Annotated in this window: 82 protein-coding genes, 1 pseudogene and 1 riboswitch (2 of these 84 cut by a window edge); of the genes and pseudogenes, 24 read left to right on the top strand and 59 right to left on the bottom strand. The window is 39.5% G+C overall.

Translation table 11 applies throughout. The annotated features are described in order from the left end of the window. The 5 genes in view from G7B20_RS11135 to G7B20_RS11115 are tightly spaced (at most 53 nt apart) and all read left to right on the top strand, a layout consistent with a single transcriptional unit that may run on beyond the window. Window positions 1-264 carry the final stretch of a glycerophosphodiester phosphodiesterase gene (locus G7B20_RS11135; protein ID WP_164111247.1) on the top strand. It extends 501 nt beyond the left edge of the window, so the window shows 264 of its 765 coding nt (coding positions 502-765); its start codon lies off the left edge, out of view; the stop codon is at window positions 262-264. A gap of 53 nt (window positions 265-317) precedes the next feature. Next, the gene (locus G7B20_RS11130; RefSeq protein ID WP_164111244.1) at window positions 318-1,151 is read left to right on the top strand and encodes an endonuclease/exonuclease/phosphatase family protein; all 834 of its coding nucleotides are present in this window, start codon (window positions 318-320) and stop codon (window positions 1,149-1,151) included. A gap of 46 nt (window positions 1,152-1,197) precedes the next feature. Next, window positions 1,198-1,980, top strand: coding sequence for a DUF4197 domain-containing protein (locus tag G7B20_RS11125; protein ID WP_164111242.1), 783 nt, complete (start codon window positions 1,198-1,200; stop codon window positions 1,978-1,980). Between the two features lie 30 nt (window positions 1,981-2,010). Continuing rightward, a complete protein-coding gene (gene pepT, locus G7B20_RS11120) occupies window positions 2,011-3,273 on the top strand; it encodes a peptidase T (protein ID WP_164111240.1) in 1,263 nt (420 codons plus the stop codon). A gap of 15 nt (window positions 3,274-3,288) precedes the next feature. Next, window positions 3,289-3,858 carry a nitroreductase gene (locus tag G7B20_RS11115; RefSeq protein WP_164111238.1) on the top strand — a complete coding sequence of 190 codons (570 nt, stop codon included), beginning with the start codon at window positions 3,289-3,291 and terminating at the stop codon, window positions 3,856-3,858. A 36-nt stretch (window positions 3,859-3,894) separates the two neighbouring features. Here G7B20_RS11115 and G7B20_RS11110 read toward each other — a convergent pair whose 3' ends face one another. The 13 genes and pseudogenes from G7B20_RS11110 to G7B20_RS11060 form a co-directional block, all read right to left on the bottom strand. Then, entirely contained in the window at window positions 3,895-4,548 is a 654-nt protein-coding gene (locus tag G7B20_RS11110) for a hypothetical protein (RefSeq protein WP_164111236.1), read from the bottom strand. Then, window positions 4,538-5,086 carry an RNA polymerase sigma factor gene (locus G7B20_RS11105; protein ID WP_164111234.1) on the bottom strand — a complete coding sequence of 183 codons (549 nt, stop codon included), beginning with the start codon at window positions 5,084-5,086 and terminating at the stop codon, window positions 4,538-4,540. The genes G7B20_RS11110 and G7B20_RS11105 overlap by 11 nt, the downstream gene beginning before the upstream one ends. A 166-nt stretch (window positions 5,087-5,252) precedes the next feature. Beyond that, window positions 5,253-6,506 (bottom strand): YeiH family protein, encoded by a 1,254-nt coding sequence (locus G7B20_RS11100; protein WP_164111231.1) that lies wholly within the window; start codon window positions 6,504-6,506, stop codon window positions 5,253-5,255. A 3-nt stretch (window positions 6,507-6,509) separates the two neighbouring features. Then, entirely contained in the window at window positions 6,510-7,427 is a 918-nt protein-coding gene (locus tag G7B20_RS11095) for a TIGR01777 family oxidoreductase (RefSeq protein ID WP_164111229.1), read from the bottom strand. Window positions 7,428-7,475: 48 nt separating this feature from the next. Next, window positions 7,476-8,906, bottom strand: a complete 1,431-nt coding sequence (locus G7B20_RS11090; protein ID WP_164111226.1) for a phytoene desaturase family protein — start codon at window positions 8,904-8,906, stop codon at window positions 7,476-7,478. Window positions 8,907-9,190: 284 nt separating this feature from the next. Next, window positions 9,191-10,225 (bottom strand): annotated as a pseudogene (locus G7B20_RS19480) (TonB-dependent receptor). A gap of 186 nt (window positions 10,226-10,411) precedes the next feature. After that, window positions 10,412-10,843, bottom strand: a complete 432-nt coding sequence (locus G7B20_RS19310) for a hypothetical protein (RefSeq protein WP_205600209.1) — start codon at window positions 10,841-10,843, stop codon at window positions 10,412-10,414. After that, the gene (locus tag G7B20_RS19305; protein ID WP_205600210.1) at window positions 10,791-11,234 is read right to left on the bottom strand and encodes a carboxypeptidase-like regulatory domain-containing protein; all 444 of its coding nucleotides are present in this window, start codon (window positions 11,232-11,234) and stop codon (window positions 10,791-10,793) included. The genes G7B20_RS19310 and G7B20_RS19305 overlap by 53 nt, the downstream gene beginning before the upstream one ends. Before the next feature lie 259 nt (window positions 11,235-11,493). Next, on the bottom strand, window positions 11,494-13,272 hold the full coding sequence (locus G7B20_RS11080) for an acyl-CoA dehydrogenase family protein (protein WP_164111224.1): 1,779 nt from the start codon (window positions 13,270-13,272) through the stop codon (window positions 11,494-11,496). Between the two features lie 166 nt (window positions 13,273-13,438). Further along, window positions 13,439-14,614, bottom strand: a complete 1,176-nt coding sequence (locus G7B20_RS11075; RefSeq protein ID WP_164111222.1) for an acetyl-CoA C-acyltransferase — start codon at window positions 14,612-14,614, stop codon at window positions 13,439-13,441. A gap of 49 nt (window positions 14,615-14,663) precedes the next feature. Then, entirely contained in the window at window positions 14,664-15,005 is a 342-nt protein-coding gene (locus G7B20_RS11070) for a four helix bundle protein (protein WP_164111220.1), read from the bottom strand. Between the two features lie 33 nt (window positions 15,006-15,038). Next, window positions 15,039-17,465, bottom strand: coding sequence for a 3-hydroxyacyl-CoA dehydrogenase/enoyl-CoA hydratase family protein (locus tag G7B20_RS11065; protein WP_164111218.1), 2,427 nt, complete (start codon window positions 17,463-17,465; stop codon window positions 15,039-15,041). Between the two features lie 318 nt (window positions 17,466-17,783). Continuing rightward, window positions 17,784-18,239: a MarR family winged helix-turn-helix transcriptional regulator gene (locus G7B20_RS11060; protein WP_164111216.1), complete on the bottom strand. Its 456-nt coding sequence runs from the start codon at window positions 18,237-18,239 to the stop codon at window positions 17,784-17,786. A gap of 315 nt (window positions 18,240-18,554) precedes the next feature. Between G7B20_RS11060 and G7B20_RS11055 the strand changes: the two genes are divergently transcribed. After that, on the top strand, window positions 18,555-19,517 hold the full coding sequence (locus tag G7B20_RS11055; protein WP_164111214.1) for an isopenicillin N synthase family dioxygenase: 963 nt from the start codon (window positions 18,555-18,557) through the stop codon (window positions 19,515-19,517). 70 nt (window positions 19,518-19,587) lie between these two features. Here the strand turns inward: G7B20_RS11055 and G7B20_RS11050 are convergent, their stop codons facing one another. The 4 genes from G7B20_RS11050 to G7B20_RS11035 form a co-directional block, all read right to left on the bottom strand. Beyond that, window positions 19,588-20,313: a porin family protein gene (locus G7B20_RS11050; RefSeq protein WP_240452871.1), complete on the bottom strand. Its 726-nt coding sequence runs from the start codon at window positions 20,311-20,313 to the stop codon at window positions 19,588-19,590. 40 nt (window positions 20,314-20,353) lie between these two features. Further along, window positions 20,354-21,460, bottom strand: coding sequence for a PCMD domain-containing protein (locus G7B20_RS11045; RefSeq protein WP_240466004.1), 1,107 nt, complete (start codon window positions 21,458-21,460; stop codon window positions 20,354-20,356). 220 nt (window positions 21,461-21,680) lie between these two features. Then, window positions 21,681-22,049, bottom strand: a complete 369-nt coding sequence (locus tag G7B20_RS11040) for an MmcQ/YjbR family DNA-binding protein (protein ID WP_164111208.1) — start codon at window positions 22,047-22,049, stop codon at window positions 21,681-21,683. Between the two features lie 17 nt (window positions 22,050-22,066). Continuing rightward, window positions 22,067-22,627, bottom strand: a complete 561-nt coding sequence (locus G7B20_RS11035) for a thioredoxin family protein (protein ID WP_164111206.1) — start codon at window positions 22,625-22,627, stop codon at window positions 22,067-22,069. 214 nt (window positions 22,628-22,841) lie between these two features. On the opposite strand from G7B20_RS11035, the gene G7B20_RS11030 reads away from it, so the two are divergent. From G7B20_RS11030 to dnaK, 3 genes are all read left to right on the top strand, one after another. After that, window positions 22,842-25,541 (top strand): outer membrane beta-barrel protein, encoded by a 2,700-nt coding sequence (locus G7B20_RS11030; RefSeq protein WP_164111204.1) that lies wholly within the window; start codon window positions 22,842-22,844, stop codon window positions 25,539-25,541. 19 nt (window positions 25,542-25,560) lie between these two features. Then, window positions 25,561-26,472, top strand: a complete 912-nt coding sequence (locus tag G7B20_RS11025) for a GLPGLI family protein (protein WP_240452869.1) — start codon at window positions 25,561-25,563, stop codon at window positions 26,470-26,472. Between the two features lie 143 nt (window positions 26,473-26,615). After that, complete coding sequence (dnaK, locus tag G7B20_RS11020; RefSeq protein ID WP_164111202.1) at window positions 26,616-28,520, top strand: molecular chaperone DnaK; 1,905 nt, start codon at window positions 26,616-26,618, stop codon at window positions 28,518-28,520. 459 nt (window positions 28,521-28,979) lie between these two features. On the opposite strand, the gene G7B20_RS11015 is transcribed toward dnaK, so the two are convergent. The 3 genes from G7B20_RS11015 to G7B20_RS11005 all read right to left on the bottom strand — a co-directional run bounded on the left by G7B20_RS11015 (window position 28,980) and on the right by G7B20_RS11005 (window position 32,192). Beyond that, window positions 28,980-29,429, bottom strand: a complete 450-nt coding sequence (locus G7B20_RS11015) for a hypothetical protein (protein WP_164111200.1) — start codon at window positions 29,427-29,429, stop codon at window positions 28,980-28,982. 160 nt (window positions 29,430-29,589) lie between these two features. Next, window positions 29,590-30,504, bottom strand: a complete 915-nt coding sequence (locus G7B20_RS11010) for a sugar phosphate nucleotidyltransferase (protein WP_164111197.1) — start codon at window positions 30,502-30,504, stop codon at window positions 29,590-29,592. Window positions 30,505-30,644: 140 nt separating this feature from the next. Further along, a complete protein-coding gene (locus G7B20_RS11005; protein ID WP_164111195.1) occupies window positions 30,645-32,192 on the bottom strand; it encodes a helicase HerA-like domain-containing protein in 1,548 nt (515 codons plus the stop codon). A 195-nt stretch (window positions 32,193-32,387) separates the two neighbouring features. On the opposite strand from G7B20_RS11005, the gene G7B20_RS11000 reads away from it, so the two are divergent. The 3 genes from G7B20_RS11000 to G7B20_RS10990 all read left to right on the top strand — a co-directional run bounded on the left by G7B20_RS11000 (window position 32,388) and on the right by G7B20_RS10990 (window position 35,194). Continuing rightward, on the top strand, window positions 32,388-32,756 hold the full coding sequence (locus G7B20_RS11000) for a hypothetical protein (protein WP_164111193.1): 369 nt from the start codon (window positions 32,388-32,390) through the stop codon (window positions 32,754-32,756). A gap of 123 nt (window positions 32,757-32,879) precedes the next feature. Beyond that, window positions 32,880-34,475 carry a SulP family inorganic anion transporter gene (locus G7B20_RS10995; protein WP_164111192.1) on the top strand — a complete coding sequence of 532 codons (1,596 nt, stop codon included), beginning with the start codon at window positions 32,880-32,882 and terminating at the stop codon, window positions 34,473-34,475. A gap of 71 nt (window positions 34,476-34,546) precedes the next feature. Further along, complete coding sequence (locus G7B20_RS10990) at window positions 34,547-35,194, top strand: carbonic anhydrase (RefSeq protein WP_164111190.1); 648 nt, start codon at window positions 34,547-34,549, stop codon at window positions 35,192-35,194. Between the two features lie 64 nt (window positions 35,195-35,258). On the opposite strand, the gene G7B20_RS10985 is transcribed toward G7B20_RS10990, so the two are convergent. From G7B20_RS10985 to G7B20_RS10900, 18 genes are all read right to left on the bottom strand, one after another. Continuing rightward, entirely contained in the window at window positions 35,259-36,440 is a 1,182-nt protein-coding gene (locus G7B20_RS10985) for an AGE family epimerase/isomerase (protein WP_164111188.1), read from the bottom strand. Window positions 36,441-36,444: 4 nt separating this feature from the next. Further along, complete coding sequence (locus G7B20_RS10980; RefSeq protein ID WP_164111186.1) at window positions 36,445-37,383, bottom strand: DUF4434 domain-containing protein; 939 nt, start codon at window positions 37,381-37,383, stop codon at window positions 36,445-36,447. Continuing rightward, the gene (locus G7B20_RS10975) at window positions 37,384-38,058 is read right to left on the bottom strand and encodes a GDSL-type esterase/lipase family protein (RefSeq protein ID WP_164111183.1); all 675 of its coding nucleotides are present in this window, start codon (window positions 38,056-38,058) and stop codon (window positions 37,384-37,386) included. It lies immediately after the preceding gene. 6 nt (window positions 38,059-38,064) lie between these two features. Further along, window positions 38,065-38,748: a GDSL-type esterase/lipase family protein gene (locus G7B20_RS10970; RefSeq protein ID WP_164111180.1), complete on the bottom strand. Its 684-nt coding sequence runs from the start codon at window positions 38,746-38,748 to the stop codon at window positions 38,065-38,067. 22 nt (window positions 38,749-38,770) lie between these two features. Then, a complete protein-coding gene (locus G7B20_RS10965; protein WP_164111178.1) occupies window positions 38,771-40,165 on the bottom strand; it encodes a DUF5009 domain-containing protein in 1,395 nt (464 codons plus the stop codon). Window positions 40,166-40,180: 15 nt separating this feature from the next. Further along, window positions 40,181-41,050: a hypothetical protein gene (locus G7B20_RS10960; protein ID WP_164111176.1), complete on the bottom strand. Its 870-nt coding sequence runs from the start codon at window positions 41,048-41,050 to the stop codon at window positions 40,181-40,183. An 8-nt stretch (window positions 41,051-41,058) separates the two neighbouring features. Continuing rightward, window positions 41,059-42,240: a copper amine oxidase gene (locus G7B20_RS10955; protein WP_164111174.1), complete on the bottom strand. Its 1,182-nt coding sequence runs from the start codon at window positions 42,238-42,240 to the stop codon at window positions 41,059-41,061. A 15-nt stretch (window positions 42,241-42,255) separates the two neighbouring features. Continuing rightward, a complete protein-coding gene (locus G7B20_RS10950) occupies window positions 42,256-43,191 on the bottom strand; it encodes a DUF5017 domain-containing protein (RefSeq protein ID WP_164111173.1) in 936 nt (311 codons plus the stop codon). 17 nt (window positions 43,192-43,208) lie between these two features. Then, a complete protein-coding gene (locus G7B20_RS10945) occupies window positions 43,209-45,035 on the bottom strand; it encodes a RagB/SusD family nutrient uptake outer membrane protein (RefSeq protein ID WP_164111171.1) in 1,827 nt (608 codons plus the stop codon). A gap of 11 nt (window positions 45,036-45,046) precedes the next feature. After that, window positions 45,047-48,211: a SusC/RagA family TonB-linked outer membrane protein gene (locus G7B20_RS10940; RefSeq protein WP_240452868.1), complete on the bottom strand. Its 3,165-nt coding sequence runs from the start codon at window positions 48,209-48,211 to the stop codon at window positions 45,047-45,049. 124 nt (window positions 48,212-48,335) lie between these two features. After that, window positions 48,336-50,186: an FAD-dependent oxidoreductase gene (locus tag G7B20_RS10935; RefSeq protein ID WP_164111167.1), complete on the bottom strand. Its 1,851-nt coding sequence runs from the start codon at window positions 50,184-50,186 to the stop codon at window positions 48,336-48,338. Window positions 50,187-50,190: 4 nt separating this feature from the next. Beyond that, on the bottom strand, window positions 50,191-51,204 hold the full coding sequence (locus G7B20_RS10930; protein WP_164111165.1) for a phosphodiester glycosidase family protein: 1,014 nt from the start codon (window positions 51,202-51,204) through the stop codon (window positions 50,191-50,193). 209 nt (window positions 51,205-51,413) lie between these two features. Further along, window positions 51,414-52,727: an alpha amylase family protein gene (locus G7B20_RS10925; protein ID WP_164111163.1), complete on the bottom strand. Its 1,314-nt coding sequence runs from the start codon at window positions 52,725-52,727 to the stop codon at window positions 51,414-51,416. Continuing rightward, the gene (locus tag G7B20_RS10920; RefSeq protein ID WP_164111162.1) at window positions 52,727-54,121 is read right to left on the bottom strand and encodes an alpha amylase family protein; all 1,395 of its coding nucleotides are present in this window, start codon (window positions 54,119-54,121) and stop codon (window positions 52,727-52,729) included. Before G7B20_RS10920 ends, G7B20_RS10925 begins: the two co-directional genes overlap by 1 nt. A 200-nt stretch (window positions 54,122-54,321) precedes the next feature. Further along, window positions 54,322-56,004 (bottom strand): DUF5018 domain-containing protein, encoded by a 1,683-nt coding sequence (locus tag G7B20_RS10915; RefSeq protein WP_164111159.1) that lies wholly within the window; start codon window positions 56,002-56,004, stop codon window positions 54,322-54,324. Between the two features lie 12 nt (window positions 56,005-56,016). Further along, window positions 56,017-57,747: a RagB/SusD family nutrient uptake outer membrane protein gene (locus G7B20_RS10910; protein WP_164111157.1), complete on the bottom strand. Its 1,731-nt coding sequence runs from the start codon at window positions 57,745-57,747 to the stop codon at window positions 56,017-56,019. Window positions 57,748-57,760: 13 nt separating this feature from the next. Further along, the gene (locus G7B20_RS10905; RefSeq protein WP_164111155.1) at window positions 57,761-60,967 is read right to left on the bottom strand and encodes a SusC/RagA family TonB-linked outer membrane protein; all 3,207 of its coding nucleotides are present in this window, start codon (window positions 60,965-60,967) and stop codon (window positions 57,761-57,763) included. A gap of 335 nt (window positions 60,968-61,302) precedes the next feature. After that, on the bottom strand, window positions 61,303-62,559 hold the full coding sequence (locus G7B20_RS10900; protein ID WP_164111153.1) for an MFS transporter: 1,257 nt from the start codon (window positions 62,557-62,559) through the stop codon (window positions 61,303-61,305). A gap of 224 nt (window positions 62,560-62,783) precedes the next feature. Between G7B20_RS10900 and G7B20_RS10895 the strand changes: the two genes are divergently transcribed. Beyond that, the gene (locus tag G7B20_RS10895; RefSeq protein ID WP_164111151.1) at window positions 62,784-64,013 is read left to right on the top strand and encodes an ROK family protein; all 1,230 of its coding nucleotides are present in this window, start codon (window positions 62,784-62,786) and stop codon (window positions 64,011-64,013) included. A gap of 33 nt (window positions 64,014-64,046) precedes the next feature. Here the strand turns inward: G7B20_RS10895 and G7B20_RS10890 are convergent, their stop codons facing one another. Further along, window positions 64,047-65,330, bottom strand: coding sequence for an FAD-dependent oxidoreductase (locus G7B20_RS10890; RefSeq protein WP_164111149.1), 1,284 nt, complete (start codon window positions 65,328-65,330; stop codon window positions 64,047-64,049). Between the two features lie 139 nt (window positions 65,331-65,469). Here G7B20_RS10890 and G7B20_RS10885 point away from each other — a divergent pair, with 139 nt between their 5' ends. Then, complete coding sequence (locus G7B20_RS10885; protein ID WP_164111147.1) at window positions 65,470-67,140, top strand: glutamine--tRNA ligase/YqeY domain fusion protein; 1,671 nt, start codon at window positions 65,470-65,472, stop codon at window positions 67,138-67,140. 42 nt (window positions 67,141-67,182) lie between these two features. On the opposite strand, the gene G7B20_RS10880 is transcribed toward G7B20_RS10885, so the two are convergent. From G7B20_RS10880 to G7B20_RS10865, 4 genes are all read right to left on the bottom strand, one after another. Then, on the bottom strand, window positions 67,183-70,179 hold the full coding sequence (locus G7B20_RS10880) for a protein O-mannosyl-transferase family (protein WP_164111145.1): 2,997 nt from the start codon (window positions 70,177-70,179) through the stop codon (window positions 67,183-67,185). 189 nt (window positions 70,180-70,368) lie between these two features. Further along, a complete protein-coding gene (locus tag G7B20_RS10875) occupies window positions 70,369-71,325 on the bottom strand; it encodes a methylenetetrahydrofolate reductase (protein ID WP_164111143.1) in 957 nt (318 codons plus the stop codon). 50 nt (window positions 71,326-71,375) lie between these two features. Continuing rightward, a riboswitch (SAM riboswitch) is annotated at window positions 71,376-71,479 on the bottom strand. A gap of 50 nt (window positions 71,480-71,529) precedes the next feature. Beyond that, complete coding sequence (rimM, locus tag G7B20_RS10870) at window positions 71,530-72,054, bottom strand: ribosome maturation factor RimM (RefSeq protein ID WP_164111140.1); 525 nt, start codon at window positions 72,052-72,054, stop codon at window positions 71,530-71,532. 225 nt (window positions 72,055-72,279) lie between these two features. Further along, complete coding sequence (locus tag G7B20_RS10865) at window positions 72,280-72,801, bottom strand: 30S ribosomal protein S16 (RefSeq protein ID WP_164111138.1); 522 nt, start codon at window positions 72,799-72,801, stop codon at window positions 72,280-72,282. A gap of 256 nt (window positions 72,802-73,057) precedes the next feature. Between G7B20_RS10865 and G7B20_RS10860 the strand changes: the two genes are divergently transcribed. Both G7B20_RS10860 and G7B20_RS10855 read left to right on the top strand, forming a co-directional pair. Beyond that, window positions 73,058-76,420 (top strand): UvrD-helicase domain-containing protein, encoded by a 3,363-nt coding sequence (locus G7B20_RS10860; RefSeq protein WP_164111136.1) that lies wholly within the window; start codon window positions 73,058-73,060, stop codon window positions 76,418-76,420. A gap of 48 nt (window positions 76,421-76,468) precedes the next feature. After that, complete coding sequence (locus G7B20_RS10855; RefSeq protein WP_164111134.1) at window positions 76,469-79,354, top strand: PD-(D/E)XK nuclease family protein; 2,886 nt, start codon at window positions 76,469-76,471, stop codon at window positions 79,352-79,354. A 22-nt stretch (window positions 79,355-79,376) separates the two neighbouring features. Here G7B20_RS10855 and G7B20_RS10850 read toward each other — a convergent pair whose 3' ends face one another. The 7 genes from G7B20_RS10850 to G7B20_RS10820 form a co-directional block, all read right to left on the bottom strand. Continuing rightward, window positions 79,377-80,249 (bottom strand): cupin-like domain-containing protein, encoded by an 873-nt coding sequence (locus tag G7B20_RS10850; RefSeq protein ID WP_164111132.1) that lies wholly within the window; start codon window positions 80,247-80,249, stop codon window positions 79,377-79,379. Window positions 80,250-80,403: 154 nt separating this feature from the next. Then, window positions 80,404-81,456, bottom strand: a complete 1,053-nt coding sequence (gene gldN / locus G7B20_RS10845; protein WP_164111130.1) for a gliding motility protein GldN — start codon at window positions 81,454-81,456, stop codon at window positions 80,404-80,406. Between the two features lie 19 nt (window positions 81,457-81,475). Then, a complete protein-coding gene (gene gldM, locus G7B20_RS10840; protein WP_164111128.1) occupies window positions 81,476-82,999 on the bottom strand; it encodes a gliding motility protein GldM in 1,524 nt (507 codons plus the stop codon). Window positions 83,000-83,042: 43 nt separating this feature from the next. After that, the gene (gene gldL, locus G7B20_RS10835; RefSeq protein ID WP_164111126.1) at window positions 83,043-83,684 is read right to left on the bottom strand and encodes a gliding motility protein GldL; all 642 of its coding nucleotides are present in this window, start codon (window positions 83,682-83,684) and stop codon (window positions 83,043-83,045) included. 49 nt (window positions 83,685-83,733) lie between these two features. Next, window positions 83,734-85,032: an SUMF1/EgtB/PvdO family nonheme iron enzyme gene (locus tag G7B20_RS10830; protein ID WP_164111123.1), complete on the bottom strand. Its 1,299-nt coding sequence runs from the start codon at window positions 85,030-85,032 to the stop codon at window positions 83,734-83,736. Window positions 85,033-85,321: 289 nt separating this feature from the next. Next, window positions 85,322-86,089 carry a uroporphyrinogen-III synthase gene (locus G7B20_RS10825; RefSeq protein ID WP_164111121.1) on the bottom strand — a complete coding sequence of 256 codons (768 nt, stop codon included), beginning with the start codon at window positions 86,087-86,089 and terminating at the stop codon, window positions 85,322-85,324. An 11-nt stretch (window positions 86,090-86,100) separates the two neighbouring features. Beyond that, window positions 86,101-87,087, bottom strand: a complete 987-nt coding sequence (locus tag G7B20_RS10820; RefSeq protein WP_164111119.1) for a DUF4271 domain-containing protein — start codon at window positions 87,085-87,087, stop codon at window positions 86,101-86,103. A gap of 46 nt (window positions 87,088-87,133) precedes the next feature. Here G7B20_RS10820 and G7B20_RS10815 point away from each other — a divergent pair, with 46 nt between their 5' ends. Next, a complete protein-coding gene (locus G7B20_RS10815; protein ID WP_164111117.1) occupies window positions 87,134-87,700 on the top strand; it encodes a DNA-3-methyladenine glycosylase I in 567 nt (188 codons plus the stop codon). On the opposite strand, the gene hpt is transcribed toward G7B20_RS10815, so the two are convergent. Together hpt and G7B20_RS10805 are read right to left on the bottom strand one after the other, a co-directional pair. Continuing rightward, window positions 87,697-88,242 (bottom strand): hypoxanthine phosphoribosyltransferase, encoded by a 546-nt coding sequence (gene hpt, locus G7B20_RS10810; RefSeq protein ID WP_164111116.1) that lies wholly within the window; start codon window positions 88,240-88,242, stop codon window positions 87,697-87,699. The genes G7B20_RS10815 and hpt overlap by 4 nt on opposite strands. A 6-nt stretch (window positions 88,243-88,248) precedes the next feature. Beyond that, window positions 88,249-90,294 carry a transglycosylase domain-containing protein gene (locus tag G7B20_RS10805; RefSeq protein WP_164111114.1) on the bottom strand — a complete coding sequence of 682 codons (2,046 nt, stop codon included), beginning with the start codon at window positions 90,292-90,294 and terminating at the stop codon, window positions 88,249-88,251. Window positions 90,295-90,798: 504 nt separating this feature from the next. Here G7B20_RS10805 and G7B20_RS10800 point away from each other — a divergent pair. The 4 genes from G7B20_RS10800 to G7B20_RS10785 are packed head-to-tail and all read left to right on the top strand — an operon-like array spanning window position 90,799 to window position 97,119. After that, a complete protein-coding gene (locus G7B20_RS10800) occupies window positions 90,799-93,951 on the top strand; it encodes a SusC/RagA family TonB-linked outer membrane protein (protein WP_164111112.1) in 3,153 nt (1,050 codons plus the stop codon). 12 nt (window positions 93,952-93,963) lie between these two features. Then, window positions 93,964-95,430: a RagB/SusD family nutrient uptake outer membrane protein gene (locus G7B20_RS10795; RefSeq protein WP_164111109.1), complete on the top strand. Its 1,467-nt coding sequence runs from the start codon at window positions 93,964-93,966 to the stop codon at window positions 95,428-95,430. Window positions 95,431-95,434: 4 nt separating this feature from the next. After that, window positions 95,435-96,124 (top strand): fasciclin domain-containing protein, encoded by a 690-nt coding sequence (locus G7B20_RS10790; protein ID WP_164111107.1) that lies wholly within the window; start codon window positions 95,435-95,437, stop codon window positions 96,122-96,124. A gap of 2 nt (window positions 96,125-96,126) precedes the next feature. Beyond that, window positions 96,127-97,119, top strand: a complete 993-nt coding sequence (locus G7B20_RS10785; protein WP_164111105.1) for a DUF5007 domain-containing protein — start codon at window positions 96,127-96,129, stop codon at window positions 97,117-97,119. A gap of 88 nt (window positions 97,120-97,207) precedes the next feature. On the opposite strand, the gene G7B20_RS10780 is transcribed toward G7B20_RS10785, so the two are convergent. After that, a complete protein-coding gene (locus tag G7B20_RS10780; RefSeq protein WP_164111103.1) occupies window positions 97,208-97,894 on the bottom strand; it encodes a hypothetical protein in 687 nt (228 codons plus the stop codon). A gap of 739 nt (window positions 97,895-98,633) precedes the next feature. Here G7B20_RS10780 and G7B20_RS10775 point away from each other — a divergent pair. The 3 genes from G7B20_RS10775 to G7B20_RS10765 all read left to right on the top strand — a co-directional run bounded on the left by G7B20_RS10775 (window position 98,634) and on the right by G7B20_RS10765 (window position 102,576). After that, window positions 98,634-100,055, top strand: a complete 1,422-nt coding sequence (locus G7B20_RS10775; protein ID WP_164111102.1) for a Gfo/Idh/MocA family protein — start codon at window positions 98,634-98,636, stop codon at window positions 100,053-100,055. A gap of 1,129 nt (window positions 100,056-101,184) precedes the next feature. Then, window positions 101,185-101,469, top strand: coding sequence for a hypothetical protein (locus G7B20_RS10770; protein ID WP_164111100.1), 285 nt, complete (start codon window positions 101,185-101,187; stop codon window positions 101,467-101,469). A 48-nt stretch (window positions 101,470-101,517) separates the two neighbouring features. Next, window positions 101,518-102,576, top strand: coding sequence for an Mrp/NBP35 family ATP-binding protein (locus tag G7B20_RS10765; protein ID WP_164111098.1), 1,059 nt, complete (start codon window positions 101,518-101,520; stop codon window positions 102,574-102,576). 43 nt (window positions 102,577-102,619) lie between these two features. Here the strand turns inward: G7B20_RS10765 and G7B20_RS10760 are convergent, their stop codons facing one another. The 6 genes from G7B20_RS10760 to G7B20_RS10735 form a co-directional block, all read right to left on the bottom strand. Next, a complete protein-coding gene (locus G7B20_RS10760) occupies window positions 102,620-104,119 on the bottom strand; it encodes a RagB/SusD family nutrient uptake outer membrane protein (RefSeq protein WP_164111096.1) in 1,500 nt (499 codons plus the stop codon). A gap of 5 nt (window positions 104,120-104,124) precedes the next feature. Further along, a complete protein-coding gene (locus tag G7B20_RS10755) occupies window positions 104,125-107,382 on the bottom strand; it encodes a SusC/RagA family TonB-linked outer membrane protein (RefSeq protein ID WP_164111094.1) in 3,258 nt (1,085 codons plus the stop codon). 927 nt (window positions 107,383-108,309) lie between these two features. Beyond that, a complete protein-coding gene (locus G7B20_RS10750; RefSeq protein WP_164111091.1) occupies window positions 108,310-109,206 on the bottom strand; it encodes a hypothetical protein in 897 nt (298 codons plus the stop codon). A gap of 18 nt (window positions 109,207-109,224) precedes the next feature. Then, window positions 109,225-110,883, bottom strand: coding sequence for a SusD/RagB family nutrient-binding outer membrane lipoprotein (locus G7B20_RS10745; RefSeq protein ID WP_164111088.1), 1,659 nt, complete (start codon window positions 110,881-110,883; stop codon window positions 109,225-109,227). Between the two features lie 10 nt (window positions 110,884-110,893). Continuing rightward, window positions 110,894-114,070, bottom strand: coding sequence for a SusC/RagA family TonB-linked outer membrane protein (locus G7B20_RS10740; protein WP_164111086.1), 3,177 nt, complete (start codon window positions 114,068-114,070; stop codon window positions 110,894-110,896). A 602-nt stretch (window positions 114,071-114,672) separates the two neighbouring features. Then, a protein-coding gene (locus G7B20_RS10735) for a SusD/RagB family nutrient-binding outer membrane lipoprotein (protein WP_164111084.1) crosses the window boundary here: on the bottom strand, window positions 114,673-115,343 show its 3' end. Its footprint extends 928 nt past the window's final position; the window shows 671 of its 1,599 coding nt (coding positions 929-1,599); its start codon lies off the right edge, out of view; it ends in the stop codon at window positions 114,673-114,675.

Below are 115,343 nucleotides of genomic sequence, written 5' to 3'. Positions count from 1 at the left end.
AACAAAAAACTAAAAATCCACTATCTCAATGGAGATAAAGATGCTAAAAGCCTTAAATCAGCTAATTTATCTGGTTTTGACTATAATACAGCTGTTCTAAAAAAGAACCCATCCTGGGTATCAGATGCACGCAAACTTGGTCTGAAAACCAATGTATGGACCGTAAATACGAGCGATGACATGAATTATTTCATCAAACTGGGATTAGACTATATTACCACGGACGAACCCGAACTATTAGAACGTATACTAAGCAAAAAATAAAATGAAACCATCATGATCTAGCAACTGGTAGATCACGAAGTAATTATATACAGATGAAAAAAGCGCTAATATTTATATCCTTATTTGGATACTTGATACATGGGATCGCACAAGAACTACGTGTAGCGAGTTTTAACATACGGCTAAAAACGAACAACGATATGGGTAATATGTGGGATGATCGTAAGGACCCGGTATGTGCTCTTATTCGCTTTCATGAATTTGATATCTTTGGGGTTCAAGAGGCTTTTATTGACCAAATCCAAGATATGCAGGAGCGGTTAGCCGATTATTCTTATGTTGGGGTAGGCCGTGATGATGGAGCAAGTAAAGGAGAGCATTCTGCAATATTTTACAACAATGCGCGTTTTAAAATGTTAAAGAATGGCACCTTTTGGCTATCAGACAACGATACTGAGAAACCGAATAAAGGTTGGGATGCTGCCTTGCCTCGAATATGCACGTGGGGAATTTTTCAAGACAAGAAAAATGATAAAAAACTTATTTTTATGAATACACACTTCGATCATATAGGTGTAGAGGCGAGACGAGAAAGTGCCAAACAGATTTTGTCTAAAGCAAAAGAATTAGCCAAAGATCTACCACTCATTTTGACTGGAGACTTTAATATTGATGAAAAAAATGAAGCTTACTTTACGTTAGCAAATAGTGGTATCGTTCAGGATGCCTACGAGCTCGCTCCAATAAAGTATTCGCCCAACTCGACATTCAATGGCTGGGGTAAAAGCTTGAAACCAAAAGGGAGAATTGACCACATATTTATTACCAACCCCTTTAAAGTTTTAAAATTCGGCATATTAACAGACACATACATGGGAAAATTCCCTTCTGATCATTTCCCTATACTTAGCGTACTCAAGTGGTAGGTTTCTAGCTTATACTTTCGTATTTTTGCACGTTAATAAAAGGTACATGAACACGATAAATATTCTAGCCATAAGCTTAGCTTCTATTTCATTTTTTTTTGGGATAGAAGCTACTGCACAAACAAAGCGTTCAAAAAAATCTTCAATTGGAGGCAAAGCTGCTTCAACAGTCACCACTCCGTCGCAGACTAACGCAAATACAATAACACAAACCCAAGCCATTACTGGTATTAAGCAGGCCTTAGGCAATGGGCTCAACAACAGTATTAATACTTTGTCTGTCAAAGATGGTTTCCTAGGAAATGCTGCAGTCAAGATATTGATGCCTAAGGAAGCGCAGCAAATAGAAAAAACACTTCGTTCTATCGGTATGGGGAGCCTTTGTGATCAGTTTGTGACCAGCTTGAACAGAGCAGCGGAATCTGCGGTCAAAGAAGCCGCTCCTGTATTTGTAAACTCGTTAGCACAAATGACCGTAAACGATGCTTTTAATATCCTGCTAGGAACACAACAAGATGCCGCAACATCCTTTTTCAAACGGACTACTTCTGCTACGTTAACCAGCAAATTCAAACCTATAGTAGAATCTGCATTAGGAAAAAACAACGTAAGTACTTATTGGACCCAGTTGACTTCTGCCTATAACAATCTACCCCTAGCCAACACTAAAATTAACACAGACTTAAACGCATACGTTACACAAAAAGCCATTGATGGTCTTTTTGTACAAGTCGCCGATGAAGAGATTAAAATAAGACAAAATATTAGTGGATCTAGAAATTCTAACATTCTTAATGATGTTTTTGGATGGGTAGATAAACAAAAATAGACGACAATATTATATTTAAACATTTAAAATATGGATTACCAAAAGATCAATACCATAAAAGACTTTCAAGTTGCTGAACACTTTATTCGATATGTACAGATAGATACACAATCGGACAGCGGCTCTGCGACATTCCCTTCAACGACAAAACAGCTAAACCTTAGTCGACTACTTGTTGAAGAACTTTTGGCTATGGGTATAAAAGACGCTCAGCTTGACAAAAATGGGTATGTATACGGGACGATTCCATCCAACACGGAGAAAAAAGTACCTGTTATCTGCTTTTGTTCACATGTAGATACCTCTCCAGATTGCTCGGGAAAGGATGTAAAACCGATCATCCACTCCAATTATCAGGGACAGGATCTTGTTCTTCCGGATGACAACAGTGTGGTTATCCGGTTTTTGGAGCATAGAGACCTAGCCGAACAAATTGGTAACGATGTAATTACAGCCTCAGGAACCACACTCTTGGGTGCTGACGACAAAGCAGGGGTCGCTGAAATCATGGAAGCTGCACGGCTACTGATAAACACCCCTGAGATCAAGCACGGTGATATCAAGATTCTTTTTACACCTGACGAAGAAATAGGTCGTGGCGTAGACTTTGTCAACCTTGAACATCTAGGCGCTCAATTCGCGTATACGATGGATGGTGAAAAGGCGGGTACTATCGAGGATGAGACCTTTTCTGCTAATACTGCTAAGATCACGATACATGGGGTATCGGTACATCCAGGCTTTGCCAAAAACAAAATGCAGAGTGCGATCAAGATTGCGGCAAAAATTATTGACTCCTTGCCACAAGATCGTTTGTCTCCTGAAAGTACTTCGGACAAGCAAGGTTTTATTCACCCTACAAATGTGAGTGGCACTGTAGAAAAAGCCACAATAGACTTTATCGTCAGAGATCATGTGACAGCGAATCTTCAGCAACATCAATCGGAGCTCGATAATCTTGTTAAAGAGATCATTGCAAATTACCCGGGCTGTACCTATACGGTAGAAAGTAAGGAACAATATCGAAACATGAAAGAAATTCTGGATCAATTTCCTCAAATTATGGAAATCGGTTTAGAAGCGATCGAACGTGTTGGCATGAAAGCTGAAAAACGAAGTATCCGGGGAGGGACAGATGGCTCAAGACTTTCATTTATGGGGTTACCTTGTCCAAACGTATTTGCTGGGGGACATGCTTTTCACGGTAAGATGGAATGGGTAAGCAGACAAGATATGGAAAAGGCAGTAAAAACGATTCTTCATATCGCAGCACTTTGGGAAGAAAAATCATAAATACATATATATATCATGGAGAAAAGAAACAATGTCTTAGATGCGATTCACTTTAGAAGAACCGTAAATCAAAATAGTTTTACCAATGCAGAGATCAGTAAAGAAGACATTTTAACTATACTGGGTTCTGCAAATGCAGCCCCAACACACAAACGTACCCAACCATGGCGCTTTGTAATTTTCAGAAAAGATGGACTACAACGCCTAGGAACTGAGCTAGCCAGGATCTACAAATCCATAACTCCTGCTGACAAGTATACAGAAGTCACAGAACAAAATATGGCAAAAAAAGCTACGATGTCTAATGTTGCTATCGCTATCGTTGTAAATTATACAGGCGATCTTCCAGAATGGGAAGAATTGGCTGCAACTGCATGTGCAGTTGAAAACCTCTGGTTGGCCGCTCACTCATTAAATATCGGAGGGTATTGGGCCACACCAGGACTAATTAACCATCTTGGACCATTTCTCAATCTAGCGGAAAATCAAAAATGTATCGGCTTATTTTACTTAGGCCATCACAATGCAGAAGCTCGCGAACCAGCACGTTCTCCTATCGAGGACAAAATTCGCTGGGAAGAATAATAAAAGCGCAAAGACGAAGAGTCTTTGCGCTTTTTATTACAGATTCAACAGGTGTACATCTATCAACATTTCTACTTCGGCCCCTCTCCATTTTGGTCCATTTTTCAAAAGCTCTACAAGCTCAGGAAAAGAATCTAAAGCTAAATCACCTTGATTAATAGATATTTGATAAGGTCTCCCTCCCTGATCAATTTTAAAATACACTAATATTTCGGTTTCCTTATGATTCTTCCCTAAATAACTATGGGTCAAATAATCTTCAAACTGCTCCCATCCATTCACCGGCTCGCCATCATATTTACCCGTATTTGCCAATCCGATCGAATAGACCTGATCCTGCATAATTTCTACTTCGGTCAAACCAGAATTTCGCTGGGGCAGGTAACGTATCAACAATAAAGTACACACCGTTATAAAAAGGACACCCGCAGTCATTCCGATGGCCAATCGTTGCCAACTGTAGAATTGCTTATTTTTCAGAGCTACGTTTTCATTAACTCGGCTCGCTAACCGTTGTTGCAATAAACTTAATTGTTTAACATCGACTCCCTTTTGTAATTTATAACCATCAATAGCATCTTGCAGAAAAGGATCCTCTAAAGCCTCTCGTTCCAACGTATACATCTCCTCCCGGCTCATCAAACCATTGACGTAGTTATGAATTCGCGATAATTGATAATTATTTTCCATCACCTTTACTCTCCATACAAATTTTTAGATTGCGCTTCCCATTTTGAATTGCACTCTTCACTTTATTTAGCTCATATCCAGTTTGCTCGGCAATATCCCTATAGCACATTTGTTCCAGATAGAATAAAAGTACGCAATCTTTCTGTTCGATATTTAGCTTTTGAACACAGTGATCCAGCTTATCAAAGTCTTCTTCCGCCCACTTAAATTCATCCCCCTCAACCAATTTCTGTTCGCTTTCAAAGAGATTGTCTTCGATATCCAAATGCACCGTCCGCTTATCCTTGCGCAACTGCATAAGACAATAGTTCTTTGTATACACATGCAACCAACTTTTGAAGTTATCGACCTCATGCAACTTTAGCTTTCCGATCAATTCTTCAAAAATATGCATAACAGCATCTTGACTACGGTCGGCATCCTGCAAATATTTGTAGCAAACACCATAAAGAAGTGACATATAAGGCGCATACAACTTTCCCAGAACATCTAAGTTTCCAGTAACTTTGTACTCCAGAAGTAGCTCCTTTTCATTCATCAACCATTCTTTTCTATATTAATGATGACCTAATATACATATTTCCATAAAAAAAAATATTTTAGTAAGCCGCCGCTAAACCCAAATCAACCATGGTCAAATAGAAAATGACCTTGGTTAAAAAGCAAAATGACTATAGTCGAAAACGATTCAATTATAGTTCAATTTATCTAAATAGTAAAAACGCAATTATTAGGGTTACAATGACATTAAAGGTCTGCGCAATGAGAAATGCATATAGCGGCTTTTTGTTATCCTGTTTAAAAAGATCTTTAAAATTTGTCTCTAAACCTATCGATGTAAACGCCAACGCAAACCATAGCGTTTGCAAATTTTTCAAACTATCTTTAACCTGTTCCGTAGTTTCTTTTGAAACGAAAAAAGAAAACAGAAGAGACGCGAAGACAAATCCAACAACAAACTTTGGAAAACGCTCCCAAATTACTTTTAAAGTAGGCTTTTCACGTTTGGTTTCATCGTCAACAGTTTTGGAATACGTCCAATAGATACTAATAAAAAAGGCGGCGATTCCGAGCAACACATTCTGAGAGAATTTAACAATCGTACTTATCTTCAACGCCTCATCACCTACCAGAGTTCCAGAAGCCGCTACCGCTCCTGAGGTATCTATGGAACCACCCAACCACGCTCCTGTGACCTCCTGTGATAACCCCATTTTATCGGCCAGATAAGGCATAAATATCATCATTGGGATCGCCGTAATCAAGACTAGAGAAATTATATAAGAAAGCTTTTTACTATCCCCCTTTATAGCTCCCGAGGTAGCTATTGCAGCTGATACACCGCAAATAGATACTGCGCTTGAGAGCATCAGAGACATTTCCTTATCAATCTTCAACTTCTTGCACAACCAAAAGGCAAAGTACCAAACAGAAACAACCACTACAAGGGCTTGGATAAGACCGCGCGATCCCGCCTCTAATATATCTCCAAAGATTACTGTCGTCCCCAAAAGTATAAGTCCTATCTTAACGTAAAGTTCCGTACTTAGGACCTGCTTAAACCACTCAGGTAGTGTATAAAAATTACTGATCAAAAGACCTATCCCCAAACTAAAAATAACAGCCTCTAAATTATATTCCTTGACAAACTTATTACCTGCAAGAACCAATGCCAATACAGTCAACAGGTAAAGCGTGGGAAAAACAATCAATAGCGATTTGATATCCTTATTTAACAGCCATGCTCCAATTATAGCAACCATATATACCGTAACAAATTGTCCCAAAATAGCCAGTATATTTTTTGCTGAAAAAACAGTACCTCCCAAATCATGAAGATCATTCCACGTGTAGGTAGGCTTTGGAATAATAACACCAGATAAGGCTAAAAAAACAAGAGCTAGTCCCAGTATAACGACTACCCAATCTTCTGTAATTGAAAATGATTTTGAAGGCATAGTTTATGTTGATTTTATCAATTGCGCTAAAGCGCTGTGAAGATAGCTATATTTGAATTTAAAACCATCTTCTATTGTCGTTTTTGTGGTCACTGCAACCGTTTGCAACAATATACTTGCATCAATCCCTTTAAAAAAAGCTCCTATGCGAGCTACAGGAGTGGGCAAAGCAACACCGAAAGAGACTTTAGCCTCCTCTCTAAAAATCTTCATAAACTCGGCATTACGTACAGGGTGTGGACTGCAAGCATGATAAATAGATGCCGGCTCAGCTAATCCTATTATCCATAAAACCATTTCTACCAGGTCTGCTTCATGAATCCAACTGACCATTTGTCCTCCATCTCCTACTGCGCCTCCCAATCCTATCTTTACTAAGGGAAATAATTCTGAAAACATACCTGAATCCTTTGTCAAAACGGGACTGATCCGCAAAATGACCTTCTTGGTCTCTACCAAATCTACTTCGTTAAATGTTTTCTCCCATTCATGAGCCAATAGCGCCAAAAAATCCGTTCCATAAGTCATACTCTCTTCGGAGTGAAGCCCCGCTTGTCCTCCAAAAATAGAAATTCCGGAAAAATTAATCCATAATCGAGGCGGCGATTTCAACCCCTGTATCGCTTGAGCAAGAAGCTTGGTCGGACCAACACGAGAGTCACGCAATAACTTTCGATTTCGTGCCGTAAAACGACATTGAATACTTTTTCCTGTCAGATTAATTACCGTATCTACACCTTCTAATTGCTCCACCCATTCACCTATTGTCTCGCCGTCCCAGTAGACGGTTGTCACCCCATCAATGCTTCCAACAGATTCCTTATCTCTGGTCAAAATAAACACGTCCATTCCACATGTCAAAAATGCACTAGTCAACAACCTTCCAAGATGTCCACTACCTCCTGCTAATACTATTTTCATCTCCATAAAATTGTTCTCTCTTTAATATTACCAACTTTCAACCTATTATCAAGCACGCTCTAGCCCATAATGATCCTCCAAAACCACCTTTGCTGCAGCAGCCCCACACATACCGTGTACCCCTCCTCCTGGCGGAGTTGAAGATGAGCAGATGTAAATGGATGGATTTGAAGTTCTGTATGGTGTTAACGAGCGAATAGGCCGTGTATACAGTTGACGGATATCCATTAATCCGCCATTGATGTCTCCGCCAAAATAATTTGGATTATATGCTTCCATTTCTCTCCCATTCATGGTAGAACGCGCGATAATAGTATCCTTAAATCCTGGCGCAAATCGCTCAATCTGCATTTCGATTGCCTCCGTGCGATCTGCTATAGATCCATGGGGTACATGACAATATGCCCATCCTGTATGCTTTTCGTATGGCGCCCTGCTTTTGTCAAACTGGCTGGGCTGTGCAAATAAAACAAAAGGTTTATCCACATTTTCGCCTCGATGAGAGCGCCATTCCGCTTGTGATATTTCATGAATTGAATTCCCCAAATGTACCGTAGAAGCATATTGGCTATACCCATCTTTAAAAGGGGTCGGATCAGAAAGCGCCCAGTCAATTTTAAAAACTCCCATGCCATATCTATATTTTTGCAACTGCTTCTTATAACCATCAGCCCAGGCTACCCCTTTCAAATCCAAAAGTTGTCTAGGTGTTAAATCCAAAACTAAGATTTTGTGAGGCGGTAATTCCCCGATATCACTAATCCACTGTCCCGTTTGGATCTTTCCTCCGAGAGACAGGTAATACTGTTCGAGCGCATTAGCGATAGACTGAGATCCTCCCTTAGGAATAGGCCACCCGTATTTATTACCCACAGCCATCAACAGAAGGCCGATTGCTGATGTTGCACAATTGGACAGTGGCTGTATACCATGAGCCACCATGCCAGCCCATAGTGCTTTCGCCTTCTCGGTTTTAAAACGATGGGCACTCCAAGTCGCTGGAATTAATGCACTTAAACCGAATTCAGCTAAATCTAGTGGGTACTTAGGCAACCGTAAAGGCCCCATTGTATCTTGTAAAATATGATCCAATTTATCAACGACAGGTTTGAGCAAATTTAAGTAAGCTTTGCCATCACGGCCTAATCCATTAGCTGTCTGTTCAATATTCTTATAAAGAATCCCCACCTCCCCATTATCCAGTGGGTGCGCGGTTGCATATTTAGCATGAATAAAATCTAACCCGAATTGTTCGAGCGGCAAAGTTTTAAAAAAAGGAGAAGCCAGAGCCATTGGATGGATGGCTGAACAGACATCGTGTTTAAATCCTGGCAAAGTCAGCTCTTTCGTGCGCATACCACCACCAATAGTCCCTCCCCCCTCAACGATAAGTGTGTTCAAACCTTGCTTTTGAAGTGTAATGGCAGCAGCAAAACCATTCGGTCCCGAGCCTATAATTATCGCATCATATCTATCCATCCGAAAACATAAAGTATAACTAAGTTACTCACTTTAAATCAACTTAAAGACAATTCCAATAAATCCTTCATATAGGATTCGATCTTCATTTTCTTCCGGATGTACACTTCTCCCAAAAAAACGAGCTCTCGAGAGATAATTAGCTCTCCCGAGCGACTCTATATTAAGGTGGTCAGTTACTTTAAATTATAATGCAAGGTAACACCATAAGTCAACGGATCGACCACAAGCCCTCCGTAATGTCCAAAATTGCCCGGTGCAGCTAGTAATTGCTCATAGTAATCTTAATTCATTATGTTTCGGCTCCAAACAATTACGGATAAACCATTGATGGCCTTAAATCCAACACGTGCATTAGACAATGTATACGCATCAATATTCAAATAAGCAGAAGGTGAGGGGCTAGATGAAAATCGAGAACGATAGAAAAGCTCTGTCCCGAAGAAATAGTGTCCCTGCAAGTCTAAGAGATCGCCTTTCCCTATTAACTCCAGCGCCAAAGCCCCTGCCCATTTTGACACTCCTGGCAACACTCCTCCAGAGATATCTTTAAAAGCCTCAGCCCCACCCAATTCTTCAAGCGGTACAGGTGCATTTGTGAAGGAAAGATATTTTGCATCCGTATAGGCCAAAGCTCCATTCAACCGTAGGAAATCCCAAGGCTTAATGCTGCCATCTAACTCGATTCCTTACACAAGAACCTTTTCAGCATTAGCCAAATAACCTCTATTCACGCCAGGATCTGGCGTTTGAACTAAAGTTTGATAATCCCTTTTATGAGTCTGATAAAATGTGATATTAAAGAATGAATTTCTGAAAGGACCTATTTTTACACCAACCTCCATATGATTTACCGACTCGGGTTTTACTTCAGCCAACTCCACAGCTACTTTTCCATCGACAACAGGCAAACCACAGACATTGATACCAATAGGTTTATAACTTTTGGAATAGATAGCGTAAGCATTATAATCACGGTTAAACTTGTACTGCAAAGACAATTGACCAAAAAGGTTGCCTGCATCAGCGTTTATCCCAAACTGCTGATCTGAATAGATACTATTTATGGCAGCTAATTGCTGGGCAGTGTACGCAATCGCATTTTCAACATATTTTTTCCGATCATAAACCGCAAGCTTCCTGTCATAGTTATATCGAAGTCCCGGCAATAGATGTAGTTTTGAGGTTAACGCCCAATCTACCTGAGAAAAAATGGCCAAACTAGTACTTTTAATTCCATACTTGGTACGTATCCCAACTCTATCAATTAAACCAGATCTCCACTGTGTCTGTGTTTCATTACTTTTTGAAACCGCCACAATGCGTCTCCTGCTTCTTCAGTATGTACAGGGTCATTGCGTAATTCCTACCATAAACCAAACACCCCAATAACACCACTTACACGTTCATTAATCTGCCCAGTATACCTAAATTCCTGAGACCATTGGTCATGTTTTGAATTATCAAACGAAATGGTGTAAACCGGAATCCCCAAATAATCCCTATCATTCAACGGGACCCAATCCCCAATACCTCCAAGCCGATGTCGATGTAAGGGTACCTTTGCCGATTTTATAACCCAGATTTAAAGAAATCCCTCCTAACTCGTTGTCGGCACGGGATCTAGTGTCTAAATCAACTTTTCGCTCAAACGCGCTTTTATAGGGAATTTCATAACTTAGGTCTTTTATAATCTCATTGAATTGTCGGTATTTCGAAAGCTTATTTTCAACAATTCCAGCCACTTCCCAACCATATCCATCTGGACGCTGTCTGGTTATATCTCCCGCGAGTTTTATCTTTAAATCCTTATTTGGAAGGAACAGCAATTGTCCCCGAAGATCTAAATTATTTTGATCATTGATCTTCCTATCGGAGACTTCATTATAAGGAATATAATTGTACGGTAGAAATAATTTCTTTGATTCTATTAACATTAAATCTGCCTACGTCTTCCACTATACCCGAGCGGACGATAGAAATAGGCAGTGGAATATCCTGCATCCGTTCGGTACGTCTACGTGACGTTACTAAAACTTGTTCCAGTTCATTTTGACTAGGGGGCAATTCAATTACAGTTGGAGAATGCGTAACAACTATTTTTTGGGGTTGATAACCAATATAAGATAGAATAATCGTAAAAGGTAATCGCTGCCCTGTTACAAACTGAAAATTACCGTCTCTATCGGTCTTGACCTGATGTGTTACAGCCTCTAACTGAACTGTAACACCTGAAACAGGCTCTTTGGTCGACGCGTCTATAACGGTCCTGATAAGCGAAGTGTTATAATAGGTTTGGTTTCTATCTGAGCATATACGCTTGTACAAAATAGAGCAATTGTCAAAAGCATAAAGTAAATTGGGGGAAACCCTATTTTTTTCATATGTCTAAATTGTTTGGTAGTGAAGTGACACAAGTGCCAACGCCAATTGAAAACTTGTTTCATTAGTAGATAAGGGGAATCAATGCTTCCCCGACTTATTTAAATATATAGGGAGAGAAATTTTATTTTTAATAGGAAGCTGTTTAATCAAAAAAGCCTGCACGGATCGTACAGGCTTCTATCACCAACCAAAGTGAAATTTTTTAAAAACAATACTTATTCTCCTCGATCAACTTACGTGCAATACGTTGACGAGCGTCTTTTACATTGAAAGGTTGCGCTTTCGTGAAACGGCGTAATCCTACCAACATCATGTTCAATTCATCCCCTTCGCCGAAAGAGTACAAAGCTTCTTTACCCGCTGTACCAACCTTTTCGATTGCTGAGTACAAATATACTTTAGCCATATCAGCTTGCAAGCTAGTAGCCTCTTCCCCTTGACTATGGTATAGCTTTTCGGCTCTCAATAATACCGACTCAGCGACATATACATACCCTATGATATCAGCAATGTTCATTAAAATTTCTTGTTCTTTAGAAAGCGACATCATTAATTTTTGAACAGCCGCTCCAGCTATAAGTAATCCTGCCTTCTTAAGATTATTAATAATTTTTTTTTCTGCGGCAAATGGTGCTGTGTCTTCATCAGCAAAATCAGGAATATCCATCAACTCTCCGACCACAGCTTGCGCAGGCCCCATCAAGTCCAACTCTCCTTTCATCGCGCGCTTCAATAACATGTCGACCACCAATAGACGGTTCACCTCGTTTGTCCCTTCGAATATCCGATTGATTCTCGAGTCTCGATACGCACGTTCCATGGGAGCTTCTGCCGAATATCCCATACCACCATAGATTTGAACACCTTCATCGACTACATAATCCAGCATCTCCGAGCACCACACTTTGATAATAGCACATTCTATTGCAAACTGTTCGACTGACTTTAACTTGGCTTTTGCCTCATCCATTCCTCCTGCGATCAAAGCTTCATAAGCATCATCAATATTCTGTCCAGCACGATAGGCTGCCGATTCATTAGCGAAGAGACGAATCGCTGACTCCGCTATTTTATAACGAACAGCCCCGAACTTGGATATCGGCAAATTAAACTGAACTCTTTCATTAGCATAGTTAACTGCTGTAGAGATTACAGCTCTCGCTGAACCAATAGTTGCTGCCCCCAATTTAATACGTCCGATATTCAATATATTGACCGCAATCTTAAATCCGTTTTCCCTTTCTGACAACATATTCGCCACTGGTACAGCACAATCATTAAAGAAGATCTGTCTTGTAGAAGACCCCTTGATACCGAGCTTATGTTCTTCAGGATTCATTGTGATACCGCCAAAATCCTTCTCTACAATAAAGGCTGTTAAATTTTTATCGTCATCAATCTTTGCAAATACAATAAAAACATCTGCAAATCCACCATTAGTTATCCACATCTTTTGTCCATTAATCAAATAATGGGTTCCTTCTGCATTCAATTTGGCCGACGTACGCCCCGAATTGGCGTCCGAACCAGAGTTTGGCTCGGTAAGACAGTAGGCAGCTTTCCACTCTCCTGTTGCCAACTTTGGTATATATTTCACTTTTTGCTCGGCATTACCATAGTATAAAATAGGTAATGTACCGATCCCTGTATGTGCCGAGAGCGCTACAGCAAAGGAAAAACCTCCCCCTACCGCGTCGGCGACTAACATAGAAGTGTTGAAATTCTTTCCAAATCCACCGTATTCTTCAGGAATGGATACACCCAACATGCCCAACTCACCGGCCTTATCCATCAACTGTTGCATCAACCCTTCTTCCTGTGCATCAATACGATCTAATTTATTTAAGACCTCGGTATCCAAAAAATCCAAACATGTCTGCCGAATCATTTTCGCTTCTTCATCAAACTCTTCTGGAATAAAAACTTCGCTATATGGTGTTTCTTTAATTACAAACTCACCACCTTTAATTGCTTCTTTCATATTTTTTAGATTTGAGCTATGAGAAAAGAGATTTGAGACCAATAGTCTCCACCATTTTTCTCACATATTAACTTTCAACTATTTAACACTTAGATTTAAGGTGTGAGACAAGAAATTTGAGACCTGTAATCCTATTATCTCATATCTTTAACCTCACATCTGATTTCTAATCTAACATTTCAAATATACCGGCAGCTCCCTGTCCTGTTCCAACACACATTGTCACCATTCCATATTTCTTATCCCTTCGTTTCAACTCATTCAGAATCTGAACGGTGAGCTTTGCCCCTGTACAACCCAGTGGATGTCCCAATGCTATAGCCCCTCCATTGACATTCACACGCTCTTCATCCAACCCTAACTCGCGGATCACAGCCAAAGACTGAGAGGCAAAGGCTTCGTTCAATTCGATTAAGTCAATATCTTCTTTCTTCAGTCCCGCCTGTTCCAACGCCTTTGGAATAGCGAAAATAGGACCAATCCCCATAATACGTGGCGGGACACCTGCTACGGCATAAGAAATTAACTTAGCAATAGGCTTTACCCCCAATTCGTTCATCTTACGCTCGGACATCACCATTACAAAGGCCGCTCCGTCGGAGGTCTGAGAAGAGTTTCCTGCCGTCACAACTCCATCTGCAGCAAAGACCGGTCTCAATTTGGACAGTGCCTCTAAGTTGGTATCCGCTCGGGGGCCTTCATCGGTGTCGACAATATATTCTCGCGTGGCCATCTTACCATCTTTAAGGTAATTTTCCGTTACGGTAATAGGTACCACACCATCTTTGAGATGACCGTTCTGGATGGCTTCAATTGCCTTTTGATGTGATTTGAGTGCGAATGCATCCTGGTCTGCACGCGAAACCTTATAATCCTGTGCCACCGCTTCGGCTGTAAGCCCCATTCCCCAATACCAATCCGAATGTTCTCTGGATACTTTTGGATTAGGTACTATCTTCCATCCCCCAAACGGCATTCCCGACATAACTTCTGCTCCTCCGGCAATGATGACATCTGCCATGCCTGCCTTAATCTTGGCCGTAGCTGTCGCAATGGTCTCCAAGCCAGATGCACAATAGCGATTCACAGTGACGCCGGGAACTTTATCCGTATCCAATCCCATAAGGGAAATAAAACGGCCCATATTCATACCTTGCTCTGCTTCTGGCATCGCATTGCCTACGATGACATCATCAATTTCTTCTTTATTTAAATTCGGGATCGAAGACACCAAATGTTTGATAACCTCAGCTGCCAAATCATCAGCACGCATAAAACGAAAGCCACCTCTTGGTGCCTTCCCTACGGCGGTACGATATCCTGCTACAATGTAAGCTTCCATGTTATTAGTATTAAGTAGTTAGATATTAGTATTTAGATTTCAATTTTTGCTAAAAAACGTAATTCATCTTCTGTAATTCGATAATTTTTTCTATAACTTCTTTCAAATCACCATCTAATAAATAACCCAAGTTCCTTGATATGATTAATTGTGTTTCGACTTCGTATGTAGATGCATACGCTATGGCAAGAAAGTGAACAAACTCCTTATTAGAGTTCCTTCCTGATCCTTCCGCTATATTTGAAGAAATTGAAATAGCTGCACGATTAATTTGGCTTATTAAACCGAATCGCTCTTTATCAGACAAAAAACCTGTAATCCGATAAATATCAGAGACCAGCTCAATTGCCTTTTGCCATAGTTTCAATTCCTTATATTGGTAAAAAAGCATACATCTAAATACTAAGCACTAAATACTTGTCGTCTAATTTCGTAACGCCTTCCCTTTTGTCAGCATATACTGAATCCGTTCAAGCGTCTTACGCTCGGCACATAGCTCTAAGAAAGCCTTTCGCTCTAAGTCCAAAAGGTATTGTTCGGATACTTCAGTAGGGGCAGAAAGATTACCTCCACACATGACCCAGCCTAATTTTTCAGAGATTTTCTTATCATGGTCAGAAATATAATTTCCTGCTCGCATAGACGAAGCTCCTACATAGACGATTCCTAACCCTTGATTGCCTAGCACCTTGATGTCGTTTCGTGGCGCTGGTTGTGTATAGCCTCCTTCTGCCAGTTCTATTGCTTTGGCTTTCGCATCTGCCAATAAACGTGCTCGATTCATGGTGATAGCATACTTACCTTTCTGTAGGTAACCTAATTCAAAGGCTTCTACGGCTGATGTAGAAACTTTAGCTTGACCTATGGTAAGGAATTTATCTTTCAGTATGTTTTGTGTAATTTGATCATCTCTAAACTCATCTGAAGCGCGTAAGGCAAATTCTTTGGAACCTCCACCTCCAGGGATAACTCCTACGCCAAACTCCACCAACCCCATATAAGTCTCCGCATGCAATTGAACAAAATCAGCATGCATGGAAAACTCACAGCCACCACCCAACGTTAACTGGAAAGGAGCTAGTACTACGGGGATTGTAGAATAGCGGATACGCATAGATGTATTCTGAAACATACGCACCGCCATATTTAACTCATCGTAATCCTGCTCTACAGCCATCATGAAAATCATACCGATATTCGCTCCAGCAGAGAAATTTTTCCCATCATTGGAAATAACTAAACCGCGATAGTCCTTTTCAGCGATGTCAATAGCTTTATTGATGCCCTGGATGACATCGCCACCGATCGTATTCATCTTCGTATGAAATTCACAATTGATAATACCATCACCAAGATCTATAATTGACACCCCTGAATTTTTCCAGAGTGTGTTTGTGCTACGAATGTGATCTAATACAATTAATTCTTCAGTACCCGGTATTGCTTTGTAAGATTTCGAACGTATGTCATAATACTGCCGAACACCATTTTCTACTTTATAAAATGATTCACATCCTGCAGCCAACATATCATGTACCCACCGCGCTACCTCACCACGCTGTCCGGGGAGCCGCCTCTCTTCCATTTTAATCTTTTCTAATGTCTCTCGCACTCCTAAGGCATCCCAAACTTCAAACGGACCGATTTCCCAACCAAACCCTGCTCGCATCGCATCATCTATACGGAAAAAATCATCCGTGATTTCTGGCACTCTATTCGAGACATACTCGAATAAAGGATAATGCATCGCACGGAACAATTCTCCAGCCTTATCAGTCCCCTGCTCATATACTTTCATCCGCTTACGAATATCTTCCACCTGCTTAGTTGCTTCCAACGTCGCCGACTTCACCTTTGATTGGGGACCATATTCTAATGTCTTAAGGTTTAACGATAATATCTCAGAATTTCCGTCAGCACCTTTGACTTTTTCATAGAAGCCTTTTTTTGTCTTCTCTCCCAACCACTTATTAGCAACCATCTGCGTGATGAACCCAGGTAGAGCAAAAACTCCCTTAGCCTCATCATCAGGAGCATTTTGATCCAATCCGTTGGCAACATTGACCAAGGTATCTAACCCGACAACATCGGCGGTACGGAATGTTGCTGATTTAGGGTGACCCATGGCCGGACCCGTATATTTATCCACCTCTTCAACTGTTAATCCCATCTGGTCGACAAGGTGAGTCAGTGCCAACATGGAATATACACCTATTCGATTACCAATGAAAGCCGGAGTATCTTTACACAACACCACTGTCTTGCCCAACATCTTATCACCATATCCTACCAAGAAATCGACAACTTCTTCGTTTGTCCGTGCCGTAGGAATGATCTCTAATAGTTGCAGGTACCGAGGAGGATTGAAAAAGTGTGTACCACAAAAGTGGGCAATAAAATCTTCCGAACGACCTTCGGTCATTAGATGAATAGGAATTCCAGACGTATTTGAGGTGATTAACGTTCCTGGCTTGCGAAACTGTTCTATCTTTTCGAAAACAGATTTCTTTATATCCAACCGTTCTACCACAACTTCTATAATCCAGTCGGCCTGAGCAACCTTGCCCATATCGTCATCAAAATTCCCCGTACTTATTCGTTTAGCAAAAGATTTACTAAACAGAGGAGCAGGATTAGACTTAATCGCCGTTTCGAGCGAAGTGTTTACAATACGATTGCGTACGGCATGATGATCAAGCGTCAACCCTTTTAACTCCTCCCCACGAAGTAGTTCTTTGGGTACAATGTCCAACAGCAGTACCTCCACACCAATATTGGCAAAGTGACAAGCGATACGAGAACCCATCACGCCTGAGCCTAATACGGCTACCTTTTTAATATTTCTATTCATATGTGTATAATCTGTTTTTTATCTGTCATATGGAATATCCAGAGTATATTATGCACGGATTGTTGTAATTGGATAGCATTCTGCTTCGCAGTCATCCGTGTTTGTGTCTTTCTGCTGGATGAATATTTCATATGTGAATAATTTATCTTTTAATCGCCATGTGAAATATCCAAACCGAGTGTAACGAGCTAACGAAGTAATTATTTTCATCGATATTTGTTCAGCCTTTACTACATGGATATTTCATCTGTAAATACTTTTTTCCTTCTGTAATCATATAATTAAAGTATACCCCCCTGAAACACAAGAGCGTATATCCTATTCTGTCTCCATCATCGCGATAGACTCCGGCTCGTAATCGTTTGCCAGATCATTTACCTTAGCCAACATTTTAATCAACTGTAGACGTTCCTTTTCAGAAAGCTGTGATTCTAAATACTCATTAAAACCACGCACCACATTCTTTGCAACCCTACGCTTCTGTACCCCCAACGCTGTCAAATAAACTTTGACAGACCGCTTATCTGTTGTACTAGCCTCTCTATAGATAAAACCAAGAGCCTCTAAGTTATTTAACACCCGAGACAACGAAGTAGTTTTTACTCCTGTCGAATTTGCAATCTGCGAGACAGCCGTGCCGTCCTTATGGATATTAATTAAAATATATCCAGCAGCCTGCGTAAACCCGTGTTGCGAAGCAATATTATTATATTTGTTCGCAACAGTCTGCCAAGCTGCTTTTAAAAAATAGTCAATTGTATTATTTTGGCTCATTGTTGATCATGCTTACTACTATAGTTTATTATGCAAGCATATCAAATTTAACAGATTAAGTTGTATAATCCAAATACTTATACAAATTTTCTCTTCGCCATCTCTTCAAAAACTAAAATACGGACAATCAACAACAAACAATCTGCTATTCGGTACGCAAAGCCACCTTGTCCCCATTATGCCTCCGCAATCACAATCTATTTTCTCAAAAACTACCATTCTAAAAGCTCATAAAGAGCTTTCATTTTTGTGGGTGGTTGAATGGAATCCTGAAAGTTTTATTTAGGTTTGTATCAGTTTTAATAACACATCAATATGGCATTAGTAAACATACCTCGACTGAATCTACTCCACTACACAGATGGCAGCACCGAACAACGTAAACAGTTTGTAAAGGATATTGGTAAGGCATTCAATGAGACTGGATTTGTTACTATCGCAAATCATGGATTGAGCGATGAATTAATATCCGAGTTGTATGAAACGGTAAAGGCCTTTTTTGAATTGCCGCAAGAGACCAAAGACAAATATGAATTTCCCGAACTTGCAGGGCAACGTGGGTATACCACAAAAGGAAAGGAAAAAGCAAAAGACTCCAAAACCCCCGATCTGAAGGAGTTTTGGCAGCGTGGACAGACTATCATTGGAGAGGATTACTCTAAAATAGATTTTCCAGATAATCCAACAGTGCAGGAACTTCCTCGTTTCGACACTGTTACTGGAGAAATTTATCAAAAATTGGAGAATACTGGTCGTAATCTACTGAAAGCAATAGCAACCTATTTGGAACTGGATGAAAATTACTTTGAACAACACGTTATTAATGGAAACTCAATATTAAGAGCTATTCATTATTTTCCGATCAACAATCCGGAGAGCTTATCACCTGATGCTGTGCGGGCTGGCGCACACGAAGACATTAACTTAATCACGTTACTTATAGGCGCTTCTGCTGATGGATTGGAAGTTTTAACAAAAGATGGCAACTGGTTCCCTATTAAAGCTAAAGGAGAAGATATCGTTGTCAATGTAGGTGATATGTTGCAAAGATTGACAAATAATAAACTTAAATCTACAACCCATCGCGTGGTCAACCCTCCTATAGAATTGATGAAGACTTCGCGCTATTCGGTTCCTTTCTTTCTCCATCCGAAATCTCAAATGAGCTTAGCTAGCCTAGACTCATGCATTGATAAAGAACATCCGAAAGTATATGAAGATTACACGGCTGGACAGTACCTGGACGAACGCCTTAGAGAGATCGGTTTAAAAATGTAATTTATTGTTTTATATCAAAAGCGGTCTGTTAAGAAAATTAACAGACCGCTTTTGATAGTTAATATAAAACCTATTTCAATCTATAACCGACTCCTACATTCATAAAAATATTGTGCATACCAAAACTGATACTCTCAAATCCGGTTTTCATGATAGTGTTAATACCATAATCCAATTGGACCAAAGCAAAACATTTTGGGGTAAAAGCATATTGCCCACCTAAGCTCATCCCTACATCGACAGCACGAACACTTTTGGAAAAGTCATAATCAGCCTTATCAATAATTATCTTATCTCCGGTGGGTATTTCACGTCTTAAATATCCATCAAACGCCTCCCCATAGAACTTCTTTCGGATGGCAAACGCGACATAAGGGCCTGCTTGTATATTCCATTTTTCAGACAATTGATATGTTGCTTGGATTGGAATTGATAGATATAAGTTGTGAACTTTGGTTGTAATTTCTCCTGTATAATACCCTCTCAATTCCTCGTTCGAATTATTGGTAGCACTAAAGGTCGTTTTATATGCTTTTACGGTAGCTTCAGCATCCATTCCTTTACCTTCAAATGTCAAACCTAAAACAACACCCCATTTAGAATTCACCTGATAAGTTCCTTTAGCCCCAATAAAAAAAGGAACATTGGGCGCATAACTATTAATTTTTCTAATTTCTCGAGGTAAAGATAAAGGAGTTGCTCCTCCAATTTTACCCCCAACAGAAAATGTCAAATCTAATTTATCGCTATCAAAATTACCTTTTTGCCCCTTTACCGTCGTGACTAAAAAAAACATAGTTATCGCAACTATCACACATTTATATACTCGCATCTTATTATTTCGTTATAATTTTTAAGTCGTCAACAGTTAACAGACTTCCTACAGCTCCGACAAATTTGTCGCCATATTTACTGGAAGTCATAACAATAACAATATTATAGTCCAATCCTGCCACTTCTGTGTCTAACACCGGTTGTTTGTATATAAATGGCAAATTAAATTTCACAAACTCTTCACCTTGGGTAGTATTTCCGTTTTCGAGACGTGCTATAGCAACAACACTAGGATCTGTAAAAACATTATGTCCAGTCAAGTAAGACTTTTTCTTTAAGGGATCTTTCTCAGCGTCCATCAATTTCTTTCTGTTATAGAATACCGCATAAATGTCACATTCGTCATTCTGATCTAGGACCTTCATATCTTTATCTGTTACTGTTGAGCCTGCTTTATATTTATAACTTCCTTCTAAAGCAATTGGGACCTGACTAAAAGGTAAACCAAATTGTGTTGCCGACAAAGGATCTGTAAGGACAGGACCGGAATCAAAACTGCCAATAAATAAATTACCTGCTGCAATCGGCTTCTTAAACATCAGCCCAAAACTCCCTGTACTCATTGTCTCTAGCAAGAGCCCCTTTTTCCCAGAAGAGGATTCATCGGTCGTCTTAGTAGGGTATTTATTAGGCTCGTAATCGCCACCGCTAATCATCAATGTTAATGAAAAGCTCGGGTTTCCGGAGGCCCAATTATAAAACTTATGTCCATCAATAAGATTATAAAAAACAGTATATTTATTTATTTTCTCTATCTCAAATTCTTCAAACCCATAGTCAGTAGGTACAAATCCTCCATTAGTATTTACAATTTTAACTAGATACTTCTTGATATGTTGTCCATCTTGAGCCGTCACTTTGTAAAAAACCCCATCTGTTTGCATATTATCTATAATCATCCTGTTTGTATCTGTTTGACCATCAGGCATTTCAAAATCCTCCTTAGACAATGCGATACTGGCGCCTGGCGTCAGTTTAAAATCTATCTTCAGATTATTTATATTCTCATGATCAGGCTTCAGATATAATGTAACACTAGTATTTGAAATAATTGGATCTAGCAAAAAGACATCTTCATTAGTATGAACTGAAACTATATCAGCTTCCATATTTAAGGCCTCATCCTTTATACAAGATAAAAAAAAGAGAGTTATCCCCGAAAACAACAAAAATAAATTACGGTATTGCATAAAAATTATACTTTTAAAATCTAAACACTCCATTCCTCAGAGGTTGAAGTGGCGCAAAGTTATAATAATTTTATACCCGCAAGTACAAACACAGTCTTTATGGTGTAAAAACTTTACATTCTCTAGATAGGAAACCCGGCTAAATTGCAGCGGGATCAATCTCCTCTTTTATTTTTTTTGGCAAACTCTGGAATACGAGCTGATAACTGTGATCTATCAATTCAAATAGGGTGTCATCAGACAACTCCCTATTTGCAAAAACCGTATTCCAGTGCTTCTTATTCATATGATATCCAGGCAGGACGGTTTGTTCATATTTTTCACGAAGTTCGACCGCATATTGGGGATCACATTTTACATTAAAACACAACTGGTCGACCTGATCCAGTCCTACCAATAAAAACACTTTACCCGCAACCTTGAATACCAACGTATCTGGGCCAAAAGGTAATTCTTCTGAAACAGATTTTTGGTTTATACAATACTCGCGTAATTCTTCGATATTCATAATAGAAACGTTAGAACTTACGCCTGAACCGTCAACAATTCAATCAACTCTTTTTGGAGTTCAATTCCTTTGTCTTCATTATACCACTTTTGGAAATACTCCTTTATTTCCTCAAACGGCCTTTCCTCTTCTTTCATTTTAACAAAAAGCTCCTGCAATACAGCAGGACGAGGTCCCCAAGTCGCGATGTCTACACCGGATTCATTGCGAATAATTAATTTTGGAATAGATTTTCCTCCGTCTGTAAGATATTGATCAATCAAAAACGGCTCAGCGTCTCTTAATTGTATATCTAAAACGATATTTGGATTATCTTTAACTAATTCATAAATCTGAGGTACGGAATGTGCCGCATCCCCGCACCAAGGCTCAGTAATTAAAACCCAAGTTTGCTTCTCACTCACCCCCCCAAAAAAGGCCTTCGTCTCTTCTTCGGCCTTAAACCGTTTTAGCCAACGATTCGTCCGAGACCAATTAAGTTTTGTATAATTAAAGTATTCTGGATCGGTATAAGTTGGATAGGCAGACGGATTGGCTAAAACTTGCTCAAAATAAATCAAATACGTTTCAAATTTCATAAATACATTTTTTATAATTAATTACCTTACTTGCTTTCAGTAGTATTATTTCGACCTAGTAGTCGTATTACATAAATATTTTCATAAAACATTTTTTATGAATGACAAAAATACGCATAATCCACCAACAAAACAGTCATCAAAATGTTGCATTACATTTAACATTATTTAATAATTGTTCGATCTATCTTTGAGCAGTATTCAAGCCAATTAAATGAAAAGAATTCTATTAAGTCTATTTATCCTAACCACCACAAACATAGTTTATGGTCAACATACCTTATCAGGTAAAATTATCGATAAATCAGACAACAAACCGCTAACAAATGCTTCCATCGTCCTCCTCGACCAAGATTCCATTATGAGACACTTCACTCGAGCAGATGAAGATGGTAAATTCTTGTTTAAGACATTAGCAGACTCCACATACATATTTATCGTGTCCTACCCTAAATTTGAGTTGGTTTCCAGAAAAATCAAATTAGACAATCAAATCTCCAATCTACCTCCTATAGCTTTAAGCTCACAGGAAAATCTTATTGAAGAGGTAGTCATCCAACAACGTCTGCCCATACGAATTAAGGGAGATACCTTAGAGTATGATGCAGGAAGCTTCGAGACTGAAAAAAATGCGAAACTAGAAGATTTACTGCGTCGCCTACCCGGACTTTCGGTATCTGGGGATGGTAAAATAACCGCAAATGGTAAATCGGTATCAAAAGTACTTATCGATGGCGAAGAGTTTTTTGGCTATGATCCAAAGATTGCTATTCGAAACATCCGTGCAGATGCCGTAGATAAGGTACAGGTATACGAAAAAAAATCAAAAGAGGCCGAACTTACAGGAATTGACGATGGTGTGCGTGAGGTCACAGTGAATGCCGTACTTAAAGAAGAAGCCCGCAAAGGAATATTTGGTAACATGGAGGTTCTAGCTGGCAGCAAAGATCTTTATACAGGAAGTTTGTTCGCCGCCAAATTCAATCGAACCGAACGAATCGGTATCACCGCAAACACCAACAACATGGGCGGCGGTATGGGGCGTGAGGGCGGACTTCGGATGAATAGCCAAATCACGGGTAATCCCCTCAGTACTTCAGTTGGGGCTAATTATGAAAATCAGTTCTTTCAAAAGAAAGTCAACTTCAATGGCAGTTATAATTTTAACACAAATAGCAACAACAATGAAAGAGAATCTTTCAACAAACAGCTATTGTCCGGCGATGTAATTCAGGTATCGGAAAGTAGATCTAAGACCGCAAATTCTTCCGATGCTCATGGAGTACGATCTGAGATTCGATATAAAATTGACTCTACGTCTAATATGGAAATTAATCTAGGCGCTAACTTCGCTAACAACTACAGCAGTAGTGAATCCCAAAACTACACCACCCAAAACGGAAATCCATTTAGCAGGATCGGGGACACAACCAATACAAATGGACAAACTCGGTCAAACGATTTGCGGATCAATTATAGGAAACGTCTGAACAAAAGAGGAAGTTCAATAAACTTACATTTTAACAACAGCTATAACAAAAACTATTCGGAAAGCATCGTCGACCAAACCGCTATATATTACCTGAAGGATGATACTACTTATATCAACCAAAATAGGATTAACAATAGCTATGGCAACAATATTTCGGGACAGATTCAATATTCAGATCGTATCTCCAATTTAATAAATTACTCCTTGGGTTACAATATCAGCAATTCCACAAATAACACCTTGCTGAAAGCTTTTAATCAGAGAAATAACGATACTCCTGTTCTGAACCCTGAATATTCTCAGGATCAAAAAACAGGGAATACCAGCCATGGAATGGTGGTTAACATCAATTATTTCACAGAAAAAATCTCAGTGAATCTTTCTAACCGTACAAGTTTTAGAGATCAGTCCTTGACAGACGTTTATAGAAATATTGACCTGGATCGCACCTTTTGGGACAATGATATTAACATGAACCTAAATTACAGGGTTTCAAACAGAAAAAACGTAGGGGTATCTTATCAAAACAATTTCAATATCCCTTCATTCGGACAGTTACAAGAGCTACAACCACAAACAAATCCACTATTTATCCAAAAGGGTAATCCGGACTTGAAGCGATCAAATAACAATTCCTTCAGGTTAAACTACCATACGATGAGCTTGTTAAAAGGAACGAGTTGGAACATGAATGCCGACGTATCATTTACTACAGATCCAATTGTAAACCAACGAATAATAGACACAGCTACGGGAGTAACGACTAGCTCTTATATTAATGTGATCGGAAAATCGAGCTGGCGCGCAGGAATGAACAGTAATTTCAATAAGCCTATATTTGATAGGAAAGCACAGCTTAACATCTTTGGTGGACTGAACTACAACAATGGTTTCAGCTTTATAAAATATGGCGACGACATAAAGAACCAACAATATGAACTGAACAATGAACAAATGACCAGCTTATTTACTGGAATCGGCATCAATGAACAAGATTCCAAGGGTCTAGACTACGACTTCAATTGGAGAATCAGTGCAGACAACCAACGAAACAGTCTACAAAAGGAATTTAATTATACCAGCTTCAACACCAGTGCCTCTGGTTTTTTCAAGTATTTCCTTCCCAAAAAGTTTAATATTAGCAGCAACATTAACTATTCATTAGACGGACCAACGAAGTTTTACAACAAGAGTCTACACCAGTTTTATGTCAATGCCGAAATCAGTAAAAAATTACTAAAAAATGAAAGTCTGGTTGCAAGTATCAAAGGATACGATATTTTCAACACTTTCAACAACGTCAATAGATCTTCTTCGGAGTCTAGCTTTAGTCAATCAAGCCAACAGATGTTGACTCGTTACATACTATTGGGCTTAAAATGGGATTTTAATAAAAATTTGGGCAAAAAAAGTGAAGGTTAATTGTAAAACACCAACGAACATGAAGAAAAACGAATCAAATATAAGTCAGTTATTAATACTGACAAGCATACTACTAATTAGCACCGTAGCTCATGCACAATATGCCTATTTTGGAACGAGAGGAACGATATCCTTCGATAAAGTAACTTATACACGTGCCCAAACACGTGAGATGATGAAAAAATTTGAACAGGCTGCTCCTGGGCGTATGGGTGGGATGCACTTTTGGGGCGGAGATATAAACAACATGCCTGATTCTAGAACCGAGAAAATGACTATGCAATTTGATGAAAACGGTAGTCTTTTAGCCCCTATCGAAGAAGAAGAGGCTAAAAATAGCGGCCGGGGGCAACGTGCCAATGTTGGAGGAGGTAGAGGAAACAGAGGCGGTGCTATGGGGACAATCAGCGCTCAGGGTGGTGGCGGAGCCGTCGTAATGCGTGGAGCAGGCGCATCCCGGCGAAATAGCGCCAAAGTCCTATATCAAAACTTAAAGTCAAACACTGCAGAGGTACAGATTGAACTAGATGACAAGTATATCCTAAAAGATTCGCTTTCCGAAGTAACCTGGCGCTTCACAGATGAATATCGAAATATTGCGGGTTTTGAATGTCGCAGAGTGAATGGTGCTACACCAGACTCGTTATACCTCGTTGCCTTCTATACCGACCAGATTCCTGTATCCGGAGGTCCCGCCTTAAGTCATGGTCTTCCAGGTATGATCCTTGGACTCGCTATACCTGAAATGCACATCCAGTACTGGGCGACAGATGTTTCTTATCACAATGAACTTATCCCCACAGACTGGAAGGATAAAAAATCTAAGTCTATGACGTTAGATGAATTCTCCAATGCTGTTGGCAGATTCTTTCAACGAGGACGTGACAGTGGTTCGGCAAAAAAGAATATTTTAGAACAATTAATCTATTAAAAAAGACATTTTGTCACAGTACTGTGTCATATTACAGACAATTTGATGCAGTTTTTTCTTTTTTTTAGGCAAACATTTTGTTGGCATAAGGGTTGTTGTATAACATAGAAAAAACAATAATTCGTAAAACAATTACATAAGATATGTCTAAAATTATAGGAATCGACTTAGGAACTACGAACTCATGTGTTGCCGTAATGGAAGGTAATGAGCCCGTAATCATTGCAAATAATGAAGGTAAACGCACTACGCCTTCTATTGTAGCATTTGTAGATGGAGGAGAACGCAAAGTAGGAGATCCTGCGAAACGTCAAGCTATCACAAACCCACATAAAACTATTTATTCTATCAAACGCTTTATGGGAACTTCTTTTGATGAAGCTTCTAAAGAGCTAGCTCACGTACCTTACAAAGTTGTAAAGGGAGATAACAACACGCCACGTGTAGAGATAGATGACCGTAAATACACGCCTCAAGAAATCTCCGCTATGATTCTTCAAAAGATGAAGAAAACAGCCGAGGATTATTTAGGTCAAGAAGTAAGCCGCGCAGTTATTACTGTTCCTGCTTATTTTAATGATGCACAGCGTCAAGCTACAAAAGAGGCCGGTGAAATCGCAGGCTTAAAAGTAGAACGTATCATTAACGAACCTACGGCTGCAGCTTTAGCTTACGGTCTAGACAAAGCGAATAAAGATATGAAAATTATCGTATTCGACTGTGGTGGTGGTACACACGACGTTTCTGTCCTTGAGCTAGGAGATGGTGTATTCGAAGTAAAATCTACAGATGGTGACACTCACTTAGGTGGAGATGACTTTGATAATGCAATCATCAACTGGTTGAACGACGAGTTTAAAGCGGAAAACAATGGCTTCGACTTGAAAAAAGATGCTATGGCTTTACAACGTTTGAAAGAAGCAGCAGAAAAAGCTAAGATTGAGCTTTCGAGCACTACTTCTACAGAAATCAACTTACCATACATTACTGCTGATGCAACTGGCCCTAAACACTTAGTACGTACGTTATCACGTGCTAAATTTGAAAGTTTAGTAGCAGACTTAGTAAAACGTACTATAGAGCCTTGTCGTACTGCATTAAAAAATGCTGGGTTCAACACATCCGACATTGACGAAATAATCCTAGTAGGTGGTTCTACTCGTATCCCTGCAATAGTTGATGCTGTTAAAGACTTCTTTGGAAAAGAACCTTCTAAAGGTGTAAACCCTGACGAAGTAGTAGCTTTAGGTGCTGCAATTCAAGGTGGTGTATTGACAGGTGAAGTAAAAGACGTTTTATTATTGGACGTAACACCACTATCTCTAGGTATCGAGACAATGGGTGGGGTAATGACGAAATTGATCGAAGCGAATACAACTATTCCTACGAAGAAATCTGAAGTATTCTCTACAGCATCTGATAACCAGCCTTCTGTAGAAATCCACGTATTACAAGGTGAACGCCCTATGGCATCGCAAAACCGTACATTAGGACGTTTCCAACTAGCTGACATCCCTGCTGCTCCTCGTGGTATCCCTCAAATCGAAGTTATATTTGACATCGATGCAAATGGTATCATCAAAGTATCCGCTAAGGATAAAGCTACAGGAAAAGAGCAAAATATTCGTATAGAAGCATCTTCAGGTCTTTCGGACGAAGAAATCCAAAAGATGAAACAAGAAGCAGAAGCTAATGCAGAAGCGGATAAAAAATTGAAAGAAGAAGCTGACAAAATCAACGCTGCGGACGCTTTAGTCTTCTCTACTGAAAAACAACTAAAAGAATATGGTGACAAAATATCAGCAGAGAAAAAAGCCCCTATCGAAGCTGGTTTAGGAAAATTAAAAGCAGCTTACGAAGCACGTAATTTTGCAGATATCGATACAGCTTCTGCTGAACTTCAAAATGCATGGAATGCGGCATCTGAAGAGATGTATGCAGCATCTCAACAAAGTGGACAGCCACAAGGTGATCAAGCGAATCAAGCTGGATCAAACCAAGGCGGTGCAGACGATGTGCAAGATGTAGATTTTGAAGAAGTAAAATAATTCAACATCTTGTTTAATAGAAAAGCCCGAAGTGATCACTTCGGGCTTTTCTATTAAACAAGCTAAATTTCCATTTCAAATGCATAGAAAATTGTGTAGAATCAGTCCTCAAACAACTGATAGAAGTCTCTAAATGCAATATAGAATCTTCATACTGAATTTCAATAGTAGATTCGACCATGGAAATAAGCTCCATACCCCGTCAATCAAAGAAAAACTAGTCAAGTGAGACCGATATGTAAAGTAAGGTCAATACAGCTAAGACGTAATAAACTATCCGATTGAGGTACTTAAATCTATCCATGATTGACTAGATTATAATTGTATCACAAATGTAAATAATTTAAAACAATGCTATCTTAAAACGTTTGTTACACAACAAGCTACACACCAGTCAGTTCAACAAAAAAAGCCAGATAAGTAACGGTTAAACGAGAAAACAAATTTTTGAAATTATAACTAGAGAACATCTAATATTTTATATTTCTTTTGATTAAAAACAACCTCGTCTCCCGATTTAGCACCTTCCAAAGCAGTGTATATAGGAGCATCTGTATTCAGACCTATATAACTTTTTTCGTCATGTTCAAATGCTGCTGATGCAATTCCGATCAAAAAGCTCAACGAATCTGTGACGACCAAAGCGCCTGGCTCAACTTTAGATTTAGTGCCAAAGTCAACTTTTAAAAAAGCATTCAAAAGATCCTCTGCTCGGGCGATACGCGCTTCCAAGCTTCTTGCGGACTCTCTACTTTCATCCTGCTTAGCGAAGTCCTCATACCCCAACGAAGATTCTTCATCCAAATCTGTCGCCCCCATGTAAATTGCATGCATCCCTTTCAAAGCTTCCAAATCCACTAGCTCATTCTCTAAAATTCGATTCTTAATAGTTTCTTTTAATGACATCATGTTCCTATTTTTAAATCCTGATACTACCCTAAATATAAGAAATTTAAAAGAAAAAAATGATATACAATTTAACACTACACCGTATACCAACAATAGACAAATAAAAAAAGGAGCTACCTCAAAAAGACAGCCCCTTTCGGAAGAATCAAATTACTATTTACTAAAAAAGTTTTTCTGGGTAAGCCCCCGCAGCTATAAGTTTAGAAATACTCTCCTGCACAATAGGTTTATCTTCTGAATAAGTAACCCCAAACCATTTGGACGATGTTGGAATTACCTTAAAGTCTGCGATACCATGTCTAACCATATAATCCGGTACTGATGGAATGAAAAATTCAGCTTTTAGATTCTCGGCATTCTCGTCTACAAATTTAGGAAACATAGATAACGCTACTTCAAACACTTTAGGCGTAAATCCCCAAAAATTCATAGATACTCGCGTATCAGGAGCAAGTTCTGTTTCGACCCCACCCTCTTCGTATACTATTTTCTTATTTCCTTCAGCATCCGCCTTATAATATATATTTGTACGTTCGGTGACGCTGTCCATATTTCCGTCGGCAGACACTTCACAAACACCTCTAGAAACATAACCATAATCAGACATCGTATTCCCAACTTCAAATCCCATCAACGACATATGAGTATCAGACACTTCCATATTCAGGAAGTATGCCATCTTTACAAAGGCATCCGTACCATAAAAATCGTCTGCATTAATTACACAAAAAGGCTCATTGATAAGGTCTTTTGCACTAAGCACGGCGTGTGCCGTACCCCATGGCTTTGTGCGCTCGATAACTCGATCAACACCAAATTTTGTCAGATCAAAATCCTGGAAAGCATAATCGACATCAATCAGCCCTTTAAACTTAGCATCAAATTTCTCCCGCATGATATCTTCAAACTCCTTACGAATAATAAAGATTACTTTCCCAAATCCAGCGTGTATAGCGTCATATATAGAATAATCGATAATAGTCTCACCATGAGGGCCAAAACTATCCACCTGTTTCAACGATCCATAACGACTAGCCATACCAGCTGCTAAAACTAACAAAGTAGGTTTTCCCATAATATGTAATATAGTAATTGCTTTTTTAAAATTGCCACAAACCTACATAAATTCACTTTTATGTGCAATATAATTGTCTCATATAAATGAATTTATGTAGCTCCCAAACCATTTGGAACTTTCTCTAAAAGGAAATTGTATTACTTCCTTTTAAAGAAGGCATTTAGCAAACCAGATGCCAACTTTCCGATCAACTTAACTCCCTCTCTCGCCAATGTACGACTCGCTTGAGTCTGTGCTGCTTCAAGAGGTGTTTGTCTTCTAGAACTTGTCGTGGCGGACCTACTAGCCTCCTTCTGTGCTTGTTGACGGGCCTGCTCCTCCTCCTTGGCCCGATTGGCGGTCAATAACCTCTCCTCTAATACCTCAGAAGCCGTACGTCTTTCTACCCGTTCCTGATATTTTGCAAAAAAGGACGACGCCTTGACGAGCTCCTCGTAATGCGTTGCTGCACATGGCCCCATAACGGCCCTTGCGGGCACCAAGTGAGTTGCCACAACTTCAGTAGGAATTCCTTTATCATTGAGTACCGTGACCAACGCTTGTCCAGTACCTAAGGATGTCAACACTTTGTCTATTTGATAGAACGTCGAAGTTGGATAAGTCTTTACCGTCTTACGCAAATTCTCAGCATCATTCGGTGTAAATGCTCTTAGTGCATGTTGTATGCGATTACCCAATTGGCCTAAAACACTCTCCGGAATATCCGTTGCTGCCTGAGTACAAAAGAACACCCCAACGCCCTTTGAGCGTATCAAACGAACAATTTGTTCGATTTGCGTTAAGAATGCCTTTGATGCGCCATTAAACAACAAATGGGCTTCATCAAAAAAGAAAACTAACTTGGGTTTATCCAAATCCCCAACTTCGGGCAATTTCTTAAACAATTGCGCCAATAAGCTTAATAAAAATGTAGAGAAAAGTTGGGGTTGGTCTTGAATATCAGAAATATTCAAAAGTGAAATAACACCTTTTCCATCGACTTTACCAAATAGATCATTAATATCAAACTCCTTTTCTCCAAAAATATGCGATACCCCCTGTTGCTCTATGGCTACTATTTTTCGCAATATTGCACCTGAACTGGCTGTACTGATACGCCCATAATCCGCCTTAATTTCATCTGCGCCTGGTCCATCAGAGAGATAGCTCAGCAGGCGCTTTAAGTCCGTAAAGTCTACCACTGGCAGTTGCGTATCTTCTGCATATTTAAAAATAGCACTCAACACCCCCGATTGTGTATCATTTAAATCCAAAATTCGAGACAAAAGTACTGGACCAAAATCCTCGACAGTGACGCGCATTGGTGCCCCCAGCTTGCCACTCAACGAAAATAATTCTACAGGAAACTCTGCCGGCTCAAAAGGTATACCTACAACTGCACCCCGCTCCACCAACGCGTCGTTAGTCTTCCCTGCTTCTGCTAAGCCTGAAAGATCCCCCTTTACATCCAACATAAAAACAGGAACTCCTGCATCAGAAAGTTGCTCTGCCATCAATTGCAGTGTCCGCGTCTTACCTGTACCTGTTGCCCCCGCTATCAGGCCATGACGATTCATCATCTTCAACGCCAGATTCACTTTAGCATCGGTTACTATCTCTCCATCTAATATGCCAGATCCTAATTGGATAAAAGCCCCTTTAGGATTATAAGAGGATACGACTTTATCTATAAACTGTTGTTTCATGTTGTCAACAAATTTGAATTTGTACGATCGAATTTATAAATAATCGATCAATAAATTGAATAAAAATACATTTCAAAACCTTCGTAATTATCACAATGTTAACAAAACGGCTACTATTAACAAGTTTTGTAATTTTTTTATAAAAAAATTACAAGGAACAATGTGTTTGCAAATTTTTATTCTACTTTTGTCAAAGTGAAATTGAAAGAGAACATAGACATGTTTAGTAAAGCAAAAAGAATAATATCTGCCAAGATTTGTTTTTTTGTCTTCTTTACGAAGATGCTGATCTCTGCTAGCCCTATGTTTATCGATATTTTAGACAAGGGTACAATTTTACAAGTTGTCATGCAACTTGAAGTCGAACTCACTGCAAAAGGATCTAATAGCAATAATGAAGATTTACACGAACATAGTGTTAAGGTCTTCAAACCTGATGCGATAGATTATCTATCATTCAATCCTTCTATTGAAAACAATGGGAAACAGCGCAATTATCTGCGCAATGAAAAAGATATCTGCAGCTACCACCCTTCTGTTCCAACGCCGCCTCCTAACTGTTAAATTCAATACCAAGTAACGTTTAGCAACACTGTTATTCTGTATCTCTTTGATATAGGGTAAAAATTTCATGTGTTCTACGTTTAGAATTTATCGAAAATAAGTTAAAATTTAGTTTAAAAAATTATGTTAGGAACACGTATGTCCGCTTTTCTCAAATTATCGAAAAGGGACTTAAAATATGATTTCCCTGCAAGTATTGTGGTATTCTTGGTGGCCTTACCGTTATGTCTCGGTATTGCAATGGCGTCAGGAGCACCTCTCTTTGCTGGGGTATTAACAGGGGTGATTGGTGGTATTGTAGTAGCTTCTATTTCTGGATCTCAACTCAGTGTAAGTGGCCCAGCAGCGGGCTTGACTACAATTGTCTATGGTGCTATTCAACAATTAGGGGCTTATGAGACCTTCTTATTGGCCGTCGTTATAGCTGGTATTGTACAGTTGATGTTAGGAATCATCAAGGCCGGAATGATTGGAAATTTCTTCCCTTCCTCCGTTATTTTAGGGATGTTGACAGCAATCGGTATTACAATCATATTAAAACAACTACCACTCGCTTTTGGTATGACTGAAGCACATGCTTTTGAAATGGAAAATGGAGGTGGGATAGCTGTGTTTACAGACACCGTATTTGCCGCTATTAATTGGGGCGCTACTATTATCTGTTTGTTATCGCTTGCTATATTAATTTACTGGCCTACTTTCAAGGGGCTCAATAAATTACCTGCTCCACTTGTTGTCGTTATTCTAGGAGTTGGTCTCGGTTTTGCTTTCCAAGGTACATCCCTATCGCTTCTTACTGGATCTACACATTTCGTATCCATTCCCACAGTATCTTCCTTTCAAGAGTTTACAGGCTTGTTCGTATTTCCTGACTTCACACAGATATTGAATGGAGACGTTTGGATGGTAGCTGTAACAATCGCCATAGTCGCTAGTTTAGAAACTCTGCTGAGTCTTGAGGCAGTAGACAAACTAGATCCATTCAAAAGAAATTCACCCACCAACCGAGAACTTGTGGCACAAGGTGTTGGTAATATGACTTCTGGTTTGTTGGGAGGTATCCCTATGACATCTGTAATTGTACGTTCATCTGCAAATGCTAATTCTGGAGGACGCACTCGTCAATCGGCGATACTTCATGGAATATGGCTATTACTCGCTTTATTGGCCATCCCTATGATTATTAATCTTATTCCTTTAGCCTGTCTGGCGGCGATTCTCTTACATACAGGATATAAACTTGCTAAACCGACGTTATTTAAACAAATGTACAACAAAGGTTTGGATCAATTCATCCCATTTATAGTTACTGTAATAGCTATCGTAGCAACGGATTTACTAAAAGGAGTAGGTATTGGAATTTTGGTATCTACATTTTACATATTCAGAGCAAATATTCAAAACGCATTCATTTCTAATATTTCAAAAGATTCTGGTTCGGATGAAATGAATAATGAGAAAGCTGTTATAACCTTAGCAGAGGAAGTTACTTTTCTCAATAAAGCCGCTATTCAAAAGCAGCTTTATGGTCTTCCTAAGACGGTCCAATCTATCGTCATTGATGGAACAAAAAGTAAATTTATTGATAAGGATGTAATAGAGGTGATCAAAGATTTTGAGCAAAATGCACTAAGTAAAGGATTAAAAATTAATCTTAAGGATATTACTTACAAAAAGAAGATATATTCAAAAAAACAAAAACTGCAGAAAGTGGTTTAAGATTAACACAATTTAAGGATAAATGCTGTACCTTGGTTCCGTTTAAGCGGTCCATAAACAATAATAATAAAATGGAAAATAAAGAATTAGAATTAGGATTTCAAAAAATATTAGAGGGTAACAAAGACTGGGTAAACTTTGTCAGCAAAGACCAAACAGGTCGTTTTCAACAACTTGCAAAAGGACAAAATCCCGAAATTTTATGGATTGGCTGTGCAGATAGCCGGGTTCCTGCCAACGAAATTACAGGAACAAAACCTGGAGAGGTTTTCGTACACCGTAACATCGCAAATATGGTAATTCATTCGGATATGAGCATGTTATCTGTACTCGATTATGCGGTAAATGTATTAAAAGTAAAGCAAGTTATTATTGCGGGACATTACGGTTGTGGGGGGGTTGCTGCATCTTTAAGCCGTAAACAATTTGGTATCATAGACAACTGGTTATGCCACATCAAAGATGTTTACCGTATCCATGCAACAGAAATCGATGCGATCACAGATCATGACAAGAAAGTAGATCGCTTGATTGAATTAAATGTAAAAGAACAGGTATTCAATCTATGCACCACTTCTATCATACAGAATGCGTGGAAAGAACGAGATGATCTTGCCATACACGGCATGGTTATTAATATAGGTACCGGTGAATTAACAGATTTAGGCTGTACCTTTACAAGTAACGATGAACTAGGTGATATTTTCTCTTATAAATAAGAAGCCGTCTTAAAAAAGGCGATGGAAAAATATTCATCGCCTTTTATTTTGAACTGATTTTTTATCAAACGATTTCCTGCTTAACCTCAACCCCAGTCTTTTGCAGCGTAGTGTACACCTTAAACAAAGCCCTAGGCACATGAAAACAGCCTTTCCATTTCCCTCCTTTAAGCGAAAGTAATGGCTCTCCTTGACGATTAAGGTATCCGTACCACTCGCCGTATTGTGGATCTGAAAATTTGTCAAATGAATATTGATCCAGACGCTCGAACCATTCTTTACATTTAAGATTTCCTGTATATGCATATCCTTTAGCCATACACACTAATGCCTCAAGATGCACCCACCACAATTTCTGATCCCACTCCAATTGCTGTAATGGTCTATTTAAAATATCTTTAAAGTACAATATTCCATCATGCTTCTCATCCCAACCATATTCTAGAGCACGTAAACCAATATCAACACATTTTTGCATCAGCAACGCATCATCTTTACGGGAGGCCAGATCCATCATAAACCACATCGCTTCGATGATGTGCCCCGGATTAACTAACCGGCCTTCGAAACTATCGGAAAAGCTCCCGTCCAAATGAACACTTTCCATGATAAGGCCTGATTCCTCTTGATAAAACACATCCATAACTTCATGAATAACCTTATCAATCAACTCATCTACAATTTTGTTCCCGACTATATGCTCAAGCTCTAAGGATAAATTACTTAATATCATAGGTAGCGCGAATCCCTTAAGTGATCTCGTACCTGGATATCCTTTATCATATTTACCTTTAGGATTATCCTGGCGTTCGAGAATTCTCTTGAAGGTATCGTGAGCTACCTGACCGTATTCATCTACACCTGTTGTTTTGTATAATGATGCTAATCCCATCGTCGCAAAACAGTCCGAAAAAATATTATAGGGTTGTACAAGAGGTCGCCCGACTCTATCTAAAGAAAAATACCAATCACCTTTTTCATCCCTACCATTATCTAAAATGAATCTAGCACCTTGAATAGCCATATCCTTCCAGACCTCTTTTTGCTCCACCTGATTATAGAGCGTAGATAATGTCCAAATCTGCCGTCCCTGTAACCACATAAACTTATCTGTGTCAAATACAGAACCTTCTCTATCCAAACAGGTCAAAAATCCACCATACTGCTCATCATTAGAGTATTTTACCCAAAAAGGCATTACGTTCTCAAGTAGTTCACGTTTATATTTTTCAACAAATCTTTCCATTCCTTTATTTGCTCAGTGCTCCTATATATTCTTTATATCTATTGTACAAATGTCCTGCTTGCAGGTATGCAGATTGCGGGCTCATAAAATGAGAAAATTCAAATGTAATAGCCTTATCATACCCAGCCCTTCTAGCTGCTTCCAGTTTAAGTCTTAATTTTTCAAACTTAATGGGTAAAAACTTAATGGGCATGTCCCTATCAAAAGATTCAGCATTTGTCCAACATTCCATCCCGTATTTATCGGCAAGCTTTTTATTGATACTAAAAAAATCTTCCAGCTCATGATAATCTATATGCCCATCCTGAAATGCAACCGCATCTACCGATGTATGTATTTCATCAAAAATTTCGTTCCATTCCCGTTCATGTTCCTGGAGTGATACTACATCCGTTTTTGTTAATGAGGAAGATGCAGCCATCACTGCTTTTTTACCGTCTATCCACGGTGAAATGAATGTCGGCAGACCTCGACTAACAGCTTTACACTGCTCTCCTAGAATACGAAAAGCACTTGCAGCTCCTTTGGTTTGACGACTTATCTCCATACTTAAATACCAGCCTCCAAAGCTTTTGTACTTACCGTACTTTGCCCACACTTCATCGATTACAAAACGATTGGCATCAATCTCATGCTGCATATCTCCCGTATCCCAATATTTTCCACTATCATATAGGCCGAAGAAAAATTTCATATCATGTTTATCGGCTAACTGAAGAAACATTTCAACCAGGTCGACAGGCGGTTCATAACAGCCCATTTTATCGATCAATAACGGTGAAGGGTATGTAATAAACCTCCGGTAACCACTGCGAATTAAAATAACAGTATCAATACCTACCGCCTTCATATAACCAAAATCGCGATCCCATTCTTCCCTTCCCCAATTTTGATGTGGGATATCATGGCTGATTTCATCCAAAAAAGTTCCTGTTATCTTCATCTATAAATATTTATTTGCTTTTAAATAATCCACCCATTTAATATAAGCGTCTGTATTGATGTGGATACCATCCATTGTAAACTCCTTCATCAATACATAGTCTTTTGCTAGTACAGATTTGACATCTACATATACCAAACTATACTTATTCACAAGTTCTAAAATCCCTCTATTGAGATCTCTTACCAGTTGCTCCTTGTTCAAAAGATAATCGTATTTAAGTACAGTCTCGTTCAGTGGTAATGTACTTTGAACATATATTTTCGTTTTAGGGCTTTCTTTCTGAATGATACGAATAATCTCTTCATAGTTCTCTAAGCTCCAGGTTGTCGGCAGCCCACGGCCTACATCATTGATCCCCATCATAAGAAAAATTTTCTTAGGTTTTGAAGCAATCGCTCCTTTGATGCGGGCCTTCATCCCAAAGGTATTATCGCCACCGATCCCTCTGTTTCCAACGCTATATTTACGACCAACCAATTCCTGCCAAGGCCCTCTTTCTGTTATACTGTTACCAAAGAAAACCACATCATACTTTACAGCTTTCAGTTCTTGATACAACTTTTCACGACTTTCATAATACCAGTTATTATACGTACTATCTTGCGATTTATCTTGAGCAAAAACAGACAAACTACCTAATACTCCCAATACGGCCATTACAATCTTCTTCATACCTATTTATAACGCTTTTATATCTTTCAAATAATTTACAAGATCAACATACGCTGCCACCTCGAGATGAATACCATCGGGTGTGATTTCTGGTTTCAGATTCCCTTGTTTATCGGCGACCACTTTATGTAGATCAACAAACTGAATGTTCTTGTCAGACTTCGCCAAAAGCTTCAAACCATCATTCAATTTTGAAACATCAGCATTAGTAACCGACTTAAAAGATTCAATCAGTTTTTCAGGATGAATCGGAAGAATACTGTTCAAATAAATTCTTGTTTTGGGAGATTCCTTTTGTACACGGCGAACTATACGCTCATAATTCTGAATGATATTACTAGTAGGTATTCCTCTTTTTAAATCATTTACACCAATCATCAAAAACAACTTTCGCGGCTGATGTCTTAATACCTCATCCAATCTTGCTAATACTCCATAGGAAATATCTCCGCTAATACCTCGATTCAATATCGGTAACTCCGGCGCAATATCATTCCATTTCCCTGCATCAGTTAAACTGTTTCCCAAGAAAATAATTGCCCCTCTTAATGTTGGCATTTTCCGATATTGCTCTAATCTTTCGGTATACCCACTAAAGACATAATTACTATCAATACTTGTCGCTACCTGCGCTTTTGCCAGCATGTTAATCAGCAAAAACACAATTACTAATACACTTTTTATACTCATTAGATTACTCTCCGATTCTTCTTTACGATCTCCAAAACCATTTCTTATTCGTAGCGTAGTTAGTCACTACCACCATTAAAAATATATAAACGAAAGTCCTTACCAAGGCCAGATAAGGATTTATCTCTGTCAGTGAATCAAACAGCGGTAAAACCTGAAACAACCCTAATACCGGGGTTATAAAAAAAGCAGATACACAATAAGCGATCATTGGATTCTGTCCATTCTTGACTACAGATGAGACTATCATGTTTTTAGGGTAGCATTTTGTCAAGTAGTCACAGACTATATAGAATAAAAATGCCAGACCACTAGTCAAAAACCAATAACTGAAAGAAGAAGGATCTTTTTTTATACCACCATCTAAAGGCTCAAAAAATAAGGCTATGCTGGAAAAAGCCAAGCCCCAACCTACTAATATTTTATAGAAAGCAAATTGACTTTCTTTGTTCTTTCTAAAGAATAGATAAAACAATACGGCAAATACCACATGTCCTAATAAATTGACATGTAGTAGTCGCATGTATAATGTCACCACATGGAATACCACAAATGCAAAGCTAAGTACAGCCAATAAACGGGCCTTAGAGCGTTCATCATTGGTAAATATCTGATTGGTGATATCTTTATAGCTAATCAACAAATCACCCAGTATAGATCCTGGAAGAACAATACAGAGGTACTTCAGAAAAGAAAAGTTATAAAACCACTTTAAATCAGGATGAAAGTTCCACACATAGGAAGTCCAGCTCCCCGCAATATCCTTCGTGAACCAAATACCCATAAATGCGACAAGGATAGCGATACGCATTAGAAAACTGTTAGCTGTCAACAACCAAAACAAGGAACCAAATACAGCCATATTTGCCAAGACCAAAATGATAATATTGTTTTTGGACTTATCAAAGGCATTACCAAGAACTTCGCTGTGATAATAAATCAAACCCGCGAAAATTAGAAACCCAAGTAACTGTATTCCGTTCTTTTTCAGTCTTGAACCTCCAAAGCGCAGAAAGACAAGAAAGAAAGCACCAAAAGCGACCAAAGCACTGACATAATTCACCCATTTCTCGGCCTTCAAGTTATCAGGTGTAAGATAGGCCAACATAAGCGCAAAGAATACTAATAACAGCCCCCTCCTAAGTAACCCTACCACAATTACAGCGTACTGTTTTGACTCCAATTTTCCGCGCAGCGCCAAAGGAAACGCAGCCCCCATAGCAAACAAGAAAAATGGGAACACTAAATCTACCCAAGTTATACCTGGATTATTGGGATTAAATTTAAAATCTGGAGGACCGACCTGCGCATGATACATCCAAGCAGGAAAATCGTTTGTCCATGGTATTACTGCGGCCAATACCATACCGATTATGGCAACACCACGCAATAAATCTATGCTATAGTTCCTTTTCATCGTATTATATTAAAACTACGATCCACTAATATGTACAACCTCCGCCCCTTTTGATTTTTCATCTACAGAAGCGTCAACCTTGAAGAACTGCTGTTGTGGACAGTTCATTTCTGTATACCTACCATCGTGAAAAGGAGTTTTTACAACTTTACCTTTTTCATAACGCAAAAGATCGGTATGGAGCCATTTTCCCATACTTACTTTAGTTGTAGTAGGCTGGACAGGTTTACCTTCATTTCCCATTTGATCAATCGCATTTACCCGTTTAAACTCACCAAGGCCGTCTAACGTGTAACCGGCACATTCAAAAGTCGTCTCATACTTCTTTCCTGCACCTTCAATGACAAATTTCACCAGTCCTTTCCCAACCGTTTCGATTGACATAAAAACCTCTTCTCCTGGGTACCAATAATAATCTTTTGTAGCCGGACCGTTTAAGAATACGGCTTGTTGACCTGATTTGTGAGAGGCTCTCCTTAAAAAAGGACGAAATGCAACCCGTGCGTCAGATATATTGCCTTTTTCATCCTTTATGACCTCCCAACTCAAACCAATATCCGTCTCCTGCCCATCCACATGTCCACCCAGATAAATGGATGGATTATCAAGAAACTGTTGCTCTTTCTTTGGATTTTTTCGGGTCTGGTCAAAAGTAATCTGTGGCAATACCACCGTCCCACTAATCCCAACCCAATGATCTACACTAGAGACCAACTTACGGTAATAAGCCCCCTGAAAACAAGGTTTGCTCGCTACAGGTTTAACCTCATTTGGAAAATACTTAGACAATTCTTGTGGCAACTCAGGCTTTACAACTTCCATCTTCTTTGCAGGCGCACAGGAGATACACAAACCAATCGTTACGGCAAATAAGAGATTCTTCATATTCCGAACTATAGATCTATTGGGACCAAAATCAATGGCGTTGGTAAACAGGAAGCCCCAGGAGGCGAATAGGTAAAATTAATCTCCTGAACCTCTTTTGACGGGTCTGCCTTATATATTTCCACTAAGATAAGCTCAGGTGCCGCTTTTGTAATTAAAGCATCGCTAGGTAGCTGTCTAATAACTTTTTTACCATTATTATCAAACAGTTCCATCGCCAATCCCATTCCTCCACACCATTTATTATCTGCTGAACGTGAATTCCAAGTGACCAATGCTAATGCTTTGCCGTCTGTACTTTTCCACTTTATCTTCGTGTTGTACAAAACGCCATAATTACCCGCATTCCGTGCATATGCTTTAGCTTCGCCTATTGTTCCTTCTATCCAAGGGTCATCTTTTCCATCCGCTATAATAAGTTGAGTAATACCAGATTTCGTGTCCAAAGTATCCTTACTCGCGACAGCATAGTTAGATGTACCGAAAAGTCCTCGCCCAGCATTACCATGACTATGTGGTATAACATTTTTGATTCGAGCAAATGCCTTAGGTCCGCTGATCTCTGGAGCAGTCTGCAGCACAGAAATCTGAGCTGGCTGATCCACTACAAATTCATAAAAGCCATGTACCAACTCATCATACGCTACAATATTTTTCTCTAATTGTTCATCTATAGCGATCACCTCACCAGGTTTAACCTGCCGCACGTTCTTAGTGACATTAGAGGCGAAATAGTCTTCTAAGCCCTGTTTACCCACCTGAAAATAATTTGTACTTGGTTTTTGAGAGGAATATTTCAGCATACGCAGAGACATTACTTCTGTCCCCGTATTCTTGATAACAGCAGTAATTTTTCTTTTAATTTTTTGAGGTTCTTTTACTCCATTAACATTATACACATATAAACGTACAGCTCCAGGCACGACATTTTCCTGTAATGCAATAGCTTCTGGCACTCGGATATACTCAGGATCATCAGATATAATAAACTGAGGACCTGGCATAACCGTTTTGTTAAACTCAATCTTAGGAAAATCAGTTCTTAGAAAACCATCTAGCTTTAAAATACTGCCAACTTTTCCTGCTTTAATATCGCGCTGCTGTTTAACAGTCGCTTCAAATGTTTGTCCCAAGAGTGTACACGACAGAAATGATACACCCAATACGGTCAACAAAAGTCTCTTCATCATATATAATTTTAATGTCTATTTTACTACTATTACCAATTCTTTTACGATTTCTTTCTCGCCGTGGCTGTTTACATTCTTGGCTACAAAAGTCACCGTATAACTACCTGACTCTTTAAAAGCATATCGGAATCTTCTCCCCATCTTGTCAATTGCGGCTTTAATTGTCTGCGGTTTATCTGGTTTAATGGCTGTTGGACTAAAAGGTGCCGTAATTATCCAATGTAAATGAGGCTCAAGGGTACTATTAGGTGTAAAAAACAGATAAGGATCCGACGTCCTAATCGTCCAATAGCTTGTGTTTTCAGGCTTTAAAACAGCACTGATAATTGGCACAGGCTTCCAACCTGCAGTTAATACATTAGCGATTTCATTGGCCTCACCTTGCTCTGTAACAGATTCTAGTTTAAAAATAGGCAATCTCCATGTCCGTCCCGCCGTTGCTGCCGTTGCTGCCGCCTGACTTTCATAGCGATATCCAAAATAAATAGGCTTGCCTGGAACGATATATTCAGTAAGGTTGATAGGTCCAGAATTGGTATTTCCAGCCGCTATACCACCCGGGGTAGCTGTGGACCACTCAAACTTATCCGTTATATCAATCCAATCCTCTTCATGGATATTTTCAGCATTATAAATACCTGAAAACTTAGTGGAGACCAAAAGCTTTAAATTATTTTGAACGGCATACAATACCCGTGACGCAATTGTTAATTGTATCCCCAGCCCTTCAGCTTCCGTCCGTGCGCGATTCACATATTCCTGTCCCTTCTCGCCAGAATAAAAAGAAATGATATCTGCACTTCCATTAAAGTTAAAAGACACCGAATCACCCATAGCAACCTCTAGTTTATCTGCATTAACATCAAAGTTAATATCATTTGGTTCGTCTTTTTGACAAGCGGTCAACGCTATACAACAAATCAAAGCGTATATACCTCGTATTTTTTTCATAATCATAGAAATTAATTTTACCATCCTTTATTCTGAATAGCAGCCCTATTTAATTGCATTTCACGAGATGGGATAGCCAACAATGTATCTTTAGAAGAAATATTATTACCATGCCTTGCAGCATATATATAGGCCTGGGCCGCGGTACCTTCTATGTGTCCTGCTACGATACGCATAGTTGAGATATAATTACCCCAGCGCACCAAATCAAATCTTCTTAGTCCTTCAAACCCAAGTTCCAAAGCTCTTTCTTTGCGTATAGCATCCCGAAACGAAACATCCGTATCTGTGTCATCCTTCGCCAGGTCAGCATTAGCAGAAGCGCGAGGCTCCATTTCTACCGTTACAACAGCCCCGGAGCCTGTTCCCGAAAAAACTATCGTTGGACTGGACGTATAACCCACACCGGGATTTATCACCACTATATTGGTGATCTTACCTCCAGAAACGAGCGCCCTAGCTTCAGCGCCGTATCCACCTCCACCTACTATATTCACTTGTGGTTCTTCCGTATATCCTGCCCCTCCATTGCTGATACTTATAAAGCGAAGACCAGACCCCAATGACTTCCCGTAAGCCCTCCTTCGAACTAAATTCACATATGCTATAGACTGGTCAGTCGGTCCATTTATCTCATTATCTGCTTCGGCAAACATCAACAGAACATCCGAATACCGTAACAACGGAAAGTTGATTGTCGTCGTTCCGTTAAACTTAGGTTGCGTCGGTTCAAATTCTCTTCTCCATTTGGCATCCATTCTATTATAGATCTGAGTCGCATTGTAATTATTCTTTAAAGCTCCTTGATAATAATACGAACTCATACTCCAATCTCTCCTCATATCTGGAGAATATGTCTGTCCTACTCCGTTAACCGTTTTAGTATAGTTTTCAAACATTTCAAAATAATACTGAGTCGGGTGCTTTGCTCCATAACTAAATCCCCAAGGTTCCGCAGCGGCTGCGATACCATTGATTGAACCAAGAGATCCCTCTTCCATTTGACCATCATTATATCGGTTAAACTCTACTTCCCAAATCGACTCTTTGGTATCATATTCGCCTTTGCACATTTTAATGAATACCTCTCTATAATCGATATTAAGATTATGGCTACCACTCATAATCACTTTCTCGGCCCATTTCTTAGCTTCAATATATCTCGATTTATCCTGTAGTGGATGACCAGCCATCTTCAAATTAACACGAGCCAACACACCCCATACCACCGATTTGGTAACACGTCCGGCATGTGGATAAGATGTGACCGGATTAACAAGCTCAGCCGCTCTTTCCATATCGGATACAATCTGAGCGTAAACATCCTTTACAGGAGTAAATTTCAAATCATTATCTGAAACAGAAGTTGTTGGCTGCAAACGCATTGGAATATCCCCCCAATAGTTCGTCAATAAAAAAAAATAATAAGCTCTTAAGAAAAGCGCTTGCCCTTCTACTGCTTTTCTTTTATCCTCAGCCATATCAGCTTTATCCAAATTGGCCAATAGTGTATTGGCACGATTTACCCCGTTATGCAAATAAATCCATAGATCAGTTAGCTTAAGATCAGAGGTATTATAGTTGAACAATGAGATATCCTGAGTCCAGCTAGACAAAGCAACAAAACTGTCATCGGCAATATCCAATTCGAAAAACAACGACCTTCCATATGTACCTGATTTCCCTAAAATATCATATACTCCAGCTAAGGCAACCTCTACTTCAGCTTCATTCCGAAAATATCCTTCAGGAGACAAAGTGTCTGAAGGAGTTATATCTAAAAACTTATTGCAAGAGCTCAATGTAAAAACAAAGGCTATGATAAATAAACATATCTTTTTCATACTACTATTATTTAGAATGTTGCTGATAATCCGAAAGTAATTGTACGTGTCCTCGGATATGCGGAAAAGTCAAAGCCCGGTGTCAAAGCCGAATTCCTTACGGAGACTTCTGGATCATATCCGCTGTATTTTGTAAAGGTGAATAGATTCTGAGCAGCTCCATAAATCCTTATCCCTTCAATCTTTGCTTTTTTCAACCATGGTTTAGGTAGCGTATAGCCTAATGACACCGTTTTCAATCTTAAAAAAGAACCATCCTCAACCACTCTCGTCGAATATGCTTTCATCGCTCCTCCTTTTATAGCCTGAACACCTGGTATATCTGAACCTTGATTTTCAGGACTCCAACGATCTGCATAAGAAGCCCATTGGTTATACCCATATTTATATGCAGATTCAAACATGATGCGATTGGCATTCAGTACGTCATTACCATAACTCCATTGCAAAAACACATGGAAATCGAAATTTTTATAGTTAAAAGTATTAGCAAAGCCACCAATATGTTTTGGAACTGGACTACCGATAATAGTTTTGTCATTTTCGTCTATGATATAGTCACCATTTAAATCACGATACTTAACGTCTCCTGGCTGTACATTTGTTCCTGACGCATTATTCGCCGTTACATCACTTTTCAAAATCCAAGCTTCGCCCACTTTGTTAAAATCTTCATATTGATATACACCATCGTATATCAATCCATAAAATTGGGCAATAGGACCATCAATTATAGCTGCATATCCAGGAATATTCTTCCAATCATCACCCCAGCTCTGACTTGTCAAAATATAATTTTGATTATCTGCTAGCGCTACGACTTTATTTCTATTAAAGGCGATATTAAAAGAGGAATTCCATGAAAAATTCTTGGTTTCAATTGGGGTATACGAAACGGAAATCTCCAGACCATGGTTAGATACCTTACCAATATTCTTTATTGACCTAAAATACCCTGTGTTTGGAGACATATCAGCATTCAACAACAAATCAGAAGTTTTCTTTTCATAAACATCAACTTCAAATTTTAACTTATCTTCAAAAAGCCCTAAGTTATATCCCAAATCAATTTGCTGAGTAGACTCCCATCTCAAGTTAGGATTTCCTATTGCAACATTCGCTAAACCAACCTGATATCCATCGCCAAATGTATAACCTGGATAATTGTTATAATAGTTAGCCACATCCGGATTCGCTGTTGCCATAGCCCGGTAGGAAGCGAAATTACTAATTGCATTATTTCCTGTTACACCATAAGAAACGCGAAGCTTGGAGCTCGAAATAAAAGGTATATTTTTAATAAATTCTTCTTTATCCATTTGCCAAGCAGCCGCACCAGAAGGGAAATAAGCCCAACGATTATTTCCTTGAAATCTTGAGGAACCATCTGCACGCAATGTTGCTGTAAATAAAAATCTATCAAATAATTTATAGTTCACACGACTTAAAAAAGAAGCTAATGTCCATTCTGACGAATAAGATGTAATGATATTAGGGATACCTTCATCCAAACCATTCAGTCCCAAACCTTCATTAGGAAGTAAAATAGAGCTACCTCCAAAAGCCCTTGATTTACCAGACTCAGCGGAGACCCCCACCATTACGTCAACATAGTGATTTTTATTAAATCTCTTATTGTAGGTCAATGTATTTGCATTCTGCCAACCCGAGCTTTGATAAAATGTTTTACCTCCACTTACTGCATAATTTGAAATAAATCCAGCGCGCGAGAATTTACCATTAAACACATCGTACTCCCTTGTCCCTGTATTATAACCACCCGTGATTCTTAGTTTGAGATTCTTTAAAATACTATATTCCAAATAACCATTTGCGTTAATATTACCACCATAGTTTTCCCTCAATTCATTCTGAGCGGTCAGCACCGGATTGAATGTATTGTTTGACCCCTGTTCAACCTCCGGATCGACGGGTTCATTGATCAGGTCTATGTCGGGGTTGGTTACCAACGGACGGAATGACCAAACACTGAATAACATATTGGTTTCGTTACTGTAACCACTTGTTGAGGTCGGACTTCCAAAATTTTTAACAAACGAATACGAAGCATTCATACCGACTTTCAATTTATCATTTACATCCTGATCCAGGACCAACTTACCCAACATCCTCTTAAAGCCTGAATTGATCAATACCCCATCCTGCCCCGTGTACGACATCGTCGCCGAATACTTGGTCTTATCAGTACCACCAGCCATATTAAGATAGTGGTTACTCATAGGGGCAATTCTTGTGACCTGATCCTCCCAATTGATTCCTTTTATTAGTTTATAATCCTCCATATCAATGAGCCCACCATCTAGGTACAGAGAATTTGTCCTTATAGGGTCAATTTCTTTTTGGAGTTTTACGAACTCATAGGGATTTAGCGAGGCCAATCGATTAGGGTTTTGTTGCCATCCCTGATAACCATTATATGTAATTGTAGGCTTTCCAATCCGTCCTCTCTTAGTCGTCACTATAATAACGCCATTCGCACCCCTTGCTCCATATATAGCCGTAGCGGAGGCATCTTTTAACACATCTATCGAAACGATATCATTTGGATCCAGTGTATTTATCGGGTTGATAGCCATATCAGCTGGTGATTCTAAAGGAAAGCCATCTACCACGAAAAGCGGATAATTACTCTGCGTTATGGAATTATTACCTCTGATGACAATATTAATATTTGATCCGGGCTGTCCTTCGGCCGATGTAACTTGAACTCCTGCTACCCGTCCTGCAAGTGCCTCGTCAAAAGTCTTTACAGGTGCCTTCTGCAGATCTTTTATATTGACACTACCTACTGAGCCTGTCAAGTCCTTGCGATCCACAGTACCATATCCAATCACAACAACTTCCTCAACTTCTTTGGCAATGTCTTCTAAAACAACCATAATATTTGATTGCGAACCTACAGTAATCGCTTTTGACTGAAAACCTATTCTAGAAAAGGTTAAGATCCTGTTGTCTCCTGTTATAGCAATCGCAAACTCTCCTTTTGCGTTAGAACTCGCTGCAGTCTTCGTGCCAGATACGGTGATAGAAACGCTTTCTAAAGGAATTTCTTTTGTATCCATCACGACCCCTTTCAACTGTCTTGTCTGCGCAAAAGTGCCCCCTATGCAGACAAAAAACATCAACAATCCCCAAAGAGATCTTTTTATAAACATATGTATACTAAATCCAATCATAAAATGGTTAAATTAAATTCACATTCTTATTTCTACTTTCCCTTGAACAGGGAACACTTAAATTTTCCACAGGTATTGCGCTATCCATTAACTTGTGTATCATCTAAAGTATATTACCTTTAAAGTCTATAGGTCTTTCAAACAGACCTAAATGACGCTCCAAAATTATAGCCGTCCATCGTCGATTTAAAAGTGTTGTTTCGTTTACTTGCGACGTATTTCCAGCTTCTTTTAGTATCAATTTCAACTCCTCAGTAGATAATTCCTTGCCCAAAGACTTAAACATTGCTTGTAGACCTTTCACCGTCAACGCGTCCCCTCCGGCTGTCCAATCGTTATTTAACTGAGGGTAGTACGTTCTCAATCCAAGCATTAATTCATACTCACTAATCTCCCTTTCCGGATAAAACCAAGTTTGATTTGCCCATTTATACGGTATCCCCATCCCTCTCAACACGCCGGTTGCACCAATTTTTTGGAGAATTGCAAAGTGACGATCGTTAACCGGAACATCTATATAAGGCATAATATAAGCCCCTTGTGCCAACAACGTAGACTGAACCTCTCTAATACTTACTTGAGAAGGTCTAATATCTTTTTGTGCGGCCAATGCGGCCAGTACACCAGAGGCCTGACCTATTCCCAACACTACAGGCTGTAGCCGCGTAGCACCATTGACAATATTGCTAACACCTATACTCTTTTCTGCCACGATAAGGCCTTCGTAATCTTTCGGAATTAGTGATCCCATAGGTACATTGTAAGAGGGGACCCGAATCTTAACAAAATCGATTTCAGGAGCATTACCATACTTGTAGTGATGGTGGTCAATGGTATAGTCTCCTACCACCACTCCTGTACGATAATACGCTTCAGGAGTCTCAAAAGGAGTCATGACATGTTGCAACGAAAACAACGACTTGGCTTGAAGTCTCCGGGATTCTCTGTGATAGGGAATCATAGGAAAACCGTCTTTGGTCGGGTATTCGCTAAAATCAATCCCTAAATGTCTAAAACCTAATTCTGCTTGGATATAATAGACAAATCGTAAAGTCATTTGCTTAGCTTCTTCCAATAATCTTGCTCTTTCAGAAGGCGTTTTTTCCACAATATTTAAATAGATGTCATTCCCTTTTTTAGGCCAATTGATCATAAACTTATTATTAGGAAGCCGCCCATAAGTTAACATCTTAAAACAATCGTTATTATCTTTAAGGAGAGTAGCCGGATCCGAAACATCACAACAGCCTGCAAACTCTTCCTTCGAATAATTTTTTGGTTTTTTTATGGTCTTATCCGTCCCTTTTCCAAAGTCTTTCAAAGTAATGACATAGGTAAGATCCTGTACAATATCATTTGCCTCTGCTAGCGCAAAAGGCTCATTAGTGAGCGACTTACTATCCATTCCGAGATAATAAGGGACTTTCAGCGATGCCATTACATCCCCCAATTCGGTTGCATCAATCAATACCTTTCCCTCAACGCTTACTTGTTTGCCTTTTTTATCCTTTGCGGTTACCGTCCATCCCTGAGTAGTCTTATTGGCTTTAGACCAAGTTGTCTCAAAGAGAACCTGTATATTCTTTTCCCTTTTTACCATTTCTTGGAGAATACTATTACCTACAGATGGTTCAAACAGGGTATTACTCACCCACCCTGTCTCAACAGCTTCTGGTCCTCCATAATAATCATACAACTTTTGGCGAAATTCACCCCAAAGCCCCGATGGTAAACGGTGGTTTCCGTCAATAGCAGACACGCCGGCCGAAGTTAGCATTCCCCCTAACCATACTGTTTCCTCTACAACGACGACATTGACACCAAGTCTTGATGCTTGAATAGCCGCCATGGTACCGCTAGCACCACCACCTATAATAATGACATCCGTTTTGGTCTGTGCGAACAACGCATTAACGAGGAAAATCGATAAAATAACTAAATAACATCTCTGCATTACACTATTTCTTTTTTATTATTAAAGCGCTTACTACCTTTCTCTCACCAGCTGTATCAGAAGGCTTTATCGTCTGTTCGCCATTTACCACCAACGATGATGAGCCTCCTCCATCTAGATTTAATGCTCCAACACAGCCAATAGCCAACATTTCGTCTGCTACTTCTGCTAAGGTTAATCCTGGCGAAGTCTCTAGATTACCTCCCTCTACGGCAAGTAATATGATATTACCATTCTGTAAATAACCAATTGCAGAACGCGCTCTTGAAGAGGTGTTGTCCACAGCTATCAGCTCATTTACATCGGTAATATTTATTTTTGAATCTTTAATCAACATCGGAGAGCCACCAATTGCCGTAGCTACATCCCAAACTTCGCCGCCTAACGGGAATAAAGCAGAAGGTACCACCAAAGGAGGCTTTCCAACTTCATTACCACTAGGTTGAGGGTACGAGTAAAGAACCCCGTTACCCGTTCCAACACTGTAAACCCATGAAACGGAAGGAACCAGTTGACCTGTCAGACCCAAGGCAGCCCTTGTTGGATAATACGTTGTATTAACCTCATTAAAAGGTCGTGTTAAGCTTTTAACATTAACAGAACCAACTACACTATTATGCATGACGAGACTCAAACTAGTATTACCCGAGAAAAAACCTGCATTCATCGCGGCATATACTGTGCCCGTTTCTTCCTCAAAAAAAGTACTTGGTGTTTTGGCGGTTGTAGATACTACTGGCTTCAATTCTATACCTTTATTGGGTCTAAACACAAGGAGACTCATTCGAGTAGACTTTGAGCCAACTTTCTTTTCCGTCTTATACAATTCAATACCCTGAGGAAAGCTTTCTAATTCTTGCCGAACCCATTCTTTATCTAATGAGATAATAGGTTTATTAGGATTGTACTTATCCAACTGATAAATAGAATACAAACCAGGTTCTTCTTTCTTATCACAAGAAAACTGAAACAGCAAAACCGCAAAAAAAACACTACTCCATAAAAATTTTTGTATCATAACATCTATAATTAGGTATCTACGACACTAAATAAGAAAAAAAATATTGAAACATCAATTTATTTTTAATTTATTTTAAAAATAGAGTTAACATTACGCTTTTTATTCATAATATAAATCTTAAGAAATCTGGTGTTTCAAGCGACTCATCTGTTAATTCATAAAAAAGGCGGGAAAAGTCCCGCCATTCATTAAACAAACAACGCATATTACTTAAGACCTTCTTGGAGCTGATTCCACCAACCGTAATTAATAATATGCACAATATCAAACACCATTACACCTTGCGATTTTGAACGGCACATCTTAAGAGCCTTTAAAAATTGCTCTGGATGTTCCTTATATTGCTCCACGTAAAGCCCTGCATACACAGGTATCTTTCCCATCGTCACCTTATTCACCAATTCGGCAGATCCTTCTACCGTATACCAATCCTCTTTCTCAACAACCAAACCAGACTCCAAGGTTTTTTCTGTCGTATCGGACTGTTGCAACAATTCAGACTTCTCTACTTCAAAATAATAGTTACCGGTAGTAAACAAATCTAGATATTCCGCGTAACCAGTATTTTTATAAGCTTTGTTTGCCCAAGGAAAATCTAGACTAGGGTCATAATCCTTACTTGCAAAATTAACCCCAACATCGTAGTAAAGCGGATACCAAGATCCTGTATAGTCCCCGAAAACGATGTTTGGATTGATTCCCTTGATTTCATTACGGGCTTCTAAAATAAAATCATGAATGATTGTAGCTCGCCAAGCTAACCAATCTTTAAACAAAGGACCATCAATCCGTTCCTTACCTTTAAAACTAAAGATATCGACAGGAAAATTTGCCACTTTATTCCCTAAGTACTTCTCAAACAAAGTTTTGCTTTTCGGTGAAAAATCTGCGTTCAAGTTATCAAATCGGACACGATCCAAGATAATACCATCCAATTTCGGATACAATCCGACCAGCTCTTTCAAAATAGAAAGTTCATAGGCTTGTACTTCCGGTAAAGCCGGGTTAATCATGGCTGAATACTTGGTCTTTTGTTCCGTTATCAACTTAAATCCTTCAGGCAAATAGGACAGTGTCTGCCAAGCAGCTTTTGCGGTATCACTGTACACCACCCCGCGATCAAAATAATTATTCCCTGCCACAAATACATTGGTAGAAGCATGAACCTTTAAGCCTAATTTCTGTCCCTCCTCAATAAATACCGTTAACATATCCCATGACAGATCTTTCTGAACCTTACTCTCCCCCCAAGAAGTCATTACAGGAGCGATCTTACTCGGGTACAAGACCTCACCGGTAATCGGCTTTACATCGACAACGATATCTGTTACCCCAGCATCCTTTGATTTTTTAAGGTAATAAACGATAGAATCTTTAACACAGAAACGATCGAAATTGGCGGTAGCATCAAACCATAAAATATTCCTTGCAGAGAAGTCTTTATCCTCCTGAACGCCTTCTTTAGAGAAACCACAAGAAATACAAATCGCGCAAATAAATACTAAAATCAGTTTATACATCAATTCTTAACTCCTTCCTTAACCGCATCAAAAAGTTCAACTTTCAGTTTATTATATTCAGGAGCGTACATATGTACCACATCAAATAACATCACCCCACCGGAGGTCCGCGATAAAATATACTTTATAGCCTTCGAAATCTCTGATTTATTAGCGTAGGCAACATTCCCCACATCAATACTTCCATACAACGGCTTCCTATTTTTAGTGATGTATTCTATCCCATTCAAAGAACCTTCAATGCTCCACCAATGATACTTCAAGCTAGCCGTTGCAGAATTGTCCTTCAACATGATCTGCGTGAAATAGTTACCCGTCATCAGGAGATCTAGTTCTTCGGCATAGCCCGTTTCACCATATCCTGGGTATGCCCAATCAAAGCGCACCTCGAAATCCTGAAATGGATCGTAATCTTTACTAGCCCAATTGACTCCAACTTGATAATAAGTAGTGTACCAAGCACCTACATATACACCAAAATCAACATTTGGCTTTATAGATTTAACAGCGCCCCTAGCCTTTTTAACAAAATCCTGAATAACAGAGGCCCGATAAACCAACCATTGCCTATAATATTTCCCCTGAACATTCGGCAATAGTTGTTCACCACTCGTTTTCCAACTTGTAACAATATCAGATGGGAATTTGAGGGAGGATCGTATATCCTGATTATATTTTCTTTTCATAAAATCGACAAATTGAATTTTACTTAATTCAGAAAAATCGGCGGTAACATCCGTATACCTGCCGTAATCTAAGATCAATCCGTCTAATTCAAACTTCCCGACAATCTCTTTAATAATATTTAGCACCCGGTCCTGTACTTCTTTTGCAGCTGGGTTTACGAACATATTTTTACCCGTCTCGGTAATCTTTCCTAAAGTTCCGTTAACATCTTTTACAACTACCGACTCATACTTCTCGCGGAACCCCGGGTTATCAAAACCGTACCCAAATTTCCTGAACCCGTCAGCCTCTACAAAAGTAACAATAGAAAGATAAGCCTTAAACCCTCTCTTCTTTGCTTCAGAAAGAACAAACTCCACATAGTCCGCAGGTTTATTCTTGCCGTCTAATGCCTTAAACTCAGGCGCATATTGACTCGCGTACATCAAATACCCTGAGCTAGGTTTCACATCAATAACCAACCCAGTTGTCCCTGCATCCTTTAGCTTATCCAATATACCTTTGATCTGTTCTTTATCACTAAACTTGCCATAAGTACCAAATACATTCGATCTTGCGTCCACCCAAACCAATACTTCCCTTTTTTTCTCTCCAGGCTTTGGTTCTTCCACCTCAGGTTCCTTTTTAGGAGGGGCATTATCACTCCCTTTCTTGCATCCAATCAGGAGCAATCCAAATAACAAGAAAATCAACGTTTTTACTTTCATATGTATGTAATTTGATTTTTATCTGTCATATGGAATATCCAAACTATATTCATTCGTGTTTGTGCAGTCTGTACTACATGGATATTTCATATGTAAATAATTATTTCTTGATCTGTCAGTTGACAAATCGGTTTGACTTTTATCTGCTATTAATTTATTTAGAGGGGTGCAATACTCTTATTGCACCCGACATTTAACACTTACAAATCCACGCAGTCAAACTGAACGCCAACTACATAACCATTTGTAAACATAAAATACATATATAGATAGTACCCATTATCCGACAGGCGCATAATGACATCTCCTGTACCATTTGCATTTACAGGACCTTGTGCTCCGTTTGCTCCATATTCTCCTTTTGGTGCAGCCCAGATTAATCCCGGAGTTGCTCCTGAGCTCAGCGACGGATCCCCAGAGAATCCGCCATCAGTATCTATTAAAAAAACCTGATCTGCCGCCCCCCAAGTAAAAGTATTAACGTGATTATAAGCCACGTACCTACTGTTATTAAACTCAATGTAATCAACTGCATTTGCTATAAAATTACTCCCTAAGGCATCCAATGAACTTACGATTGAATTCGTAGCTCCACTTACCTTCACTAATTTATTATTCGAATATCCTATCGCAAAATAGTCACTTGTGACAGAAGTAGGAGATGTATGGATAACATCCGCATTATTATTGCTCCATGAATACCCAGCAATATTGACAATCTCAGGAGCTGTGGAAGATAGAACACCATTAACAACTTTCCATCTTGCGAAGCCACTCGATGCATTTGCATTCAGAGGCACCGTAATGATAGCGTTTGTATTTACATTTCCAATAACTGATAATTTTCTTCCCAAAGGAATAGCACCTGAGTTCCATTGAATATAAGGCTGTGGAGTAGCTGTAATGGATGACATTTTCCATACCGTAAACGTATTACCATCATTCGGAACGAGATTACATACAAAGATATTTCCCGCGTCATCTGATGTAGAATAAAAGTTCTTGAGGTTCCCTTTAATAGCTCCCAGATCTACTGCACCTAACTTTTGTCCAGTCATAGCATCCAGGTAAACACTATTTTGTCCTCTTGTATTCAGAACAATATACTTATCCGTAACAGCCATTCCACCAGTCATATTATCGGCGTCAATCCCCAGATCTGCTTTCATCCTCTTTGCAAACATAACCCTCGCACTACCCTCGCGAATCCCCTTAGGAAGACGCTTAGCCTCAACCATTTGAAGTGTATAACTTCGTTTTGCATTTCCTGCAGAGGAAACAATAAAAGGTTTTGGCGTGGTAAGATCTACCCCCCCACCATTGGAGATAGATCCAGTTGAATGCCGATTTATTGTATAGGTAATTGTTGCATTATTGACAACAGTACCAGGCACCACCGAAAAGTTTATTTTACCACCATTAATAATAGCTTGCACATTTTGCTGCGTTCCTGTGCCATCCTCAAAAGTCAAAACAGCATTAGTTACCGTAGTATTGCCTTCTTTTTTTGCGACTACGACATATTTATTAACTTCCCCAGTTCCAGAAGTTACGGTAAGTTGCCTCGGCTGAGTCAAATCCCAAAACCCATCTAAAGATGGTGAAATTTTTGAATCTGAAGGAACTGATGCCCGCAACAAAATCTTTGATAAGGAGACCTCATTGTCACTATCTTCCGGGTAGTAATAGTTTATATTTAAATAAATGGTATCATTACTGATTGTAGAGGAAAACAAACGATTCCTGCCCATGCCATCAAGCGTAGCATAAAAATCAGCTACATTATTCTTTGAGTTTCTTATCAATGGATCTTCTTGCTTACAAGCCCATAGTCCTATCATCAGGAAGAAAAATATATTTAATCTAAATAATTGCCTTTTCATAACTCGTGTAATTTACCAACCTTTAATCTGTGTCAATTCATCATTCCGCTGAACTTCTGCCTCGGGTATAGGCAAATAATAAAGTGAACCTGTAAACGTTCTCAAGGCATTATCGGCAGATTCAACAGTATACCTATAACCTCCTCCGGTGATTGCCTCAGGCTTATGACCGGTAAACTTCACATTATTCAATGCTAAGTGAGCTTTTCTCCACCTTCTCAAATCCCAAAAACGATGTCCTTCGAAAGCCAGCTCCACAACCCGCTCATGCTCAACCAAATCCAACAACACCTGCGAACTGGCGGCATTCCTGCTCGGAAGCCCTCTTTTGTTCCTTAACACATTTAATTTAACAAGACCATCCCCCACCTGATTCAACATACCTTTCGCTTCCGCATAAATCAAGAAAGCTTCAGCGTAACGCAATTCAATCCAACTCTGTGTGCTTTTATTCACCAAAAAGTCCCTATTTGTCTCATCCAAAAATTTCTTGCTATAATAACCGGTAACTGTTCTCTTGGGATCACCTGCCGCCCCATAAGGTGTAAATCCTTCGACCGAATTAGTAGAAACAGTTGTTAACGTACGACCTTTCCAGACGGAGCCGTTATAGAGAATAGTGGCATAAAAGCGTGGTTCACGATTGGTATAAGGATTTGCTGCATGCACGGTGTTTGCCCAAGAAAACTTAGAACCGTCTGCCATTTCAAACTCATTGACCAACTCTGCTGTAGGCACACCATATACCAAGGTTTGTCCTGGTAAATCACCTGGAGGCGCAAAGCCTAAATCATATTGATGGGTTACCTGAGGAGCGGCAAAATCAATGCGAAATACAGCCTCTTTTGTCAGCTCCTTATAATTCTTCTTATTAAATATCGCCTTAAAATCATCTTCAAGAGCATAAATCCCTTCATCGCCTAGTTTCAAGATCTCATTTGCCGCAGTCGCTGCTATTTCATAAAATTCGCTAGCTTTTGCTTCTGGTATCCCAGTCAACTCATCTGGATTAAACTGTTTTTTATCGAATTTAGCAATCGATGCCGCATACAGATTCGTTCTTGCCATCATCAGATAAGCAGCCCCTTTCGTAGCACGTCCAGACAAATTAGTCTTATCCAAATTCTTTGCAGCAAACTCAAAGTCATTTGAGATAAACCGATAAACAGCCTCCTCGCTAGACCGTGGATGATCTTTACTCTCCGTATACTGACTAATATCATCTAATAGCACGATACTACCATGGATCTTAGCCAACCAGAAATAAACATATCCTCTTAAAAACCGGGCCTCCGCCTCGAACTGGAGCTTTTTGGCATCATCTAACACCGATTTTGTCTTAACAAGATGAATTAGCTCATTTAACCTTCTGATACGTTCGTAGCCTTTCTCCCAATAATTAAGCCCAACACTCGCAGGTGAAAAGTTTTGGGCGTTATAAGCTAAAACATTGACTGTACCATTACCGGCGGTTGTAGAGGTATACTTCATGATATCCGTCAGTCCATCAGTCGCATTATCATAGCCCAAGTTAGGGAATACGCCAAATTGAAATGACTTAATCTCATTGTACATCCCATTAAGATACATTTCTGTAGTTTTTGCTTCAGATAATATCGCATCTTCCGTAAAGAGATCTGGAAGTTCGACATCTATTTTACAGCTTTGAACTGTAAGTAAGCTTATAAAAGCAGCACCTAGTCCAAAACGATTTACTATTCTCTTATTAAATATATTTTTCATGCTAAATAGTCTTTTAAAAGGTCACATTTACACCAAAAGAAAAAACACGCTGTTGCGGGTAAAATCCATTATTTACGTTGGGCATCTCCGGATCCAAATACTTTAAGTAGTCGAACGTAAACAGATTGGAACCTGTAGCGACTAAACGTACTTTTTGAATCTTAGCTTGCTTGGTCCAATCCTGAGGTAAAGTATAGCCCAACTGTAATGATTTCACTCGCAGATAATCCCCTTTCCGAATCCAGCCCGAATTGATATGGGCATTATGTGAAGACAGTTGTGCTTTATAGGCTGTCATTCTCGGGAATTCAGCATCGGTATTATCTGGACGCCAAGCGTTTTCAACTAAAAAATAAGGGGAATTACCGTAGCCATAGAATGTACGGGTAAAAGGTGTATTATCGTCAATCCCTGATGTACCTGACGAGCCTTCGTATGTACCTGCTAAGCTGACACTTGAACGCCCAGCTCCTTGCAATAATGCTGAGAAATCAAATCCTTTGTACGCCAAATCAATATTCAAACCGTATAACAGTTCAGGCATATTAGAACGTCCGATATAAGTCATATCATCTGTTCTGGTTATTCTACCATCACCATTCAAATCTTTGTACCGGAAAAAACCAGGTGCAACGATCCCCCCAGATGGCGAAGAAGTATTAGCGGCTTCCTCCCATGTGTCAATAAAACCATCAGTTACAAAACCTATTTTGGTTCCCCTTGGTTTCCCAATCAAATTTTGCCACTCCGGCGTATTCGCAGCTTGGTTCAACTTCAAGTACCTATTTTTAGCAAAAGTGACATTACCTACCAAGCGAACATCAAGACCGCCAAATTTTTGGTTATAGCGTAGCTGTGCATCAAAACCGCGATTATCAAACTCTCCGATATTGTATAGGGAAGGGTGATATCCCCCTATAGTAGGAGGATATAGGTTTCCTATCGATCCTAAAATTCCACTTGTATACTCGTAAAACCATTCAAAATTAAATCCAAACTTCCCATTCAAGAAGGTAGATTCCAACCCAACATTTGTCTTTTCCGTAACTTCCCACTGTAAATCTGGATTGGGAAACCCATTGGTATATACTGCTGAAACAACCTCGCCACCAATCACGTTTACTGCTCTGACATTAGAAAAGGTGTATTTATAGGCATAGCTTCCATATCGCTCCCTATCATTACCTAATTTTCCATATGAGGATTTTAATTTAAAAAAGTCAATAAAAGTAAACTTATCCTTAAAAAATGATTCCTCACTAACTACCCAGGCCACACCAGCTCCTGGAAATGCCCGCCATCTGTCCTTTTCCGCAAAATTAATGGATGCATCCCATCGTGATGTTCCTTCAAACAAATACTTGCCCTTATAGGCATAATTTACCCGAGCCACATACCCTGCTCTAGAATCATCGACGCTTGCACTTCCTGTTGGATTGATAATGTCATTTACATCCGTGCTACCGAAATTAATTTCATGAATCAAATCAATGGGAAAATTTGACGCTCCCGCCGAAAAAACATTACCTTTCTTCTGAGACCATTCATAAAGTAACAACGCCCCTACACTGTGGTCATCATTTATAGTCGTATTATAGGACAAACTTGGATTAAAAGCCAACCTTGTCGTTTTACTAAACGATTGTCTCAATGTTGTCTTATTCATTCCCGGAGCTGTCTCAATTAAAGTAAAATCCCCCGTTACCTGTTCACGAGCTCTCCCCATGGTAGAATAAGGCCCAGTAAATGACTTAGCTTCCTGATTATTGTAATCATAGGCCACGACCACCTTAGCTTCTAGTCCTTTCACCCCTGGAACTTTAAATAATACATGCGAAGTACCTTGAAAAATATTAGCCCAATAATTCTGGTAACCAGACTCCTCAACTGCGGAAACAGGATTTACCCAACCAGCATTTGAATTATAACTAACAGGCAATCCGTTTGGCGCATGGGTAGGGAGATTTGGCAACATCCGCACCGCCTGATAAAAAGGATTCATATACGCTATATTGTCAGGAGCATATCCTGGCAATTTGGTAATTTGCTGTCTCAGTCCAAGATTTAACCCAAATGAAAGATACTCATTCGCCTCAAAATCCAGATTGGAGCGTACATTATAACGCTTAAAATCTGTCTTTTTTATTACACCATCTTGATCAAAATGTGATAAAGACGTAAAATATCTTGTATTCTCCCCGCCTCCTGAAGCAGTTACAGAATGATGTTGGGATCGACTATTTCTTCCGACCAACATACCCAACCAATCTGTGTTGCCAAAAAGAGGATTTGTATTACTTCCATCTCTGACAGCATCTATTAGTTCTCTAGAATACAACAAGGGAACAGGTGTTCCCCCAGTATTGCTCAGATAATCATTATCCACCTCTGTGGCTGTATTATACCACTCCATATAATCCGGTCCATTCAAGAACTTTGGAAACCGCGTATTCTGCCCAACCTCATACGAGCCATTATAAGTTACCTGTGCCTTTCCCTTAACGCCTTGACGAGTTTTCACGATGATAACACCAGCTTGTCCTTGAATACCATAAGCAGCTGCTGAAACAGCGTCTTTAAGAAAAGAAATACTTTCGATTTCGTCCGCATCAAGATACCCAAACGACTCACGTTGAATACCATCCACAATTACCACAGGAGAAGAACCTCCTGAACTTTGGTATCCCCTAATTCTCAAACCAGCACCATCAGCTCCAGGACGTCCTGATTGTTGCAATGCAACCACTCCGGGCACCCTTCCAGCCAAGGTGTTATTCAAGTTCATGGTCGAAGTCTTCCGCAATTCGTCGCCTTTAATCTGTGCAACGGAACCAACTAGATCCTTACGTTTTTGCGTCCCATAAGCTACCACAACCACTTCATCCAAGTACTTATCCTCAGACTCTAAAGTAATCATGATATTACTTTGCGCTCGTTCAACCAACGTTTTGTGCGTGATATAACCTAAAGAAGAAACGCTTAGCTCAGTAGGCATTACATCAGAAGTAACAGAAAATCCGCCTTCCGCATCAGAGATAGATTTCACGCCCCCCTTTCCAAAGGTAATTGACACCCCTGGAATGGGCTTACCTTTTTCATCCACCACCTTTCCACTGATTCTTGTTTGAGAAAACGCTAAATGGGTAGAGAATATCAGTACTAGGAACAGTACATATCTACCCCACATTTGTGTTGTCTTAGACAGTAAATTTACATCCATTATTTTAAGTTTATATAAGAGTTAGCACTGGAAAACGTTAGCATCATCCCCATTTCAATTGATAGGAGTTTGCCAAAGTTTATAAGAGGGTTCAAAAATTCAAGTTTTCGGTTAACCGTTCTTACATCATACTATTTAGTTCTATAATTCTTTAGCTAAAATAAGAAATAAAATATCAAACAATCAACTTATTTATAATTTTTTTTAATATATAAGTTTGTAACTCAAATAATAAACATAAACAAAACAGTATTTAAGCAAATAAAATACTATATAAACAAAAAAAATCTCATTGCTTTTTATAACAATGAGATCTTCCTGACACAAAAAACTATTTAACTCTCTTTCACTTCTTCCAATTCCTCAGGCTTCTTCAACGGTACCAGCCAAGTCACTATAAAAGCCGGTATCGTCGCAATCATTACCCAAATAAAGAACTCCCTATACCCCATCATATCACTCAACCAGCCACTGATCATCGATGGAATCATAAATCCCAGGTTCACCAGGCCGCTCCCAAAAGCATAATGTGCCATTTTATATTTTCCTGGCGCAATATTCTGCATAATGAACAAGATCAGTCCAACAAAACCAAATCCATACCCAAAATATTCTACAACAACAGCGCTCCCTATAATATAGAGGTTTTCTGGCTGAGCTACAGCCAAAAACGCATAAGCAGCAAAAGGAATATTAAATGCAGTACAGAGAATCAAAAGCGATTTTCTATTCAACCCACTCTTCGCAATAAAATTACCTGCGACAATAGATCCCAAAACAAAGGCGACCGCTCCAAAAACACCATACAATAGACCAATCTGCGATGTACTCAGTTCCAATCCCCCATCCGCACGCGAAGACTTGAAGAAAAGAGGGATTATTTTAATGGCCTGCCCTTCAGCGAAGCGATAGAAAACAATGAATGCTAAACTAAACCAGATGTGCTTCTTCTGAAAAAAAGTTATAATGACATCTTTCAATGTGGTCATACCTTCTTTAAAAGTAGACGATTTCACAGCCGATTCGGTGGACGGCAACATACGCATATTATAGAATCCCAATAGCAACATTATTCCTCCATAAGCAAACATAACGATCATCCATGCATTATGAATACCGACTTCACGCTCCAACTGTCCAGCCAAATAAACCAGTGCACCACCCGAGAAAACTTTAGCCACGTTATAAAATGCACCCTGCCAACCAACATACTTAGCTTGCTCCTTAGCAGACAACTCGTTGAGATAAACACCATCTGCGGCCGTATCATGGGTAGCCCCACTCAAAGCTATAATCGTCAATATCGCAATCGAAAAACTAAAAAAATGATCCAATTGCAACGTCAACCCCACCAAACCGAACAATATACCAGTAAATATCTGTGTAATATAAACGAAGAATTTTTTCGTCTTATATAGTTCCAAAAACGGCCCCCAAAGTGGTTTTAATGTCCAGGGTATCATAATAAGCGAAGTCCAAAATGCAATCTGTGTATCAGATACGCCCATATTTTTATACATAATAGAACTAGCACCAGACACTGCAACAAAGGGCAGCCCCATAGCAAACCAAGTAGTAGGTATCCAATACATTGGATGTAAAGCCTTTTTATTTTCCAATTTAATAGTGATATGCGGTTTTAAAATGATTATTAAGAAAGTTCAATTTTATCAAAAAAAAAACTAACAACCAATTTATTATTAAAATATTTTAATAATAATACGTTCAGCACACCCTATATTGGAACTGACATTTAAATTCCGTAACTTTTTTTATTATATTTATCCCAACTATTAATAGGGTAATCATTTTTAAGATGGGATCAAACTTTTTAACAGATTTACATAATGCCAATATAAGTGGTGTCGCTTTTAAGAATATAAAACTTAAAAAAAAAATTCTAGCCTACTTCGCCTCCCATGACCTCGCTACAATAGCTGAACTCAGCAAAGAATTCAATATAAGTATCCCAAAAATAAACGAGTGTATCACTGAACTTATCGATGAAAAACTTGTTAAAGATTACGGTAAGCAAACCTCAAACGTTGGTAGAAAGCCCAACAATTACGGTCTAGAAGCCAACTCGGCCTTTTTTATAGGCGTGCAGGTAGGTCATGATTTCCTGAGCATTGCCATGATAAATATGAAAAAAGGGCTCGTTGCCAGCAAACACGACATCCCCTACACACTAGAGAACAACGAACAGTCTTTACTGGATATCTGCAAAGAAATAAAAGACTTTATTGCCAAACTAAACATTAAAAAAGAAAAAATTTTAGGAATTGGAGTCAATCTATCAGGCCGTATCAACTACAGAACAGGTTATTCATACAGTTACTTTAATTTTTACGAAGATCCTTTATCAAATTTCTTTGAACAAGAGCTGGGCATTCACACCTTTTTAGAAAACGACACCAAGGCACTTGCTTATGGTGAATTCTCCAGCGGTATCCTAACGAACGAAAAAGACGCCTTATTTATCAATGTGGACAATGGGATTGGCTTAGGCATTCTCATAAATAACCAACTCTACTATGGAAAATCTGGTTTTTCGGGAGAATTCGGACATATCCCTATCTTTGACAACGATATTATCTGTAAATGTGGCAAAAAGGGCTGCTTAGAGACTGAAGCATCCGGACATGCTTTACGTCGCAGCATAATCGCCCAATTAAAAAAGGGCGCAACCAGTACCCTAACAAAAAAATTCCATGAGGTAGAGGATATTCGTCTACATGACATTATTCAAGCAGCAAAAAAGGACGACACCTTATGCATCGAAGCCATTAATGAGATTGGCGAAAAGCTAGGTCGAGGCCTAGCTGCTTTAATTAACATATTCAACCCCGAATTAATTATAATTGGAGGTGTCCTAGCCGCTTCGGATGAATACCTAAGTCTTCCCTTAAAAAATGCTATCAATAAATACTCCTTATCTATCGTCAATAAAGACACCAAAATAGTCATGTCCAGCAATGACCAGAAATTTGCAGCAATTGGCGCGTGTTTATTATTGCGCGATCGTCTTTTAGAAATTACGGAGTAGACAGCAAGATATTGCGATAGGCATCAATCGAACCTATCGCAATATCTTACCCTCTGCATTAACTGCTTTAACATAAGGATCTGCATACCTATCCACCAGCACTGCAAATTCGTATCGGGTCACCATATGACTCGGATCATAGTCCCCTTCAAACTTCAACTTTCTAGACCATTCCTTTTCTACTTCGCGATCCACCTCGTCCCCTCTAAAAGACACATACTTGATTAAGGTTAAAAGATCCTTTAGTTCAAAATATTCTTTTGAGCTATTATCAACGAACCATAATTGACTACGCGAATACAAACTATTAAAGACATCTTTGACCTCTTTGAGTCCCACAAATCCCTCTCCCCCAAATACAAGCTCATTTCCGTTGTTTTTCAACGGCAACAGAGACACCAAAAAAATCTTCTGTAAACACCTGTAGTTGTTATCGGAAGAAGTAATATCCAAAAACGGTAAGATACGACTATCAAAAGCAAATAATTCCGTTTGCAGCTTCCTTACATCCACCTTACCAGCATCCGTTTTAAAGAAAGCACAGTAAGCCGCCGAGGCACCGATCGCTTGCCCCAAATTAGCCCGTAAAGGCAAACTATTATCATCTAGCACTACCTGAACAAGACTATTAACATAGAACACATTAGAAACACTTCTAGAAAACAGATTACCCCAAGTATAACCATACACAACCCCTCCATGCTCACCTATTGCGACCAAAGTTCGACGCTGTTCATCTGTCATTTCAGATACGGCCAAAATCCGCGAAGGCTTCGCAAACAGATCTGTAGAAACAAGAAACTTCCGAGACTCTGCCTCCAAACTAGCATCTACCATGGCTCGCACAGCATACTTTCGTTTGTTCGACAGCGTCACAGTTAAGTCCTTCTTTCCCTTTGATAAATTTAAGATTTTAAGCCCGGTTAAGAGCGTAAGATTCTTCTGCTTGCTGACCATCCGTTCTAAAGCATTCCGTAACAATCTTGGATTCACATCTCTTTGAAAGGCTGCAACGGTAGAATCATCTTTTACCTTAAGCTGCCCTGTTTCTATTAACAAGTCCTTCCACACGCCACCCAACAGTTCCTCGTTCGAAGTAACGGATAGCGGTCTGCTGCTCAAGTCTTCTAGGTAGCTATCCTGATCACACACCCACAGCGTAGGTACATTTGACCGTGCCGCCTGTAATGCAGCGGCAAAAGCCTCCATGTTACTCCCATACACCAATAAGGCAGGTTTCACCTCTTTGGCCATTGCAGGAAGCAGCCCCTGCAACAATAATAGCAATCCAATAATCGTAACATTTAACTTTGTCATACCCTAAAATACATAAAACTTATCTAAAAAACTGAAGCTGTTTACGCAAAAAAGAAACGAAGCGTATTTTTGTTTTTTTTTTTGAATAGGCATCTCCATCAATGCTAAAATTTAACGCTTTATTAAGTAACTTTGCTACATGATAGAGGAAGATAAATCACTAAATTTTATTGAAGAAATTGTCGAAGAGGATCTTCGCAATGGAACCCATGATGGTCGTGTTTTAACACGTTTCCCTCCTGAACCCAATGGTTACCTACACATTGGTCATGCTAAGTCCATTTGTTTAAATTTTGGATTAGCACAGAAATACAAGGGTAAGACAAATCTACGTTTTGATGACACCAACCCTGTTACCGAAGACGTCGAATACGTTGAAAGCATAAAAAAAGACATACAGTGGTTAGGATTTCAATGGGCCGAAGAGCTTTATACTTCCGATTACTTCGAAACGCTATATCAATATGCTGTAACATTAATCAAACATGATCTGGCTTATGTTGATGATAGTACAGCTGAAGAAATTGCCGCAGCCAAAGGAACACCGACAGAACCTGGCGTACCTACACCGTACCGCAGCAGGTCTATTGAGGAAAATATAACGCTTTTCCAAGAGATGCGTGACGGCAAATATAAAGATGGTGAAAAGGTATTAAGAGCCAAAATAGATCTTGCAAATCCTAATATGCATTTGCGTGATCCTTTATTGTACCGTATCAAACATGCGCACCATCACCGTACTGGTGACAAATGGTGTATTTACCCGATGTACGATTTTGCTCACGGACAATCTGACTCTATTGAAAAAATAACCCATTCTGTATGTACATTAGAGTTTATTCCTCACCGTCCGTTGTATGATTGGTTAATTGAAAAGCTAGAGATTTTCCCTTCGCATCAGTACGAATTTGCACGCCTCAACATGACGTACACCGTGATGAGCAAGCGCAAACTATTACAGCTAGTTACTGAAGGACACGTCGAAAGTTGGGACGACCCACGGATGCCTACCATTTCAGGATTCCGCAGAAGAGGTTATACACCTGCCAGTATCCGCAACTTCTGCGAACGCATCGGTGTACAAAAGCGGGAAAACATGATTGATGTAAGTCTCTTGGAGTTCTGTATCCGTGAGGATCTGAATAAAACTGCATGGCGTAGAATGGCCGTTCTAGACCCTATCAAAATGGTGATCACCAACTATCCCGATGGACAGGTAGAAGAACTACATGGTGAAAACAACCCCGAAGTAGAAGGAGGAGAAGGAAGTAGAATGATTCCGTTTTCAAAGGAACTTTGGATCGAGCGCGAAGATTTCATGGAAGAACCACCTAAAAAATTCTTCCGTTTAGGACCTGGACTATCTGTCCGACTTAAGCATGGGTATATTGTGGAGTGCCATGATTTCAAAAAAGATGAAAATGGACAAGTCACAGAGATACATTGTACCTATATTCCCAACTCCAAATCCGGTGAAGACACTTCCGGATTAAAAGTAAAAGGAACTATACATTGGGTTTCTGTAGCACATGCAAAAAAAGCAGAAGTTAGATTGTATGATCGCTTATTCCAAGTCGAAAACCCTGCAGCAGAAGAAGATTTCAAAGCATCTATCAATAAAGAAAGCTTGCACATCATCGAAAATGCATATATTGAGCCCGATCTGAACTACGCAATTCCAGGAAAGGGATATCAATTTATACGTATGGGATATTTTACCCTTGACACAAAATCGACCCCAGATCACTTAGTATTCAACCGTACGGTAACGCTAAAAGACTCTTGGGCCAAAGAGGTCAAAAAAGGATAATAATAAAAAAAGGAAGCTTGATCAAGCTTCCTTTTTTTATTGTTACAATTCCTTGTAACGTTGTTCTATCCCATGAACCCGCGCAATCAAATCCGCATTCTTCGCATTGTGCACGACTCGCTTGAAGCTTTCCAACGATTCTACAGCCAATCGCATATTCCTTACATCAAATGTACTAAGCTTATCTCCCACGCTTTCGTAATATCGCAATTGCTCATCAATATACTTCAAACTATTGTTTGCTAAAATAGATGCCCGCTCCTGTTCTTCCACTTTGAAAAGTGTGTCCACCACTATCACATTATCATATACGTGCTCCATATTTACTATTTTCCTTGGCATTTTTTCGTAAGCCAACAGCGCGACATCCTTGCCTTGTTTCATATCCCCTTCCTGAAGCAACGTATCCAAGGCCAACCGAACAGTTTCACCAAACAGATACCGATTTGCAAAAGAACGGTAATCTTGATCAAAATGTTTCATTTGTGCTATATTACCCCACCGAAAATTCTCCGTAATATTTTTGTACAAGGTATCTGTATTCACCAAGGAGATCTGACTATCCGGCTGTTGTGCTTCTATAGGCATTAGACGATATACTAACCCTTCATTTACTAAATACCGATCCAATCCCATAAAATTATCCGAGGATAACATATTTGCAAAATATATAGGTCTTTCCCACCTATTATTCACTAATATAGCCATCATCGCAAGTTCAGCACGAGACACATACTCTTTATTATAAGTCCATTGCATTGTTTCAGGAATAGCATTCTCCCAACTCTTGGGCACGACCTTATTCCGAATTACCGCCTCTCGATCTATTTTTAGCCGTATTTTCTTTGTCGGCAAAAAATTTACAAATTCCCCGTTTTGTAAGGGTAGTTGGTTATTCTGATTATCCGACAGCATAATATCAAGCAATGTATCTACATCCACATGCCCCTCTATCCCCATATCATGCACATACATCACATCCCGAATACCTTTATCAATCTTTTTAGCATCGATTTGGATCGGTGCAGCCTCAGCACGGTTTATACCTTTCATCGTTTGTTTCACGTACCAGTCCGACTGTAAATAACTCAAATTCACGATTCGCACATCTGGCCGAACTCCCTCTACTTCTTGTAGGTACCACAGCGGAAACGTGTCATTATCCGCATACGTAAACAAGATCGCATTCTCTTCGCAAGATTGCAGGTAGTTGTAGGCCATATCTCTGGTCCATTCCCTATCGGACCGATTATGATCATCCCAATTTTCAGAAACTAACAAAACAGGTACCGCCACCGTAGCTAACGAAAAAGCAGTGATCGCTGCTCTCTTAATTGATAAGTAGCGCTTCAGTAGATCCGTCAGGGCTAATACACCAAGGCCGATCCAAACCGAGAACATATAAAAAGAACCCGCATAAGCATAATCCCGTTCACGCGGTTGCATCGGCGTCTGATTCAGGTAAAGAACTATTGCTATACCCGTAAAAAAAAATAACAATGCCACAACAAGAGCATCCCGCTTACTTCGTTTGATATGCCACAACAGCCCCATTATCCCTAAAATAAAAGGCGCAAAGAAATAAACATTACGCGAGGGGTCAGCCTTCATTGCATCAGAGAGTTTAGACTGCCCTGCCAAAAACATATTGTCTATCGGTGTGATGCCCGACAGCCAATTACCAGAAATATCACCACTGTGTCCCTGCTCATCATTCTGTCTACCTACAAAATTCCACATAAAGTAACGTAGATACATGTGATTAAGCTGGTACGAAAAGAAAAACTTCAGATTATCCCCAAAAGAAGGTGCTACACCTTTATCTAATCCAAGGTAATAACTATAAATATCAGCATGTTTATCACTATATAAACGAGGAAAAAGCATTTCCTTATCGTATTTGTACGAGCTACTGCTCGCTACCTGACGATATTTGCCATTCCCTTCCCAATAGGAATGTGATTTTTCCAGTCCAACCACATTGGCGTCAAAAGAAGGCCCTTTAAATAATGGTTCAGACTGGTACTGTTCACGACTTAGGTACCCCAGAAAAGAAAACACATTATCTGGAGACCCATTGTTCAGCGAAATATTCGTTTGCGAACGAATCAAAAGCATTGCATATGAACTAAAACCAAAAAACACAAAACAAACCGCTAATAATGAAAGCTGGAGAATTGGCCTAGCTTTCTTCTTAGCATAAATAATCCCGGAAATTAAACCTCCTACCAGACACAGGATAAAAAATATAATCCCAGATCCAAATCCCATTCCAAGACTATTTACGAAGAATAGATCTGTATAAGCAGCTATCTTAACCGAATATTGGATAACGCCCCACAAAACAAATGCAAGTAACGCTATTCCCACACCGATCGTCTTAAGCGTCCCCTGCCAATTAACCTGTTTTGCCTTTTTAAAGTACACGATCAAAGCCAGCACTGGAATTGTCAAAAGATTCAATAGATGTACACCAATAGACAATCCGATCACAAAAGCGATCACCAACAACCATTTATTGGCATTTTCCTGATCTACTCTCGACTCCCATTTCAGGATTAACCAAAATACGATGGCCGTACATAGGGACGACATAGCATACACTTCTGATTCTACGGCCGAATACCAAAAACTATCGGTAAAACTATATGCCAAAGCTCCTACAGCTCCCGCACCCAGTATTTGAAAACTAGCCATATCAGTCGACTCCTTTCCACTGGAAAGAAGCACCTTTTTTGATAGCGCGGTGATCGTCCAGAATAAAAAAACAATAGTAAGTCCGCTACATACCGCAGACCCCACATTCATCCAAAAAGCAACTTTCGAGACATTACCCATTGCCAGATTCGAAAAAAGGTTTTGAATAAGAAGAAACAATGGGGCGCCTGGCTGATGAACGACCTGTAGCTTATAGGCCGAGGCAATGAACTCCCCCGTATCCCACCAGCTATTAAACCGATCGGCCGTAGCGATATAAACCGCTGCGGCCACGAGACCACATAGCCAGCCGATCAAGTTATTTGCTTTGTTATAAGTCATCCGTGCATTAATTTAGATTATCAGTAAATAAATCTACATAACACGCTTCATAACAACCAATTGTTAACAAATTTTAACACAAATACAACGAAGCGAAGCAATCTACCCCCTGATAGGATAGATTGCTTCGCTCTTCAAATACAAACATATAAAATTAACAATCAACCATTGATCAATAATCCTTAACATTTACGCTAACTGTTCGACAATCCGCTTTGTGGGCCCAGGGCTGCTCATCGTATAAAAATGTAATACTGGAGCACCAAAATCGATCAATTCCCGACACATATTCACCATCCACTCCTGACTGACCTGATGCACATCTACATTAGTCTTACATGCATCCACAGCATCACTCAACTCTTCTGGAATATCCAAATGAAATATCTTAGGCAAAGCTATCAGCTGCTTCTTTGAAGTCAAGGGCTTCAATCCTGGAATAATAGGCACATGAATACCATTGTCCCTACATTTAAGGACAAACTCTTTGTACTTATCAATATTATAGAACATCTGGGTCACGATAAATTCTGCTCCCATCTCCACTTTTTTCTTTAACCATTTGAAGTCCGTATTAAAGTTCGGCGACTCAAAGTGCTTTTCAGGATAGCCAGCTACACCAATACAAAAGTCCGTCTGTTCCGAGCTCTCTACATCTTCATGCAGGTAATGCCCCCCATTCATATCCTTTACTTGCTGTAATAGATCCGTAGCATAAGCATGTCCACCTGGCGTAGGAATGAAATCAGCGTCTCCCCTACGGGCATCTCCCCGTAACACCAAAACGTTGTCAATACCCAAGAAATTTAGATCTATCAATGCATTCTCTGTTTCCTCTTTGGTAAAACCACCACAGATAAGATGAGGTACAGCATCCACCTTATATTTATTCATTATTGCGGCGCATATCGCTACCGTTCCAGGGCGTTTACGATAGGCAACACGCTCTAACAAACCATTAGCATGTTCCTTATACAGGTAATCCTCCCGGTGATAAGTCACATCAATAAAAGGAGGGTTAAATTCCATTAACTCATCCATTGTATTAAAAATACTTTGGATCCCTTTGCCCTTAGCAGGCGGAAGAAGTTCAAACGAGAACAAAGTCTTCCCATCAGCCTGTTTAATATGGTCGATAATCTTCATACAATTGTTTTTAGGCTAAGAGAAAGCACACAAAGACCTTGTGATTCTGCAGCTTATCTTTTCCGCCAACTGGTGGATAGAATGTAGCACCTTGAACAGCGTCAGGTTGCTAAGGCTTCTTCGGGTCTATTCCCTCGGCCTTTCTCTATAAGCTCTGCTAATATCGGTGTTAAAAGTGGAAAGTAAAAATGAAAAAGTAAAAAATTACTCTTTGTACAGATCGACCAATCCCTCAGGAAGCTCTACTTCAATGATTTCTTCATCGGGATCAATCCCTAGAATCAAATCATCGGAGAGTGGAAACATCAATTCTTTACCATCGATATCTACCGTAGCTATAAACTGCTGCGGCATCTCCTGCACTTCAATAATTTCTCCGAGTTCACCATGCTCTTCGTCAATGACCAAGTACCCCACTAAATCTGTATACCGGAAATCATCTGGATCCCGTTCCGGCATCTTATCATTCGGCAGGTACATTTTTTTACGGACCAACACCTGCGCTTTATCAATATGATCTACATCTTCAAATGTAGCATATGCGGTACTGTTGTTATGAAGCTTGATCTGATCCACAAAATAAGGAACCAACTTCTTATTCACCTCTAAAAAGATAATCTCGAAGTCCAGTTCATTATAATCCTCAAATTCAAAAAACAATTGCACCTCCCCTTTGAGTCCTCTGGTTTTACTTACATATCCGATGTAAAAGCTTTCTTCTATGGTCATTCTATCAAATTAAAAGTCAAAAATAAAAATTAAAAAAGAAAAACTTTCATGATTCCAATGAATCATCAACGGAGATGAAAGTTCTTGATGGCCTATGGTCCGAACGAAGCGAGCTCATTGACTCCTTAAAAAACATGAAATGATCAATAAAATATACAGCTTCAGAAAAAAATGGTCGGCCCATAATATGAACCGACCATTTTTCTTTGAATACTTTATGAAAGATTAACCTTCAGTTTCTTCTGTGTTTTCAGCAGTTTCAGTTACTTCTTCAGCAACTTCTTCTACTGGTGCATTTTTTGCAGCTACAGCGGCAGCTTTTTCTTCTTTTTTCTTAGCCTCAGCTACTAAAGCTGCTTTTTTAGCTTCTTCTTTAGCATTTGCAAGACCAGATTTTTTACCTTCAATCTTAGCAGTGTTACCTTCAGCCCAGTTCGTAAAAAGCTCTTCAGCTTTAGCCTCATCAAAAGCTCCTTTTTTCACACCACCTTGCAAGTGTTTTTTGTACAACACACCTTTGTAAGAAAGGATAGCACGTGCTGTGTCTGTAGGTTGAGCACCTTTGTTCATCCAATCTAAAGCTTTTTCGAAATCTAAAACGATAGTTGCTGGATTAGTGTTTGGGTTGTAAGAACCTAAACGCTCGATGAATTTACCATCACGTGGTGCACGTGAGTCTGCTACTACTACGTGGTAAAAAGGTTTTCCTTTTTTACCATGTCTTTGCAATCTGATTTTAGTTGCCATGTTTAATTATTATTTATGTATTCAACATATCCCCCGTACTGTATGTAAGAGGGGACGCAAAGATAACAATAAAAAGTAAAAAATAAAAACCGAGCTTGCGAGTTCAACGAAGTTAATTAAAAAGACAAACTGATTTTTAATCACTTAATACTGCTATAGGCAAAAAGTCTACCCTCCAAAATAATTAGCTTATAGCCTATTGCTTATCGCTTAAAGTCTCTTTTGAATTTCCCATTTTTAATTTTTACTTTGTAGGATGAACAATGTCGCTCCTCTCCGAATTCTTAAAGCATCTGCCGGTTCTGGTAAGACTTTCAGTCTCACCCTCCATTACCTATCCCTATTACTGGTCAATGAAAACAGCTATCGTGAGATTTTAGCCGTTACCTTTACCAATAAAGCTACGGCAGAGATGAAAGAACGTATTCTCTCTGTGTTACAAGGTTTGGCAATCGGTGATAACAGCGGAAAAATAAAAAGTTTCAGAGATTTGTTAATTGAACAGAATCCAAGCTGGAACGCAGCCTCACTTCAACAAAAAGCACACCGTGTATATCGAAAAATCTTACACGACTATAGCCACTTTACCATCAGTACGATTGATGGATTCTCTCAGAAGGTAATCCGGTCGTTTACTTACGAATTGAACCTTGATGCGGGTTATAAGATCGAAATGAACACCAATAAGGTGAAGGCCGATCTAACCATCATGCTCAATCAGTTATTAGATGAACGACCAGATCTATTGGATTGGATTATTGGTTATGCAGAAAAAAAAATCAGTAATAACGAGAATTGGAATTACAGAAATCAACTTGCACAGTTAGCGGGTTTAATTTTTTCCGAAAATTTTCAGGAGTTCGATGGTGCTCTGGTATCGGCAGATACCAACCAGGTATTCAATCTGCTTAACACAGAGGTCATAGACAAGACCCAATCCTATCTAGATGCTGTCAGCCACACGATAACATCTTTTCAAGATACCTATCGAACATTGCAGATCCAAGCGGATAACATGAAGGGCAAATCCCGCAACAAATTGGTCTCAGCGTACAAGGTATCCCCTCGTGTCCATAAGCTCTCCTTATCAGACCTCGACAAAGTCATGGAACGATTTATAGCACTTATTGACAATGAAGAAGCATTTACGGATGTAAATAAAAACGTACAGCACGATTACATACACGCATTTCAACCTGTATTACAACAGTTTATAGAACTCCAAAACCTGACACCTATATACATCGCTTATCAGGCCGTTCAAGGCAACTTATATTACCTCCGACTGCTAAAAGAAATGTCTGACCTTTTAAGCATCTGGCGCAAAGAAAATGCTGCGCAGTTGATTTCAGATTCACAGATTCTATTAAACAAGCTGGGGCTTGACAACAACAACGATCCGACCTTTATTTGGGAAAAAATAGGTAATCGCTACAATTACTTCCTGTTTGATGAGTTTCAGGACACTTCCCGGATTCAATGGAAAAACTATAGTCCGCTATTATTGAATGCACTTGGTAATACGGAAGGAAAGCAACATGAACACCTTATTGTCGGAGATGTCAAACAAAGTATTTACCGCTGGCGTAACGGCGATTGGCGGATCCTATTGCAGCAAGTAGAAGATCAAGTCAGCAACTCATTTCATCTATCCGAAATAACAAAGAAAACTTTTATCGAGAATGGTATACTAGATACCAATTACAGAAGTCTTCCTAATATCATTCGGTTCAACAACTATGTGTACGAACAAATTCCAAGACATCTACAGCAGGTACTGAATGACAAAATCTCCGACGAACTCTCTGACGAAGGGCTACGTTGGTGGCGTAATGAACAGAATGACAGCATGCTCATTCGAGCCTATGAAAACAGCAGTCAGCTCATTCCTGAACAAAAAAGTAACACCCCCGCAGAACAAGGCTCTATCGAGATTGATTATCTCCCCGTCAACGATGGCCGATTCAGGGCCAATCAGGTATTAGAGCAAGCGACGGATAATCTCTGTCAAAAGATAGGCGAATGGATTACCTCAAAAAGATATAAGGCCAAACAAATTGGCATATTAGTTCGAAGCAATGCACAGGCCATGCTCGTCATCCAGAAATTAATGGAATACAAGAATGTACACGAGCTGTCTTTTGATGTTATTTCAGGAGATGCGCTAGCTTTAGCATCAAATGACGCCGTAATCTTGCTGACAGAAACACTAAAAGCATTTGTCCATAACTCAGATCTGCATATCATTCATCATGCCCGTATAGCCTATCTATATCAGTTAATCCAGACCGGACAAGCCTTTGATTCTACAGTATGGCTGCAGTTCAAGGCTAATGACATTCAATCGTTGGACGGAATACTGCCAGAACAACTCCTCACAAACTGGGGGGCATGGCAAAAACTCCCCCTCATCCACTTGGTAGAGAAGCTTATAGAGATCTATGGTTTCACTTCCGAGAACAATATACACCTACCGTATATCCTTACTTTTAAGGATGTAGTGGGCAACTTTACGTCCAGTGGAGAAAGAGGAATCACGCAATTCCTTGATTTTTGGGAAGAGGATGGCAACAGAGTAGTCCTCCCATCCAGTGGCAAAATCAATGCTATTGAAGTGACCACAATACATAAGTCCAAAGGACTAGCTTATGATGTCGTCATGATCCCTTTCTGTGCTTGGGGAATTGATGGTATGCTCAATGGCGACTTTTGGATCAATACCGAAAACTCTCCCTTTGCACAACTGGGTAAAATACCGATCAAATACAACAGTAATATCGGTCGTTCAATTTTTTACAAGCAGTACTATGAAGAAATGTTATTTAACTACATGGATGCGCTCAACACCCTTTACGTAGCTACCACACGCGCCGTCGAACATCTCTATATTACAGCTCCAGGCTTTAAAGAAGTGGTAGATAAAAAGACTGGTGCGATTACCGGGTTAGACATTAAAAATGAACTGATCTCAGATGTGTTGTACCAAGTGCTGGAATATAACGGTGCTCCATTTCAACTGCAAGAAGGTCGCATAAAAATAGACCAGATTATTACAAAAACCACCGAGTCTATTCCTGTTAGCGATACAGCTTCTTCCATTGCTTTAAAAAGCTACCCCATCTCCAAAGCACTGGAAACAGCATTAAGCAAATCAAGCCGAAGGACCATCAATACCATCCTCATGATGGAAAAAGCCTCGCAATATGGCATACTAGCACACGAGATAATGGCGGAAGCCTCTAAAGAAAGTGATATAGCCCGCATTATAGCACGATACATAGATGAAGGTGTGCTTGCTCTTGAAAACAAGGAAATTTTAGAAAAGGAAATCCACCAGATCTGGCATCATCCCCAAATCCACCCTTGGCTCATCGGCAACCATAAAATTTGGAATGAATCAGCTATAATTACTTCCGATGGAAGAACCTTAAGACCCGATAAAGTTTTTACCAATACCGAAGAAACCATCGTATTGGACTTCAAATTCACCAGTGACAACTATATCGAGCATAAAACACAAGTAGACCAGTATATGAAAGCACTTCAAAATCTAGGTTACAAACAAGTCAAGGGCTATTTGTATTATGCCAAAATAAATGAGCTCCTCGAAGTCAAGTAGGTAAAGTAATATCTCAATACTCATATCTTATATCTCAATACTATAAACATGGTTCCATTTTTAAAAATAGTCGCCGAAGATATTCAGAAGCGTTTCGGTAATGACCTTTCTGAAATAGCTATTGTTTTTAACAATAAGCGTCCCATTACCTACCTGAAGAAACATCTCGCAGACACTTACAGGCAAGCGATCTGGTCCCCTCAGTTCTTTACTATTCAGGAATTCTTTGCGCTTTCGTCCAACGCTGAACAAGTTAGTCAACTGACACAATTTTTCTACCTCTTTGAGTTGCACAACGAACTTCTAGAGCAAGAAGGATTGACACCTGAATCACTGGAAGAATTTTATCCCATTGCAGAAATCATCTTAAGTGACTTTAGTCAATTGGACTACGATCTGGTCAATATTGATCATATTTTCATGGAATTATACGACACCAGTCGTATTGATATCGAATTTCAACACCTAACAACCGAACAACAAAACTTTATCCGGCAGTTTTGGCAATCTTTCAATATGGCAGGCCATACCGGAGTGCAGCAACGTTTCTTAAAACTTTGGAAACGACTACCTGTACTTTATAAGAATTTCAAAACCAAGCTACAGTCTCTGAAACAGAGCAATTTTCCTACAATTTATCGCAATCTTGTAGAGCGGACTACGGACAATCCTGATTTCTTAGCTTCGTATAAAAAGATTCTATTTGTAGGATTCAATGCTTTGAACAATGCAGAAGCGCAACTATTCAAACGTTGGCAAGAAGAAGATCGTGCATTATTCTACTTTGATACAGACACTTATTATCTAGAGGACACGCAACAGGAAGCCGGATTATTTATTCGCCGTAATATTTTTCAAACGGGGTTAATAAACGCTATCAAAGATAGCGGCAATTCTATTGGAAACCGAAAAGACGCCGTCCATCTTTATGCTTCGACGGGAAAAGTAAGCCAGACAAAGCTGCTTCATCAGATCCTCTTAGAGCAAGATCTGGAAGGCAAGAGCGCTGCTATACTATTAGCGGACGAAACACTATTAGTCCCTCTACTGCAAAGTCTTCCCGATATAAAAGTAAATATTACAACTGGGTTTCCCTTGACACAATCGCCAATATTCGGTGTACTAAGTCTTTGGATGGACGTCCATGAAGATATTTCGCATCTCAAAAAGAACAAGATACCCTACCAATATCTAGAGAGCTTTCTCAACAACCCTATGACTAGGATTTCAGCACAGGAAAAAAAATCCTGTCAGGAATTTGTGACGGAAAAACAACTATTTGAGATCGGATTAGAAGACATACAAATAAGCAGCAGCTCACTCCCCCATTTTTTCAGGCCATTAAACCAACCAAAGGATGTTATCCCTACGCTCATCCATATCTTAGACAACCTACTGCTTTCCTTAGCGCTAGATAGCCAGATTAAACAAATCGATGCCAACCTCTTAATAGAGACAAAAAAAGTGCTCCATCAATTACATCTGGGATTTTCAAAAATACCACAGCTGAGCATTGTCTTCCAGATAGGTCTGATCCGAAAAGCCATCGTTACGATCAATTCTGCTATAGAAGGAGATCCATTAGATGGATTACAGATCATGGGATTATTGGAAAGCCGTTGTCTTAACTTCGACCATGTTTATATTCTTGGTGCAAATGAGGGTATTTTACCAAAAACATCAGCCGGTGTAACATTTCTACCAAACAATTTACGCCGGGCTTATGGACTGCCTATTTTAGAAAATCAGGACGCCTTGACCGCATACCTCTTCTACAGGCATTTTCAGTATAGTGAAAATATCCGCATTTTTTACAATAGCATAGTCGATGAGAGCAGCTCCGGGGAGGAAAGCCGTTTTATCCGCCAATTGGAGTTTGAAAGTCAGTTTCAATTTGCGAAGCACCAGCAGCAACAGAACATTCAGTTTCCTTCCGCTTCACCAGAACTAATCATCCCAAAAACGGAGGCTATATGGGACAAGATGTACAACACTTTCGTACGAAACAAACGTCGAATATCAGCTACCGCTCTGACCACCTATCTGGCTTCACCGCTGCAGTTCTTCTTAAAACATGTAGCCGAAATAAAAGAACCACCTGCTATATCACAGGAATTTGAAATGAACCGTCTTGGCACTGTGATTCACGAAGTGATGGAGAAAATCCTCTTTCCCTACAAAGGTATAGCGGCATTTACGTCTACCAACGAATTAAAAGAGAAAATAGGGACTATTGAATCCTTGGTCTTAAAGGAAATTGGAAATCAATACCACAGCACCTTCAAATCTGTGGAGGAACTCAATAGCCTCCAAACGATCATGCACAAGATAGGGTGTGAATACGTCAAGATGTACCTGCAATACGATATAGACCATTATCAATCTTTCCGTATTGTTGAATTAGAAAATGATCAAGACTATACGATCGATTTCGAGATTAGCATTAACGATCGGCCTGAGGCAGTAGCATTGTTTGGAATTATTGACCGTGTCGACCAGGTAGTTACAGATTTAGGAGAGGTCAAAACACGTATCGTCGATTACAAAACAGGAGCAGATGCTGTCAAATTCTCCAGCATGGAAAAGGTATTGTCTGCTAATACGGAAAACAAAGCCTTAGTGCAGACACTTTTCTATACGCATGTATTTGAGCAGGTCACTGGTCACCGAGGATTGGAACCCCATTTATATGTAGCACGTAAGATGCGTGACGAAGGCACCTTGTTTTACGGCAGTTATGGCACATTAATGGAAGGGGATTTTTTGGCCGAACAAAAGGCAAATTTTGTAGATTTCTTAAGAATGACACTGGAAGAGATCTTTAATCCAAATGTTCCGTTCCGACACAATCCAGATGCACATATATACCCCTCAGATCCCTATACACTTTTCTATCGGAATGCAGTCCGTATAAACGAAGAAAGCGAGCTCTAACAACGAACTCGCTTTCCATCTATTAATTCATCTTGAGGCGCTTCATCGCTCGCTCAGCCCGACGTGTAGCGATCTGTACTTTATAATCCAACCACTTATCCTTAAATATTTTACGCATAGTATCGTCAAAGTGGCGTGTTATAAATAGATTTCGCGCACCCTTTAATTTCTCTCCTAAGGAATTCGCTAGTGCACGAACGGATATAGAATAACCTTCTGTCTCATACTGAATATAATGCCACCAGCCTGCTGGCATATAACAGGTTTCGCCCGGACCGATCACCGCTTCGTAACCGTCCAACAATCTCAAAGCCGGATAATCGTCGGTACTGCTGTGCTTCAAATTGGCAATACTATGAAAATTATAAGGCAATTTGTACATTAAATCCGATTGATCATTGGGGAACAACCAAATCCGCTTATATCCCTGAAACTGAGAGATGAACACGTGCGACATATCGATATCAAAGTGATTTCGCGTTGCAGATCCTTCACCTCCAAAAAACATATAAGGTAGACCTTGTATTACCTTCCCCCCAGTCACATCGTTATAAACGACATCCTTTTTTAATTCAGGCCTGATTTTCAAAAGGTTGAATAAAAAAAGACGAAGCTCCGTCGGTTCTGCACTGATTTTATCTAGGTACTCCGCAAACGTCATTTTACCCACCGGAGGACTTGCCGCATAGTTTTGACTTTCCTCCTCTTTACCATAAACATTTATCTTTTCGCTTCCAGCTACTTCTTTGAAATAGTCATAGCTCCATTTAGACCAGCATGCACTATCTTTGCTTATAAAGTCCTTAATGATTACAGGTTGTCCCTTATTGAGGTAATCTCTCACAAAATCCTTTGGAGCGATTCCCGATATTTTATCGACAGATTGTAGTTTCACAAGATTTCTAGTTTATTTCCTTCTATACTATAAAGTAACAAAAACGGATATTTTTAAAAAAAATATTTCCACACTTTTAATGCCATCATTGATTTTTCCCGTCTTTATTTAGAAACAATCTAAGCATCAAGGTGTAGAAATAGTGATTATTTTATTAATAAGACCACAGGTCTTGCTCCCAATCCATGATTACTTTTTTAATACGCTCAGATTCAAACAATCGCTCAATATCGTCTTGTATGTAATCTTTAATACGCATATCCTCCGGATTGTCCTGTTTTACTATATAACTGGAAAACAGGCGTTTGATAAAAATATCATCATAACTCAACCCTGTAGCGGCATTATGTCTATTCATTGCTTCCTTATTCACGAATACATGTCGTGCCTCTGGAAAATAGATCCAAAATGCCGGTGTAGCATCCACTACCGGTCCAAATGGATCTGTAGCCGGCAATGCCGGAACATTTTCTGGAGTAGTCGAGTTTTCGTTAGCAGTATTATTAACCGCACCTTCTGGCTTCACGGCAAATGGATCAAACGGGTCAGAGCTATCTGCTGCATTTTTTACAGCTCCCTGCTGTACGGCATTTTCCATACCGGGAACCTGCGGTGTAATAAGCGGCGCAATACCTACGATACGGGGTTCAAAGACCGATCGCTGTTTATCAAAGATCCAATCTTCCTTAATCCGAAATTTCAGCACATTTTCGCCGCTAAACGCACGATTCTCGTACTTAGAGCTAATAACCTCGTTGTTTTCGTTAAACTGCTCTACCAATACACTATCTCCACCCAAACGAGCCATTACCTGATCTATAGGTAAGATCTGCATGAGTTCAAAATTATCACCCGTAGGGTTATCAGCCGTCGGCGTAGGATCATATGCTGTCAGCTCTCCTGCTTGGATTGCTTTGACGATAATGTCCATCAGACGCGCTTTAGGTGATGCAAAGATCTGATTCATCTTCTCCCGAAGATCAAGCTCTCTCCACACACGCTTCCGATAGAACACATCCGTCTGTCGGATTGGTGCATAATCAATTACCTTTCGGTTTTCGATATCCGTATTTTTATAATACCCATCGATAGGCGGTTGATCCGTCTTGCTGCGAACAGGCTTTGTGCTATTCGATAGGTTAGAGTCTTGCGCCAAACCGGCAAAAGCTATACCTATACAGGCTATCGATAAAACTATCTTCTTCATAATAGTACTTATTATGCTACTAATTTGTCACTTGGAAAGTAATTGGCTCCAAGTTTTGTGCCATACCATCCGGCCCAACACCAACTATATCGTAAATCATTACTACAGAGCCTGATTTTATACCGCTCAATCCCGACTTCATCTGCGCACTGAAATCATTGCCACCAGATGAGTACGGGCCGATTGGATCTACCCGAGGTATAGCTATATACATGCTAAACTTAGTTACTCTAAATTTAGCATCAAAATCAAAATTATCCAACGCCGCTGATACAACCGTCTGCCCTCTCAATTGGGCCGCCGAAATACGCCCTCCAGTCTTGCCTCCTACCCGTGCCGTTGGTTTTGGAATACGTTTCACACGAAACTTCGATGTCCCTAGATTCTGTGTCTTACCGTCTACTGTCGCGGTCACATTCAAAGAAACATCACCAGGAGACGAAACCCTTGCAATATATTTAGCATCTCCTTTTGCAGTTAAATTTACGCCAGAACCCGAAACTTTTAAACTTTCAACAGGTACTCCTGGGGCAGATATTGATATCGGGTTGTCTACTCCAATATACAATACGTTCATCGCGTCAGGCGAAACCACAGCCGAAGGCTTAGAAACCTGAAATGTCATCGGTTCTGTCTCGTAAGTTTTCACCGTACCATCCGTCTGCTGTACACGGATAGATCCACGCCAAGTGTGCGTACCTACACCCGGAGTTAATGAATACGTACCTTGTCCATCGACAACGGGAATGGACGAACCATTTACCGATATCTGTGGGCTTGATTTCGAGTCATAAGCCGTCAAAAACACTTTCGCGGTATAAGGCTGGCCTGCAATAAGATAAGAAGTAGGTGCTACCGCTACAGCAGCAAACTTATCCAAGTTAACAACTGCTTGGTCCATCTTACCAAAGATATGTTTCACTACTGCCGACTCTGCATTTTTAGCATCGGCATTTATTTTATCTAATGCCGTAATGGCTGCTGTCAATGGAATACCACTACCAAAATTCACGTCCTCCCAGCTTCTCTTAATCCCACCTCTGGGTGCCGGATCTTCTGCCGACAACGCAAAACTCACCTCGTTATTTGTCAGCTTCTTCAATTTATCTGACGTACTATTGATTAAATCCCGAAGCTGCTTTCCTCTTCCTTCATTAATCATCACACGATACGAAATATCTGTACTACTGCGAAATTTTACATCACCTGTCTCTTCGTCCATTCCTCCTCCCTGTGAAGAAAGAGTTTGGTTATATTCCGTCAGCTTAGCAGTCAACTGAGCTATCAATTTTTGTGCCTCTTCAGCTTTTGTTAATAACGGTTGAGCACGTTCTGGGTTCTCTTTCATTTTTGTCTCGCGAAAAGCCAAAAACATATTATCAATACCGGTCTGTGTATTCTGTGTAGATGTATTTAAACTATTACCTAGATTTCGGAACGCATCCAAAATAGAATCCGATACATTCAGCGCCACTAAACCTAATAGCACTAAGTATAGGATGCCGATCATCCGTTGTCTAGGTGTCTCCTTATGTCCTGCCATAATCTTTAATTTTCCTTAAATCCCCATTTAATTTAAGTGACACTTAGGAACGATTTGCATTCATTGCCGACAACATATTGCCATAAATAGCATTTAACGATGTCAGATTCTTATTAAATGTACTTACCTGCTCTTTAAATTGTTGCATATCTCCAGACGCTTCGTTAAACGTCTGCAAGTCTGCTGCTGCACGCTCAAAGGCATGGCTAAGCTGAGACGCTCCGGTTGAAGCTGCATTCAATTTGTCTGCAAACTGGTTAGTCGCGACAGCCGTATCGGCGACTTTAGAAATAGCAGACACTTTATCACTAAACGTACGCAGGCCATCCCCCAAATTACCAATTAAGTTTTCATCAATTTTAGCATCCTGCAATAATTTATCCAATGCAGCTGTATTTCCAATTGCTGTAGGCTGGGCAACTGCTACTGTAGCACTTCGCTTCGGAAGTTCGCCATTGAAGTCTTCATCCAGCTCGGGATACACTCTTGTCCAGTCTACTTCTTTCTCTGCTGACATAAACCCCATGATGAAGAATAATAATGCTTCTACCGCAAGACCAATACCTATCATCCATTCACCGCCTTTAAAGTGAAGAATTTTAAACATCAAGCCGATAATTACGACTGTTGCTCCCCAGTTGATAAATGTATTGATTCCGAAACCAAACTTCTTTTTGCGTGCCATTTGACTAATGCTAATAATATAATTCGTTACTAATTTCTTAAAACTCCTTTTAATATGCTACTCCCGCATACTTTGTAACAGATCTAAAGCCGATGTATGATTTCGATGTATCTTGATACTCATACTGTCTTGTTCCGTTCTGCAGGAAAAAACCTACATCTTTCCATGACCCACCACGGATCACTTTACGCTTCATTGTCTCCAGGTCGGAAGCTTTAGCATTATACGTGTACGTTGGGTTCATGTCATGTACGAAAGAATATGCCGATTCATTGTAACTTGACTGTGTCCACTCCGCGACGTTACCTGCCATATTATACAGACCGAAATCATTTGGCCAATACGAATATACAGGCGCCGTATAAGCGACTCCATCGTCAATATAATTACCTCTTCCTGGTTTAAAATTCGCCATTAAACAACCACGAGCGTTACGGGCTGTAGGCCCTCCCCAAGGATATTGCATTCCCACCTTACCTCCTCTTGCAGCATATTCCCACTCTGCCTCAGAAGGGAGTTGGTAATCAAATCGCGGTTGAACTCTATTTTTAGCAGCTTGATTATTGAATAACTGCGTTCTCCAAGAGTTAAACGCCTGTGCTTGACGCCAAGTCACTCCCACTACAGGATAATCATCAAACGAAGGATGTGAAAAATAGCCGTTTACCATTGGCTCGTTAGCCGCGTAACTAAAATCAGCTAACCATACCGTAGTATCCGGATAGATAAGCATCGTATCACGCATAATGAAATCCGAACGTCTTTTTGAAGGATCATTCTTACCGCGAACCGCAGCTTGTAGGTCGTACCATTCAAAGTGATATTTCAATAGACGTACGTCCAGCTCATTGCGTCCAAACACACGATCTTCACCTTGATAAAACATACTGTTCAATCGCTCCCGCTTTTCCTGCTCTTTCGCTCTCCATGGAGATTGCTTATTTACCTTATCCCAATCAATATAGCGTTCGCCACCACCACCTTCACCTTGTACAAAATAAGAATCATCGCCCAAAAAATTATGAATTAAGATAGAATCTCTAACCCAGTTGACAAACTGACGATACTCACTATTTGAAATCTCTGTGTCGTCCATATAAAACGGAGCGATAGTTACCTGACGATTTTGAGCCGTCTGCGAAAAACCGATATCTTCGTCCGATTGTCCCATGATAAAAGTACCGCCGGGAATTAACACCATACCGTGCGGTGTCTTACTCGCCTTCAATTTATCCAATCGTACGCCTACTAGCTCACCTGAATTACTGGGGCCTTTGCAACCAATTGCTGTTATAGCAATCAGCATACATAGCAAACCATAAGACAATCTGTACCGATTAAAATCCATAAACTAAATAATCTAAGCTAAAAAACTCTTAAAGCCTCGATATCAACCTCATCCAATATCCCATGATTCAGTTGAGAAAGATACGCTCCTAAAAAACTGCTTCTAACGCCGGTTTTTGGCAAAAGAAGCATCTAAAAATAGGTGTTAATTATGTTATTCGAACAAGAATTCTCAAAAAAAAGTAAAAAAAAGTTAAAGCGAACCCCTTTTTAACATCTTTTAACACGACTCTTCCCCTGCAACTAACACTCCTATATGAAGTAAAAGTTGCGTGCAAGGCACGCAACTTTTACTTATTGACTTGTTTGATATATTGTTCTACCGCCATCGTCATACTCGGTGCGCTTGGTGTAGGAGCAGGGATATCCAACAACAATCCTTTTTCTAACAAGGCCTGCTGTGTGCTCGCTCCAAAAGCAGCAATACGCGTACTATTCTGCACGAAATCCGGAAAATTCTCATACAATGATTGTACACTTGAAGGGCTAAAAAACACGATGATGTCATAAAATACATCTTTCAAGTCCGTAATATCGCTTATCACTGTCCGGAATAAAACCGCAGGTGTAAAGTCGTAGCCATTGTCTTGCAACCATTTTTGGGTTTCCTCATTTGCTACATCCGAGCAAGGGAACAAGAACTTCTCTTTACTGTGCTTTTTCAACACTTCCTCCAAATCCTTGGCGGTCTGTTTTCCAAAGAAAATCTTGCGTTTTCGGTACTGAATATATTTCTGCAAATACAATGCAATAGCTTCGGAAATACAAAAGTATTTCAACTCGGCCGAAACTTCAAACCGCATCTCTTCACATACGCGAAAGAAATGGTCTACAGCATTCTTACTTGTAAAAATAACAGCTGAAAATTCGGAGAAATTGATACGGTCTTTTCTTATCTCACGAGCGGGAACCCCCTCTACATGGATAAAACCACGAAAATCCAATTTCAAGTTATACTTTTCCGCTAATGTAAAATAAGGTGACTTATCATTCTCAGGTTTTGGTAAGGTAACCAACACACTTTTTACTTTTTTTGCTCTCGCAACATCGATCTGCATAAATTGTTTCTTTAACTGTTTAGTGCTTTCACTAATATTAAAATTGGTGCAATTTCTAAGCTGCAAAGATACAGAATTAAATAAAACATTGAAAACTTTAGATTTCCCACCAAACCAATCGCAGTTCGTAAAAAGCGGTATAAGAACAAGATAGACACAACAATCAGAAAGAAAATTAATATAATCTTAAAGTAGGAAGTTGAAAAAAAGGTAACGAAAAGTAGCAGCGGCATTAAGATTAACATACTATTGAAGTACACCAAATATAAAACAGCTATATACTCCCTGACCAATCGTTCTACCTCAAAAACAACTGCGATAATCCTTATAAATAAGATCTTGGCAACAAACAAAACTCCCACCAAAGCCGATAACTTCAAAAAATTACTAACACTAACATCCCCCATGGGATTATAAGCCACCTGAAAAATAAGGATGAACAGCCCCAATGAAAAGCTAAAGATGATGTATAAGAAAATATACGGCCATGAGGTCATCACATTATCTTCTTTGCTAATCTGCCCCAATATCCTATCGTTGAAGAACCCGTTAATAATATTGTGAAAGGTAGAATAGAAAAAGAGTCGCACCACACCGATACCCGAAAACAAAAGTATTAATACCCCTATAATCCATAATGGTCGGTCGGTCTTTTGCGATGGAGTCATCGTAGCCATATGCTTATCCTTGACCAAACTATTTGTAAACTCCATCCAAGAAACGAAATCATTATCGGTAACCACCAGTTTTTGACGCAGGCTATCAAGCCGTTGATTTGGTCTATTGGGGTCGACAAAAACATATATCCGAGCCAAAGAATCCTTCTTCATACGCGCATGCAATAAAGAATCTTGCTCAGCGCGCGCTGTACTATCCAACACACCAACAGAGGGGACAACTTGAGCATCAACCGACACAAAAGAAAAAACCGCTATAAATAACAAAAGCAGATATTCAACTTTTTTCCTAATTTGCGACAGCCTATTCTTTGTTTTCATGTATGCCCAAAGGTAGGATTTTTGTCTATAAAAACTAAACGAATCTATGAGTAACACAATCATTCGATGCCCATGGTGCGGCGATGACCCACTATATGTAAAATATCACGATGAGGAGTGGGGGAAAACCGTCAAAGACGATCGCACCCTATTCGAATTCCTCGTGTTAGAGTCGGCACAAGCGGGCCTAAGTTGGATTACCGTCCTTCGTAAGCGTGAAGGCTACCGTAGACTGTTAGCAGATTTCGACCCCACAGAAGTAGCTCAATTTACCCCTGAACAAATCGACATAATCGTTCAGGATCCCGCAGTAATCCGTCATCGTGGCAAGATCGCAGCCACAGTAACCAATGCACAGATTTTTCTTACGATACAACAAGAGTACGGTTCTTTCTATAACTATCTGTACTCCTTTATGCCCAACCAGGCACCTATCAAAAATAAACTGATCTCGCTAAAAGATGCTCCTACCAATACCTCTGAGTCCGATGCCATTTCAAAGGACCTTAAGAAAAGAGGGGTTAAATTCTTTGGGAGCACTATTTGCTATGCCTTTATGCAAGCAGTCGGTATGGTGAATGACCATCTAGATAGTTGTCATTTTAAAAATTAATCCGTGCTTGACACCTCCTTGTAGATATCAGGGAGGTTTCGACATTGACCATTGTAGTCTAGGCCGTATCCAACCACAAACTCCTTGTCGATCTCGAATCCTACATACATGATATTATCAAAATCATGTTGTAAACAAGACGGTTTTAACAACAGGGTACAGACCGATATACTCGCTACGTCAAGTCGCTCCAAAGCTTCCATGGTATGTTTTAACGAATTACCCGAATCGACTACATCCTCAACAATGACGATATGACGTCCTGTAAGATCCATCCCTACGCCGATCAATTCATTTATATCTCCGTGCGACGTCCCTGAATAGGAGGCCAACTTCACAAAAGACATCTCACAGGGGATATGCACCTGCTTCATCAAATCAGCCATAAACATAAAACAGCCGTTCAACACACCGATGAATACCGGATGTTTGTCGGCATACTGCACATTGATATCTATTCCGATCAGGCGAATCCGCTTCTTAATCTGCTCATATTCAATAAAAGGTTCAAAACTATAACTATCAATCTCAATCGTACGCATCTCTATTTAATTCTTTTGTTCTTTACCCATTAACTTTTCAAGGATATGTTTTTTTTCAACTTCCTCTCTTTCCATTTCTTCCATAAACAGCTCGTGTTCATCTATAACGTCACGCGATACCGTATCCTGTACCAGTGGAGCTGCTGCCCGCAGCCCCGGTTGTAACAACACTTCATAAAACCCGTAACTGGGTGGTACATCTACACCCTTCAGATCCCCGACCTTAGTCATGATATAGCCATAGGTATTAAAGTGACGTTGCACCCAAGGTCTCAGGTGTCCCGTATAATCAAAAGAAGACAACCCAGTTTTAGGACGAGGAATAATACTAGACAGGAACAAACTTTCTCCTAAATTCAGATCCTGCGGTCTCTTTTTAAAATAATATTGCGAAGCTTCAGCTATACCGTATACATCTTTGCCCCATTCGATCACATTCAGATACACTTCAAAAAGCCGATCCTTGCTTACCTGTCCCGATGCCTCCATCAACCACACCAGCAATATCTCTTCAAACTTGCGTGTCATCGTCTTCTTCCGATTCAAAAATACATTCTTCACCAGCTGCATCGATAACGTACTTGCTCCTCTTTTGAACTTTCGTTCTTTAATATTGGTCCGGATGGACAGCTTAAAAGCTTCCTCTTCAAATCCATTGTGTTTATAGAAGAAAGGGTCTTCCGTATTGCGAACCGTGGTCTTCAACACATAGGGTATCTCCGCCAGAGGCGTAAAATTAGGATTAGCAGGCCCTACCACGATATGCCTTACCAATGTGGTATCATCGTAAGCATCATATTCAAACGGAAAATTAAGCGAATCTATTTTGGCCTTTCCCCATTGTAGGACTTTAAGGTCCGTATCATCGATGGTCGACCTAAACATAATTTTATCCGGATTATCGAGCTCTACCGAAAAATCCAGACTATAGTCTACCTGCCCGGCGACCTCGACCCCTTCTAAGCTCTCAAATAATCCTTGGGGAATAGCGTCAAAAAAATTCTGTGCCGTAAAAGGGCCTGTATGCACGGATAGCTCTATTTTCTTTGTTGGCTTGAGTATCAACTTAGCTTTAGGAGCTACAGAAAATTCTTTTACCGTAACTTTTGATTTATCCGTCAGTGCAATATAATCATTAGCAATAGCTAGGCCACCTTCGGCAATACCATGTGGCAATACAATCGGCTCGTCCGATAGGCGCCTATGCTTCACGACCAAGTTCTCATATTCTACACCACCCGTCACATGTAACAAGTCCTTTTCCACTTTCTTAATTCCGGCCAAGTCAAATACCAACTTATCAAAACTGATGCCCAGACCGTATTTGCCCCTTATGAAAGGTAATTCCGTATTCTTCTCCCTAGAAGACACTTCTACCTTTAATTTCTGGTCATCGCCATTTACATAACCTTTCAGTCGCCACTCTGCATCATGATCATTCAAAAAAAGACTGGTCTCGAAATCGCCATCATCTATAATAGCTTGAGGGACTCGAATACGTTGATGCAGTAAACTATCCCGATAAGAGATTTCAAAATCATTCATCCGCATATTATCAGGGACTTTAGAAAACACCTGTTTGGCCAGACGTTGTGCCCACTCGGCAAAATTACGCTCATTTGGCTCTTCTATAGTCGTAGAGTCCTTTGCTTTTTTTCGGAAGAGAAAATCATAATTACTTACCGTATCACGCTTCACAAAAGAAATCTTTCCTCTATCGAGATCAAACTGACCTATTTTCACTTCTCCAAATAATAAGGGCCATACCCGGATCCGTACACCGAGGTGATCCATCGAGGCTAATGTATCCCGTCCCATCGGTACAATCGTCACGCCGTCAAAGACCACGGTTGTCATCCCGTCAAAACGATATTTGTCCACCGTAAAATCGATCTGTTGGTCGTTCTTCAATTTTGTCTGTACCTTTTCGACCGCAGCTTTAAGATAACCTTCGCGCTTTGACATCGCAAAAGCAAATGCTGCTCCGATCAAAACAACGAACGCGCTTAACACTATTATACCCCACCTTTTCCGTGACGTTGAAACCTTCATATCTGACGTTACCTAATTCGATGATAAACTTAGATAAAATGCTCGGAATTCCCGAAACTTGGCGAGAAAAAGTTTCACAAAATTCACAAAAACAACCTACAGATATCGTTCATGCCTCGAACGTATCTTTACCAACACCGCATTTTCAAAAACCAAATCTACACGAATAAAATTCTTATCATCCTCAGTGATACTAAACCAATAATACAACGGCAAGGATAGCCAAGCGAAAGTCCAATTTAACCCCAACTTCTTGGTTCATTTTTTATACCAACCAACCACACTTTATTAATAATTTTAAGTAAAAATCCAGCCTAAACACAACAACAATGTTACACCAATTAATTTGAACGAAATAACTCAAACGTTTGCATTAAAATCACGCAAACGTTTGAGTATGGTAAAAACAAATAAAATAATTCAAAAAAAGGCTATAACAGCCAATAGACGCCTTGTTATTACCACATATTTGTTACTAAATTGTAAAACTAAAATTACACAATTATGAAAAGAAGTATACTAACCTTAGCAGTACTGCTATTTTGCACTTCCTTTCTTTTCGGTCAGAATATTGTCCTAACGGGGTCTGTCAAAAACAGAGAGGGCACCCCCCTTGTCGGAATAACCGTTAAAGAAAAAGGAAGCACTATCCAAACCTCCACTTCTCCGGATGGGTCTTTTAGCCTGAAAAGTCAAAGAAACTCGGGCACACTAATTTTTTCAGGGATTGGCTTCAAAAAACAAGAAATCTCCTACAAAGGGGAACATCCTGTGTCAGTTGTTTTAGAAACCGATGACTCTTCGTTGGATGAAGTTGTAATTGTAGGTTATCAAAAGCAGTCCGTAAAGAAAACAACCAGTGCCGTACAAGTTATTTCCGGAGAGCAGATAGAAAACCTCGCGGCTCCAAGTTTTGAAAGCTTATTACAAGGACGAGTATCTGGTGTAAACATTCAAAATTTCACCGGTGAACCTGGTGCAAGAAACACATTTACCGTTAGAGGTAACTCCACCATTTCGCCGGACTTAAATGCCGAAGTCGATCTTGCTAATACAATGAGTTCTCCATTATACATTATTGATGGCATGCCTCTTTCTGTTACCGACTTAGCAACATCTACTGCCACTGGAACAAACTACATAGCAGGGATTAATATCAACGATATTGAAAGCATCGTTGTACAAAAGGATGCTGCTGCAACCGCTGTATGGGGCTCTCGAGGGGCCAACGGAGTTATCATAATTAAGACAAAATCTGGGAAAGCAGCAAAACCTCAAGTTCGATTCTCTTACTACAAAGGGGTTACAGAGCGGCCGACACTTCAAAGAACATTGCTCGGTGCTACAGAACGTAGACAGAAGTTAGACATACTCTCTCAATATGCTACCTCTTCCAATATTGGAGCAGGATTTACACAACCTTTAACGGATAGTCTAAACGACAGCTACAATAATGCAACAGATTGGCAGGATCTTTTCTACAAGTCAGGAAACATTGACAACATCGATGGGAGTATATCTGGAGGGTCAGATATTGTTAACTATCGATTATCTCTCGGATATTATAATGAGGACGGAATAGTTCGCAACACAGGTTTCAAGCGGTATTCCTTACGTGGTAACTTCGGATTTAATCTAGCTTCTTTCGTTCATAGCGATCTTATGCTTTCTGTCAGCAGAATGGACAGAAAACGAGGCTTGGGACGCGGTGTTGACGAAGTTGTTCCAGTTAATCAAGCTGGTATGCCTTCTTCTTTTGTTCCTCTTTCCGATGTTGATTACGACTTTTACTATGGTCAATATGACAAACTATTAGATGACAACAAGACAGATGTTCTAAATTTATTCTCAAAAACATACTTTGACATTACCAAAGGATTACAATACTCATTCGAAGGGTCTGTCCAGGCAAATATGGATCGTCGAGATCAATTTCAACCGAGAGTGCTAAATGGAGGAGTTAACTTTGCCTCTTCAAATAAAAATGATGCATTTACGTATAATTTAGCGAATGTATTGAACTACGTAAAGACGTTTAACGAACAGCATACAGTTACTTTAACCGGTATGCAATCTTTTCAATACGATGACTTCAAATCCTTGGAATTAACAGGATACAACCTAGCCACAGACGATATCCATGTCATTCAAGGTGTTGCTCAAAAAGACTTATACAGCTCGAGCAACAGAAGGCATTCGGGATTATTATCTTATATGGGTCAGTTTTCTTATGATTATAAATCCAAATATCTATTTAATGCTTCATGGCGTGCCGATGCTTCCTCTCGATTTGGAAAAAACACAAAATGGGGCTATTTTCCAGCGGTATCTTTGGGTTGGGTAGTTTCTGACGAAGCTTTCTTAAAGAATATGGATTTCATAAACTTTTTCAAGATAAGAGGTAGCTGGGGAAAATCCGGTGTACTGCCTAGTGATTTCTATGCACCTTTCAATGTCTGGGATCTTTCCACGACAACGTACAACGGCGAAAGTATTGCTACTCCTTCTTTTAGCAAACCGTTGACATTGACAAATCTTACCTGGAACAAATCCGCGCAAACGAATATCGGATTCGATTTAAACATGTTTAATAATCGTGTCACTGTAGTTTTCGACACATACAGAAAGATAACACAAGATCCGATAATGGCCTTCCCGTTTCCTTTTTATACAGGATACACCAAACTTTCCTACAATGTACCTATGAGTATCTACAATGAAGGATTTGATTTGACTATTTCCACTAAAAACCTCAGTCCAGGAAAGGCCTTTCAATGGAACACAAACTTTAACCTGACCTATAACAAGAACAGAATAGGATCGCTTCCATACGGAGATAAGAGTTTCTATGCTGACTCTCGTGGTTATAATCAAGCGCTATTATACCGGGTAGGTAGCCCAATCTATCAATGGGCACAGATGTTGTATCAAGGAGTCTACAATCGATTGGAAGATATCCCTGTAAATCCGATAACAGGCAATAAACTGACTTACTTTAAGACATACAATCCAGTTCTCCCTGGTTATCCAAACTGGGCTGATGTAAACGGCGATTGGGACGTATGGAGTGATGAGGATAAAGGAGCAGCCGATGGAGACTTAGTACCTACAGGAAATCCTAATCCCAAATTTACAGGAGGACTCTATAACGAATTCATCTATAAAAACTTTACTTTGGGAATTTTAGGAACTTTCACGTTTGGAAGAGATATCATCAACAACCTAAAAGCCAACCAATTCAACAGCATTGGAGGAAATGTATACAAATTCACAAACAACCGTCTTCCTGATTTAGAAGGAGTGGATTATTGGACTCCCGAAAAGGCTAAAGACCCTAACTATCAAGCAAACTTCCCGTCTATCCAACCAGGAGGATATTTTTATCAATTCTTACCATTTAGCACCATGTGGAATGAAAATGGTGATTATTTCAAGATAAAAACCGTTACGCTTGGCTATTTATTACCGGAAAATATTACACGAAAAATAGGAATAGGCCTTAACAAGGTACGAGTTTATGGTATGCTCGACAATGTTGTTACATTCCAATCGGCAAGCGTACCTGACGCCGAACTTATCTCACCTCAAGGCGAGTATTCAGGCGGAGCCTATCCATTACCACGAAAATATACGATCGGTTTAGAAGTAAACTTTTAAAAGCATATCGCCATGAAATTAAGACATATAAAAACATTTATTTGCTGTGCACTCTTATTATCGAGTTTAGGGTCCTGTAAAAAATACTTAGACCTAACTCCAGAGAACAGCACTTACGACGAAGTGTTCTGGACAGACGCTAGAAATATATCCAAAGCCACCGCTGGTGCTTATTCGATGCTCAGAAATTCATTGAGAGATAGCCGCTCATTCTTCATATTTGGAGATCTCGCAGCCGGCAACTTTGTGACGGGAAATGATTATTGGAACTATAAAGATTTATCAAAATCAGGTAACTTCAAATTTAGCTACGCCCCTTATCTCGAAGGAAGTTTATGGAATTGGACCCGATTTTACGAAGTAGTAAACCAGTGTAATCTAATTATTGAGAAAACCCCCGAAATCCCTACTCAAAACTTTGAAGGCGGAGAGTCTGAAAAGAACTCACTAATAGCTGAAGCCCGATTTGTAAGAGCTTATACTAATTTTTACATGCAGCGAGTATGGGGCGATGTCTTATTAATTAAGGAATCGTACAAAGATCCTCAAAACATTCCTCCTGTGGCCCGGAGCACACAAGATGAAACACTTAAGTTTTGTATAGATGACCTTACTTTTGGTATCGAACATTTAGGGATCGGAGGCAGTAAAGCGAGAGCATCTAAAGGTGCAGCACAAGCGCTCTTGGCACATATATACGCCTGGAAACATGATTACCCTAACGCTGAAAAGCTAGCCACAGACGTCATTAATTCCTCTTTCGCTCTGGAAGAAATGAAGGACTACCGGAAAATCTGGCAAGGCAACTCGAAGGAATCGATTTTTGAGATAAACACCCTGTACAACACTAGTGGAAATGAATACTCACAGGGATTTTATAATGCTTTCCTTGCCGATCCAATCGTAAAAGGTAAATCTCCTAAATCTGCTTGGACGTTTGATGCAGATGTATTAAATGAGCTTTTCACAGATGAAGAAAGAGGGGCTCGGTACGATTCGATTTCTAGAGCAGGAAGTAATAGCCAAACCGTGTATTTAAGAAAATACGACCGTGTGGTAACCTATACACCTAGAAATCCGGGTGATGATTACTATGCTGCGGATAATAATTTGGTATTACTACGCTTAGCAGATATCCATTTACTACGCGCAGAGGCATATTATAAAAACAGTAAGCCGCAACTCGCCCTAGAAGACTTAAACCTTATACGAACAAGAGCTGGTATCAGCAACATCCAAGCCAGTGGAGAAGCATTGCTTATAGAAATTTTTAAGGAAAGAAGAAGGGAACTTATAGGAGAAGGCTCAACACAGTTTGATTTAATTCGCATGCAACTGTTCGACAAAATTGATGAATTCTCTGGCATATACACAACAGATCGCATTGCAAATCAAGGCTATTACTGGCCCCTTAATATGAGAGACCTACTCCCACAAAACGAATTATTAACGCAAAACCCTTGGTGGAAAAATCATTAAGATTATGAAGACATCTAATACTATATATTTCATATTGTTCATCTCTGCAATACTACTTTCGCCGTCTTGCAAAAAAGATGAATACCGTGTAGGGGGAGACTTACATAACCCCAATATCAATATGACTACGTACGATTATCTCAAAAGCAATAAATATGGACTCTTTGATACGTTACTCTTACTTGTGGATAAAGCAGGTATAAAAGATAAAATCAATCAACAAGGTGTGACCTTCTTTGCTCCTACAGATTTTGCTATAAAGAGCTATGTAGAGTTAAGGACTTTAGCCCTACAAAAGATAGATCCATTCAAAAAATGGACGGTAGATTCTATCATAAAATATGAGCTTCCCCGATTTGCAGACTCTTTGGACATCTACTTTGTAAAAGAAAACCTACCAAATCGAGCTTTAACTGCTGAAGGAAAAATTTACAAAAACCTTAAGAACAAAGAGGTGGTAGCGTCGTATGAAGAAACATTTGATGAAAATTTAGGCTATAACAAAAATTCTTCTGTAATACCTAGAGTAGTGTACTACACATACCTTTACCAATCATTAAGTCCAGGATTTGAGGTAGACAATATTTCTTATCCAGTCGGCATACGAACTTTGGTCCAGACTTCAAATGCCCAGACCAATACAGGAACACTACATGTCTTATCTAATTCACACACTTTATTTTATTTCAGATAGTCATGAAAAATAAAAACATAATTACCGGACTAGTACTTACAACATTAGCTTTGACCGGTTGTAAAAAAATAAATGACGGAAACCTAAGTAACATTATCCGTTATGAGGTCCAACCCACTGAAGTACCCCAGGGAAGAGCTTTTGTTTCTTCGGCCATAAATCCAGAAGGGTCCACAAAGCCTTTACAGATTAAATTACTAAATATTTACAACAGGGAGACTGGCGAGAATGTAACTTCACTGTTTCAACAAAAATACCAGCATAAAGTCTGGAAAGCGCTGTACGACTCTAAAAAAGACACGACCTTGGCGCTTATTGATGCGAAGCGCGTAGACTCTATGATCTATCCGCTGGTGATTAATCCTGTCTCCGGACAAATAGAAGCAAACTACACGACCGTAAATCTACCTTTAGGCAAGTATAAATTTGATTTGGAGATTAGCAACCCTGCAAGCAGTAAAGTTTATAAAGACATAGGTGAATTTGATCTGATTTCAGCACCATTTTATGAAATACCGGCAGTCAGATCTACGGTAGCTATGAAAATAGGAGCAGAAACAACGACCAAATTAATTCCAAGTAATGCTAATCACATTAAAGTGAAACGCATTTCAGAAAGTGGCGATAAAGTAATCGTTCGCATTGTAGATAAAAATGGTAACACCTTCAATCCCAACAAAGGAGAAATTGCAAGACGTCCAAACTCAGGAACACAAGGTGGTTTTTTACAAACTATGCAAGACTACTCTTTATCAACAACACTTTTCGATGACAGAATGGAATTTCAATTCGGTGTCGTACCTTTCCCATTGGCTTCCCTTGGAAATGGTTTCAACTATTATTACAGGATTCCGGCGAAGTTCGTGAAGTATGACGATTCTCTAGAGCTGCCATACAACACCTACTCCTGTAATGCGCGATTCTCATTCAGAGCATTTGCACCTGGCACCTATGAGATAGAAGTCATAGTTCCTCAAGTGATCAGAGTACCATAAAAGCTAACTAAAAGGAACTGTCTCTTCTTTGACAGTTCCTTTTTATCATCATGTATAAGTAAGCACTTTATTCTTTAGATCTAAGCACCTACAGATATCGTTCGTGCCTGGAGCGTATCTTTACCAACACCGCATTTTCAAAAACCAAATCTACACGGATAAAATTCTTATCATCTACCGTTATGCTAAATTGCCATAGATTGGATTTGTTTTGGAAGGTATCGAATGGCTTGTCGATATTCTTTTCAAATAGACCTATGTACTCAAAGAAACGGGTGTAGCGATTATCTTTCTCTAAACCGACAAGTTTGCCATAAATACTTTCTAAAGGATCGCCAACTTTTAAAGGCACACGTGCATCAGCAGGCCACCGACTTAACTTATTTGGGCTGTTACGATAATAAATAGATTCTATTTTATCGTCTTTGAAATAGATCTGCGCCGACAAGGGGTTGCTCGGCCTTTGGTCTAGAATAAGTCCATTATAGAGCGGTATCCGGTCTTTCAGATCGCTAAGCTTCGTATTCAACACACCTGTTATTCCCAAATAGTTCATCTTACCCTTGGAATCCGTACCACCCTGTAATCCTTTATATACCTCTTCGGCCGAGGCTCCAACAGTCACGTTATATAATGATCCGGTTTGGATACTATCCAGTATAACTTCAGCCGGGAATGGTGGCTCTACAATAATTTCAGGACCATCCGTATCATTTTTCAAACAGGAAGCGAATAGTAGCCCCACAGAACCTAATAAAAGCAGTGATAAGCGCATAATAGTGTTTTAATTAGTAAGTTTTGATTTAAAACGTACTGACCAAACAAGGCGCTACAAAATGCACCTAAATTCAAGATAAAACCTCTTTTACAGTGTTATTGTTAAGAACAGGTTTACTCCATAGCCTTCGAGAGTTCTTGCGTATACCTTCGAGAGAGCTAGGAAATAGGTTCGAGACTGCATTGGGACATCCTCGCCTATTGTTTGACTTGGAGCGAAAGCATACCCGAAGAATTGTCAAAGAATAGTCGAAGCAGTCCCGAAGGAAACCCGAGGAATATACGAAGGTTAGTCGGATCTACAGCGGAGTTAAGGGAAGCTGAGGGGACTTTAACTATTTTAGCAGTTACTATGTAACATGGATGTAATCTTATGTTTACCACGCGATCTTTCCTTGCCTACCAAGATGGATTTATGGCTGGAAGCTACATTTACTTTCGAGTCAGAGCGCGCAACAAAAATGGGGTGAGCGACTGGTCTACAGCGGGTCGGTTTTTGGTGCGATGAAGTTCTGCCACTGTGAAATACAACAAGTTCCAGAAAGCACAGCATCTATACACTTGGAATAAACGAAGAATAGTATTATTTTAGACCATACTTAAACATAAACGCAACTATATTATGAAATATCCATGCTGCAACTGTTTAACAAACACGAATGGGCATACGTTGGATATTCCATATGGCCTTTAAAAAACAAACCGAGCTTGCGAGCTCATAAAATAATTATAAACATATGAACAAACGGGAATTTTTAAAAAGCAGTGCAATAGGCGCGTTGGGGCTTCTCCTCTCGCCTTCTATTCTGAAAGCTTTCCCAGCAGATCGTCGCTTGCGGACCGCACATATCGGTGTAGGAGGTATGGGTAGAGCCGACCTGGATGCCATCTCATCCCATGCAAATGTGGATGTCTTCGCGCTGTGCGATGTGGACGCTGTAAACCTCGCCGAGGCCCACAAACTACACCCCAAAGCGCGTATATTTTCTGATTATAGAAAGATGATGGACGAACTTGGCGGTCAAATTGATGCTGTCATTGTATCGACACCCGATCATACCCACGCACCGGCTTCCTTATTGGCCATGCAGATGAATAAACCCGTCTATTGCCAGAAGCCATTGACGCACTACGTGTCTGAATCGCGTGAAATGAAAAGAATGGCTGCTGAAAAAAAATTAGTCACGCAGATGGGTATTCAGGTCCACTCTTTTTATGACTACAAGCTAGCTACACATTTGATTCAATCCGGTATTATCGGAAAAGTACATACCGTACACGCTTGGTCACCAAAAAACCATGGTTATGATGGGCCGCCTCCTCAAGGAGAGGATCCAATCCCAGAAACACTAGACTGGAACCTATGGGCTGGCACCTCACCCAAAAGACCTTACAAAAAGGGCGCATACCATCCGGGACGTTGGAGACAAATAATGGACTACGGCTGTGGAACCTTGGGCGATATGGGGGTGCATATTTTTGATACCCCTTATAATGCGCTACAACTCGACGTACCGCGTACGATAATCAACGAGTGTCGACCTACCAATGGGTTTGGATTTCCGGAACACAATAAGGTCACTTATGAATTTCCAGGCACCAAGTATACTGGCAAATCTTTGAAATGGATCTGGTATGATGGCCCGGGTGCACCGGCTGTGCATGAGGATCTTATGCTACCGAACATGAAAGCTGCCAAAACGGAAGAAAAGAAACAGGACGATCCTTCCAAATTATCCTTAGACCCGGGAATAGCGGGCGACGGCCAGCTGCCTGAGCAAGGCGCTATGTTTGTTGGTACCAAAGGACGTTTGTTGTTGCCACACTTCATGCAGCTACCTCGGAAAATAGTCGATGGTCAGTACGTAGATATCTCTACAGAAATAGAAAAGGTGTCGGCTAAGTATAATTTAGGCCAGCCCGTTCGTGACTATGATAAGGAAGGTGCTAAGCACTATCATCAGTTCGTAGATGCTTGTTTGGGCAAAGCGGAATGCTCGGCGCCTTTTGATTACGCTTCCAGACTAACAGAAACCATTCTTTTAGGTACCATTGCAGGGCGGTTCCCTGGTGAGACTTTACATTGGGATGCTAAAAAGGCTAAATTTAAAGAGGAAAAAGCAAACCAATATTTACAGGGCGACTATAGGTCGTTTTAAGCGCAGTTGCTTATTTGTACAGAAAAAGGTTTCGATCATCAGGATGGAAACCTTTTTTATTTGAGCTAAGCTACCAATTACAGATTACGGTGAGCTCGCAAGCTCGGTTTGTAAACTATGCTATATTTTTAAGTCTATTGTGAATTTTAATTCACAATAGACTTAAAACTGTTCGCCACAGAAGATGTACTTATTTATAGCTCAACAATTCTGTTGCATCTTTGCTCTTGTAATTTGGCTTGATCATTCTGTTAAATTTTAAATAAATAATTATTAACAAACACTAGAAAGACGCCTCTGAAAAAAAGCCAAAAAGGTGTAAATTTGTGCCAATATTCGGACTTTGCAAAACTTCTTGTGGCACAAATTTACACCTTTCCCCATTCATTCAGCACCCTTAAGAACGCCTAAAAACCACCTTTAACCCTGATTAAACATCGAAAAACAAGAGCTCCAGCCCTCCAAAAACACAATTTGCGAAAACTACAACTTCGAGTAGAAACGCTAGCGTTTCTAGACTGATCGCTAGCGTGCAATCCACAATCGCTAGCAATCGAAAATTAAATGCATGCGCTTCCCCTTTATACCCTTGCACCGCAACAAAAAACGCTTACGTCCAGCCTTAAAACGCAAGCACATACCCCGCTTTCGCTTGCGCTCGCCGTGTAAACGCCAAGGCGAAACAGCCCATCGCTATCGCGGCAAATGCAAACGTATGCTATTTAAGTCCAAGCGCCTAGCATCGGACGCTATGTGCTAGCGATTAAGCAGGGAACGCCAGCATCTGACCTAATAGTGCAAGCGATCGGCCCCAAAACGCTAGAGACTGTAACCTAAACCGCAGCGATTAGGTTATATTTTTCACATTTCATATTTCATGATCCACCAGCTGGGGGATCCAAACTATTCCAACTATCCATCCACATTTCATTATTATCCAAAAAAAGTTACAAAGCTTCTTGTTAGGCCTCGATAGCTCCTAATATTTTTATATATCACTTATTTTCACTATATTATAAAAATCAGACAAAACACTAGCTTTTATCTGAATATAATTCTAATAAAACAGGAGCTTTATACATGTACAACACAACAACGATCTCCTTATTTTTTAAAATTCTTAATACATATGAACAATAACATCTTAATACATTATCCAAAGGCCAATTCGAGGCCTGTGAGTGTCAACTACAAAATATCGAATGAAGGTGGTCTGAAAACCATTAGCTGTACAGTACCTGATAAAGAAAATACACCTGCATGGCTGGAATTGCAAAAATTCGAATTACAAGCGATGAAGTTTGACAACACCTACGACTTGGTATTTGAGCAACGCAAATTTGACCGGAACTTGGACACCGTCCTATTTATGGACAAGGTCTTCGAAAAGATCATGGATTTGAAGCAGGCATGACAACTTTGTCTGCAGCAATGTGTAGCTTTGTAGGAGAATTACGAAGTTATGATTACAAAAGAGCAGATATTACACGCTTTGAGTCATGTAGAGGATCCCGATCTAAAAAAAGATCTGGTCACACTCCACATGATTCAAAATATAGAAATACTTCCGAATAAGCTAAGGTTTGATGTGGTACTGACCACTCCGGCTTGTCCGATGAAAGCGCATATTGAGCACGCCTGCCGGAATGCTATTGCACTATTTGTCGACAAGGATATCGAGGTAGATATCAACATGACTTCGCGGGTCACGAGCGTAGACAACAGCCAGCTCAAAGGAATCAAAAATATCATTCTCGTCTCATCAGGCAAAGGTGGCGTAGGTAAATCTACCGTAGCGAGTAATCTTGCATTGGCACTAGCCGAATCTGGGGCAAAAACAGGTCTATTGGATGCTGATATCTATGGGCCATCGCTTCCGATCATGTTCGGTCTAGAAGGTGCTAAGCCGATGTCCACACAGACAGAAGATGGGAAAACGAAAATCGTACCCATCGAGAAGTTTGGATTGAAGCTTCTTTCTATCGGCTTTTTTACGGATCCCAATCAACCGATCCCGTGGCGCGGCCCAATGGCAACATCAGCTATCAAGCAGCTTTTTAACGATGCCGACTGGGGCGAATTGGATTATTTGGTCGTGGACATGCCACCAGGCACGGGTGATATCCATATCACGGTATCACAGACCTACCCTATCTCTGGCGCAGTGATCGTGACGACACCGCAGCAAGTGGCATTAGCCGATGCGATCAAAGGAATGGCGATGTACAAAATGGAGGGCATCAATGTACCTATTATCGGGATTGTTGAAAATATGGCCTACTTTACACCTGCTGAATTACCGGAAAACAAGTATTATATTTTTGGTAAAGATGGAGGCAAACGTTTAGCGGAAGAGAATCAGGTTCCATTCCTAGGCGAGATACCTTTGGTCAAAGCTATCAGCGATGCGGGCGACAATGGTTTCCCGGTGGTGCTGGATGGAGACGAAAAGATCGCACAGTCCTATAAGGACATGGCCGGTAGAGTAGCTCAGGAAGTCAGCATATTGGCGAATAGATAAGTTAAAAAGGGGAATAGTTTATCAACTACTCCCCTTTTTAATTTTATATAGGATTCTGCTTTACAACACCCAAAGTTCGATCTATCTCTCCTTGAGGAATCAAAAACTCCCATTGTTTATCACCAACAGGCACGTCAAATGTTACAGCCAGTGTAGCATTATGATTTGCACCATTTCTATCCAGTGCCATATTTAAACGTTTAAGATCATAGAACCTAAACCCTTCACCCCATAGCTCAACACGACGATGTGTAAGAATTTCATCAACTAAAGCAGCTCCACTTTTTGTTGACAACACGTAAGCAGGATCTCGGGTTATTACTAAATCATAAAGAGCTTTACGAGCATCGACCTCACGACCTGTTAATCTAGCCAAAGCTTCGGCTTCAATCAAATACATCTCGGCTGCTCTCATAAACATCAAATCTCCATTACTATTTGCAGGATTTGGTAAAGTAAATTTACGTGTCATGTAAGGTTGCCGTACGCCGTTAGCTGCAACAGGAAAACCAACTTCTTTAGCTGTTGGATCCCACAACTTTTTCCTTATATCCGTAGTTGAGATCTTGTTATACAACAACGAATTGATTGCTTTCGGATTTCCTCTCGTATTTGTAGAACTGAAATTTCCGATATAAGCGTAAAAAGAATAGAAAAAAGTTGGCTGATCTTCACGATGCTGAATACCCCAAATCCATTCAGGGTTGGCAAAACTCACAAAAGAATTCAAGTATTGGTTTCCCGTCATTAATGTAAAGCCAGTTCTAGCTTCTCGAGCCATTTGTACCGCAACGTCATAATTCTCCTGCGTTAACGCCACTCTAGCCTTAATACCCTTTGCCACGTTAACGTTCAAATGAGATTTATCAGGTCTACCAACCGAACTAGTAAAAAGATTTATTGCTTCGTCTAAATCTTTATTGATTTGCGTATACACTTCCTCAACTGAATTTCTCGGTATGGCACCTACTGTCTTTTCAAGGATCAAAGACATCCCCATCGATGAATTATCTCCTCCTTTTACATATCGTTTACCAAATAGTTGTACCATTTGATAATAACTCCAAGCCCGGTAACTCAATGCTTGAGCTTTGAGAAAATTCTTTTCTTCCTGTGGCCCAACAGCAGCATCTATATTCGTAATTATTTCATTTGCGTTACCAATCAAGGCGTAATAAAACCCATAATTAAACGTCAAAATACTAGCATTTATATTCCGGTGCGACTGCCATTTATATTCTGAATTAAAGAATCCATTAGCTGCACCCGTCATCACATAATCTTCACCCAAAACCTCCATATACAACATATTACCAGATTGTCCTCCGGCAGCCTGATTGCTGTACCACTGTTGATACATCAATTTATGCATTCCGTTAATGGCAGCATAGGCATTCTTTGTCGTTGCAAAAGTAGTCGAAGGGGCAATTCTCGAGGTAGGATCCTTTTGTAAAAAATCCTTTTTACACCCAACTAATATCAATACTGATAAAGCGGTTGAAACTATTCCACTTTTTATATATAATCTCTTAATAAGTTTCATAACATTTAAAATCCAAAGTTAACGCCAAAATTAATTGTCCGAGCATGGGTATATGAACTATTTCCCGTTGGGCCTGTTAGGCCACCTACTGGATTAAAACCTTTTCTTGCTGACCAATAATATAAATTTTCTGCACTAGCAAAAACCCTTGCACGCTTTATACCTACTCTATCAATAAGTGAATTTGGCAGTCGGTATGCGAAATTTATCGAACTAATATTTAAATAGGAGGCTTTTTGCAACCATCTAGAAGACGCAGCACCATTTTGCGCTGTGCGGTTCAAATCCATCAGAGGAATATCTGTCATATCGCCCGGGTTTTGCCAAGCACCAAATAAATCTCGGTGTAAATTTGCTCCATTTGCAGGTCCTGAAGACATTAGCCCTGCATACTGCCCTTCATAAAAATACCCTCCAAGACTATAGGTTAACACAAATCCGAAATCAAAATCCTTATAAGAGAAGTTGTTTACTACACTCCCATATACTGGTGGCAGCGCAGACTTATTTAACCAATTTTGACGAGCCGAATTGTGATCAAAAGTAACAGTATCTACGACACCATTTCCTTTATCAATTAACTTATGATTAGCGTTATCGGGATCAAATGTGATTCCGTCTGATAGGCCTAAATATAAAGCTCTACCTGTCTCAGGATCCACTCCGTAATAAGTTCTTGTATAATAATCGTACATCGATCGACCAACAACCCTTTTGTATGGAGAAGAAACTATTTCAGGTGTTTCTTCCGGCATTTTAGTCATTTTATTTTTGATTGTCGTAAGATTCAATGTCAGGTTCCAATTAAAATCGGTTCTACGTATTAAATTTCCAGTCACTGAAACTTCAAACCCTTTATTTGTTACTGCTCCCACATTTTTTTGAATAGAATATGAGTTAGTAGGCGTTCCTCCATTATGATAGGGTTGATTGACACTAAATAATAATCCATCTGAATCTCTATTATAATATTCAAGTGAGCCGCTAATACGTCCTTTTAAAAAGGAAAAATCCACACCAATATCTAAAGGCTTTTGAGACTCCCAGGTTAAGTCTGGACTTCCTAAAGATGTTAACACAGCACCAGGAGCCGAAGCATTATTGTAACCAATTGAGTAGCCTGGTTGATACGGGTAAAAACTACCTACATCAGCATTTCCCAATTTACCATAGGAAGCCCTAATCTTTAGTAAATCTGTGAAATCATTTTGAAAAAATTCTTCCTTATCCAAACGCCAAGCGGCACCCAACGACCAAAAGTCTTCCCAGCGCAAATTTGAAATGAATCGAGAATTACCATCTCTACGAATCATTGCGCTCAAATAATATTTAGAATCAAAATTATAATTTGCTCTTGCGAAATAACTTTCTATCGTTCCCTCGGACAAACCAGAGGTTAAAGAACTGATGTCCGAAAAATTAGAAAAGGTATACAACCCATCAAATCCTTGTCCTGTTCTTCTTCCTGATATTTCATCTAATCGGTAAGAATAGTTTTCATGCCCCAAAACAGTCTCTAAGTTGTGATTTCCAAACTTGTTGGATGTCTTCAATAATTGATTAAATGTATAGTTGAATTCCCTATACCAATATTGGTTATAGCGTCCCGCAGGAGCCCCATCTCCCACTTCTGTGTTTTCATAACCTTCCTCCCGATAGCTGGTTATATCTGGACTGAATGTCGTACTAAATGTCAACCAAGGTAAAATATCAACATCCACATAAGCTCTTGCTGAAACAAAATCCCTATTGGCCTTACTTTGATTTTTGAGTGTCTCTGCTAGTGCGTGACGACCACTGTTAAATGGTCTTGATAAACCAAATTCAGACACTAAATTACCATAATCAAAGCGACGATTACCCAAATTATCATAAACCATCTCTCCTGTAGCGGGGTCATGCACATATACCGGATATATCGGAGCAATCGCTCTGGAGAAATAAAATGGGTTATTTATGCTGCCATCGTCTGACGCTGCAAAATCATAAACATTACTCGCGCCGGACAAATTAATTCCAGATTTCAACCAAGGGGTAATGGCTGTATTTGCATTCACTCTCCCTTGAAAACGATCCATAGAAGACCTTAAGCCCCAGCCGTTATCATCCAAATACGACATCGAAGCAAAAACATCCGTATTCTTTATTCCGGTAGAATAATTGATACCATACTCATTCCGTCTTCCATTTCTCGTCGCTTCGTCTTCCCAAGAAGGAGCTCCTTTATATTTTATCTGAGCATTTGAATTGAGTTTTCCATTCACATCTACCAATTCATTGTTCGCAACATTAAATGCATTATACCCTCCAAGGTATTGCACAATATCATTATAAGTTTTACCATTATAAACTTGTTGCCCTGCCGAATTTCGCGGCAGGAGACCTGAACCAATTTGACGTGCTATATCTAGCGGCACTCTATTACTTGCGGATGTTGCATAAGCTAAGCTATTTGTATAAGCTTGCCACATCAATTCATAGTATTCTCCTGCTGAAACTGTATTATAATTGGGGACCCCATTTTGATTGTAGCCTAATTGAACCTGAGCATTAAAGTCCGTTTTACCTTCCTTACCTCTTTTTGTTGTTATCATAATAACCCCATTCGCTCCGCGAGACCCATACATTGCGATAGTAGCAGCATCTTTTAAGACTGTAACAGTCTCTACATCAGCCGGATTAATATTAGCCATCCCTCCATCAAAAGGAGCTCCATCGACGACTATCAAAGCTCCATTTCCTGCAGAATAGGATCCAATTCCCCGAATCCGAATAGCAGGTGAAGATCCTGGAGCTCCGGAAGGTGCAGAGGTTTGCACGCCTGGACCAGCTCCCTGTAATGCTGTCAACACATTAGAAATTGGTCTTTTATCCAGTTCTTTAGCGCCTATCTGTGTGGCCGATCCTGTAAAATCTGATTTCTTTACTGTACCATAAGCAACTACAACGACCTCGTCAAGAGCTTCGGAATCACTTACTAACTGTATATTGATTAAAGTCTGGCTACCTACTGAAACTTGTTGAGAGGTATATCCAATGTAAGAAAAGCTAATACTTCCTCTTTGACCTACCGTTATAGTATAATTACCATTTTCGTCAGTCTGCGTAGCATTAGAAGTACCTAATACCGAAACCGATACCCCAGACAAAGGTACCCCATCAGTCGCAGAGGTAACCTTCCCGCTCACTTGCCGATTCTGTGCAAAAGACACGCCTATCAAGCACGTCAGCACAAAAAATAAACTGAGTAATTTTTGTTTCATGTGTTTATTGTGTTTAGTTAAAAATTGTTTTAATAATAGATTAGTCTAATAAATAGATTATACCCCACCCTCACCGGGCCTAATACATATGCCGATAAAACCAATTCATCAAATGATAAATCAATTACAGTGTAAGCGATATAAATCACTATACCAGAAGGGATCTAAAACTTTAGCGTAAAGTTGACTCTAAAAGCCAAGCTCTATCCGAGATCGAGTATAATTTAAACGCGGATATGTGGGAATAAAATGAGTAGATTTTGTTTCATGTGTTTGTGTGTTTAGTTTTTAAAATTGTTTCTGTGTTAGTAGTTGTATTATCGCAACGACAATACTATGCAAACATATAAAAAAAAACAATATTTCACATTTTTTAACATATTTTTTTTAAAAAAACAGGTGTAAACAAGAAAAAATATGGAATTGAATTTTCAATGTAACAATATTGCAACTTATTTAACTAAACAACAGATGCTAGCTTTAACTTATAGAGGGGATTATATCGCTTAAACATTCAATGGAATCCTCAAAGCTGATACAAAATCAGTAATAACAGTAATTAGATGTTTTTACTCACTTTTCTTCAAGAATTAGAATAATTTAATTATACACAACATTTTAATAATATTTTATGTACTGATATACAGACTCTCGAAATGAAACGCTTATCGAGGACAACATAACATCCTGTAGTGTATTGTTAATTCAATGAACCGTCAAAGCACCCCATATGTAACACGATAATATAGCAGAACCTTTATTATCATTATTAAATAATGTATGATTAGTATAATATATAACGAGATATGGATTTGTCTTCTTAAGATAAGAAAATCGAATCAAACAAAGTTACATAGTTTATAAATAAAGGTCGTATCAACTACGAGAGACGACCTTTATTTTCCTTTATAACTGCTCGAAGCTGCCCTATTTTTTCTTTAATTCTAACACATATTCTCCAAACCCTCCGGCACTAACCGTATAGCTGCCATTAATTTTAATTGTTCCTTCACAAGGATTAAGATAGTTATTGACAGCACCACCTTTAGATTCTACCGAATACACTCCATAAGGCCATGGAGCAGGATAGGCTCCTAATGGTTGCTTCGCGACACTAATAGAATTATCTCCTGGATTTACAACCACTTTAATATTGTTGTAACCAGCAATAGGATAAACAATCTCAAAAGTCTCTTCATCTACTTTTTTGACATCCACAACAGTACCTACTCCAAAATCTTCCCAACCATCAACAAGTGTCTCAAACTTGCCATCACCTAGGAACTCATCCATATCAAATGTACAGATACAGGAATAACGAATAGTTGGATTGGATCCTCCTTGAGATGCAACACCAGCTCCGTATCCATCCCCATAAAGTGGAAATGCCTCATACTCTTTCCCATCTTCGGTGATATAATTAGCTCCGATATCATAGTTATCTCCCAAAGCTATAGCCCCGAATAAATCGACGATTTGCTGTCCTGTAATTTCAACTTCTTCAGGAAAGGAAGTTACATTAGTTCGAATTTTTTTCGAAACAGGATAAGGCTTATCCTTTCCTGTGTCTCGATTTTTCGTTACGACAATATCAAGATACTTCGGCATAGCATCAACGTTATATTTAAGTCCAACAGTAAACTTTCCTTTAAATGCCAAGGGATCTTGAAAGGCTATCGATTCGTCAAAATTTTGCAACACTTTCTTAAAGATAGGTTCATTTAGATACACTATACCATCCAGCATTGTTGCATTGTCGCTTTTTCGACAAGCTGAAACCACAACTAGTGATATCAACGTTATAATATATAAAATTCTTTTCATTTTCTCACTAATTTAATATTATGGCATCCAAAACACCTTCGCTCCATTCAGATCTGTTTTTTGAGCAGGTGTATTCGGGTTTTTATTTACCTCATCCTGATTAAACGGCAATGAGTTCGGAAATTTTCTGTTAAACAGTATAATCACCGAAGGCAAGCTTTCACCTCCATTACCTTCTAATGGTGGGGTAATTTTACCATCAACAAGATTTGCAGCGGAAAACAACACTGGATATCCGGTTCTCCTATAATCATTATACTGATCAACAGATGACCCAACACTAGATAACCATTTTTGTGTCATAATAATTTCCATTTTTTTCGTACTATTTCCTGAAGTAAATTCATCCATAACTCCAGTGATATAACCAGTAGCAGCAGAAGATGTCGCTAATGTAGGAATAACTTGAGTAGATCCATTTTTTGAAACAACATAGTCGACCATTTTGAAAGCCTCCTTAATTGCAGATTCCAATACTGCTTTTGCATCTCCTGTTATTGTACCATCCTGTATTAACTCCGCTTTCAAAAACAAAATATCTGCATTAGTGATTAAACGGTATGGAGCCGCCCCAGTTCCAGAAGTAGCTGAAGCAGAACCACCTTTACCGTCATCATATCGTCCTCCCACTGGGTATATCCCAAAAAGAGAAACTTGATTCTGTACATTTGAACCTCTCTTAGGGCCTTGAGATCCAAAATACTTCGAGACAAAACCTCCGTCTCTATACTCCAACTCTGTATTTGCTGCATCAGATGCTTTCATTTGATTATAAAAATAATACGGAATACGCGGATCAGTTAGTCCTTCAAATATACTTGTGTTATAACCGGCCATTATTTCGTAAAGCCATGGACTGACGTGCATAGTTCGTTGTGTTGCAAAATATTCGCCAAATCCGGGATTACGATCATCTGTTGCCTCATTCTTACCGTATGGAATCATGAAAGCTTCAGCGTTGGTGCTAATCATATTATTTTCCGCAATTAGCGCACTTATCTGGGCTTTTACATCCTCTTTTTTATGCACTTGCACTAATAATTTAAATTTTATAGAGTTTGCTGCTTTTACCCAATTATTAACACTACCACCATAAATCAAATCATCTGCAGCTGGCTTTTTTAAATTTGTAGCAGTCGTATTCTTCAGATCCGCGACACCTTCATCTAACAAGGTTATCAATTGCTTATAAATGTCCTGTCCCTTATCATATTTAGGATATAAGATCCCTTCAGCAACTTTATTCGCTTCAGTAAATGGAATATCCCCATACAAATCCACTAGATAAGAAAATGTATATGCCTTAATTATTTTAGCGATACCAACATATTGAAGATTTCCTTCCTCTGTTTCTTGCTTAATAATAATATCTGCATTTGTCAATACATCCCTATATGAATATTGCCATCCTTGTGACGTTTCAAAATCGTTACCAGCAGCACCATATTGATCGTAATCGCCGTAATGAACCATCTGATGCATATATGCCGATAAGCTTGTACTAAACCCCGAAGTCATGGCTAAACTCTGACCTATAAATTTCTGAATATGAGGTAATAATATCTTAGACTCTAACTCAGATGGATTATTGGGATCTGTGTTGATATCTAGTTGCTTGGAACACGAGACTGATGTCAACAATAACCCCACTACCACTATATTTCTAAACATTTTCATAATTTCTTAATTAAAATCTTGCAACTAAATTAAAACCATAACGCTTTGTTGTTGGCGCCGCAGATAACTCAACACCTTGAGAAGAAGAAGAACCGTAGCTAGCAACTTCTGGGTCAAAATTTGAATACTTAGGAAAGTTCGGGGCAAAAAACCACAGATTTCTTCCTGTTACACTCAAACTCACCCCTTTTATGAATGAATTATTAAAGATCGCTTTCGGCAATTCATAGCCAATTGAAACTTCACGTAATCTGTAAACAGTGGCATCATAGATATTCCACTCCGTTGCAGTATTGATAGCAAAAGTTTGACCAATATCTGGATTTGGAGAAAAGTACAAATCATTTACGGTTAACTTTGTCTGGTTCCAAATTTTATTCTGTGCTCCATCGAGAATTGGCTTTCCAGTAATGGGGTCTCCATAAACACCTGGTAGAATCGCGTTGTACTCGCGTCCCTCCGTATCCTTTGTAACACCTCTACCTAATAAGGAGCTGTTAGTTACAGAATACATATCCCCCCCTTTTGTCCAATCAAATAAAGCTGCAAAAGAGAAACCTTTATAAGTAACCGTATTATTAATACCTAACTTGAAATCGGGATTTGGGTCACCAACCATATACTCCTGGGTCTTATCCTCGATCATACCTCCCGTAGCAGGATTTATCAAGACATTTCCTTCGTCATCTCTATAAACCTTGGTTCCTCTCAAGTAACCAAAAGGCATTCCAGGCTCAAGATATGTAGAGATCGAACCGCTTAACATTGCTCTCAACTCAATACGCGGGGTACCAGCGATAAGTTCTTCAACAATATTTTTGTTTTTTGTAAATGCAGCAGTAAGGTTCCACTTAACAGGACTATCTGGAGATAACGGCTTGAGGCCTAAACTTATTTCAACACCTTTATTATTTATCTTGCCAAAATTCGTAAAGTACTCGTCAAAACCAGACGATGGCGAAAGAGCAATAGGTGCTAATAAATCTGTAGACGTTTTATTATACCAACTAACATCCAGATTCAATCGATTTCTAAACAAAATAAGCTCTGCTCCAAATTCTACCTCATTTGAGAATTCAGGAGTTAAATTAGGTGATTGAAATCTGTAATCAATATGCCCCGTAGGCTTACCAAGAAAATTATTTTCAACAACATAAGTAGTCAACAAACTATATGGATCCGTGTCCCGTCCGACCTTTGCCCAGGCCGCCCGTATTTTCCCAAAACTCAAAATATCACTTTCTAGGCCCAAAGCCTCAGAGAACACAAAAGCGCCTGAAACACCAGGATAAAAATATGATCTCGAACTCTTAGGCAACGTAGAAGACCAATCATTACGGGCGCTTAAAGTAAGATACAAGTACTGCTTATAGTCAAACGTTGCGTCAGCAAAAAGTCCCATGATTCTTCTTTTATTAAAAAAATCTATATTGAACAACTTTTGCTCCGTATTTGTTAAGTTATAAATTCCTCTTGCAATAAATCGCTTCCCTTCATCTTGGTTACGATCAACAATGCGTTGGTTATAGTTAAACCCTATTACACCAGTAAGAGAAATTTCATCCGTAATTTTTGGTGTAAACGTACTTTTAAACGTTGTTTCTAATTCTTTGGTATCCCGTTTATCAATAATCAATGCGCCAAGCCCTTCTTTTGCTCTAGATGAAATTTCGTAAACCTCATTTCTATTCATGAACCCTAAATTTGCACCTAAATTATAGTCTAATTTCCACCAATCATTGATTTTGAAATCTGCTGCAAAAGAACCTAAAACTCTATTCTCTAGTGTCGTAGCGTAATTATTGTAAGCAGACCACATAGGATGATCAAATTGCCCTGCTCCGAGCCAATTCAAATTATTTCCAAGCTTATCAGACCATGGCAAAGATCCGTTCCAATTACGAGCTAAAAATAATGAGCGAGCAAACGATGAAGCCGCACCGTCAACCTGATTTTCTCCAAAATAACCACCGACTTGATTAGAATTTGTATAAGCTAAACTACCTCGCACATTCATGCGCTCTGAAACTTTCAAATTTCCCCCAGCAGATAAATTATATCTTTTAAATGAAGAATTTGGTACATACCCTTTGTGATCCATTTGAGATAAGGTCACATTGAACCCAGATTTTGCCGATCCTCCAGCAAAATTTATCGAGTTCTCTAAAACACGCCCAGTTTGAAATAAATCCTTAACATTATTAGGATAAGCTCTATAAGCAACATTTTTTCCAAAAAGCTCTGGATATGCTGCCAAATATGGGCCCCAAGTGGGAATGCTATCAATCGTCCCAAATTTTGGTCCCCAAGAACCATTAGATGCTGAATAATTAAACTGAGAACCCGCACCATATGAATTCTGATACTCCGGAAGATTTGCTATGTTTTCCAAGGAAATGGAACTTCTTAACGTTACCGATGTAGGTTGGTCTAGCTTCGCACTCCCAGATTTAGTTGTAATAATAACAACACCGTTGGAAGCTCTGGAACCATATAAAGCTGCTGCTGCAGACCCTTTCAACACGTTGAAGCTTTCAATGTCATTTGGATCTAGATTTGAGATACCCGAAGAATAAGCTGCACCTCCTGAAGTCATGCTACTAGATTCTACCATAGAATTATCATACGGCACCCCATCAACAATAATTAAAGGTTGATTATCACCAAAAAAAGACGAATTACCACGAACTTGAAAACGTGTCGCCGCTCCAGGAGTTCCCTGAGAAGTACGAATATCTACCCCTGCTACTTTACCTTGCATAGATTTTAATAAATCTGGTTCAGAATTTTGCAATAAATCATCCGGGTTAACTTTGGTAGTAGCATAAGTTAAGCTCTTCGCCGAACGTTGTATTCCCATAGCCGTTACCACGACCTCTTCTAAAGAATTGTCTGCAGAAACTAGACTTACATTAACAACAGAGCGTGAATCAACCTTAACTCTTTGCGAGGCATATCCAATATAACTATAATTTAAAGTCGAACCTTCGGGCACAGATATTGAGTAGTTACCTGCACCATCAGTCTGTGTAGCGGTAGAGCTGCCAACAACTGACACAGATACTCCTCCAATAGGAGAACCATCTGTTGCAGAGGTAACCTTCCCACTCACTTGCCGATTTTGTGCCATCGACACGCCGATAAGGCATGTCAGCACAAAAAATAAACTGAGTAATTTTTGTTTCATGTGTTTATGTGTTTAGTTAAAATTTTTTATAACAAATTATACAACGCAAAATTTAGATATACTATCACAGTCCCATACCTAACACTTATTAGACACAGATGGAAAGTTTTATCAAAATCTGATAAAATTAAAAACAGAACTAATAACGATTGCTAAATCTGAGTTGTTAAGAAATAAATTAGATTCGTACCCTTGGTAACTGTTCGGTTCGACTCCGGCTTTAAATAATAATTTAAATCCAAAGACGAGGGGATAAATTGAGTAATTTTTGTTTCATGTGTTTGTATGTTTAGTTTTTACAATTGTTTGTTGTTAGTAGCGTACTATCTTAGCAGTGATATTACTATGCAAACATATAAAAAAAAATAAAGTTTCACACTTTTTAACATTTTTTTTTCAGAAACATCACTTTAAACAAGAAAAAATACGGAATCCTATTCTAATTGTAACGATGACAGAAACTATTAACTAAACAACCAATAATAAAAACCAGATTTCAAGCCACTAATTCGTACCAGAAAAGAGATAGAAAGAAAAAATTAAACAAACAAAAAATGCCCCCCATTTTCATGAGAGGCATCCTATTAATTAAAAAATAGAACTTATCGTGTACCGCCAGCCCACCATACCTGCTCGGTATAAACGTACTGTCCATTTCCAAATGCTGCTTCCACATTTGGATTAGTCGTTGTATCATCGTTACCGTATGGCAAACGCAAAGGAAATTTACCTGGATTTTTCAACTCGATAAACTCTTCGCCGTTAGCTTTCCATCGACGGATATCGTTATACATTTCCGTAGACTCGCCAGAAGCGCCGTAAAAAGCTAAATACTTTTGGTTAGCAATCTCTTTTAACGGGTTAGCCAAAAATAGAGCTTTTACTTGGTCATTAAAGTAAGTTGAGATATCTGCATCGGTTAAATCCTGCGAAGTCTCTGTAATTACGCCATTCGACAAAACACGTGGAGCAGAAAATGCCGCGTTGATAGAAATCTCCGAATTTTTAATAGCAGCTGTAACTGCTTCCTTCAAGACAGATTCTACCTCTGAGCTACCTTTACCTAATCGTTGTAAAGCTTCAGCTTTCAAGAACTGCAATTCATGGTAACTCAAGAACTGTGTCGGAGCTGTCTGTGCGTAAACAAATACAGAGGTCAAATATTTGTTTTGAACCTGCTCATTTTTACCATTTACGGCCAACAGATCATATGCAGCCTGATCATTACCTATATTGGCGACCTGAATCCAATTTGTAACCCGATCAATAGCCT

This window comes from Sphingobacterium sp. xlx-96, from assembly GCF_011007365.1.
Classification (GTDB): Bacteria; Bacteroidota; Bacteroidia; order Sphingobacteriales; family Sphingobacteriaceae; genus Sphingobacterium; species Sphingobacterium luzhongxinii.
Note: the sequence above shows the minus strand (reverse complement) of the source record. Positions and strands in the feature narration are given on the sequence as shown.

Excerpts from the sequence above, each read along its gene's own strand:
- G7B20_RS11130 (WP_164111244.1), top strand. The coding sequence starts at position 318 with ATGAAAAAAGCGCTAATATTTATATCCTTATTTGGATACTTGATACAT.
- G7B20_RS11125 (WP_164111242.1), top strand. The coding sequence starts at position 1,198 with ATGAACACGATAAATATTCTAGCCATAAGCTTAGCTTCTATTTCATTT.
- pepT (WP_164111240.1), top strand. The coding sequence starts at position 2,011 with ATGGATTACCAAAAGATCAATACCATAAAAGACTTTCAAGTTGCTGAA.
- G7B20_RS11115 (WP_164111238.1), top strand. The coding sequence starts at position 3,289 with ATGGAGAAAAGAAACAATGTCTTAGATGCGATTCACTTTAGAAGAACC.
- G7B20_RS11110 (WP_164111236.1), bottom strand. The coding sequence starts at position 4,548 with ATGGAAAATAATTATCAATTATCGCGAATTCATAACTACGTCAATGGT.
- G7B20_RS11105 (WP_164111234.1), bottom strand. The coding sequence starts at position 5,086 with ATGAATGAAAAGGAGCTACTTCTGGAGTACAAAGTTACTGGAAACTTA.
- G7B20_RS11100 (WP_164111231.1), bottom strand. The coding sequence starts at position 6,506 with ATGCCTTCAAAATCATTTTCAATTACAGAAGATTGGGTAGTCGTTATA.
- G7B20_RS11095 (WP_164111229.1), bottom strand. The coding sequence starts at position 7,427 with ATGAAAATAGTATTAGCAGGAGGTAGTGGACATCTTGGAAGGTTGTTG.
- G7B20_RS11090 (WP_164111226.1), bottom strand. The coding sequence starts at position 8,906 with ATGGATAGATATGATGCGATAATTATAGGCTCGGGACCGAATGGTTTT.
- G7B20_RS19310 (WP_205600209.1), bottom strand. The coding sequence starts at position 10,843 with ATGTTAATAGAATCAAAGAAATTATTTCTACCGTACAATTATATTCCT.
- G7B20_RS11080 (WP_164111224.1), bottom strand. The coding sequence starts at position 13,272 with ATGAAAGAAGCAATTAAAGGTGGTGAGTTTGTAATTAAAGAAACACCA.
- G7B20_RS11075 (WP_164111222.1), bottom strand. The coding sequence starts at position 14,614 with ATGGAAGCTTACATTGTAGCAGGATATCGTACCGCCGTAGGGAAGGCA.
- G7B20_RS11070 (WP_164111220.1), bottom strand. The coding sequence starts at position 15,005 with ATGCTTTTTTACCAATATAAGGAATTGAAACTATGGCAAAAGGCAATT.
- G7B20_RS11065 (WP_164111218.1), bottom strand. The coding sequence starts at position 17,465 with ATGAATAGAAATATTAAAAAGGTAGCCGTATTAGGCTCAGGCGTGATG.
- G7B20_RS11060 (WP_164111216.1), bottom strand. The coding sequence starts at position 18,239 with ATGAGCCAAAATAATACAATTGACTATTTTTTAAAAGCAGCTTGGCAG.
- G7B20_RS11055 (WP_164111214.1), top strand. The coding sequence starts at position 18,555 with ATGGCATTAGTAAACATACCTCGACTGAATCTACTCCACTACACAGAT.
- G7B20_RS11050 (WP_240452871.1), bottom strand. The coding sequence starts at position 20,313 with ATGTTTTTTTTAGTCACGACGGTAAAGGGGCAAAAAGGTAATTTTGAT.
- G7B20_RS11045 (WP_240466004.1), bottom strand. The coding sequence starts at position 21,460 with ATGGAAGCTGATATAGTTTCAGTTCATACTAATGAAGATGTCTTTTTG.
- G7B20_RS11040 (WP_164111208.1), bottom strand. The coding sequence starts at position 22,049 with ATGAATATCGAAGAATTACGCGAGTATTGTATAAACCAAAAATCTGTT.
- G7B20_RS11035 (WP_164111206.1), bottom strand. The coding sequence starts at position 22,627 with ATGAAATTTGAAACGTATTTGATTTATTTTGAGCAAGTTTTAGCCAAT.
- G7B20_RS11030 (WP_164111204.1), top strand. The coding sequence starts at position 22,842 with ATGAAAAGAATTCTATTAAGTCTATTTATCCTAACCACCACAAACATA.
- G7B20_RS11025 (WP_240452869.1), top strand. The coding sequence starts at position 25,561 with ATGAAGAAAAACGAATCAAATATAAGTCAGTTATTAATACTGACAAGC.
- dnaK (WP_164111202.1), top strand. The coding sequence starts at position 26,616 with ATGTCTAAAATTATAGGAATCGACTTAGGAACTACGAACTCATGTGTT.
- G7B20_RS11015 (WP_164111200.1), bottom strand. The coding sequence starts at position 29,429 with ATGATGTCATTAAAAGAAACTATTAAGAATCGAATTTTAGAGAATGAG.
- G7B20_RS11010 (WP_164111197.1), bottom strand. The coding sequence starts at position 30,504 with ATGGGAAAACCTACTTTGTTAGTTTTAGCAGCTGGTATGGCTAGTCGT.
- G7B20_RS11005 (WP_164111195.1), bottom strand. The coding sequence starts at position 32,192 with ATGAAACAACAGTTTATAGATAAAGTCGTATCCTCTTATAATCCTAAA.
- G7B20_RS10995 (WP_164111192.1), top strand. The coding sequence starts at position 32,880 with ATGTTAGGAACACGTATGTCCGCTTTTCTCAAATTATCGAAAAGGGAC.
- G7B20_RS10990 (WP_164111190.1), top strand. The coding sequence starts at position 34,547 with ATGGAAAATAAAGAATTAGAATTAGGATTTCAAAAAATATTAGAGGGT.
- G7B20_RS10985 (WP_164111188.1), bottom strand. The coding sequence starts at position 36,440 with ATGGAAAGATTTGTTGAAAAATATAAACGTGAACTACTTGAGAACGTA.
- G7B20_RS10980 (WP_164111186.1), bottom strand. The coding sequence starts at position 37,383 with ATGAAGATAACAGGAACTTTTTTGGATGAAATCAGCCATGATATCCCA.
- G7B20_RS10975 (WP_164111183.1), bottom strand. The coding sequence starts at position 38,058 with ATGAAGAAGATTGTAATGGCCGTATTGGGAGTATTAGGTAGTTTGTCT.
- G7B20_RS10970 (WP_164111180.1), bottom strand. The coding sequence starts at position 38,748 with ATGAGTATAAAAAGTGTATTAGTAATTGTGTTTTTGCTGATTAACATG.
- G7B20_RS10965 (WP_164111178.1), bottom strand. The coding sequence starts at position 40,165 with ATGAAAAGGAACTATAGCATAGATTTATTGCGTGGTGTTGCCATAATC.
- G7B20_RS10960 (WP_164111176.1), bottom strand. The coding sequence starts at position 41,050 with ATGAAGAATCTCTTATTTGCCGTAACGATTGGTTTGTGTATCTCCTGT.
- G7B20_RS10955 (WP_164111174.1), bottom strand. The coding sequence starts at position 42,240 with ATGATGAAGAGACTTTTGTTGACCGTATTGGGTGTATCATTTCTGTCG.
- G7B20_RS10950 (WP_164111173.1), bottom strand. The coding sequence starts at position 43,191 with ATGAAAAAAATACGAGGTATATACGCTTTGATTTGTTGTATAGCGTTG.
- G7B20_RS10945 (WP_164111171.1), bottom strand. The coding sequence starts at position 45,035 with ATGAAAAAGATATGTTTATTTATCATAGCCTTTGTTTTTACATTGAGC.
- G7B20_RS10940 (WP_240452868.1), bottom strand. The coding sequence starts at position 48,211 with ATGTTTATAAAAAGATCTCTTTGGGGATTGTTGATGTTTTTTGTCTGC.
- G7B20_RS10935 (WP_164111167.1), bottom strand. The coding sequence starts at position 50,186 with ATGCAGAGATGTTATTTAGTTATTTTATCGATTTTCCTCGTTAATGCG.
- G7B20_RS10930 (WP_164111165.1), bottom strand. The coding sequence starts at position 51,204 with ATGATACAAAAATTTTTATGGAGTAGTGTTTTTTTTGCGGTTTTGCTG.
- G7B20_RS10925 (WP_164111163.1), bottom strand. The coding sequence starts at position 52,727 with ATGTATAAACTGATTTTAGTATTTATTTGCGCGATTTGTATTTCTTGT.
- G7B20_RS10920 (WP_164111162.1), bottom strand. The coding sequence starts at position 54,121 with ATGAAAGTAAAAACGTTGATTTTCTTGTTATTTGGATTGCTCCTGATT.
- G7B20_RS10915 (WP_164111159.1), bottom strand. The coding sequence starts at position 56,004 with ATGAAAAGGCAATTATTTAGATTAAATATATTTTTCTTCCTGATGATA.
- G7B20_RS10910 (WP_164111157.1), bottom strand. The coding sequence starts at position 57,747 with ATGAAAAATATATTTAATAAGAGAATAGTAAATCGTTTTGGACTAGGT.
- G7B20_RS10905 (WP_164111155.1), bottom strand. The coding sequence starts at position 60,967 with ATGGATGTAAATTTACTGTCTAAGACAACACAAATGTGGGGTAGATAT.
- G7B20_RS10900 (WP_164111153.1), bottom strand. The coding sequence starts at position 62,559 with ATGTATTGGATACCTACTACTTGGTTTGCTATGGGGCTGCCCTTTGTT.
- G7B20_RS10895 (WP_164111151.1), top strand. The coding sequence starts at position 62,784 with ATGGGATCAAACTTTTTAACAGATTTACATAATGCCAATATAAGTGGT.
- G7B20_RS10890 (WP_164111149.1), bottom strand. The coding sequence starts at position 65,330 with ATGACAAAGTTAAATGTTACGATTATTGGATTGCTATTATTGTTGCAG.
- G7B20_RS10885 (WP_164111147.1), top strand. The coding sequence starts at position 65,470 with ATGATAGAGGAAGATAAATCACTAAATTTTATTGAAGAAATTGTCGAA.
- G7B20_RS10880 (WP_164111145.1), bottom strand. The coding sequence starts at position 70,179 with ATGACTTATAACAAAGCAAATAACTTGATCGGCTGGCTATGTGGTCTC.
- G7B20_RS10875 (WP_164111143.1), bottom strand. The coding sequence starts at position 71,325 with ATGAAGATTATCGACCATATTAAACAGGCTGATGGGAAGACTTTGTTC.
- rimM (WP_164111140.1), bottom strand. The coding sequence starts at position 72,054 with ATGACCATAGAAGAAAGCTTTTACATCGGATATGTAAGTAAAACCAGA.
- G7B20_RS10865 (WP_164111138.1), bottom strand. The coding sequence starts at position 72,801 with ATGGCAACTAAAATCAGATTGCAAAGACATGGTAAAAAAGGAAAACCT.
- G7B20_RS10860 (WP_164111136.1), top strand. The coding sequence starts at position 73,058 with ATGAACAATGTCGCTCCTCTCCGAATTCTTAAAGCATCTGCCGGTTCT.
- G7B20_RS10855 (WP_164111134.1), top strand. The coding sequence starts at position 76,469 with ATGGTTCCATTTTTAAAAATAGTCGCCGAAGATATTCAGAAGCGTTTC.
- gldN (WP_164111130.1), bottom strand. The coding sequence starts at position 81,456 with ATGAAGAAGATAGTTTTATCGATAGCCTGTATAGGTATAGCTTTTGCC.
- gldM (WP_164111128.1), bottom strand. The coding sequence starts at position 82,999 with ATGGCAGGACATAAGGAGACACCTAGACAACGGATGATCGGCATCCTA.
- gldL (WP_164111126.1), bottom strand. The coding sequence starts at position 83,684 with ATGGCACGCAAAAAGAAGTTTGGTTTCGGAATCAATACATTTATCAAC.
- G7B20_RS10830 (WP_164111123.1), bottom strand. The coding sequence starts at position 85,032 with ATGGATTTTAATCGGTACAGATTGTCTTATGGTTTGCTATGTATGCTG.
- G7B20_RS10825 (WP_164111121.1), bottom strand. The coding sequence starts at position 86,089 with ATGCAGATCGATGTTGCGAGAGCAAAAAAAGTAAAAAGTGTGTTGGTT.
- G7B20_RS10820 (WP_164111119.1), bottom strand. The coding sequence starts at position 87,087 with ATGAAAACAAAGAATAGGCTGTCGCAAATTAGGAAAAAAGTTGAATAT.
- G7B20_RS10815 (WP_164111117.1), top strand. The coding sequence starts at position 87,134 with ATGAGTAACACAATCATTCGATGCCCATGGTGCGGCGATGACCCACTA.
- hpt (WP_164111116.1), bottom strand. The coding sequence starts at position 88,242 with ATGCGTACGATTGAGATTGATAGTTATAGTTTTGAACCTTTTATTGAA.
- G7B20_RS10805 (WP_164111114.1), bottom strand. The coding sequence starts at position 90,294 with ATGAAGGTTTCAACGTCACGGAAAAGGTGGGGTATAATAGTGTTAAGC.
- G7B20_RS10800 (WP_164111112.1), top strand. The coding sequence starts at position 90,799 with ATGAAAAGAAGTATACTAACCTTAGCAGTACTGCTATTTTGCACTTCC.
- G7B20_RS10795 (WP_164111109.1), top strand. The coding sequence starts at position 93,964 with ATGAAATTAAGACATATAAAAACATTTATTTGCTGTGCACTCTTATTA.
- G7B20_RS10790 (WP_164111107.1), top strand. The coding sequence starts at position 95,435 with ATGAAGACATCTAATACTATATATTTCATATTGTTCATCTCTGCAATA.
- G7B20_RS10785 (WP_164111105.1), top strand. The coding sequence starts at position 96,127 with ATGAAAAATAAAAACATAATTACCGGACTAGTACTTACAACATTAGCT.
- G7B20_RS10780 (WP_164111103.1), bottom strand. The coding sequence starts at position 97,894 with ATGCGCTTATCACTGCTTTTATTAGGTTCTGTGGGGCTACTATTCGCT.
- G7B20_RS10775 (WP_164111102.1), top strand. The coding sequence starts at position 98,634 with ATGAACAAACGGGAATTTTTAAAAAGCAGTGCAATAGGCGCGTTGGGG.
- G7B20_RS10770 (WP_164111100.1), top strand. The coding sequence starts at position 101,185 with ATGAACAATAACATCTTAATACATTATCCAAAGGCCAATTCGAGGCCT.
- G7B20_RS10765 (WP_164111098.1), top strand. The coding sequence starts at position 101,518 with ATGATTACAAAAGAGCAGATATTACACGCTTTGAGTCATGTAGAGGAT.
- G7B20_RS10760 (WP_164111096.1), bottom strand. The coding sequence starts at position 104,119 with ATGAAACTTATTAAGAGATTATATATAAAAAGTGGAATAGTTTCAACC.
- G7B20_RS10755 (WP_164111094.1), bottom strand. The coding sequence starts at position 107,382 with ATGAAACAAAAATTACTCAGTTTATTTTTTGTGCTGACGTGCTTGATA.
- G7B20_RS10750 (WP_164111091.1), bottom strand. The coding sequence starts at position 109,206 with ATGAAAAGAATTTTATATATTATAACGTTGATATCACTAGTTGTGGTT.
- G7B20_RS10745 (WP_164111088.1), bottom strand. The coding sequence starts at position 110,883 with ATGAAAATGTTTAGAAATATAGTGGTAGTGGGGTTATTGTTGACATCA.
- G7B20_RS10740 (WP_164111086.1), bottom strand. The coding sequence starts at position 114,070 with ATGAAACAAAAATTACTCAGTTTATTTTTTGTGCTGACATGCCTTATC.